This window comes from Amycolatopsis sp. NPDC003676, assembly GCF_053587275.1.
The window spans coordinates 56,096-160,925 of sequence record NZ_JBSFNS010000011.1 but is presented as its reverse complement, the minus strand read 5'-3'; the positions used below and the strand labels follow the sequence as shown (position 1 = coordinate 160,925).

The 104,830-nt window shown below is 68.5% G+C and carries 94 protein-coding genes, 4 tRNA genes and 1 pseudogene (1 of these 99 only partly in view); 40 read left to right on the top strand and 59 right to left on the bottom strand.

Translation table 11 applies throughout. The features are described 5' to 3' along the window. Together rpoC and rpoB are read right to left on the bottom strand one after the other, a co-directional pair. A partial coding sequence (rpoC, locus tag ACWDNU_RS10125) for a DNA-directed RNA polymerase subunit beta' (protein ID WP_449668534.1) occupies positions 1–2,452 on the bottom strand: 2,452 nt, incomplete at its 3' end. 89 nt (positions 2,453–2,541) lie between these two features. Beyond that, entirely contained in the window at positions 2,542–6,045 is a 3,504-nt protein-coding gene (gene rpoB, locus ACWDNU_RS10120) for a DNA-directed RNA polymerase subunit beta (protein ID WP_043827671.1), read from the bottom strand. Between the two features lie 797 nt (positions 6,046–6,842). On the opposite strand from rpoB, the gene ACWDNU_RS10115 reads away from it, so the two are divergent. Continuing rightward, a complete protein-coding gene (locus ACWDNU_RS10115; protein WP_449668533.1) occupies positions 6,843–7,094 on the top strand; it encodes a hypothetical protein in 252 nt (83 codons plus the stop codon). 188 nt (positions 7,095–7,282) lie between these two features. After that, the gene (gene aroQ, locus ACWDNU_RS10110) at positions 7,283–7,756 is read left to right on the top strand and encodes a gamma subclass chorismate mutase AroQ (protein ID WP_449668532.1); all 474 of its coding nucleotides are present in this window, start codon (positions 7,283–7,285) and stop codon (positions 7,754–7,756) included. 17 nt (positions 7,757–7,773) lie between these two features. Here aroQ and ACWDNU_RS10105 read toward each other — a convergent pair whose 3' ends face one another. The 13 genes from ACWDNU_RS10105 to rplJ all read right to left on the bottom strand — a co-directional run bounded on the left by ACWDNU_RS10105 (position 7,774) and on the right by rplJ (position 20,759). Further along, positions 7,774–8,829 carry a hypothetical protein gene (locus ACWDNU_RS10105; RefSeq protein ID WP_449668531.1) on the bottom strand — a complete coding sequence of 352 codons (1,056 nt, stop codon included), beginning with the start codon at positions 8,827–8,829 and terminating at the stop codon, positions 7,774–7,776. 26 nt (positions 8,830–8,855) lie between these two features. After that, complete coding sequence (locus ACWDNU_RS10100; protein ID WP_354740587.1) at positions 8,856–9,464, bottom strand: hypothetical protein; 609 nt, start codon at positions 9,462–9,464, stop codon at positions 8,856–8,858. Between the two features lie 36 nt (positions 9,465–9,500). Further along, complete coding sequence (locus ACWDNU_RS10095) at positions 9,501–10,763, bottom strand: MCE family protein (RefSeq protein WP_449668530.1); 1,263 nt, start codon at positions 10,761–10,763, stop codon at positions 9,501–9,503. Then, a complete protein-coding gene (locus tag ACWDNU_RS10090; RefSeq protein ID WP_449668529.1) occupies positions 10,763–11,995 on the bottom strand; it encodes an MCE family protein in 1,233 nt (410 codons plus the stop codon). The genes ACWDNU_RS10095 and ACWDNU_RS10090 overlap by 1 nt, the downstream gene beginning before the upstream one ends. A 1-nt stretch (position 11,996) precedes the next feature. Beyond that, on the bottom strand, positions 11,997–13,178 hold the full coding sequence (locus ACWDNU_RS10085) for an MCE family protein (protein WP_344270037.1): 1,182 nt from the start codon (positions 13,176–13,178) through the stop codon (positions 11,997–11,999). Beyond that, positions 13,175–14,161 carry an MCE family protein gene (locus ACWDNU_RS10080; RefSeq protein WP_370932221.1) on the bottom strand — a complete coding sequence of 329 codons (987 nt, stop codon included), beginning with the start codon at positions 14,159–14,161 and terminating at the stop codon, positions 13,175–13,177. The genes ACWDNU_RS10085 and ACWDNU_RS10080 overlap by 4 nt, the downstream gene beginning before the upstream one ends. After that, positions 14,158–15,186, bottom strand: a complete 1,029-nt coding sequence (locus tag ACWDNU_RS10075) for an MCE family protein (protein ID WP_370932222.1) — start codon at positions 15,184–15,186, stop codon at positions 14,158–14,160. Before ACWDNU_RS10075 ends, ACWDNU_RS10080 begins: the two co-directional genes overlap by 4 nt. Beyond that, positions 15,183–16,514, bottom strand: a complete 1,332-nt coding sequence (locus tag ACWDNU_RS10070; protein ID WP_449668528.1) for an MCE family protein — start codon at positions 16,512–16,514, stop codon at positions 15,183–15,185. Before ACWDNU_RS10070 ends, ACWDNU_RS10075 begins: the two co-directional genes overlap by 4 nt. After that, complete coding sequence (locus ACWDNU_RS10065; RefSeq protein WP_037360186.1) at positions 16,511–17,347, bottom strand: MlaE family ABC transporter permease; 837 nt, start codon at positions 17,345–17,347, stop codon at positions 16,511–16,513. Before ACWDNU_RS10065 ends, ACWDNU_RS10070 begins: the two co-directional genes overlap by 4 nt. A 2-nt stretch (positions 17,348–17,349) precedes the next feature. Next, a complete protein-coding gene (locus ACWDNU_RS10060; RefSeq protein ID WP_051165981.1) occupies positions 17,350–18,102 on the bottom strand; it encodes an MlaE family ABC transporter permease in 753 nt (250 codons plus the stop codon). 32 nt (positions 18,103–18,134) lie between these two features. After that, entirely contained in the window at positions 18,135–19,313 is a 1,179-nt protein-coding gene (locus tag ACWDNU_RS10055; RefSeq protein ID WP_449668527.1) for an ABC transporter ATP-binding protein, read from the bottom strand. 455 nt (positions 19,314–19,768) lie between these two features. Further along, positions 19,769–20,155, bottom strand: a complete 387-nt coding sequence (rplL, locus tag ACWDNU_RS10050) for a 50S ribosomal protein L7/L12 (protein WP_344270019.1) — start codon at positions 20,153–20,155, stop codon at positions 19,769–19,771. Between the two features lie 49 nt (positions 20,156–20,204). Next, positions 20,205–20,759 (bottom strand): 50S ribosomal protein L10, encoded by a 555-nt coding sequence (rplJ, locus tag ACWDNU_RS10045; protein ID WP_116200926.1) that lies wholly within the window; start codon positions 20,757–20,759, stop codon positions 20,205–20,207. Between the two features lie 318 nt (positions 20,760–21,077). Between rplJ and ACWDNU_RS10040 the strand changes: the two genes are divergently transcribed. Beyond that, a complete protein-coding gene (locus tag ACWDNU_RS10040) occupies positions 21,078–22,046 on the top strand; it encodes a hypothetical protein (RefSeq protein ID WP_449668526.1) in 969 nt (322 codons plus the stop codon). A 3-nt stretch (positions 22,047–22,049) separates the two neighbouring features. Here ACWDNU_RS10040 and ACWDNU_RS10035 read toward each other — a convergent pair whose 3' ends face one another. From ACWDNU_RS10035 to ACWDNU_RS10010, 6 genes are all read right to left on the bottom strand, one after another. Further along, positions 22,050–22,859 (bottom strand): alpha/beta fold hydrolase, encoded by an 810-nt coding sequence (locus ACWDNU_RS10035; RefSeq protein ID WP_370932226.1) that lies wholly within the window; start codon positions 22,857–22,859, stop codon positions 22,050–22,052. A 69-nt stretch (positions 22,860–22,928) separates the two neighbouring features. Continuing rightward, on the bottom strand, positions 22,929–23,648 hold the full coding sequence (rplA, locus tag ACWDNU_RS10030; protein ID WP_370932227.1) for a 50S ribosomal protein L1: 720 nt from the start codon (positions 23,646–23,648) through the stop codon (positions 22,929–22,931). Between the two features lie 73 nt (positions 23,649–23,721). Further along, on the bottom strand, positions 23,722–24,156 hold the full coding sequence (gene rplK / locus ACWDNU_RS10025) for a 50S ribosomal protein L11 (protein WP_009072206.1): 435 nt from the start codon (positions 24,154–24,156) through the stop codon (positions 23,722–23,724). 82 nt (positions 24,157–24,238) lie between these two features. Next, positions 24,239–25,057 carry a transcription termination/antitermination protein NusG gene (gene nusG / locus ACWDNU_RS10020; protein ID WP_370932228.1) on the bottom strand — a complete coding sequence of 273 codons (819 nt, stop codon included), beginning with the start codon at positions 25,055–25,057 and terminating at the stop codon, positions 24,239–24,241. A 74-nt stretch (positions 25,058–25,131) separates the two neighbouring features. Beyond that, the gene (gene secE / locus ACWDNU_RS10015; RefSeq protein ID WP_370932229.1) at positions 25,132–25,566 is read right to left on the bottom strand and encodes a preprotein translocase subunit SecE; all 435 of its coding nucleotides are present in this window, start codon (positions 25,564–25,566) and stop codon (positions 25,132–25,134) included. 32 nt (positions 25,567–25,598) lie between these two features. Then, positions 25,599–25,671 (bottom strand) — tRNA-Trp (locus ACWDNU_RS10010). A 436-nt stretch (positions 25,672–26,107) separates the two neighbouring features. Here ACWDNU_RS10010 and ACWDNU_RS10005 point away from each other — a divergent pair. After that, positions 26,108–27,010 carry a TIGR03619 family F420-dependent LLM class oxidoreductase gene (locus tag ACWDNU_RS10005; RefSeq protein WP_449668525.1) on the top strand — a complete coding sequence of 301 codons (903 nt, stop codon included), beginning with the start codon at positions 26,108–26,110 and terminating at the stop codon, positions 27,008–27,010. An 80-nt stretch (positions 27,011–27,090) separates the two neighbouring features. Then, on the top strand, positions 27,091–27,969 hold the full coding sequence (locus ACWDNU_RS10000) for an SGNH/GDSL hydrolase family protein (protein ID WP_449668524.1): 879 nt from the start codon (positions 27,091–27,093) through the stop codon (positions 27,967–27,969). Between the two features lie 122 nt (positions 27,970–28,091). Here ACWDNU_RS10000 and ACWDNU_RS09995 read toward each other — a convergent pair whose 3' ends face one another. From ACWDNU_RS09995 to ACWDNU_RS09970, 6 genes are all read right to left on the bottom strand, one after another. Next, the gene (locus tag ACWDNU_RS09995) at positions 28,092–28,490 is read right to left on the bottom strand and encodes a MaoC family dehydratase (protein WP_354740556.1); all 399 of its coding nucleotides are present in this window, start codon (positions 28,488–28,490) and stop codon (positions 28,092–28,094) included. Beyond that, positions 28,487–28,936: a MaoC family dehydratase N-terminal domain-containing protein gene (locus ACWDNU_RS09990; protein ID WP_370932232.1), complete on the bottom strand. Its 450-nt coding sequence runs from the start codon at positions 28,934–28,936 to the stop codon at positions 28,487–28,489. The genes ACWDNU_RS09995 and ACWDNU_RS09990 overlap by 4 nt, the downstream gene beginning before the upstream one ends. Before the next feature lie 126 nt (positions 28,937–29,062). Continuing rightward, positions 29,063–29,227 carry a 50S ribosomal protein L33 gene (gene rpmG, locus ACWDNU_RS09985; RefSeq protein WP_005152047.1) on the bottom strand — a complete coding sequence of 55 codons (165 nt, stop codon included), beginning with the start codon at positions 29,225–29,227 and terminating at the stop codon, positions 29,063–29,065. 49 nt (positions 29,228–29,276) lie between these two features. Beyond that, positions 29,277–29,349: transfer RNA gene (locus ACWDNU_RS09980), tRNA-Met, on the bottom strand. Between the two features lie 51 nt (positions 29,350–29,400). Continuing rightward, positions 29,401–29,473, bottom strand: a tRNA-Thr gene (locus ACWDNU_RS09975). Positions 29,474–29,552: 79 nt separating this feature from the next. After that, complete coding sequence (locus tag ACWDNU_RS09970; RefSeq protein ID WP_370932233.1) at positions 29,553–32,174, bottom strand: putative bifunctional diguanylate cyclase/phosphodiesterase; 2,622 nt, start codon at positions 32,172–32,174, stop codon at positions 29,553–29,555. 249 nt (positions 32,175–32,423) lie between these two features. On the opposite strand from ACWDNU_RS09970, the gene ACWDNU_RS09965 reads away from it, so the two are divergent. From ACWDNU_RS09965 to ACWDNU_RS09945, 5 genes are all read left to right on the top strand, one after another. Next, positions 32,424–33,365, top strand: a complete 942-nt coding sequence (locus ACWDNU_RS09965; protein WP_370932234.1) for a GNAT family N-acetyltransferase — start codon at positions 32,424–32,426, stop codon at positions 33,363–33,365. 35 nt (positions 33,366–33,400) lie between these two features. Next, positions 33,401–34,249 (top strand): SAM-dependent methyltransferase, encoded by an 849-nt coding sequence (locus ACWDNU_RS09960; protein ID WP_370932235.1) that lies wholly within the window; start codon positions 33,401–33,403, stop codon positions 34,247–34,249. Beyond that, a complete protein-coding gene (locus ACWDNU_RS09955) occupies positions 34,246–35,070 on the top strand; it encodes an SAM-dependent methyltransferase (protein ID WP_449668523.1) in 825 nt (274 codons plus the stop codon). Before ACWDNU_RS09960 ends, ACWDNU_RS09955 begins: the two co-directional genes overlap by 4 nt. 87 nt (positions 35,071–35,157) lie before the next feature. Beyond that, positions 35,158–37,560, top strand: coding sequence for an endopeptidase La (lon, locus tag ACWDNU_RS09950; RefSeq protein WP_370932237.1), 2,403 nt, complete (start codon positions 35,158–35,160; stop codon positions 37,558–37,560). A gap of 76 nt (positions 37,561–37,636) precedes the next feature. After that, complete coding sequence (locus tag ACWDNU_RS09945; protein WP_449668522.1) at positions 37,637–37,960, top strand: hypothetical protein; 324 nt, start codon at positions 37,637–37,639, stop codon at positions 37,958–37,960. Positions 37,961–38,035: 75 nt separating this feature from the next. Here ACWDNU_RS09945 and ACWDNU_RS09940 read toward each other — a convergent pair whose 3' ends face one another. From ACWDNU_RS09940 to ACWDNU_RS09930, 3 genes are all read right to left on the bottom strand, one after another. Further along, positions 38,036–38,677, bottom strand: a complete 642-nt coding sequence (locus ACWDNU_RS09940) for a hypothetical protein (protein WP_449668521.1) — start codon at positions 38,675–38,677, stop codon at positions 38,036–38,038. A gap of 20 nt (positions 38,678–38,697) precedes the next feature. After that, complete coding sequence (rfbA, locus tag ACWDNU_RS09935) at positions 38,698–39,579, bottom strand: glucose-1-phosphate thymidylyltransferase RfbA (RefSeq protein WP_370932240.1); 882 nt, start codon at positions 39,577–39,579, stop codon at positions 38,698–38,700. 74 nt (positions 39,580–39,653) lie between these two features. Further along, complete coding sequence (locus tag ACWDNU_RS09930; RefSeq protein WP_449668520.1) at positions 39,654–40,802, bottom strand: sialidase family protein; 1,149 nt, start codon at positions 40,800–40,802, stop codon at positions 39,654–39,656. 199 nt (positions 40,803–41,001) lie between these two features. Here ACWDNU_RS09930 and ACWDNU_RS09925 point away from each other — a divergent pair, with 199 nt between their 5' ends. Beyond that, positions 41,002–41,703 (top strand): hypothetical protein, encoded by a 702-nt coding sequence (locus ACWDNU_RS09925; protein WP_449668519.1) that lies wholly within the window; start codon positions 41,002–41,004, stop codon positions 41,701–41,703. Between the two features lie 11 nt (positions 41,704–41,714). On the opposite strand, the gene ACWDNU_RS09920 is transcribed toward ACWDNU_RS09925, so the two are convergent. Beyond that, positions 41,715–42,941 carry an AAA family ATPase gene (locus tag ACWDNU_RS09920; RefSeq protein WP_449668518.1) on the bottom strand — a complete coding sequence of 409 codons (1,227 nt, stop codon included), beginning with the start codon at positions 42,939–42,941 and terminating at the stop codon, positions 41,715–41,717. Positions 42,942–43,263: 322 nt separating this feature from the next. Further along, the gene (locus ACWDNU_RS09915; protein WP_370932244.1) at positions 43,264–43,755 is read right to left on the bottom strand and encodes a YajQ family cyclic di-GMP-binding protein; all 492 of its coding nucleotides are present in this window, start codon (positions 43,753–43,755) and stop codon (positions 43,264–43,266) included. Positions 43,756–43,873: 118 nt separating this feature from the next. Here ACWDNU_RS09915 and ACWDNU_RS09910 point away from each other — a divergent pair. Beyond that, positions 43,874–43,955 (top strand) — tRNA-Tyr (locus ACWDNU_RS09910). Positions 43,956–44,030: 75 nt separating this feature from the next. On the opposite strand, the gene ACWDNU_RS09905 is transcribed toward ACWDNU_RS09910, so the two are convergent. After that, the gene (locus ACWDNU_RS09905) at positions 44,031–44,492 is read right to left on the bottom strand and encodes a hypothetical protein (protein ID WP_370932245.1); all 462 of its coding nucleotides are present in this window, start codon (positions 44,490–44,492) and stop codon (positions 44,031–44,033) included. 140 nt (positions 44,493–44,632) lie between these two features. Between ACWDNU_RS09905 and ACWDNU_RS09900 the strand changes: the two genes are divergently transcribed. Together ACWDNU_RS09900 and ACWDNU_RS09895 are read left to right on the top strand one after the other, a co-directional pair. Beyond that, a complete protein-coding gene (locus ACWDNU_RS09900) occupies positions 44,633–45,121 on the top strand; it encodes a VOC family protein (RefSeq protein ID WP_449668517.1) in 489 nt (162 codons plus the stop codon). Positions 45,122–45,138: 17 nt separating this feature from the next. Then, complete coding sequence (locus tag ACWDNU_RS09895; protein WP_449668516.1) at positions 45,139–45,933, top strand: MerR family transcriptional regulator; 795 nt, start codon at positions 45,139–45,141, stop codon at positions 45,931–45,933. Positions 45,934–46,067: 134 nt separating this feature from the next. Here ACWDNU_RS09895 and htpX read toward each other — a convergent pair whose 3' ends face one another. Continuing rightward, a complete protein-coding gene (gene htpX, locus ACWDNU_RS09890) occupies positions 46,068–46,919 on the bottom strand; it encodes a zinc metalloprotease HtpX (protein WP_449668515.1) in 852 nt (283 codons plus the stop codon). 147 nt (positions 46,920–47,066) lie between these two features. Between htpX and ACWDNU_RS09885 the strand changes: the two genes are divergently transcribed. The 14 genes and pseudogenes from ACWDNU_RS09885 (at position 47,067) to ACWDNU_RS09820 (ending at position 60,184) form a co-directional block, all read left to right on the top strand. Continuing rightward, positions 47,067–48,029, top strand: coding sequence for a YncE family protein (locus ACWDNU_RS09885; protein ID WP_449668514.1), 963 nt, complete (start codon positions 47,067–47,069; stop codon positions 48,027–48,029). Between the two features lie 39 nt (positions 48,030–48,068). Then, positions 48,069–48,386, top strand: a pseudogene (locus ACWDNU_RS09880) (LLM class flavin-dependent oxidoreductase); the annotation flags it as partial. 218 nt (positions 48,387–48,604) lie between these two features. Beyond that, positions 48,605–48,844: a hypothetical protein gene (locus ACWDNU_RS09875; RefSeq protein WP_449668539.1), complete on the top strand. Its 240-nt coding sequence runs from the start codon at positions 48,605–48,607 to the stop codon at positions 48,842–48,844. Beyond that, the gene (locus tag ACWDNU_RS09870) at positions 48,841–49,713 is read left to right on the top strand and encodes an LLM class F420-dependent oxidoreductase (RefSeq protein ID WP_449668513.1); all 873 of its coding nucleotides are present in this window, start codon (positions 48,841–48,843) and stop codon (positions 49,711–49,713) included. Before ACWDNU_RS09875 ends, ACWDNU_RS09870 begins: the two co-directional genes overlap by 4 nt. Before the next feature lie 200 nt (positions 49,714–49,913). Then, positions 49,914–51,152, top strand: a complete 1,239-nt coding sequence (locus ACWDNU_RS09865) for a methyltransferase domain-containing protein (RefSeq protein WP_449668512.1) — start codon at positions 49,914–49,916, stop codon at positions 51,150–51,152. Continuing rightward, on the top strand, positions 51,149–51,937 hold the full coding sequence (locus ACWDNU_RS09860) for a glycosyltransferase family protein (protein WP_370932253.1): 789 nt from the start codon (positions 51,149–51,151) through the stop codon (positions 51,935–51,937). The genes ACWDNU_RS09865 and ACWDNU_RS09860 overlap by 4 nt, the downstream gene beginning before the upstream one ends. Continuing rightward, positions 51,934–52,578 (top strand): PIG-L deacetylase family protein, encoded by a 645-nt coding sequence (locus tag ACWDNU_RS09855; RefSeq protein WP_449668511.1) that lies wholly within the window; start codon positions 51,934–51,936, stop codon positions 52,576–52,578. The genes ACWDNU_RS09860 and ACWDNU_RS09855 overlap by 4 nt, the downstream gene beginning before the upstream one ends. Positions 52,579–52,582: 4 nt before the next feature. Next, a complete protein-coding gene (locus ACWDNU_RS09850) occupies positions 52,583–53,605 on the top strand; it encodes an NAD-dependent epimerase/dehydratase family protein (RefSeq protein ID WP_370932255.1) in 1,023 nt (340 codons plus the stop codon). Further along, the gene (locus tag ACWDNU_RS09845) at positions 53,605–54,870 is read left to right on the top strand and encodes a DUF4910 domain-containing protein (protein ID WP_449668510.1); all 1,266 of its coding nucleotides are present in this window, start codon (positions 53,605–53,607) and stop codon (positions 54,868–54,870) included. Before ACWDNU_RS09850 ends, ACWDNU_RS09845 begins: the two co-directional genes overlap by 1 nt. 40 nt (positions 54,871–54,910) lie before the next feature. Further along, the gene (locus ACWDNU_RS09840) at positions 54,911–56,203 is read left to right on the top strand and encodes an MATE family efflux transporter (protein ID WP_370940586.1); all 1,293 of its coding nucleotides are present in this window, start codon (positions 54,911–54,913) and stop codon (positions 56,201–56,203) included. Next, the gene (locus tag ACWDNU_RS09835; RefSeq protein WP_449668509.1) at positions 56,200–57,153 is read left to right on the top strand and encodes a glycosyltransferase family 2 protein; all 954 of its coding nucleotides are present in this window, start codon (positions 56,200–56,202) and stop codon (positions 57,151–57,153) included. The genes ACWDNU_RS09840 and ACWDNU_RS09835 overlap by 4 nt, the downstream gene beginning before the upstream one ends. Then, complete coding sequence (locus ACWDNU_RS09830; RefSeq protein ID WP_449668508.1) at positions 57,150–58,331, top strand: polysaccharide pyruvyl transferase family protein; 1,182 nt, start codon at positions 57,150–57,152, stop codon at positions 58,329–58,331. Before ACWDNU_RS09835 ends, ACWDNU_RS09830 begins: the two co-directional genes overlap by 4 nt. Beyond that, entirely contained in the window at positions 58,328–58,867 is a 540-nt protein-coding gene (gene rfbC, locus ACWDNU_RS09825; RefSeq protein WP_449668507.1) for a dTDP-4-dehydrorhamnose 3,5-epimerase, read from the top strand. Before ACWDNU_RS09830 ends, rfbC begins: the two co-directional genes overlap by 4 nt. A gap of 6 nt (positions 58,868–58,873) precedes the next feature. Beyond that, positions 58,874–60,184 carry a glutamate-1-semialdehyde 2,1-aminomutase gene (locus tag ACWDNU_RS09820; RefSeq protein WP_449668506.1) on the top strand — a complete coding sequence of 437 codons (1,311 nt, stop codon included), beginning with the start codon at positions 58,874–58,876 and terminating at the stop codon, positions 60,182–60,184. A gap of 239 nt (positions 60,185–60,423) precedes the next feature. Here the strand turns inward: ACWDNU_RS09820 and ACWDNU_RS09815 are convergent, their stop codons facing one another. Next, positions 60,424–63,573, bottom strand: coding sequence for a BTAD domain-containing putative transcriptional regulator (locus ACWDNU_RS09815; RefSeq protein WP_449668505.1), 3,150 nt, complete (start codon positions 63,571–63,573; stop codon positions 60,424–60,426). 117 nt (positions 63,574–63,690) lie between these two features. On the opposite strand from ACWDNU_RS09815, the gene ACWDNU_RS09810 reads away from it, so the two are divergent. Both ACWDNU_RS09810 and ACWDNU_RS09805 read left to right on the top strand, forming a co-directional pair. After that, positions 63,691–65,154, top strand: coding sequence for an FAD-dependent monooxygenase (locus tag ACWDNU_RS09810; protein WP_449668504.1), 1,464 nt, complete (start codon positions 63,691–63,693; stop codon positions 65,152–65,154). A 22-nt stretch (positions 65,155–65,176) separates the two neighbouring features. Continuing rightward, a complete protein-coding gene (locus ACWDNU_RS09805) occupies positions 65,177–66,340 on the top strand; it encodes an SGNH/GDSL hydrolase family protein (protein ID WP_449668503.1) in 1,164 nt (387 codons plus the stop codon). A 54-nt stretch (positions 66,341–66,394) separates the two neighbouring features. On the opposite strand, the gene ACWDNU_RS09800 is transcribed toward ACWDNU_RS09805, so the two are convergent. The 14 genes from ACWDNU_RS09800 to ACWDNU_RS09735 form a co-directional block, all read right to left on the bottom strand. Further along, a complete protein-coding gene (locus ACWDNU_RS09800; RefSeq protein ID WP_449668502.1) occupies positions 66,395–67,036 on the bottom strand; it encodes a phosphatase PAP2 family protein in 642 nt (213 codons plus the stop codon). An 8-nt stretch (positions 67,037–67,044) separates the two neighbouring features. Continuing rightward, a complete protein-coding gene (locus ACWDNU_RS09795; RefSeq protein ID WP_449668501.1) occupies positions 67,045–68,214 on the bottom strand; it encodes a glycosyltransferase family 4 protein in 1,170 nt (389 codons plus the stop codon). Continuing rightward, on the bottom strand, positions 68,211–69,419 hold the full coding sequence (locus ACWDNU_RS09790; RefSeq protein ID WP_449668500.1) for an O-antigen ligase family protein: 1,209 nt from the start codon (positions 69,417–69,419) through the stop codon (positions 68,211–68,213). The genes ACWDNU_RS09795 and ACWDNU_RS09790 overlap by 4 nt, the downstream gene beginning before the upstream one ends. A 1-nt stretch (position 69,420) precedes the next feature. Beyond that, positions 69,421–70,950 carry a right-handed parallel beta-helix repeat-containing protein gene (locus ACWDNU_RS09785; RefSeq protein ID WP_449668538.1) on the bottom strand — a complete coding sequence of 510 codons (1,530 nt, stop codon included), beginning with the start codon at positions 70,948–70,950 and terminating at the stop codon, positions 69,421–69,423. Next, positions 70,947–72,827 carry an alginate lyase family protein gene (locus ACWDNU_RS09780; RefSeq protein ID WP_449668499.1) on the bottom strand — a complete coding sequence of 627 codons (1,881 nt, stop codon included), beginning with the start codon at positions 72,825–72,827 and terminating at the stop codon, positions 70,947–70,949. Before ACWDNU_RS09780 ends, ACWDNU_RS09785 begins: the two co-directional genes overlap by 4 nt. After that, positions 72,827–74,992 (bottom strand): bi-domain-containing oxidoreductase, encoded by a 2,166-nt coding sequence (locus tag ACWDNU_RS09775; RefSeq protein WP_449668498.1) that lies wholly within the window; start codon positions 74,990–74,992, stop codon positions 72,827–72,829. Before ACWDNU_RS09775 ends, ACWDNU_RS09780 begins: the two co-directional genes overlap by 1 nt. Beyond that, positions 74,989–76,893 carry an asparagine synthase (glutamine-hydrolyzing) gene (asnB, locus tag ACWDNU_RS09770; protein WP_449668497.1) on the bottom strand — a complete coding sequence of 635 codons (1,905 nt, stop codon included), beginning with the start codon at positions 76,891–76,893 and terminating at the stop codon, positions 74,989–74,991. The genes ACWDNU_RS09775 and asnB overlap by 4 nt, the downstream gene beginning before the upstream one ends. A 13-nt stretch (positions 76,894–76,906) precedes the next feature. Then, positions 76,907–78,499 carry a Wzz/FepE/Etk N-terminal domain-containing protein gene (locus tag ACWDNU_RS09765; RefSeq protein ID WP_449668496.1) on the bottom strand — a complete coding sequence of 531 codons (1,593 nt, stop codon included), beginning with the start codon at positions 78,497–78,499 and terminating at the stop codon, positions 76,907–76,909. Further along, complete coding sequence (locus ACWDNU_RS09760; RefSeq protein ID WP_449668495.1) at positions 78,496–79,839, bottom strand: exopolysaccharide biosynthesis protein; 1,344 nt, start codon at positions 79,837–79,839, stop codon at positions 78,496–78,498. Before ACWDNU_RS09760 ends, ACWDNU_RS09765 begins: the two co-directional genes overlap by 4 nt. Positions 79,840–79,946: 107 nt before the next feature. Next, entirely contained in the window at positions 79,947–81,020 is a 1,074-nt protein-coding gene (locus ACWDNU_RS09755) for a glycosyltransferase family 4 protein (RefSeq protein ID WP_449668537.1), read from the bottom strand. Between the two features lie 130 nt (positions 81,021–81,150). Next, the gene (locus ACWDNU_RS09750) at positions 81,151–82,485 is read right to left on the bottom strand and encodes a nucleotide sugar dehydrogenase (RefSeq protein ID WP_449668494.1); all 1,335 of its coding nucleotides are present in this window, start codon (positions 82,483–82,485) and stop codon (positions 81,151–81,153) included. A 220-nt stretch (positions 82,486–82,705) separates the two neighbouring features. Further along, positions 82,706–83,404, bottom strand: a complete 699-nt coding sequence (locus ACWDNU_RS09745) for a glycoside hydrolase family 75 protein (protein WP_449668493.1) — start codon at positions 83,402–83,404, stop codon at positions 82,706–82,708. 315 nt (positions 83,405–83,719) lie between these two features. Continuing rightward, a complete protein-coding gene (locus ACWDNU_RS09740) occupies positions 83,720–84,352 on the bottom strand; it encodes a polysaccharide deacetylase family protein (protein ID WP_449668492.1) in 633 nt (210 codons plus the stop codon). Positions 84,353–84,529: 177 nt separating this feature from the next. Beyond that, positions 84,530–84,994 (bottom strand): CGNR zinc finger domain-containing protein, encoded by a 465-nt coding sequence (locus ACWDNU_RS09735; RefSeq protein WP_449668491.1) that lies wholly within the window; start codon positions 84,992–84,994, stop codon positions 84,530–84,532. 97 nt (positions 84,995–85,091) lie between these two features. Between ACWDNU_RS09735 and ACWDNU_RS09730 the strand changes: the two genes are divergently transcribed. Together ACWDNU_RS09730 and ACWDNU_RS09725 are read left to right on the top strand one after the other, a co-directional pair. Continuing rightward, the gene (locus ACWDNU_RS09730; protein WP_449668490.1) at positions 85,092–85,952 is read left to right on the top strand and encodes an alpha/beta fold hydrolase; all 861 of its coding nucleotides are present in this window, start codon (positions 85,092–85,094) and stop codon (positions 85,950–85,952) included. 57 nt (positions 85,953–86,009) lie between these two features. Beyond that, positions 86,010–87,029 (top strand): hypothetical protein, encoded by a 1,020-nt coding sequence (locus tag ACWDNU_RS09725; protein WP_449668489.1) that lies wholly within the window; start codon positions 86,010–86,012, stop codon positions 87,027–87,029. A gap of 1 nt (position 87,030) precedes the next feature. On the opposite strand, the gene ddaH is transcribed toward ACWDNU_RS09725, so the two are convergent. Next, entirely contained in the window at positions 87,031–87,876 is an 846-nt protein-coding gene (gene ddaH / locus ACWDNU_RS09720) for a dimethylargininase (RefSeq protein ID WP_370932279.1), read from the bottom strand. A gap of 74 nt (positions 87,877–87,950) precedes the next feature. On the opposite strand from ddaH, the gene ACWDNU_RS09715 reads away from it, so the two are divergent. From ACWDNU_RS09715 to ACWDNU_RS09700, 4 genes are all read left to right on the top strand, one after another. Further along, on the top strand, positions 87,951–88,394 hold the full coding sequence (locus tag ACWDNU_RS09715; RefSeq protein WP_037712217.1) for an Lrp/AsnC family transcriptional regulator: 444 nt from the start codon (positions 87,951–87,953) through the stop codon (positions 88,392–88,394). A gap of 57 nt (positions 88,395–88,451) precedes the next feature. Next, complete coding sequence (locus tag ACWDNU_RS09710; protein WP_449668488.1) at positions 88,452–89,213, top strand: enoyl-CoA hydratase; 762 nt, start codon at positions 88,452–88,454, stop codon at positions 89,211–89,213. 279 nt (positions 89,214–89,492) lie between these two features. Then, complete coding sequence (locus ACWDNU_RS09705; RefSeq protein WP_370932281.1) at positions 89,493–91,421, top strand: 2-oxoacid:acceptor oxidoreductase subunit alpha; 1,929 nt, start codon at positions 89,493–89,495, stop codon at positions 91,419–91,421. Beyond that, positions 91,418–92,482, top strand: a complete 1,065-nt coding sequence (locus ACWDNU_RS09700) for a 2-oxoacid:ferredoxin oxidoreductase subunit beta (RefSeq protein WP_449668487.1) — start codon at positions 91,418–91,420, stop codon at positions 92,480–92,482. Before ACWDNU_RS09705 ends, ACWDNU_RS09700 begins: the two co-directional genes overlap by 4 nt. Before the next feature lie 72 nt (positions 92,483–92,554). Here ACWDNU_RS09700 and ACWDNU_RS09695 read toward each other — a convergent pair whose 3' ends face one another. The 3 genes from ACWDNU_RS09695 to ACWDNU_RS09685 are packed head-to-tail and all read right to left on the bottom strand — an operon-like array spanning position 92,555 to position 95,284. Continuing rightward, positions 92,555–92,842, bottom strand: coding sequence for a sunset domain-containing protein (locus tag ACWDNU_RS09695; RefSeq protein ID WP_449668486.1), 288 nt, complete (start codon positions 92,840–92,842; stop codon positions 92,555–92,557). A gap of 6 nt (positions 92,843–92,848) precedes the next feature. Next, entirely contained in the window at positions 92,849–94,234 is a 1,386-nt protein-coding gene (locus ACWDNU_RS09690; protein WP_449668485.1) for a sunset domain-containing protein, read from the bottom strand. 12 nt (positions 94,235–94,246) lie between these two features. Next, positions 94,247–95,284 (bottom strand): polyprenyl synthetase family protein, encoded by a 1,038-nt coding sequence (locus ACWDNU_RS09685; protein WP_037816359.1) that lies wholly within the window; start codon positions 95,282–95,284, stop codon positions 94,247–94,249. A 261-nt stretch (positions 95,285–95,545) separates the two neighbouring features. On the opposite strand from ACWDNU_RS09685, the gene ACWDNU_RS09680 reads away from it, so the two are divergent. Next, positions 95,546–96,196: a hypothetical protein gene (locus ACWDNU_RS09680; RefSeq protein WP_449668484.1), complete on the top strand. Its 651-nt coding sequence runs from the start codon at positions 95,546–95,548 to the stop codon at positions 96,194–96,196. 481 nt (positions 96,197–96,677) lie between these two features. Here ACWDNU_RS09680 and ACWDNU_RS09675 read toward each other — a convergent pair whose 3' ends face one another. The 5 genes from ACWDNU_RS09675 to ACWDNU_RS09655 all read right to left on the bottom strand — a co-directional run bounded on the left by ACWDNU_RS09675 (position 96,678) and on the right by ACWDNU_RS09655 (position 101,208). Further along, positions 96,678–97,304 carry a GntR family transcriptional regulator gene (locus ACWDNU_RS09675; RefSeq protein WP_449668483.1) on the bottom strand — a complete coding sequence of 209 codons (627 nt, stop codon included), beginning with the start codon at positions 97,302–97,304 and terminating at the stop codon, positions 96,678–96,680. A gap of 78 nt (positions 97,305–97,382) precedes the next feature. Then, positions 97,383–98,549, bottom strand: coding sequence for an NAD(P)/FAD-dependent oxidoreductase (locus tag ACWDNU_RS09670; protein ID WP_449668482.1), 1,167 nt, complete (start codon positions 98,547–98,549; stop codon positions 97,383–97,385). Between the two features lie 32 nt (positions 98,550–98,581). Next, the gene (locus tag ACWDNU_RS09665) at positions 98,582–99,367 is read right to left on the bottom strand and encodes an amino acid ABC transporter ATP-binding protein (RefSeq protein ID WP_449668481.1); all 786 of its coding nucleotides are present in this window, start codon (positions 99,365–99,367) and stop codon (positions 98,582–98,584) included. Further along, the gene (locus ACWDNU_RS09660; RefSeq protein ID WP_449668480.1) at positions 99,364–100,257 is read right to left on the bottom strand and encodes an amino acid ABC transporter permease; all 894 of its coding nucleotides are present in this window, start codon (positions 100,255–100,257) and stop codon (positions 99,364–99,366) included. The genes ACWDNU_RS09665 and ACWDNU_RS09660 overlap by 4 nt, the downstream gene beginning before the upstream one ends. A 36-nt stretch (positions 100,258–100,293) precedes the next feature. Next, a complete protein-coding gene (locus ACWDNU_RS09655) occupies positions 100,294–101,208 on the bottom strand; it encodes an ABC transporter substrate-binding protein (RefSeq protein WP_449668479.1) in 915 nt (304 codons plus the stop codon). A 225-nt stretch (positions 101,209–101,433) separates the two neighbouring features. Here ACWDNU_RS09655 and ACWDNU_RS09650 point away from each other — a divergent pair, with 225 nt between their 5' ends. The 3 genes from ACWDNU_RS09650 to ACWDNU_RS09640 are packed head-to-tail and all read left to right on the top strand — an operon-like array spanning position 101,434 to position 104,695. After that, positions 101,434–102,243 carry a GAF domain-containing protein gene (locus ACWDNU_RS09650; RefSeq protein WP_449668478.1) on the top strand — a complete coding sequence of 270 codons (810 nt, stop codon included), beginning with the start codon at positions 101,434–101,436 and terminating at the stop codon, positions 102,241–102,243. After that, the gene (locus tag ACWDNU_RS09645) at positions 102,240–103,310 is read left to right on the top strand and encodes a GAF domain-containing protein (RefSeq protein ID WP_449668477.1); all 1,071 of its coding nucleotides are present in this window, start codon (positions 102,240–102,242) and stop codon (positions 103,308–103,310) included. The genes ACWDNU_RS09650 and ACWDNU_RS09645 overlap by 4 nt, the downstream gene beginning before the upstream one ends. Continuing rightward, entirely contained in the window at positions 103,310–104,695 is a 1,386-nt protein-coding gene (locus ACWDNU_RS09640; RefSeq protein ID WP_449668476.1) for an RAD55 family ATPase, read from the top strand. The genes ACWDNU_RS09645 and ACWDNU_RS09640 overlap by 1 nt, the downstream gene beginning before the upstream one ends. 6 nt (positions 104,696–104,701) lie before the next feature. Here the strand turns inward: ACWDNU_RS09640 and ACWDNU_RS09635 are convergent, their stop codons facing one another. Then, positions 104,702–104,830, bottom strand: partial view of a TMEM175 family protein gene (locus ACWDNU_RS09635; RefSeq protein WP_449668475.1) — the final stretch only. 567 nt of this gene lie beyond the right edge of the window; only the last 129 of its 696 coding nucleotides appear in the window; the start codon falls outside the window, past its right edge; its stop codon occupies positions 104,702–104,704.

Sequence of the window (104,830 nt, the reverse complement as noted above, 5' to 3'; positions counted from 1 at the left end):
CCTTCGGGTTCGACACCAGACCACGCATACCGGCCAGCGAACGGACCTGCGTCATGTTACCGGCGGCGCCCGACTTCACGATCATGGCGATCGGGTTGTCGTCCGGCAGCGCCGTCTCCATGATCTTGTGGACCTCTTCGGTCGCCTGCGTCCACACCTTGACGAGCTCGTTGTTGCGCTCGGCGTGGGACAGCTGACCGCGCTGGTACCGCTTCTCGACCTGGTCGGCCTTGCCCTCGTACTCGTCGAGAATGGCCTTCTTGCCGACCGGGGTCAGCACGTCCGAGATCGCGACCGTGACGCCCGAGCGGGTCGCCCAGTAGAAACCGGCGTCCTTGAGCTTGTCCAGCGTCTGCGCGACCTGCGTCATCGAGTACCGCTCGGCGAGGTCGTTCACGATGGCCGCCTGCCGCTTCTTCGGCATCGGCTCGTTGATGAACGGGTAGTCCGCCGGCAGCAGGTCGTTGAACAGCACGCGGCCCAGCGTCGTCTCGGCCAGCCACGCCTTGCCCGGCTCCCAGCCCGCCTCCGCGAGACGCGCCTCGTCGGCCTTCGCGGGCTGACGGTCGGTGACGCGGATCTTGACCGGGGCGTGCAGGCTCAGCGCCTTGCGGTCGAACGCCATGATCGCCTCGGCGGGCGAGGAGTACGCGTTGCCCGCGCCCTCGGCGTTCTCGTTCAGCCGGGTCAGGTGGAACAGACCGGTGACCATGTCCAGACGCGGCATGGCGAGCGGACGGCCCGACGCCGGCGACAGGATGTTGTTCGCCGACAGCATCAGGATGCGGGCCTCGGCCTGCGCCTCGGCCGACAGCGGCAGGTGCACCGCCATCTGGTCACCGTCGAAGTCCGCGTTGAACGCTTCGCAGACCAGCGGGTGCAGCTGGATGGCCTTGCCCTCGACCAGCTGCGGTTCGAAGGCCTGGATGCCCAGCCGGTGCAGGGTCGGCGCCCGGTTCAGCATCACCGGGTGGCCGGTGATGACCTCTTCGAGCACGTCCCACACCTGCGGCCGCGAGCGCTCCACCATCCGCTTGGCGGACTTGATGTTCTGCGCGTGGTTCAGGTCGACCAGCCGCTTCATGACGAACGGCTTGAACAGCTCGAGCGCCATGTCCTTCGGCAGACCGCACTGGTGCAGCTTCAGCTGCGGACCGACGATGATGACCGAACGGCCCGAGTAGTCAACACGCTTGCCCAGCAGGTTCTGACGGAACCGGCCCTGCTTGCCCTTCAGCAGGTCGGACAGCGACTTCAGCGGCCGGTTGCCCGGGCCGGTGACCGGACGCCCGCGGCGGCCGTTGTCGAACAGCGCGTCGACGGCCTCCTGCAGCATCCGCTTCTCGTTATTGACGATGATCTCGGGCGCGCCGAGGTCGATCAGCCGCTTCAACCGGTTGTTGCGGTTGATCACGCGGCGGTACAGGTCGTTCAGGTCCGACGTGGCGAAGCGGCCACCGTCGAGCTGCACCATCGGGCGCAGGTCCGGCGGGATGACCGGGACGGCGTCGAGCACCATGCCGCGCGGGTCGTTGCCGGTCGCCTGGAACGCGGCGACGACCTTGAGCCGCTTCAGCGCGCGGAGCTTCTTCTGTCCCTTGCCGTTGCGGATGGTGTCGCGCAGGCTGTCGGCCTCCGCGGCGACGTCGAACTCGGTCGCCAGCTTCTGGATCGCCTCGGCGCCCATGCCGCCGGTGAAGTACTCGCCGTACCGGTCGATCAGCTCGCGGTAGAGCAGTTCGTCGGCGATCAGCTGACGCGGCTCGAGCTTCGTGAAGGTCGTCCAGACCTCCTCGAGCCGGTCCAGCTCGCGGCCGGCGCGGTCGCGCAGCTGGCGCATCTCGCGCTCGCCGCCCTCCTTGACCTTGCGGCGCACGTCGGACTTCGCGCCCTCCGCCTCCAGCTCGGCCAGGTCGGCTTCCAGCTTCTGCGCACGGGCCTCGATGTCCGCGTCGCGCTTCGTCTCGAGGTTCTTGCGCTCGACGCCGATCTCGTTCTCGAGGGTCGGCAGGTCGTTGTGCCGCAGCTCGGTGTTCACGCCGGTGATGACGTAAGCCGCGAAGTAGATGATCTTCTCGAGGTCCTTGGGCGCCAGGTCCAGCAGGTAGCCAAGGCGCGACGGAACGCCCTTGAAGTACCAGATGTGGGTGACCGGCGCGGCCAGCTCGATGTGGCCCATCCGCTCACGGCGCACCTTGGCGCGAGTGACCTCGACGCCGCAGCGCTCGCAGATGATGCCCTTGAACCGGACGCGCTTGTACTTGCCGCAGTAGCACTCCCAGTCCCGGGTCGGACCGAAGATCTTCTCGCAGAAGAGCCCGTCCTTCTCCGGCTTGAGGGTCCGGTAGTTGATGGTCTCCGGCTTCTTGACCTCGCCGAAGGACCACTGACGGATGTCGTCGGCGGTGGCGAGACCAATCCGGAGCTCATCGAAGAAGTTGACGTCCAGCACGTCTAAGTCCCCTTGGGGTTGTTTCGGCTAGAGAGGGGTCGGCGGTGGAGCGGGAACCCGCGGGAGGCAGGTTCCCGCTCGACACCGAATCAGTGCACGACGTCGTCCACCGAGGGCGACTCGTTGCGGGACAGGTTGATTCCGAGGTTCGCCGCGGCGCGCTCGAGGTCCTCGTCGTCGGAGTCGCGCATCTCGATCGCCGCGCCGTCGCTGGAGAGCACCTCGACGTTGAGGCACAGCGACTGGAGCTCCTTGAGGAGCACCTTGAACGACTCCGGGATGCCCGGCTCGGGGATGTTCTCCCCCTTCACGATCGCCTCGTACACCTTGACGCGGCCGACCACGTCGTCCGACTTGATCGTGAGCAGTTCCTGCAGCGTGTAAGCCGCGCCGTAGGCCTGCATCGCCCAGCACTCCATCTCGCCGAAGCGCTGGCCGCCGAACTGCGCCTTACCGCCCAGCGGCTGCTGGGTGATCATCGAGTACGGGCCGGTGGAGCGGGCGTGGATCTTGTCGTCGACCAGGTGGTGCAGCTTCAGGATGTACATGTAGCCGACCGACACCGGGTACGGGTACGGCTCGCCGGAGCGGCCGTCGAACAGCGTGGCCTTGCCGTTCTCCTTGACCATGCGCTCGCCGTCGCGGTTCGGCTTGGTCGCGCCCAGCAGCCCGGTGAGCTCCTCTTCCTTCGCGCCGTCGAACACCGGGGTCGCGGTGTTCGTGTTCGGCGCGACGTCGTAGAGCTCCTGCGAAAGGTTCTTCGCCCAGTCCGGGTTGCCCTCGATCGTCCAGCCCTGCGAGGCCAGCCAGCCCAGGTGCAGCTCGAGGATCTGGCCGATGTTCATCCGTCGCGGAACACCGTGGGTGTTCAGGATGATGTCGACCGGGGTGCCGTCCTCCATGAACGGCATGTCCTCGACCGGCAGGATCTTGCCGATGACACCCTTGTTGCCGTGCCGGCCGGCGAGCTTGTCGCCCGGCTGGATCTTGCGCTTCTGGGCCACGTAGACGCGGACCAGCTCGTTGACGCCCGGGGGCAGCTCGTCGTCGTCCTCGCGGGAGAACACCCGGATGCCGATGACCTTGCCGGTCTCGCCGTGCGGCACCTTCAGCGAGGTGTCGCGGACCTCGCGCGCCTTCTCGCCGAAGATCGCGCGGAGCAGGCGCTCCTCCGGGGTCAGCTCGGTCTCGCCCTTCGGCGTGACCTTGCCGACCAGGATGTCGCCGTCGCGGACCTCGGCGCCGATGCGGATGATGCCGCGCTCGTCGAGGTCGGCCAGGACCTCCTCGGAGACGTTCGGGATGTCCCGGGTGATCTCCTCGGCGCCCAGCTTGGTGTCGCGGGCGTCGATCTCGTGCTCCTCGATGTGGATCGACGTGAGCACGTCGTCCTGCACCAGGCGCTCGGAGAGGATGATCGCGTCCTCGTAGTTGTGGCCCTCCCACGGCATGACCGCGACGAGGAGGTTCTTGCCGAGCGCCATCTCACCGTTCTCGGTGGACGGGCCGTCGGCGATGACCTGGCCCTGCTCGACCCGGTCTCCCTCGTTGACGATCGGCCGGTGGTTGAAGCACGTGCCGTGGTTGGAGCGGCGGAACTTGTACAGTCCGTAGCTCTTCCGCGTGCCGTCGTCGTGCATGATCGTGATGATGTCCGCGGACAGCTCCTCGACCACGCCCGCCTGCTCGGCGACCAGGACGTCCCCGGCGTCGACCGCGGCGCGCAGCTCCACGCCGGTGCCCACGTACGGAGCCTGGTTGCGCAGCAGCGGAACAGCCTGCCGCTGCATGTTCGCGCCCATCAGCGCGCGGTTCGCGTCGTCGTGCTCCAGGAACGGGATCATCGCGGTGGCGACGGAGACCATCTGCCGCGGCGACACGTCCATGTAGTCGATCTCGAGCGGGTCGATCAGCTCGACCTCGCCGCCCTTGCGGCGACCCAGGACCTTGTCCTCTTCGAAGTGCCCGTCGTCGGTCAGCGGCGCGTTGGCCTGCGCCTTGACGTAGCGGTCTTCCTCGTCCGCGGTCAGGTAGTCGACCTGGTCGGTGACCTGGCCCTCGACGACCTTGCGGTACGGCGTCTCGATGAAGCCGAACGGGTTGACCCGCGCGTAGGAGCAGAGCGAGCCGATCAGGCCGATGTTCGGGCCTTCCGGCGTCTCGATCGGGCACATCCGGCCGTAGTGCGACGGGTGGACGTCGCGGACCTCCATGCCGGCGCGCTCACGGGACAGACCGCCCGGGCCGAGGGCCGAAAGACGACGCTTGTGCGTCAGGCCCGACAGGGGGTTGTTCTGGTCCATGAACTGCGACAGCTGCGAGGTGCCGAAGAACTCCTTGATCGCCGCGCCGATCGGGCGGATGTTGATCAGGGTCTGCGGCGTGATCGCCTCGACGTCCTGCGTGGTCATGCGCTCGCGCACGACGCGCTCGGTGCGGGAGAGGCCGACCCGGATCTGGTTCTGGATCAGCTCGCCCACGGTGCGCAGGCGGCGGTTGCCGAAGTGGTCGATGTCGTCGGTCTCGACCGGCACCTCGACGCCGGCGGAGCTGGTCATCTTGTCCTCGCCGGCGTGCAGCCGGACCAGGTACTCGATGGCCGAGACGATGTCCTCTTCGGTCAGCGTGCCGGTCTCGTACGGGGTGTCGAGGCCCAGCTTCTTGTTGACCTTGTAGCGGCCGACCTTGGCCAGGTCGTAGCGCTTCGGCTTGAAGAACAGGTTCTCCAGCAGCGTCTGCGCGCTCTCCTTCGTGGGCGGTTCGCCCGGGCGCAGCTTGCGGTAGATGTCGAGCAGCGCCTCGTCGGTGCCGGCGGTGTGGTCCTTCTCGAGGGTGGCCAGCAGCGTCTCGGAGAACGAGAAGCGCTCGCGGATCGCCTCGGTGGACCAGCCCAGCGCCTTCAGCAGCACGGTGACCGGCTGGCGGCGCTTGCGGTCGATGCGGACGCCGACGGTGTCGCGCTTGTCCACGTCGAACTCGAGCCACGCGCCGCGGCTCGGGATCACGCGCACGCTGAAGACGTCCTTGTCGGTCGTCTTGTCGACACTGCTGTCGAAGTACACGCCCGGAGAACGCACCAGCTGGGACACGACGACCCGCTCGGTGCCGTTGATGATGAAGGTGCCCTTGTCGGTCATCACCGGGAAGTCGCCCAGGAAGACCGTCTGGCTCTTGATCTCGCCAGTGTTGTTGTTGACGAACTCGGCGGTGACGAACAGCGGGGCCGCGTACGTCATGTCCTTGTCCTTGCACTCCTCGATCGAGGCCTTGACCTCGTCGAAGCGCGGAGCGGAGAAGGACAGGGACATCGAGCCCGAGAAGTCCTCGATCGGAGAGATCTCGTTGAGGACCTCTTCCAGACCGCCGACCGGGTTCTCTTCGCCTTCGTTGACGCGGCGCTCGAACCACGCCTCGTTGCCGGTGAACCACTGGAACGACTGGATCTGGACGTCAAGCAGGTTCGGGGTGGAGAGTGGCTCGCGGATCTTCGCGAAGGAGACCCGCTTGGGCGCTCCGGGGATTCCCGTGGCCTGCGCGCGGGATTCAGCCGAGGTGGTCGCAGCAGTGGCCTGGTTCGCGGGAGAGACTGCCAAGATGCGTCCTTCCGGGGACAATGAGCGGTGAGCAGCCGCGATGGCAACAGCTGTCGCGGACTGTCAGGGGTGCCGTGTGCCCACTATCCTAACTACCGGCTCCGGGCAGCCTGAAAGAGGGCAGCGCAAAGAAGCAGTCTAGCCCCCATGACGCGGTCTGTCCAGGGGGCACTCCCGACGGGGCCCAGCCTGCATCGCGTCACCTTGGGGCAGTGCGTCTCCCTGAGCCTCACTGCGTCCTCTGGCTCCCGGTTCGCCCGGGTTTTCGCGCCCCTCCCGCAAGGTTCGCGTTCCCCGGCCGTGACCGTTGGCAGTAAGCGTGAACCCACGTGGCTTCGGAGTCAAGATGCCGCGCGGCGGTCCCGCCGGTTGGCGCAGCGTCGAAGCGGGACAGCGCAGGGTGACCGATCCGGCTGACCTCAGGGTTACCGCCGGGTACCCGGCGACCGCCGCGCAGGTCGGCCCGGCCGCGACGCAGGTCGGCGGCCCGCACGCACGTCCCACGGCCGTTTTCGGCGCGGCGCGGCGGGCGCGGGATGGATCACATTCCGCGAGCGGCCGCGTGCTGAGCGACAGAGCGGAATAGGGGAACTTCGGGCAGCTCGGACCCGGATTCCGGGTCCCCCGGGCAGGGGTTGCGCGCGGCGGGAAGCGGGTGTTGGCAGGGGCGCGGTCCCGGTGATCAACTGGGCGGGGCCGAACTCCCGGAGGTGCGCACGGCGGGATCGCTACGGCGTCGGCACCGAGGTCCGGGAGCCCGTGTTCACCAGTCCGGAGGTGGTGGAGGAAGGTGCGGAATGACTGAGAACCGGCCGTTGACCAATGAGGAACTGCGGGCGAAGTACGAAACCAACCTGGACGATCTCTCCCCGGCAGACCGGGAACTGGTCCTTCGGCAGCAAGCGGCGCTGAAGGAGGCCTTCCGACGCGGAGACGAGCGGCGGGCCCGTGAAGGCGGCGAACCGCCTCGCCAGCGGCCTGGCGACAACTTCGCGATCGGCCTCGACGACAGCTTCACCCCGTATCAGCCGAAAGAGCCGCGGGATTGAACCCTGCGGGCTCGCGTAGCCGCGGTCCGGGTCGTGATGCGCGGCGAAGGAGACGGCGAGCGCGTCCGGGTCGACCTGGCCGTAACGGCGCAGGACGGAATACCGCGAGCAGCGTGCGCCGAAGGCCATTTCCCTGGCGGTTACGGAGTAAATTGGCGAACCGGCCACGAGATTCGCCAGGAGTGTGCATGACGGAAATCGCCGGCTCGCTTCCCGAGCTGGTCCTGCGCAGGCTGGCGATCAGCGAGCAGGTCGCCGCGGCGAAGTTCGGGGCCGGGCGGGCGGTCGACGATCCCGTCCGCGAGCAGCGGGAGCTCGCCCGCGTCCGGGACCTGGCGCGCGAAATCGGCCTCGACCCGGACCTCGCCGCCGGGTTTCTCGCCGATCAGATCGCCGCGAGCAAGCAGGTCCAGCGGCGTCTCTTCGCACATTGGACGGAGCAGCCCGGCGACCGGCCCGAGGGCGGGCCCGACTTGTCCGTGCTGCGCGCCGAGTTGGACGGCCTCACAGTCGCTCTCCTGGACCGGCTGGCCGCAACCGGCCCCGAACCCCTCGAGCCGCCGGAAACGCCGGACGCGCTGAAACAGGAGCCGCTTCGGACGGCCTTCCGGACGCTGGCGCGACAACGGCCCGCCCCCGGAGGTTCCGGGAACGGGCCGTGACGTCTGCTTAGGACTGTCTACTTGGAAGGCGGAGCCGAGGCGGGTGCCGACGGAGCGGGCGCGCCAGCGGCCGGTCCAGCCGCCTTGTAGGTGTCCATGTCGGTGATCTTCCAGGTGTCGCCCTGCAGCTGGGCGTCCACGTGCATCTGCGCCGTGCCGGCGGCGGTCTGCTTCGTGTCCGCGCGCGTCGACGTCTGGTCGATGAACAGCATCACCCTGGCGAGGTCGCCGTTCAGCCGGATCACCGCGCTGCGGGTGACCTTGCAGGTCACGACTACCTTCTGCTGCGGCGCGAGCTTCTTGACCTGGCCCATCAGCGCGTTGTAGCTCGTCTTGACCTGGTCGGTCGCGAGCAGCTGGTTGGCCGCGTCCTCGGTCTTCTTGATGTTGTTGAAGTCGTAGGAGAACAGCGTCTCGATCGCCTTCGAGACCTGGTCCTTGACCTGCGCGGTCTTCGCCACGTCGAGCACCGCGCGGTTGCTCGTCGAATCGGCCGCGTCCGAGCCCTTGACCTGGAAGATGACCGCCGCGGCGACCAGCGCGAGACCGACCACCAGCAGCAGCGCGACCCGCACGGTGTTGCGGCTGACCACGGACCGCTGCGCCGGGACCGAGGCCTCCTCGGCCCGTGCCTTGGTCTCGGCTTCCTCGACGTCGGAGGGCTTCGCCGAACCGGTGTCCCGCTTCTTCCGCCGGGGGCTCGGCCGTTCCTCGTCGACTGTCTCGCCGGTGAGCGCGTCGACCTCTTCGGCCGGAGCGTCCTTGGTGACCCCGGAGACCTCGGCTTCCGGTTCGACGGCTTCGACGGTCTCTTCCTCGACCGCGGTCTCGGCGACCTCAGGCTCAACGGGCTCTGACTCAGGCTCGGCCGGGCGCACCAGCCCGCCGCGGGGAATCCGCAGCTCCTGGGTCACCTCGGCCGGATCCGCGTCGGGAAGCGGCCGCGGCCGGGGGCGCGGCTTGGGCGAGGCCGCCGGCGCCGCCGGGTCCGACGGCTTGCGCAGCCCGGCGACCTTCGGCTTGCGAGCCGGTGGCGTGCTGCTGCGCGGTGGCTGGCGACGGGAGGGGGGCACTGCGGAACTCCGATCTGCGGGTGAAGCTACTGGCCGGCGGCGACGAGCGGCACTTGGTCGATCCCGGACAGCTTCCAGTCGCTGCCGACCCGGGTCATCTGGACCTCGAGCCGCAGCGCCTTGGTGGCGTTCTTGCCGCCCGCCGAGGTGTCCGTGCTGATCGCGGCCAGGAAGCTGGCCTTGCCGTCGTGGTCGTTGAGCTCCTCGACCGCGATGTCCTGGATCGTGGTGGTGACCTTGACCTTCTGGTCGGTCAGCGCCTTCGAGTAGTTCGGCTGGGCCTGCGCGATCTGCTTGGCCATGTCGTCGCTGGAGACCGACTTCTGCTTGGCGAAGTAGTCGTCGAGGTGCTGGTAGTCGACCTGGGTGTAGGCCAGCACCGCGGCGGAACCGTCCTTGAGCACGTCGTCGCGCGCCGAGGCGAGGTCCCGGTCGCCGTCCATCTCCGCGACCAGCCACATGATCCCGAACACGATCGCCACCACCAGCGCGGCGAGGGCGAACGCACCGGACCCGAGCAGCCAGACGCGCGGCGATCCGGGAAGCGTCCACTTTTCCTGCGCCGCACCGGCCGAAGCCGGTTCGGGCGTATCAGCGGTCACCTCTTCCTCGGCGACCGCGTGCTCGGCACTCATAACACTCCAGAGTAGGTAACAGTCATCAAATCCCGGTCAGCCGAGTCCCAGCAGCGAGCCCATGCTGTTCAGCGAGACCCCGGGGCTGCCGACGACACCGGGCACCTGCGCGTCGCGCTGCTCCTGCAGCTGCTGCGCGGGCCGGTTCCGGTTGGCCTCGTAGTCCTGCTGCGACGGCTGCACCGGTACGCCGTTGTAGGGCGCGTTCTGGGAACCCCGGACGTTGATCGGGCTCCCCTTCGGCTCCGCACAGTAGGCCTTGTCGTCCTCCGGCCGGACCGAGGTGTCCGAACCCGGCCGGTACTGGCTGTAGGGCAGATAGCCCTTCGTGCACGACGGCGGGTTGAACAGGTTCAGCACCAGGCCGAGGTGCGCGGTCCCGTCGCCGGGGGCCACCGACGGCGCGGCGGCCGCCAGCGCCGGATACGTCACCAGACCCTGTTCGAGGCCGTCCAGCCGGGTCACGGTCAGGTTGGCCGTCGTCAGCAGGTTCGCGGTCAGCGCGCCGAGGCCGGGCCCGGTGTCCTTGACCACCTCGCTGATCTGGGTCGCCACCTGCGGGGTGACGCCGATCAGCTTGCGCAGGTCGCCGTCGGAGTTCTTGAGCGTCCCGCTGAGCTGGTTGAGGCTCTTGGAGAAGGACGCGAAGTTCGACGCCTCGTCGTTCTGCGTGTCCAGCACCTTGCCGCCGGCGTCGAGCAGCTGCACGGTCTGCGGCAGGTACTGCTGCGCGGTGGTGGTGAAGCTGCGCGCGGTGTCCATCAGCTGCTGCAGGTCGCCGCCGGTGCCGCGGAAAGCGTCGTAGGACTCGTCGACGACCTTCCGCAGCGCGTCGGTCGGCACCGAGGCCGACAGCGAGTCGAGGTCGCCGAGCAGCCGGTCGGTGCTGACCGGAGTGCTCGTGCGCGCGACCGGGATCACCGAGCCGCCCGCGAGGTAGGGGCCCTGGTCGTTCTTCGGCCGCAGGTCGACGTACTGCTCGCCGACCGCCGACCGGTTGGCGATCACCGCGTCGAGGTCGGACGGCACGCGCGGGGCCGACGGGTCGATGTTCAAGTCGGCTTCGAGCCCGGTCTGGGTCAGCCGCAGCTGCCCGACGCGGCCGACGTTGAAGCCGCGGTAGGTCACCTCGGCGTTGGTGAAGATCCCGCCGGATTCGTTGAGCTGCAGCTTGACCGTGTAGCCGCTGCTGCCGAACACCGTGCCGAGGCCGGCGAAACGGATCAGCGCGTACACGATGGCCACGACCGAGATGATCGCGAACAGCACCAGCTGGATTTTCGTCCTGCGCAGCAACATCAGCCAGCACCTCCGGAAAGCACCCCGAACAGGCCGGACAACCCGCCTTGCGACGGCTGCCCGCCGCCCTGGCCGCCGGTCGAGGACGGAGCCTGCTGCTGTTGCCCGGCGGGCTGGCTGCCCGGGAACGACAGCGGCGGCGGCTGGTTCGACGGCGTGCCCTCGACGCCGCCGGTCAGCCCGGGAACCGGAAGCAGCCCGTTGAGCCCGTTCTGCCTGCTGCGGCCCAGGTTGTCGATGACGTCCTTGAGGTTCAGGTCGACCTTGGCGAACAGGTTGAAGTAGTCGCCCTTGACGTCGTTGTAGGCCTGGTCGGTGAACGGATAGGTCAGCAGGATCTCCAGCGCCTTCGGCAGGTCGCTGCCCGCCTCACCGAGCTTCTGCAGCGTCGGCGTGAGCGCCTTCAGGTCGGCGACCAGGTCCGCCTTGCTCTTGTTCACCGTGTCGGTCGCGACGCCGGAGAGGTTGTTGAGCGCGTTCAGCATCGTCACCAGCTGGCCGCGCTGCTGCTCCAGCACCCCGAGCCCGGGCCCGAGGTTGTCGACCGCGCCGACCAGCTTGTCCTTCTGGTCCCGCAGGGTCATCGACAGCCGGTTGAGGCCGTCGAGCGCGCGGGTGATGTTGGCCGACTGGTTGTCGAGGTTCGTGACCAGCTCGTTCGCGTTGGACAGCAGCGCCTTGATGTCCGGCTCGCGGCCGGCGGTGGCGTTGTTGAGCTCCTTGGTGATCGTGTTGAGCTGCTCCACGCCGCCGCCGTTGAGCAGCAGGGACAGCGCGCCGAGCACCTCCTCGACCTGGACGTCGCGGCCGGTGCGCGCGAGCGGGATGGTCGCCCCGTTCGCCAGCTGCCCGGTCGCCTCGGTGCCGCCCGGCGAAGCCAGTTCCACGTACTTCTCGCCGAGCAGGCTCGACTGCTTCACGTTGGCCATCGCGTTGGCCGGCAGCTTGACGTCGCCGTTGACCTCGACGGTCACCTCGGCGTGCCAGCCGTCCGGCGTCAGCCCGATCTCCTTGACCTGCCCGACCGGCACCTCGTTGACCTTCACCCCGGACTGCGGGACGAGGTCGAGCACGTCCTTGAACTGGATCTTCAGCGTGTACGGGTGGCTGCCGAGATCGGCCCCGCCGGGCAGCGGGACGTCGTAGACGCCGTTGAACGCGCAGCCGCTCAGCACGAGCGCGGTCACCGTGGTGAGCGCCCCGCCCGCGGCGAACTTCGTCAGTCGCTTCACGTCAGCTCCCCTGCGTCCCGTAGACCTGGCCCTGCAGCGGGAGCGGCAGCGGCGGCAGCTGGCCGTTCTGCATCGCCTGGATGACCTGCGCGGTGGACGGGAGCGGAACCACGCCGTCGACCACCTTCGCGATGCCGTCGCAGGCGTTGCCGAGCAGCTGCTTGGTCACCGAGGTCTGCTTGAGCAGGCTGCAGACCATCACCAGCGGCGGCTGGGTCAGCTCGTTGAGGTTCGGCCGCGCGTCGAGCGTGCCGGACGAACCGTTGTAGACGCCGACGATGTTGGACAGCGCGACCGGCGCGACGTCGAGGATCTCGGCGAGCGAGCTGCGCTGGTCCACCAGCACCTTGGTCACGCTGGCCAGTTTGTCCACATTGGACTTCAACCGGCCGCGGTTGCGTTCGATGAAGCCCTGCACCGACTGCAGCGTGGTGCCGAGCTGCTGCACAGTCTGGGCGAGATTGTCCTTCTCCCCGGCGAGGAATCCGCTCACGTCGGCGAGCTGGCTCTCGAACTGGCGCACCTGGCCGTCGCTGTTGGCGAGCGACTGGGAGAACTTGCCGAGGTTCTGCACAGTCTGGAAGAGGTCGTCCTTGTTGCCCGCCAGCGTGCCGGACGCCTGCCCGAGTTTGGTGATCGTGTCGTGCAGCGCCTTGCCGTTGCCGTCGAGGTTGTTCGCCGCGGTGTTCAGCAGGTCCGAAAGCGAGCCGTTCTTGTTGGCCCCGTTGGGTCCCAGCGTCTCGCTGACCTTGGCGAGGCTGGCGGCGAGCTGGTCGACCTCCAGCGGCACCTCGGTGCGGTCGAGGCCGATCGTCGCGCCGTCGGAGATCCGCGGGCCGCCGGTGTAGGCCGGGGCGAGCTGGATGTAGCGGTCGCTGACCAGCGACGGCGACACGATCAGCGCCTTCGCGTCGGCGGGCACCGCGACCGAGCGGTCGTATTCGAGGTCGACCCGGACCTGGTTGCCCATCGGCTGGATCTTGGTCACCGTGCCCATGTCCACGCCGAGCATCCGGACGCTGTTGCCCTCGTAAAGGCCGACGGCGCCGGCGAAGTACGCGGTGAGGTGGTTGCGGCCGGCGTCCTTGAGGGTCCACCACAGCGCGCCCGCGACCACGAGCGCGAGCACGATCGCGATCGTGAAGCCGCGGGTGAGCGACTGGCCGAAGCGGGTGTCGGTCATTTGGAGTTGCACCCCTCCGGATTGAGCGGGCCGACCGAGGGAAGCACCAGGCCGCAGATGTAGTTGTCGAACCAGTGCCCGGTGCCGATCGTGTTGTTGAAGACCCGGATGAACGGGGCGAACTTCTGGATCCCCTGCGCCAGCGAGTCCTGGTTGCGCTGCAGCATCGAGGTGAGCTGGTCGAGCTGGGTGAGCACCGGGTTCAGCTGGCCGTCGTTGTCGTCGACCAGACCCTGCAACTGCGTCGAGAGCTGCTTCGAACCTTCCAGCAGCGTCTTGATCGCCTGCTCGCGCTTGCCGATCTCGTCCAGCAGCTGGTTGCCGTCGGTGATCAGCTTCTGCACCTCGGCGTCGCGGTCGACCAGCGTCTGCGACACCTGGCGCGTGTTGGCCAGCAGGTTCGCCAGCTGCGAATCGCGCTTGGCGATCGTGTCCGACAGCTTCGACAGCCCGGACAGCGCGCCCTTCACGTCCTGCGGGGTGTTCGAGAACGTCTGGGTGATCGCCTCGAAGCTCTTCGACAGCTGGTTCGTGTCGATCGCGTCGACCGTCTGCGACAGGCCGCGGAACGCGTCGAGCACGTCGTACGGCGACATCGTGCGGTCGCGCGGGATTGGCGAACCGGGGTCGAGGTTGCCGTTGCCCTGCGGGTCGAGCGCGAGGTACTTCTGGCCCAGCAGCGTCTTGATCTTGATCGCCGCCGTGGTCTTGTCGCCCATCCAGGCGTCCTTGACCTTGAACGACACCTTGACCGACGCGCCGTCCAGCTTGATGTCGGACACCTTGCCGACCTTCACGCCGGCAATCCGCACGTCGTTGTCCTTCTGCAGCCCGGCCGCTTCGGAGAAGTCCGCGCTGTAGGTGGTGCCGCCGCCGATCACCGGCAGGTCCTCGGAGTTCATGGCGGCGATGAGGCCGAGCGCCATGACCGCGATGCCGACCAGCGCGATCGGGATCGGGTTGCGTTTCTGGAAGGACTTCATGGCTTGCACCTGTCCCGATTCACCGGTGCGAGCGTGAAGTTCGTCGCCGGCAGCAGCCCTGGCACGCCGACCGTCCCGGTCATCTCGCAGGAGTAGAAGTTGAACCACGAGCCGTAGTCGGCGGTGCGGGTGAGCGCGCTGACCTTCTTCGGCATGAACTGGATGAAGTGCTCGACGAGCGGTTCGTTCTGGTTCAGGTTCGTGGTGAGCTTGCCAAGGGCCGCGATGTCGTCCTTCAGCGGAGCCCGCGCGTCGGTCAGCAGCCCGGCGGTCGTGGTGGCCAGGTTGCCCAGCCCCTCGATCGCGTCGCCGATCGGCTTGCGGTCCGCGGCGAGGCCGGACACCAGCTGCTGCAGCTTCACGATCAGGTCGTTGAGCTGCGGGGTGTGCTGGTTGACCGTGTCGAGGACCGAGTTGAGGTTGTCGATGACCTCGCCGATCACCTGGTCCTTGTTCGCGATCGTGGTGGCCAGCGAGGCGGTGTGCGACAGCAGGCTCTGCACCGTGCCGCCCTCGCCCTGCAGGACCTGGATGACCTCGTACGACAGCTTGTTCACATCAGCCGGGTTCAGCGCGGTGAACAGCGGCTTGAAGCCGTTGAACAGTTCGGTCAGGTCCAGCGCGGGCGTGGTGCGCTCGAGCGGGATGGAATCGCCCGGCTTGAGCATCGCGCCGCTGGTGTCGTCGCCCTCGCCGAGGGAGACGTAGCGCTGGCCGACCAGGTTGCGGAACTTGATCTGCGCGGTGACGCCCGCCGGGAGCTTGCGTCCCGAGTCGACCTCGAAGTCCACCTGCGCCTGGCGCTTGTCGACGATCTTCACGTCCTTGACCTGGCCGACCCGGACGCCCGCGATGCGCACGTCGTCGTTGGGCAGCAGGAGCGTGGCGTCGGTGAACCGCGCGGAGTAGGAGCTGGTGCTGGTGGTGTTGATGTTCGCGATGCTGATGCCGAGCACCGTGGTGAACAGCACCGTGATCACCACGAAGATCGACAGCTTGATCAGCGGTGCGGCGAGTCCCCTCACTTGACCGTCACCTCCGTGCCCCGGTAGAGCGGGCCGACGAGCAGCGAGCCCCAGCCCGGGAACTGACTCTGCGACATCCCCATCTCCGGACTGACCAGCGCGGCGAGGAAGTTGTTCTCAGCCGCGGTGTTGACCGGGTTGCCGCCCGAAGTGCCGCCGCCGTTGGCACCGGCCGCGTCCGCCTTGAAGTTGGCCGGGTTCAGGCCTTCGCCGACGGTCTTCGGAGCCGCGCCCTGTTTGGTGCCGTCCTTGAACGGACCGTCCGGCGGTTGCTGCGGGAACGGGTCCGGCGCGGGGTTGAGGTCGTAGCAGCGCGGACCGCGCTTGTCCTCGAACCTCGGTTCCTCGCCCGGCTTGTACGGCCCGCGGTTCACGACGATCTCGATGGTGGCGTTCAGGCCGGGCTTGCCGTTGTACTTGCCCAGCGCCGCGTCCGCGACCGGCACGACCTTCGCCATCTGCTTCAGCACGCACGGGTATTCCGGCGAGTACTTCGCGAGCAGTTCGGCGGTCGGCCGCGCGGTGCTGGCGAGGCTGATGAGGTTCTGCGAGTTCGCCTCCAGGAACGACTGCAGGTCCTGCGACGCGGTGGTGAGGTTGCCGTACAGGCTGGACAGATTCCCCTGCTCGGCCACCACGGTGCGGGTGGTCGTGCTCAGGTTGTCCAGGCTCTGCACCAGATCCGGCGTCGCGTTGCTCAGGTGGCCGGAGAACTCCGCGAGCGCCTGCAGGTTGTGCTGCAGTTCCGGCTCGTGCGGGTTCAGGTCGCCGATGTACTGGCCGAGCTGGGAAAGCGTTTCGCCGAGCGGTTTGCCGCGGCCCTGCAGGGCGGTCGAAATCGCGGTGAGCGTGCTGGACAGCTTCTGCGGCTGCACCGCCTGCAGCACCGGCATCAGGTGTTCGAGCGCCTGGTCCAGTTCGACCGCGCCGGAAGTGCGGTCCTGGGTGATCACGTCGCCCTGGGAAAGCGTCTTGGCCGACGGGTCCTGCGGAATCTGCAGCGACACATAGCGTTCGCCGAACAACGTCTTCGGCAGGAATCGCGCGGACACGTTCTCCGGAATCAGCTTCACCGACTCCGGATCCATCGCCAGCGTCAGTTCCGCGCCGTCCGCGGTCGCTTTGATGTCCTGCACCGAACCGACGATCAACCCGCGGACCTTCACGTCCGACTGCTTGAGCAGCTGGTTGCCGATGTGGCCCGCGTCGAGCTTCACGGTGACGAACTTGCTGAACGCCTTGTCGTACATCGCGATGCTGAGCGCGATCCCGCCGACGAGCACCGCCACCAGCAGCAGGCCGAGCAACCTGCGCCGTAGTGTGGTCATCCCGCAATCCTCACCGTGACGTCGGTTCCCCAAATCGCGAAACCGATGAAGAAGTTCACGACCGAAACCGTGACGATGGAAAGCCGCACCGCGCGGCCGACGGCCACGCCCACCCCGGCGGGCCCGCCGCTGGCCCGGTACCCGAAGTAGCAGTGCGAAAGAATGATCAAAACGCTGAAGATCAGCACCTTGATGAACGAATAGAGCACGTCTTGCGGTGGTAGGAACAGGTCGAAGTAATGGTCGTAGGTACCCGCGGATTGTCCGTAGATATAGATAACGACCAGCCGCGAGGCGAGGTACGAGCTCAGCAGGCCGATCACGTACAGCGGGATCACGGCCACGAATCCGGCGATGATCCGCGTGGTCACCAGGTACGGGAGGCTCGGCACGCCCATCACCTCGAGCGCGTCGATCTCCTCGGAGATCCGCATCGCGCCGAGCTGCGCGGTGAAGCCCGCGCCGACCGTCGCCGACAGCGCCAGCCCGGCCACCAGCGGCGCGATCTCGCGGGTGTTGAAGAACGCGGTGAGGAAGCCGGTGAACGCCGAGGTGCCGATCGAGTTCAGCGCCGAGTAGCCCTGAAGGCCGACGAGAACACCGGTGAACAGCGTCAGGCCGACCATCACGCCGACCGTGCCGCCGATGACCGCGAGCGAGCCGGAGCCGAAGCTCACCTCGGCCAGCAGCCGCAGCACTTCCTTGGTGTAGCGGCGCAGCGTGCGCGGCGTCCACAGCAGAGCCCGGCCGTAGAACGACATCTGGTCGCCGAGCGTGTCCAGGGTTTCCAGCGGGCGGTTGGCGATCCGCTTCGCCCCCGAAAGGAACGTCATGGTCAGTCCAGCTTTCCGGGCACGAGCTGCAGGTAGATCAGCGTGATCACGAAGTTCACCACGAAAAGCAGCAGGAACGTGATGACCACCGACTGGTTGACCGCGTCGCCGACGCCCTTCGGGCCGCCGCTCGGGTGCAGGCCGCGATAAGCCGCCACGACCGCGGCGATGAAGCCGAAGATGAGCGCCTTGATCTCGCCGACCCAGAGGTCGGGCAGCTGGGCGAGCGCGGAGAAGCTGGACAGGTACGCGCCCGGGGTGCCGCCCTGGAGCACGACGTTGAAGAAGTAGCCGCCGAGCACGCCGATGACGCTGACCATGCCGTTGAGCAGGAGCGCGACGAGCATCATGGCGAGCGTGCGGGGCACGATCAGGCGCTGGACCGCGGAGACGCCCAGCACCTCCATCGCGTCGATCTCCTCGCGGATGGTCCGCGCGCCGATGTCCGCACAGACCGCGCTGCCGCCCGCACCGGCCACCAGCAGCGCGGTGACCAGCGGACTGGCCTGCTGCACGGTCGCCAGCACCGAACCGGCACCGGTGTAGGACTGCGCGCCGAGCTGGCGGGCGAGCGCGCCGAACTGCAGCGAGATGACCGCGCCGAACGGGATCGCGACGAGCGCGGTCGGCAGGATCGTCACGCTCGCGACGAACCAGGCCTGCTGGATGAACTCGCGGAACTGGAACGGGCGCTGGAAGATGCCGCGGATGATGTCGAGGCCGAGCGCGAACAGGTTCCCGGTCTCCCGCAGCATTCCGTAGCCGGGGATCTTGGCCGTGCTGGTGGTCACGCGCCACCCTGCCCGTGCCGGGGCGACCGGCGGTCCGCGCCCGGAATCTGCGCGACCTGGTCGGCGGGAAGCTGTCCCTGGTGCTGGTTCGGCACCGGGCCCGGTGCGGCGACCGGCGGCAGCTGCTGGGTGTCCTCGGGGCCGGCCTGGTGGTGGAACGCACCGGGGTTGGGCCGCACGTTGTAGTGCCGCTGCTGCTCAGGGGTGAGGGATTCGATGATCCCCTCCTGCGCCGCCGCCGGAAGCGTGTGCAGGATCCGCATCACGCGGTCCATCCGGCGCTTGGCCCCGCCGCGCTCCGGCACGCCAGGGCTGACCTGCATCTGCGGCACGACCCCGCGCACGTCCTCGTTGAGCACGTCGCCGTGGCCCGCCTCGGCCTCGGCCTGCTCGCGGGCCATCTGGGCGCTGTCCTTCTCCTCGGACATGCCGATCGGGCCGAGCTTGCGGCCGTTGAGGAACTGCTCGACCACCGGTTCGTCGCTGGTCAGCAGGACCTCGCGCGGGCCGAACATGACGAGTTCCTTGCGGAACAGCATGCCGAGGTTGTCCGGCACCGTGCGGGCGAGGTTGATGTTGTGCGACACGATCAGGAACGTCGCGTCGATCTGGGCGTTGACGTCCAGGAAGAGCTGCGAGATGTAGGTCGTGCGGACCGGGTCGAGGCCGGAGTCCGGCTCGTCGACCAGGATGATCTCCGGGTCCAGCACGAGAGCGCGGGCGAGGCCGGCGCGCTTGCGCATACCGCCGGAGATCTCGCCGGGGAGCTTCTTGTCCGCGCCGGCGAGGCCGGTGATCTCGAGCTTCTCGAGCACGATCCGGCGGATCTCGGTCTCGGACTTCTTCGTGTGCTCCCGCAGCGGGAAGGCCACGTTGTCGAAGAGGTTCATCGAGCCGAACAGCGCGCCGTCCTGGAACAGGACGCCGAAGAGCTTCCGGATCTCGTACAGCTTGTGCTCGGAGCAGGTGACGATGTCGACGCCGTTGATGACGCACCGTCCGCGGTCCGGCTTGAGCAAGCCGATCATCGACTTCAGGAACACGGACTTGCCGGTTCCGGACGGGCCGAGCATCGCCGAGACCTCGCCGGGAGGCAGGGTCAGCGTCACGTCCCGCCAGATGGTCTGCTTTCCGAAGGACTTCGTCAGACCTTCGATGACCACCTCGGCACCCATCGCACCTCCAGGAGCTGTTCCGCGTCGTCGCGCACCGCCGCCCCGTCACCGCTGGCAGCGGCGGAGCTCGCGCGGCGAACTCCGCTTCAACCAGGTGCAACGAGCTGAGCGCGAACAGGTTACTCACCAGTTTTGTTCTCTGGCCAGCCCCCGTGCACGTCTCACGTGCCGGGGATCCAGTACGGCGACCGCTGGCAGCACGGTAGTGCACGTCACGTTCGGGCGCAGATCCAGATGGCCGACCGGCGCTCACCCTGACGGGTTAACCGGCGGAAACGCGGCAAACAGGGGGTGACCCGGACCCGTCCGGTGAACGATTTGTTCGCCTGAACGAGGGCGCTCCTGGCCCGGCCCGGCGACTGTGTGTCTTTTTTGTCCCGGACAGCAAAAAGGGCGGGCACCCGTGTCGGGTGTCCGCCCCTTTCGAGGTGACGCAGGCGCTTGCGCGCCCGGGATCACTTGATGGAGATCTTGGCGCCAGCGGCCTCGAGCTTCTCCTTGGCGGCCTCGGCGGCCTCCTTGTCGACCTTCTCCAGGAGCGCCTTGGGAGCGGCCTCGACCAGCTCCTTGGCCTCCTTCAGGCCCAGACCGGAGACGACCTCGCGGACGACCTTGATGACCTGGATCTTCTTGTCGCCGGCCGAGTCGAGGATGACGTCGAACTCGTCCTGCTCCGCGGCGGCCTCGGCCGGAGCGGCGCCCGGGGCGGCCGCGACAACGGCGGCCGGGGCGGCGGCGGTGACGTCGAAGACCTCTTCGAACTCCTTCACGAAGTCCGACAGCTCGAGGAGGGTCAGCTCCTTGAAGGCGTCGATCAGCTCGGCGGTGCTCAGCTTCGCCATGATGGCTTCCTCTCAGAAAAACGAACTAAAACGTTCGGGGTGGGGTGGTTCAGCTCTCGGCGGGTGCTTCGGCTGCTTCGGTACCGGTGGCGTTGCGCTGCTTCTCCTCCAGCGCGGCAGCCAGGCGGGCAACCTGGGACGCCGGTGCCTGGAACAGCGCGGCGGCCTGGGAAAGCTTCGCCTTGAACGCGCCCGCCGCCTTGGAGAGCAGCACCTCACGGCTGTCGAGATCAGCGATCTTGGAGATCTCGTCCACGGACAGCGCGCGGCCGTCCATGTAGCCGCCCTTGATGACAAGCGCGTTGTTGTCCTTCGCGAAGTCGCGAAGTGCCTTCGCGGCGTCGACTGCCTCGCCCTGCACGAAGGCGATCGCGGTCGGGCCGACGAACAGGTCCTCGACGCCCTCGAGACCAGCGTCCTCGGCGGCACGCTTGACGAGGGTGTTCTTCGCGACCCGGTACTTGGCACTGGTGCCGAGAGCGCGGCGCAGCTGGGACAGCTGAGTCACGGAGAGGCCGGTGTACTGGGTAACGACGGTGGCCGAGCTGCTGCGGAAGCTCTCCGCGATCTCGGCGACGGCCGCCACCTTGTCGGGCTTCGCCATGGTCGCCTCCTCTCTTGGCTAGTGTCACCACTGGCGTGGGTGGAGGCGCCCCTGAACGACAAAAACGCCCACGCGCAGCAGACGCGGGGCGTTGCCCGGTCTCGCGACCGGGGTGAAAGCCTCGTTCCTCCTGCGCAGGCCGTCCGCCGTACTGCGGAACCTTCGTTCCCCGGGACTCCGGAGAAAACCAGCGGTCTTTGGTAGAACCGTCGACCAGCATACGGGAGGGTTGTTCGGCGTTCGCGGGCACCCCCTGGCTGAGCTGCGAGAACCGGGGCAGTCTCGGGAAATCGCGGCGGAGCGGGCATCATTGGTGACGTGGCGGAACAGCGTGATCACGGAAAGCCGGAAGAAACTCCCCCTCCCGGCCCGGGTGGGTCCTCGGCACAGCCGCTTCCGCAACCTGGTGGGGCCGAGGTCGCGCCTCGAACGCCCGCGCAGCCGTCCGCTCCGAATCTTCCGCAGCCCAGCGGATCTGCCGAGCCGCAGCAGCTGGATCCCGAGCAGCTGCGCCAGTTCCAGGAATTCCAGCGGTTCCAGGAGTACCTGCGGTTCACCCAGTCCCAGCAGGGAACCGAACCGGCCCCGGCACCCGATGCGGGTTTGGTCCCGGTCGGCAACCGTCAGCCGCAGCCGCTCGCCGGGGGCCAGCCTCCTGGTCCGCCGAATCAGCCGGGCGCGCTGACCGCGTACGAAGAGCCGCCGCGCCAGCGCCGCCCGGTGCCGCGGTGGGTGAAGCGCCTCGGCGGGAAAATCCTTGGCTGGGTAATCGCCTTGGTCGTCCTGGGCATCCTGGTCAACTGGGGTTACCACCAGATCTTCCCCAGCGACGACGGCAAAACCTCAGCCCAGATCGCCGCCGAGGGCGGCGGGACCTACCACACGAACCACATCTTCTCGACCAATCCGAACGAGGCAGTGCGGTTCGTTTACCACAACATCGCCCAGGGCCGGGTCGACGACGCTTGCGGGCGCTTCCGCGAGGACGTTCAGGACAAGTTCGCCAAGGACACCACTGGTCAGCCGGATTGCAAGGTCGCGGTCGAAAAGCTCCACGCGCAAGTGAAGAACGTGAACGACTACGCCGAATCGCTCCCGTCCTATGTCTCCGGCCCGACGCCCCCGCCGGTGGTGACGATCGATTCCTGCACGTTTACCGTCAGCGGCGGTCCGGCGCTCGGCGTGTTCCAGGTGACCAAAGTGGACAAAGGCCAGTGGCTGATCACCGGCCATACGTCCGGCCCCGAGAAGTGCCCCGCACCCACGGCGACCTCGACCCCGGGCTGACCGTCAGGCAGGCGAGCTGATCGGCAACCGGGTCTCCCCCGTGTCCGAGTACGCGAAGAAGTCCACCAACGACGCCGCGAAAGCCGGGTGCGCCACCGCTTCCATGTGGTTCCCGGGAACCCGCACCAGCCGCGCGCCCGCGATCCCCGCTGCGAGGCGCTCCGGCTGCGTCGCCAGTTCGTCCGACTCCCCGGCCAGGATCAGCGTCGCCGCAGAGAGGTTCGTCAGCTGCATCGGGCCGTGCGGGGTCGCGTGCATGACCGCGGCCAGCGCTTCGACGTCCGCGCCCGCCCGGCGGGCCAGGCGGCGGAACGGGCGCGCCGCCGAGGGCACCTCTGACCGGTCTTCGGCCAGCAGTCCCGCCGCGATCTGGCTCCGGTTGACCACCCGGGCGTCCACGCCGCCGAAGTCCACGATTCCCGCCCCGACCCCGCCGACCGCGAGGCAGCGGACTCGCCGGTCACGCGTAGCCACCAGCAGCGACACGATCGCGCCCATCGAATAGCCCGCCAGGCAGACCTCTTCCAGACCGAGTTCGTCGAACAGCGCGGTCAGGTCCGCGGCCATGATGTCCTCGCCGTAGGCCGCCGGGTCGTGCGGCTTCTCCGACTCGCCGTGCCCGCGCGCGTCCAGCGCGATCACCGTGAAGCCCGCCTTGACCAGCGCGTCCACGACTCCGGGGTTGACCCAGTTCACCTGGGTGTCGGCGGCGAAACCGTGGTGCAGCACGACGGGCCGCCGGTGCCGTCCGTCGCCCTCCCAGACGGTGTAGCTCAGCTGGAGCCCGTCGGGGGCGATGAACGTCGTTGGCATATGTCCATGAGACACGAAAAAAGGGTGGTCACGCACGAAGCGTGACCACCCTTTCGCGTGATGTGCGACTCAGACCGCCGCGTCCTCGGTGAGGAGGTTGCGGGTCCGCGCCGGGTCGACCGGGATGCCCGGGCCCATCGTGGTGGTGAAGGTGATCTTCTTGACGTAGCGGCCCTTGGCCGACGACGGCTTGGCGCGCAGGATCTCGTCCAGCGCGGCCGCGTAGTTCTCCACCAGCTTCTCGGTGTCGAACGACGCCTTGCCGATCACCAGGTGCAGGTTGGCCTGCTTGTCGACGCGGAAGTTGATCTTGCCGCCCTTGATGTCCTTCACGGCCTTCTCGACCGCGGGGGTCACCGTGCCGGTCTTCGGGTTCGGCATGAGGCCGCGCGGGCCGAGGATGCGGGCGATGCGGCCCACCTTGGCCATCTGGTCCGGCGTCGCGATCGCGGCGTCGAAGTCGAGCCAGCCACCCTGGATGCGCTCGATCAGTTCGTCGGTGCCCACCGCGTCCGCGCCGGCGGCTTCGGCCTCAGCGGCCTTGTCGCCGACGGCGAAAACGATGACGCGGGCGGTCTTACCGGTGCCGTGCGGCAGGTTCACGGTGCCGCGGACCATCTGGTCGGCCTTGCGCGGGTCGACCCCGAGACGCATCGCGACCTCGACGGTCGCGTCCATCTTCGTCTTGGAGGTCTCCTTCGCCAGCTTCACGGCCTCGAGCGGCGCGTACAGGCGCGCCTTGTCGATCAGCTCGCTGGCCTGGCGGTAGGCCTTGCTGTGCTTGGTCATGCTTCTGTCCTCAAATCAATGGATCAGTGTGGTGGCGAGCCAGCACTGGCTCTCCCACGGGTTGCTTTGAAAGTCAGCCTTCGACCGTGATGCCCATGGAGCGGGCAGTGCCGGCGATGATCTTCGCGGCCTGGTCGATGTCGTGCGCGTTGAGGTCGGTCTCCTTGGTCTTCGCGATCTCGCGGACCTGGTCCCAGGTGACCTTGGCGACCTTGGTCTTGTGCGGCTCGCCGGAGCCCTTCTCCACGCCCGCGGCCTTGAGCAGCAGCTTGGCGGCCGGCGGCGTCTTCAGCTTGAAGTCGAACGACCGGTCTTCGTAGACGGAGATCTCGACCGGGACGACGTCCCCGCGCTGCGACTCGGTCGCGGCGTTGTAGGCCTTGCAGAACTCCATGATGTTGACGCCGTGCTGACCCAGCGCCGGGCCGACCGGCGGCGCGGGGTTGGCCGCACCCGCCTTGATCTGCAGCTTGATGATCGCCGCAAGCTTCTTCTTCTTGGGTGGCATTACCTTGTGTCCTTCTTAACTGACGTGAGTCCCCCGCACACCTGCCAGTACGCGGGGACTGCCGACCGGGATGGCCCGGCCGTCAGATCTTGGAGACCTGGCTGAACGAGAGCTCGACCGGGGTCTCCCGGCCGAAGATCGACACCAGGACCTTCAGCTTCTGCCCGTCGACGTTGACCTCGGAGATCGTGGCGGGCAGCGTGGCGAACGGGCCGTCCATGACGGTGACCGACTCGCCGACCTCGAAGTCGACCTCGACGGCGGGCGCGCCGGACGACGCGGCCGCGGCGGATTCCCCGCCCTTGGCCGCCTTGGCCGGGGCTTCCTTCTCGACCTGCGGGGCGAGGAACTTCAGCACCTCGTCCACGGTCAGCGGCGACGGCCGCGAGGTGGCCCCGACGAACCCGGTGACGCCCGGGGTGTTGCGCACCGCGCTCCACGACTGGTCGTTGAGGTCCATCCGGACCAGGATGTAGCCGGGCAGCACCTTGCGCTGCACCTGCTTGCGCTGGCCGTTCTTGATCTCGGTGACCTCTTCGGTCGGAACCTCGATCTGGAAGATGTAGTCCTCGACGTCCAGGGTCTGGGTACGCGTCTCGAGGTTGGTCTTGACCTTGTTCTCGTAACCGGCGTACGAGTGCACGACGTACCACTCGCCCGGCGCGGCCTTGAGCTCGGCGCGCAGCGCGGCGACCGGGTCGTCCGCCTCGGGGGCGGGCTCGGTCACGTCGTCGTCCGATTCCTCGGCGACGTCGGACTCGTCGGCGGCGGCGACCTCGTCCTCGGCGACGGGCACCTCGACGGACTCGGCGGACTCCTCGTCGCCGGGCGCCGTCTGCACCTGCTCGTCGGAAAGCTCGGTCAGGTCGCGACCGGCTTCGGTGCCGTTGTCGGAGGTCACGTTCCGTCCTCTCAGTTGATCGCTTGCCGGGCCGGACCGGGGCCCGGCCAGCGCGGTGGCGCGCCCGTCGGGCGTCAGCCGAAGACCAGCCCGACCAGCTCCTTGAAGCCGAGGTCGAGACCGCTCACGAGGGCCACCATGAACACCACGAACACCAGCACGACCGCGGTGTAGGTGACCATCTGCTTGCGGTTGGGCCAGATGACCTTGCGCAGTTCGGCCCAGACCTCGCGGATGAACCGCGTGAACCGGGCGAACACCGAGGCCTTCTTCGCCTTCCGGTCCCGCTTGGGGGTCGGCGCGCCCTTGGCGTCGGCGGGCTTCGCGACCTTGTCGCCCGCCTTGCCGGACGGACGGGTCGAGCCCGGCCGTGCCTCGGACTTGCCTGCCGGCCGAGCGGAAGCGCGGCGTTCGCGCCGAGCCGCGGCGGACACCGGGCGGGATTCGACTCCGGGCTGCTTGCCCGAATCGTCCTGCTCGTGCTCGCCGCTGGCGTCGCTGTCGCTCACGACCACTCCTCCGCTCCACCAGTTCCCGTACGCAGGGGTGACAGGACTTGAACCTGCAACCTGCGGTTTTGGAGACCGCTGCTCTGCCAATTGAGCTACACCCCTGTGGAGCCCGGTCACCCTGGCTCCGGAGGACGCATTCCATCGTCCCCACCATCCGGCGGGGATGACCGTAGTGCGTTCCGAGTTCCGAAGTCTACGGCAAGCCGGATGTTGCCTTGCAACCCAGCCCCCTCGACGCCCGCGCGGCACCCCCGAGGCGGCCGTTCCGGGTCCTTCGGACAGCTTCCCGAACCCCACGGCGAAGATCACCCGAACGTGCGAATATAGGCCCGTGCACCGTAATCCGATTAATCGCGAAGCCGTCGGCGAGGCCCCCTCGTACGCCGGGGCACGCCGTGTCGCGGGCATTCGGATTCATTGCGCGGCAAACAAAATCGGCGCTGCCGCCGCGAATTTTTCTCGCCGGGGCAGCAAGATCAACCCGACGGCAGATGATCTTCATTGCCCGGCAAGCAAAACTCATGATCAAGGAGCACCGGTGACGACACTTCGGCTTGGGCTCGCTTTGCCGCAGTACGGCAAGCTCGCCGACCCCTCCGCCATCGCCGGCTTCGCCACCGAAGCGGAGCGCATCGGCTTCGCCTCGCTGTGGGTCGGCGACCGGGTTCTGACTCCGGTCTCCCCCAAGACCTATTACCCGTCCGGAACACCCGAACGGCCGTACCCGCCGGAGTTCGTCCGCTTCGTCGATCCGCTGCTGGCGCTGACCATCTCCGCGAACTCGACGGAGTCCGCACGGCTGGGGTCGAGCACTCTCAACGGCCCGCTCTACTCGCCGGTGCTGCTGGCGCGCTCCCTGACGTCGCTGGATCTGCTGTCCGGCGGCCGGCTCGACGTCGGGCTCGGGCTCAGCTGGCTCCGCGACGAGTACACCGCCGCCGGGGTGCCGTGGGAGCACCGCGGCGCGCGGCTGGCCGAGCTGGTCGAGGTGCTGCGGACGCTGTGGACCGCGGATCCGGCCGGGCACCAGAGCGAACGCTGGGACATCCCGGACTCGCTGATCGGCCTCCGTCCGATGCAGCGGCCCGGCCCGCCGGTGCTGCTGGGCGGGGCGTCGGACGCGGCGCTGCGGCGCGTCGGCCGGATCGCCGACGGCTGGCTGCCCGCCGGGCTCCCGGTCCCGATGCTGCGCCAGAAGTGGGCGGTGGTCGTCGAATCCGCGGAGAAGGCCGGACGGGATCCGGAGTCGCTGCGCCGGGTGCTGCGGATCAACCCGACGCCGGGTTCGAAGGTCGCGACCATCGACGACGTCGCAGGTCAGCTCAAGGCCGCGGAAGCCGAGGGCATCACCGAGGCGCTGGTCGATCTGCACTATGTGGCCGAAACCGTCCCGCACGCGCTGGAGCTGGCCGGCGAGCTGCACGGTGCTGTCTTTGCGTGATCACCCGTAAGCGGGTCGTCGGCGAGGGGCGGGACCGGTAGAACGGTCGAGTGGGGGCTAACAAGAGCGGTGGATGCGGGTTGCTCGTCCTCGTTGTCGTGGGGGCGCTGCTGGCCGTCGGCTACTACAAGTCGAAGCACGATTCGTCGTCCGCACCGCCGTCCGGCGCGGACACCGGCGGCGGCAGCGGCCGGTACGTCGCACTCGGCGACTCGTACACGTCGGCGCCGCGCACCGGGAAGCAGTCGGGCTCGCCGGCCGGCTGCGCGCGCTCGGACAACAACTATCCGCACCTGGTGTCCGCGAAGCTGAAACCGGCGAAGTTCGTGGACGTCAGCTGCAGCGGCGCGACCACGGACGACCTGACCGACACCCAGTCGACGCGCAACGGCTCGAACCCGCCGCAGTTCGACTCGGTCACCTCGGACACGACGCTGGTCACCCTCGGCATCGGCGGCAACGATGTGGGATTCATCGCACTGGCGCAGTCCTGCGTGACCGCGCACGAAAGCGCCTCGCCGTGCAAGGACCGGCTCACCGCGGGCGGCAAGGACCAGCTGGCCGACCGCATCGGCGAAGCCGCGAAGAAGGTCGGCAGCGCGCTCGATCAGATCCACAAGAAGGCGCCGAAGGCGCGAGTGGTCGTCGTCGGCTACCCGACGGTCCTTCCCGATGGCGACGGCTGCTGGCCGGTTCTGCCGTTGGGCTCCGGCGATGTGGCGTATCTGCGGGATGCGCTCGGGAAGCTCAACGACGCCTTGTCCGACCAGGCCAAGTCTCACGACGCCGGGTTCGCGGACACGGCTGAGCCGAGCAAGGGGCATGACGTCTGCGCGAATTCGGATGTGAAGTGGGTCGAGGGAGTGGTCCCGACGTCCTCGGCCGCGGCACTGCATCCGAACGCGCGGGGCGAGGCGGGGATGGCTGGCGTGGTGGAGTCGGTGCTCGGGGTGCACTAGGCCGTCTGGCGCGCGGGTGCCGAGGTACGTGAGGGGAACCCTGAGGGAATCTGATTCCCTCAGGGTTCCCCTCACGGACTTTCGCAGGAGCGCAAGCCACGCAGCCGGTGGCGTTCGGTGCGTCAGGGGCGGACGAGAGCCTGCGGTTTGCCCAGCACGGTCTTGCCCTCGAACTTCACCGTCAAGTCGATCCGGGCCAGCCCGTCGTCCGTCATGGCACCGACCTTGCCGGTCACCTCGACCAGCGCGCCCTCGTCGTTGTCCGGCACCACGACCGGGCGGGTGAAGCGCGTGCTGAAGTCCACGAGGCGGGCCGGGTCGCCGAGCCAGTCGGTGACGATGCGGCCGGACAGGGCCATCGTGAGCATGCCGTGCGCGATCACGTCCGGGAGGCCGACCTTGGTCGCGAAGTGCTCGTTCCAGTGGATCGGGTTGAAGTCGAGCGAGGCTCCGGCGTAGCGGACCAGCTGGTCGCGCGTGATGCGGACCTCCAGCGGAGGCAGTTCGTCGCCGATGTTCACGCTTCCGCCCCCCGAACCACGAGCTGGGCCCGCGTCGTGCACACGAGTTTGCCGTCCGCGTCGGTGATTTCCGCGCGGAGGTTGATGAAGTCGTTGCCCGCCCGCGCCATGATCGTTTCGATCGTGGCCGAGATTTCCAGCTCGTCGCCCGCGTGCACTGGGCGCTCGTAGCGGAAGCCCTGGTCGCCGTGGACCATCCGGGAGTAGTCGAGGCCGAGCGCGGGGTCGGTCACGATGCCGTTGATCTTCGGCAGGTTGAGGATGGTGAGGAAGGTGGGCGGCGCGAGCACGTCCGGGTGGCCGGCCGCGCGGGCCGCCTCCGGGTCCCGGTACACCGGGTTCGGGTCCCCGATCGCGTCGGCGAACTCGCGGATCTTCTCCCGGCTCACGAAGTACTTGCTGTCCGACGGGTACTCCCGCCCGGTGAACGACTGGTCCAAAGGCACGCGAAGAAGGCTAACCGAGCCGCGTCGCCGACCCGCGCGGGTGCCAGAACTGGCCAGTAGACAGCGAAAAGCCGCCCCGGCGCGTGGCCGGGGCGGCTTTTCGAAGCTGGTAAAAGACCGCCTGCGTCAGCGGGTCTCTTTGTGAGTCCGGTGCGTACCGCAGTTCGGGCAGAACTTCTTCATCTCCAGGCGATCCGGGTTGTTGCGCCGGTTCTTCTTGGTGATGTAGTTGCGGTGCTTGCACTCCTCGCACGCCAGCGTGATCTTGGGTCGCACGTCGGTGGCAGCCACAGCGTTTCCTTCTCTCTCAGATCCGGGGGCCAGCCCCGTCGTTACCGCGTAGCGGTGGCCGGACTTGAACCGGCGACACAGCGATTATGAGCCGCTTGCTCTGCCAACTGAGCTACACCGCCCTTACATGACCCAAGCCGCGACACGCTAACGTGACGCGGCTAGAGGTCGAGAGCCCCTTTACGGAATCGAACCGTAGACCTTCTCCTTACCATGGAGACGCTCTGCCGACTGAGCTAAAGGGGCCTGCCTCTCGCGAGGACTTGGAAAGATTAGCAAGGGGGTTCACCCGGCTGTGCAACCGGGGTCGGTTAACCGCAAAACCTCAGGTCAGCAGGGTCAGCACGGTCTCCGAGTGCCGCCCCGGCGAGCGCGCCGTGCGGGCCTGCAGCCACGCCTCGAGGCGGTCTTCCGGCAGCGGCCGCGAGATCAGATAACCCTGTGCGACGTCACATCCCATCGCCTCGAGCTGATCGCGCGCCACGTCCTCTTCGACGCCTTCCGCCACCACCGTCAGGCCCAGCGAGTGGCCGAGCTCGACAATCGACCGCACCACCGCGAGGTCGCCGAGATCGGTGCCCATGCCGAGCACGAAGCTCTTGTCGATCTTGACCTGATCGACCGGCAGCTGGCGCAGATACGCGAGCGACGAGTAGCCGGTGCCGAAGTCGTCCACCGCCAGCACGATGCCCAGCGAATGCAGCTCGCGCAGGATCGGCAGTGCCTTCTGCGGGTCGGACATCACGCCGGACTCGGTCAGCTCGAACGTCAGCAGTTCCGGCGGCACGTCGAAGCGTTCCAGTTCGCGCTGGACCTTCGCTGGGAAGTCGTCGTCGGACAGATTCCGCACGGACAGGTTCACCGCCGCGGAGATGCGCAGGCCCTCGTCGAGCCACTTGCGCACGCGCTTCAGCGATTCCTCCAGCACGAACGACGTCAGCACGCCGATCAGGCCGGCCGCTTCGATCGCGGGCACGAACTCGTCCGGGCCGAGCCTGCCGAACTCCGGGTGCACCCAGCGCACGAGCGCCTCGACGCCTTGCACCTGACGGTTCGGCAGCGTCACCTTCGGCTGGTAGTGCACGGAGACGTGGCCGTCTTCCAGCGACTGCCGGAACTGCGTGACCATCTGGAACCGGCGCAGGAAGATCTGTCCCATGCTCGGCACGTAGCCGCGCACTTCCTCGCCGCCGCGGGTGGCGCGGACGGCGACGTCGGCGCGCTGCAGCAGGCCGTCGACGTCGACCTCGCCGTTGTCGTCCACGGAGCTGGCGTAGCCGATCATCGCGTTGGCTTCGACGGAAAGCCGGTCCACCGGATACGGCTCGGACAGCTGGACCCGCAGCCGTTCGGCGGCGCGGTGGGCGTCGTCGACCGTGCAGTCCACGAGCAGCGCGGCGAAGGACGCGCCTTCGAGCCGGGCGAGCGGGACGTCCGGGCCGAGTGCGCCGCGGATGCGCGTGCCCGCGGCGACGACCATCCGGTCCGCCCACGAGTAGCCGAGCGCGTCGCTGACCGTGGAGAAGACGTCGAGGTCGATCCGCAGCACCACGACCTCCGCCGATTCGCGCAGCGGATCCCGAGAGACCTGCTGGAATCCCGGCCGATTCAGGTGCCCGGTGAGCGGGTCATGGTAGGCGTCGTGGCGAAGCGTGGCGAGCAGCCGCCGGTTGTCGAGCGACGTCGCGAGGTGGCTGGCCATCGTGCCGAGCAGCTGGACGTCGTACTTGCCGAAGCCGCGCCAGCGCGAGAGCCGGTCGTGCGCTTCGACGACGCCGAGCAGCTTGTTCGCACTGCGCAACGGCACCACGAGCGCTTCCTGCGCACTGCGTTCCAGCAGCGCCGCGCGGACGTCCGGGTTGGCCTCGGTGATCCGGAAGTGCCGGACGTGCGCGCCGGGCAGGCGCAGCAGCGGATCGTCGTTGGCCGGGTCCGAGGCCGGAAGTTCGTTGCCCGCGACCACGACGCGCATCGGATCGTCGGCCTCGAGGCGCAGCCGGAGCACGACGCGTCCGGCGGCCAGCTGGTCCTTGATCCGCTCGGCGATCGTGGCCCATTCGCGCACGTCGACTCCGCCCACCAGTTCCTCGGCGCGGCTCGCCGGACGTGCCGCGGCCTGCTGACCTGATCGCGCGACCATCAGGCTCACGTCGGACAGCGCCTCCATGTCCCGCTGTTCGCGAAGCAGATCGGAATACGCCCAGTACAGCGCGGTCAGGCCGAGGAACACCGCCAGCACCAGCGGCCAGGCCTGCGGAGTGCTCGCGATGACGAGATAGCCGGTGAGGCCGACCGAAGCGTTGACGAACCCGACCACGAGGATGCGGCCGGTCAGCCGGATCGCGGTGCTCACGCGCATCCGGCGGCGCAGCACGCGCACGGCGGCCAGCGCGAGCAGCGTGCTGACCAGCGGCGCGGTGAGCGTGCCGGCGAGCGCGGCGACCCACGGCATGGTCGGTCCGCCGCCCATGGCCAGGTGCACGAGCCCGGCGACGGCGAACGCACCGGTGATTTCGAGCAGGAACGCGCCCGCGTTGTAGAGGACCCGGCCGGCAACCTTGCGGGCCAGCAGCGTGCCGATGCCCGCCACGAGATGCGCGGCGAGGACCACTTCGAACGGGGCGACGAAGAAACCGATTACCAGCGGGATCTCGGTGAATGAGATGGTCCACGAAATGCCGCTGCGGACGTCGACGTTGATGCCGAGCTGTTCGGCGAGCAGGAACGCGACCGCGAGCACCGGGCCGATCCACCAGAGCTTGGCCGAGCCGTGGAACGGCAGCCAGGCGCCGACGGCGAAGGCCGCGAGCAGGCCGAGGCCCAGCACGAAGAAGGTGTAAACGCGGAAGCGGCTTTCGTCCGTGCGGCCTTCGGCCGGTGCGGAGCCAGCACCTCCCGAGCCCATCGCCTCCGGCGCGGTTCCGGGATGGGCGTTGCTGTCCGGCATCCGACCTTCCTTCCCGGCTGCCCGGTCGCGCTCGTCCGTGACGTCAGGTGTGGGCGAGGGCGCCACCTTACCCCGTAGGGCGTACCGGCGTCCCTTTCGAGACAGTAGGAGATCACCCCAGGGTTAACAATGGGCGTTCTTCTCTGACCTGCGTGGACCAAGGAGTGAAACTCCCGGTTCGTCCCGGAACCCCCGAGCCGGGGAGTGTTCTGGGGGTCTTTTCCGGCCCGGTCGGCGGACAATGGCGGCATGCACAACGACGTGACAGCCACCGGCCATGCGGCGCGCATCGCCACGGTGGACGCGCTGCTTCCCGCGCCGCTCCCCTTCGAGGTCGGAGGGGATTCCGCCCTGCTTTCCGCCGAGGTCGGCGACACCACCGCGGCCGGTCTGACGACCTGTACCGGACTCGGCCCGGACAGCCCGCGCTCGATGTGGCGGGCGCTCGTCGAGCACCGGCTGGAGGTCCAGCTCGCCGGTCCCGATCCGGCCGCCGGCCTCGACGCTTTGCTCACTCGATGGGATGAACACCTGGGGTCCCTCGCCCGAGTGGGGGATACGGAGTGCGCCGCGGTGCTCTCCCGGCCCAGCCGCGACACCGCCGGGGCCACCGAACTCCTCCGGCACGGCTTCGCCCCGGTGGGCGTGCTCGCGGTCCGCCCGGCACAGCGGATGGCCGCCGGGCCCGACACGACGCCCGGCGTATGCATCCGGCACGCGACGCCGGACGACCTCTCCACCGCGGTCGCGCTGCAGCTGGAATTGCAGCGGTACGACGCGCAGTTCGGCCGGATCACGCTCCGTCCCGGCGTCGAGGAGCTGATCACCAAGGAACTGCTCCACCACCTCGAACGGCCTGAGCCGCAGGTGTGGATCGCGGAGCTGTACGGCCAGCCGCTCGGCATGGTCGTGCTGCAGATGCCTGACGAGACCGGCTGGATCCGGCACCGGGTCGCGGCTTCCCGGGTGGGCTATCTGTCCTCGCTGGCGGTGTCCGAGGCAGCTCGGTCGTCCGGTGTCGGCACCGCGCTGGCCACCCACGCGCACCAGGTCTTCGACGAGGCGGGCGCGGATGTCGTGCTGCTGCACCACGCCGTAGCGAATCCGCGGTCGACGCCGTTCTGGTACGCGCAGGGTTACCGGCCGCTGTGGACCGGCTGGCAGCGTCGGCCTGCGGTGCGTTCTCGCTAGTCTGGCGGGGTACGGCCCGTTCGAGGGGAGTCCCAGTGACCGAAAAGCCCGACGCTGCACCGAAAGCGCCGGAAGGCGTCGATGTCGAGAAACCCTCGGCCGCGCGGGTCTACGACTGGTACCTGGGCGGCAAGCAGAACTGGGCGGTGGACCGGGAATTCGGCCGCAAGGTCGAGAAGATGTGGTCGCTCGCCCGGCCCGGCGCGAAGCAGAACCGCGAGTTCATGAACCGCGTGGTGCGAGCCGCGCTGGACGCGGGCATCCGGCAGTTCCTCGACCTCGGCTCCGGCGTGCCGACCGCGGGCAACGTGCACGAGGTGGTCGAGGCCGAACTCGGCGACGACGACGAGGCCACTGTGGTGTACGTCGACTACGAGCCGGTGGCCGTGGCGCACGCGACGCTGATTCTCGAGGACGAGGCGGCCACCGACTGGGCCGGCATCGTCCAGGCGGACATGCGCGATCCCAGGGCCGTGCTGAGCGATCCGCGCACCCGCGAGCTGATCGACTTCGACAAGCCGGTGTGCGTGATGCTGATGGCGGTGCTGCACTTCGTCGGCCCGGACGACGATCCGGACGCCGTCGTGCGCGCCTACCGCGACAAGCTCGTGTCCGGCAGCTGGCTGGCGATCTCGCAGATGAGCGAGGGCGACGGCAGCGGTCCGGCGTTGGAGGGGCTGCGCTGGTTCGTCGAGCAGTACCGCAAGACGAGCAATCCGATGTGGCTGCGCGACCGCGACGAGATCGAGCCGTTCTTCGGCGGCTGGCCGCTGCTGGAGCCGGGGATCACGCATCTGCCGGACTGGCGGCCGGAGCGCGAGCTGAACGCCGTCGAAGCGGAGGCTCGCCCGTTCGCCTGGTGCGCCGTGGCGCAGAAGCCGTGACCGCGCCGGATGCGCCCCGTGGCGTGGACGTCGACAAGCCGTCCGCCGCCCGGATCTACGACTGGTACCTCGGCGGCACCCAGAACTGGGCGGTGGACCGGGAATTCGGCCGCCGCGTGGAGAAGGTGTGGCCGCTGATCCGGCCGATGTCGCGGGAGAACCGGGCGTTCATGAACCGGGTCGTGCGGGCGGCGCTGGACGCGGGGATCCGGCAGTTCGTCGACCTCGGGTCCGGCGTGCCGACGGCGGGCAACGTGCACGAGATCGTCCGCGAGAAGCTGCCGGCGAGGGTCGTGTACGTCGACTACGAGCCGGTCGCGGCGGCGCATTCGCGAGTGATCCTCGAAGGCGAGGAGGCGACCGACTGGGCCGGGATCGTCGAGCGCGACATCCGCGATCCGGAGGCGATCTTCGCCGACGAGATCACCCAGGAGCTGATCGACTGGTCGCAGCCGGTGTGCCTGCTGATGATCACCGTGCTGCACTTCCTCGGCCCTGGCGACCGGCCGGAAGAGCTCGTCGCCGCCTACCGCGAGCAGCTCGCGCCCGGCTCGTGGCTGGCCGTCACGCACGCCACCTGCCGGGACGACGCGCCGCCGGAGCGGGCCGCCGAGGTCCGCGCGTTCGTGGACGCGTACAAGGACACGTCGAACCCGGCGTACCTGCGTTCCGACGACGAGATCCGGCCGTTCTTCGGCGGCTGGCCGCTGCTGGAGCCGGGGATGAGCGCGCTGCCGGACTGGCGGCCGGACGAGCCGGTGTCGGAGTTCGCCGCGGAGGTCCGGCCGTTCGGCTGGGGTGCGGTCGCGGTGAAGCCCTGACTTCTCTCCCAGCGAACACTCCCTGGGAAACAAACCCGCCCTTCGGAGAGTTGAGCAAGGCAGACTCAACTTATTCGAGGAGTGCACATGTCCGACCCCCGCCTCCTGCCCGTCCTCCCGCTCGATGACGACGTCGTGCTGCCGGGCATGGTGGTCCCGCTCGACCTCGGCGACGCAGAGACCCGGGCCGCAGTGGAGTCCGCACAGGCCAAGACCCCCGCGACCGCGTCGTTCCCCGGGATCCGCTCGGGCGCGGCGAGCAAGGCCGAAGTCCTGATCGTCCCGCGCGTGCACGGCGAGTACGCCGAACTGGGCACCGTCGCGACCGTCGAACGGATCGGCCGCGTTCCCGGCGGCAAGACCGCCGTGTTGCTCCGCGGCACCGCACGCGCCTCCGTCGGCCGCATCGCCGACGGCCCCGGCGCGGCCCGCTGGGTGCACGCCGACGCGGCTGACGAAACTTCCGACGACCGCACCGCGCAGCTCGCCGCGGAGTACAAGGCCGTGGTCATCTCGGTGCTGCAGCAACGCGGCGGCTGGCAGATGATCGATGCCGTCCAGCAGGTCGAGGAGCCGTCCGCGATCGCCGACCTGGCCGGCAACGCGCCCTACCTGTCCACTGATCAGAAGCTGGAGCTGCTGAGCGCGCTCGACGTCAGCGTCCGGCTGGAGAAGGCCCTCGAGTGGAGCCGGGAGTACCTGGCCGAGCTGGAGGTCACCGAGACCATCCGCAAGGACGTCGCCGACGGGATGGAGAAGCAGCAGAAGGAATTCCTGCTGCGCCGCCAACTCGAGGCGATCCGCAAGGAACTGGGCGAACTCGACGGCACCGCGGCCGACGACGACTACCGCGCCCGGGTGGAATCCGCCGACCTGCCGGACGAGGTGCGCAAGGCCGCGCTGGCCGAGGTCGACAAGCTGGAGCGGACGTCCGAGCAGTCGCCAGAAGGCGGCTGGATCCGGACCTGGCTCGACACGGTGCTGGAGCTGCCGTGGAATGAGCGGACCGAGGACGTCTACGACATCGCCGCCGCGCGCGCCGTGCTCGACGCGGACCACGCTGGTCTGGACGACGTCAAGGAACGGATCATCGAGTACTTGGCCGTGCGCAAGCGCCGTGCGGAATCGGGCCTCGGCCCGGTCGGCGGACGGCGTTCCGGTGCGGTGCTCGCGCTCGCCGGTCCTCCCGGAGTCGGCAAGACGTCGCTGGGCGAGTCCGTCGCGAAGGCGATGGGACGCAAGTTCGTGCGCGTCGCGCTGGGCGGCATCCGGGACGAGGCGGAAATCCGCGGCCACCGGCGCACGTACGTCGGCGCGCTGCCGGGCCGGATCGTGCGGGCCATCAAGGAAGCCGGTTCGATGAACCCGGTCGTGCTGCTCGACGAGATCGACAAGGTCGGGGCGGACTACCGCGGCGACCCGACGGCGGCGCTGCTCGAAGTGCTGGACCCGGAACAGAACCACACGTTCCGCGACCACTACCTCGAGGTCGAGCTGGATCTGTCCGACGTGGTCTTCCTGGCGACGGCCAACGCGCTGGAAACCATCCCCGGCCCGCTGCTGGACCGGATGGAACTGGTGACGCTGGACGGCTACACCGAGCACGAGAAGGTCACCATCGCGCGGGATCACCTGCTCCCCCGCGAACTCGAACGGGCCGGCCTGGCATCCGGCGACGTGGTGCTGACCGACGACGCGTTCAGCCGGATCGCCGCCGAGTACACCCGCGAGGCCGGGGTGCGCGACGCGAACCGGACGATCGCGAAGGTGCTGCGGAAGATCGCTACGAAGGTGGCCTTGGGTTCGGTCTCGCTGCCGCTTTCGGTGTCCGCCGCGGACCTGGAGACCTACCTCGGCCGCCCGCGGCACGTGCCGGAATCCTCGCTGCCGACGGCGACCCAGCGGACGTCTTTGCCAGGCGTGGCAACCGGTTTGGCGGTTACCGGCGCTGGCGGGGACGTGCTGTACATCGAGGCGTCGCTGGCCGATCCGGAGAGCGGGGCTTCGGGCCTGCAGCTGACCGGGCAGCTGGGTGACGTGATGAAGGAGTCGGTGCAGATCGCGCTGTCGTACCTGCGGTCGCACGGGGCGGAGCTGGAGTTGCCGGTGGGAGACCTGCGAGAGCGGGGAATCCACGTGCACGTGCCGGCCGGTGCCGTACCGAAGGACGGTCCTTCTGCCGGTGTCACGATGACGACCGCGCTGGCTTCGCTGCTGTCGGGCCGGGTGGTCCGGGCTGATGTGGCGATGACCGGGGAGGTTTCGCTGACCGGGCGGGTGCTGCCGATCGGCGGGGTGAAGCAGAAGCTGCTGGCCGCGCACCGGGCGGGGATGAAGACGGTGATCATTCCGCAGCGGAACGAGCCTGATCTGGACGATGTGCCTGCTGAGGTGTTGTCACAGCTGGAGGTGCACGCGGTGGCTAACGTGCGGGAGGTGTTGGAGTTGGCGCTGACTCCGGCTTCTTCGGAGGTTCGGCAGGCGGCTTGATCTCTTGGTGAGGCAAGGCCTCGTCCTTCCCGGGTTCGGGAGGGGCGGGGTCTTTGCTTTGTTCCGGGGTTTTGTCGTGGTGCGCGGCGAGAGGTTCCGCAACCCCAACAGCGTCGCCCGGAAGATGTGCGACCTCGCCACCAACCACAATGGCTATCGAGGCGTCCGAACACGCTCCGGCAAAATCGAACTCGGCGTCGTCCGGACTTTCGAGGCACCGGGCGCGGACCCGACGCTGGACGACGAGAAGATCGAGAGAGCTCGGCCGGGCCAGGAACGGGTCGCGAACAAAGCAGGTGAGTTCGACGTCGCGAAGACTGACGGCGCGCGTGGCGGAACGTCGCCGAATCCCACCACCGCACGCAGTTCAACTGCTCAGTATCGACTAAAAAGAACCTGACGCACTTGGCGTGGCCCTGTCCGAAATGACGCTGGCTGATCTAGCGGACCGAGTCGCCAGCGGCGTAGGCGCACGTCAGGAGAAGTCGACCTTCTCCCACTCGAATCCCTCCGCCCAAGCCGAGTCGCCCTCCGCGAAGCCGGTGAACGCTGTCACCACCTCCGCCAGGCTCCCGGCCTCCGTGCGGTAATGCCGCTCCGGCGACCCGTCCCGACGCTCCAGCGAGAACTTCCCCTTCGGAGCCGCCGCGAACTTGCCCTGTCCTATTTGGACATAGTGATCGCCGCGTTCCAAGACCGCGTACCAGTTCTTCGCCGACAACCGGCCCAGCGCCGCCTTGATCCCTGCCGCATCAGGGTTTTCGACCCGGGAGCCGTCGCACATGGTCAGGTCCAGGACGTTCGGCCGGTGCACCTCGCCAGTCTGCGGATTGAACACCGTCAAGTCGTGTTTTCGGGCCAGGTCAAGGACAACGCGCGTCACCTCGACCGCGCGCGGGTGTTGCATCGTCAGTACCGCGCCATCGCCGGAGCGCTCGATCGCCGCGTTCCATGGGGATGCTTCGAGGTCCTCGTGCAGTTCCGGGTATTTCGCGGTCAGGTCACGGCAGAACCCGTCAAGCGACGAGTCAGCCGGGTCCGAACCTTCGCAAAGACGGGCGTAGCGGGCTTGCGGATCATCGGCATCCCCAGCCCAGACTCCCAGGTCGTAGCTCACCATGCCCCCTCAGGAAAGAATCAGCTCTGCGCCCCCGCGAGCAGAGCCACGTTCATCACGTACTCGCCATATCCCGACTTGGCCAGTTTGGTCCCCAGCGCATGGCATTCGTCCGCGCTGATGAAGCCCATCTTCAGCGCGACCTCTTCCAGACACGCGATCCGCACGCCGGTCCGGTGTTCCAGTACCTGCACGAACTGCCCGGCCTCCAGCAGCGAATCGTGCGTGCCCGTGTCGAGCCACGCGAAGCCGCGGCTCAGCTCGATCAGTTTGGCGCGGTCGCGGCGCAGGTAGGAGAGGTTGACGTCGGTGATCTCCAGCTCGCCGCGCGCCGAGGGCTTCAGGTTGCGGGAGATGTCGACGACCTCGTTGTCGTAGAAGTACAGCCCGGTGATCGCGTTGTTCGACCGCGGCTTCTCCGGCTTTTCCTCAATGGACAGCAGGGTGCCGTTCTCGTCGATCTCGCCGACGCCGTAGCGCTCGGGGTCCTTCACCTGGTACCCGAACAGGACGCAGCCGTCCAGGTCGGTCGCCGCGGTGCGCAGGGTGGTGGAGAAGCCCTGGCCGTAGAAGATGTTGTCGCCGAGGACCAGCGCGACCGAATCGTCGCCGACGAAGTCCGCGCCGATCACGAAGGCTTCGGCGAGGCCGTTCGGGCTCGGCTGTTCCGCGAACGAGAAGGACAGGCCGAACTGGCTGCCGTCGCCGAGGAGGCGGCGGAAGTTCGGCAGGTCGGCCGGCGTCGAGATGATCAGGATCTCCCGGATCCCGGCCAGCATCAGCACCGAGATCGGGTAGTAGATCATCGGTTTGTCGTAGACCGGCAGCAGCTGCTTCGACACGGCCTGCGTAATCGGGTGCAGACGGGTTCCGCTGCCCCCGGCGAGCACGATGCCCTTCACAGCCCCTCCTCACGTGCGGTGGTGGGGTTCACCGTACCGAGTGAGCTTCGAGGTCGTCTGGGACTCCGCTCAATTCAGAACGCGGGGCCTTTGCCGAAATACGCCTGGCAGCCGTTCGCGTACTCGGTGGCGATCTCCAGCACGTTCTTCCCGCCGTCGACCGGCAGCACGGTGGACGAGTAGTTGGGGCAGTAGTTGTTGTAGATGCCGGTGATGTGCACCGGCGCGGGCATCTCGTACCAGTTTCCGGCGCCGAAGTTGTCGTTGGCCAGCAGCGTCTGCCCGTTTCCGGACACCGGGGTGCCGTCGGCCCGCGTGTAGATCTGGCCGACCATCACCAGCCGCACGCCGTTCGGGCCGCCGGGGAACAGGGTGGTGGTCTGGGCGTGCTGGAAGTAGTTGCCGTTCGCGGTGTTCACGCGGGTGCCGGGGTCGGCCGGGTCGCCCCAGTTCGCGCCGTCGGCGGAGATTTTGTAATACGGATCGCAGTAGCGGTCGCGGTAGTTGCAGATCTCGTAGCCGAACCAGTACCGGCCGTCGGGCAGCCTGCGGATGTTCGGCATGCCCGGCCGCACCCTGGACGGCCCGATGGCCATCGTGAGCTGCTTGGTTCCCCAGTTGATGCCGTCGGTGGAGGCGACGCGGTTGAGCACCTGGCCGTACTTCGGCGCCTGCGTCTCGTCGGCGTAGTGCAGCCAGAGCGTGCCGCCGGCGTCCACAGTGAACTCCGGCTCCCAGATGCCGTCGTGGTTGTGCGAGAGCGCCGCCTCGGAGAGGTACCGCCAGTTGCGGCCGCCGTCGCGGCTGGCCCACACCTTGATCCCCATCCGGCGCTGCGGACCCGAGTCCTGCCGGTAGGTCGCCGCCCAGAGCAGCGTGCCCGCGCGCAGCCTGCCGACCCGCTGCGGCAGTTCGTAGAGGGTGCCGCAGCATTGGCCGAACTTGGCGTCCGGGTCGCGGATCTCGCTGATCCGGTGGAAGGTCTCGCCCTCATCGGTGCTTTCGAGGATCGGCGCGAACCGGCCGTTGCCGTCCTCGCTGGTCAACGCCGCGATGATGGTCCCGCGACCGAACGGCGAGTACTCCAGCCGCACCAGCCTCGGGTACGAGCCGAAACCGGGTACGAGCAACTTCTTGCCCGCTGCTTCCGCGACCGGCGCGAGCACGGTCGCGAGGACCGCCAGCGAGGTGAGGAAGGCAAGCACGGGAGTCCAGCGGCGCATTCAGAAACTCCTCTCACGACCAGACGGGCGATTACACCACGTGGTCGCCTGGACACCATCGATTTCGCCTGGTCACCCGCGTGAGTCCACCCCTTCGAGGAGATCGCTGGGCTGTTCAGGGGCACCCGCCGCGTAACGACCGGGCGGAGCGTGACGAAAGATCATCGGGAGGCCCCGTCGGGGCACGCTAGGGGGAACCATGCGCCGCACCATCGGGCGTCTCGCCGCTGTCTGCGCGGCGGTGGCGATCACCGCGTCGTGCTCGCTGCAGCCGTCGGGTGTCGGGGCGATCGTGCGCCAGCTGCCGGACGAGCCCAGCCACGTCCCCGCGCCGGTGCTTCCGCCGCCGCCGGAGCTGGAAGAGCCCCGGTTCGTCGAGGCTCCCACTGAGACCCACCAGGGCAAGGGCAACGCGACGGTGCCGCTGACCTGGCCTTCCGGGGTCGCGGGCTTCCTGAAGTTCGACTGCCCGAAGTGCGACGGGCACATCGCGGTGAAGACCGACGGCATAGACAGCCTGCTGGTCAACGCCGGCAACCCCTACCACGGGACGGCCTGGTTCAACGTCTCTCTCGGCGGCAGGTGGGTGCACAAACTGGACATCACCGCGGACGCCGCCTGGACCGCGACGATCACCGACTACCGCGGCCTGCCGATGGTCGAACCGGGCAAACCGCACAGCGCGCACGGCGACGCGGTGCTGGCGATTCCGCCTGGCATGACGCGCGGGAAGTTCACGACGAACTCGCGGGGGCACAGCGGGGTCTGGACGATGTGCGACGGACAGAAGGACCTGGTCGTGAACCAGATCATTCCGTATGACGGGGAGTTCCCGCTGCACGGGCAGGCGTTCGTGGCGGTGGAGGCTTACGACGGGGATTGGACTTTTACGGCCTCGTGACGCGGCCGTTTTCAGGAGCTTTCGTACGCTTTGGTCACGCTGTTGACGAACTCGGAGAGCCGTTCCTGAGTCTCCGCTTGCGTTGCCGTGTCAGCGTTGTTGTCGATTTGAAAGATCCGGCCCTGCAGTGCCCGGTACTTGAGCAACTCGTCGAGGCCTTCGTGGTCGTACAGTTCGCCCGCCGCCGTGGTCGGCAACCGATGGTCGTCCGAGACGGAAATATTCACCGACAATTGGTCGACAGCGATCATCGGCGGCGTGGCCCGGACCTTGAGCCGCCGGTCGCGCGTCTCGGGTTCCGCATGCACGTGAATTACCTGCGATCGCAGCAGGACGTCGTCGCCGAACTCGCGCAGTGCGTCCAGCATGTCGGCTCGAGCGAATTCGACCAGGGTGATGCGCGTGGCGCTTTTGCTCGACCAAACCTGTTCGGCGAGAGACTTCAACGCGGGCTTCAGATGGATTTCGTCAGCCACCCGGAACGCTCCGCCAAGAGAGGGCCGGAACCCCCTTCCACGCGTGTCGTCCAGGAGAATCGCACCGTGGACGAAGTCGCGAAACGCGTATACGTAGTCCGTTAGTTCCTCGGTCTGAAACCGACGTTTCCGCAGCAGCAGGGACAGCTCCCTGCGGATAGTGGACTTTCCGGCTCCGGGGAGCCCGACGATGAAAATGACGGACGAGTCGCGCCGGAACGCGACGTGCGTCACGATGGCTTTCTCCGCGGACTTGTCCAGACGGTAGATGGCCCGGGTTTCGGTGATTCGCTCGAGAATCTGCGACTTGCCAGTCGCGGGCCCGGTGTTCTCCAGGATCTTCTCCGCGATAACGGATTCGTACGGCGCTGAGCTCGCCCAGATTTTCTCGAAGTTGCTGCGAAAGACTTCGAGCAAGGACGGGCCGCCCAGTTTGGTGGGGAAGTTCTTGCCGGAGTCCCGGTAGTTCACGATGATCGTGGCGCTTTCTCCGCCCCGGAAGATGTGGTACGAGACATCCTCGCTGGCCAGAACTCGCGGTACGCGCACTTCGACGCCGCTCTTGACGAGTTCCGCGCCGGCAGTCAACGACTGTTGCGACGTGCTGATGACGACCCGGACCTGACCGCGCCGATGTATTTCCACCCACGCGGCCTGCATTTCCGCGAGAAGACCTTTGTTTTGCGCCGGCGTCAGATTAGGCGTGAAAATGTCGAGATTGTCTACCTGCGGGTTTTTCGAGGCTTGCAAAATGGTCGACACATAGCTTCGCCGATATACCGAACGCGACAATCCCGCGGGAACCTGCCGCCGCTGCCACGCCAATCGTCCGGTTGCGACGACTACCGCGACCGTGAGTCCGCTGAATACTGAAACCGCCCAAGCCAACACAGGTGGCATTAGCATCTCCAGTTGCAGTCGCCAACTGGCCGCTAACTATAGCATTTCCGGACGATTTCCCAGCCGCTGAACAGGTCACGAGCGGGTGGTCTCGCGAGCCCCGCGCACCCGGCCCGAAGTGCCGTTCGACACCGGCGCACCTGCGGGCATCCGAACCGGATACCCGCAGGTCAACGCCAAAAAGTCACCGGTAGTTGGTGAACTGCAGAGCGATCTCGAAGTCCTTGCCCTTCAGCAGGGAGATCACGTCCTGCAGCTGGTCCTTCTTCTTGCCCGACACCCGCAGCTGGTCGCCCTGGATCTGGGCTTGCACGCCCTTCGGGCCCTCGTCGCGAATGAACTTCGCGATCTGCTTCGCCTTGTCCGACGCGATGCCCTGCAGGATCTTGCCGCTGATCTTGTAAATTTTGCCGGAGATCGCGGGCTCGCCTGCCTCGAAGGCCTTCAGCGAGATGTTCCGCTTGATCAGCTTCTCCTTGAAGACCTCCACCGCCGCGAGGGCGCGCTCTTCGGTCTCCGACTCGATCGCGATGGCTTCCTCGCCGGACCAGCTGATGCCGGTTCCGGTGCCGCGGAAGTCGAACCGCGTGCCCAGTTCCTTGCTGGCCTGGTTCAGCGCGTTGTCCACCTCCTGGCGGTCGACCTTGCTCACCACGTCGAAAGAGGGATCCGCCACGTGTCCTCACACCTTGTCTCAGCTCGTCAGGGACCCCCAGCGTAGCGCCGGGGGATCCCGGTTGACCGCCCGTCCGGACCGTTGGGTATCCTTCTTCCCGGCCGGTTCGCCCGGCCATGGCAGGTTACCCAAGCGGCCAAAGGGATCTGACTGTAAATCAGACGGCTCAGCCTTCGGGGGTTCGAATCCCTCACCTGCCACACCGCAGCACCCCGGGACCGACCAGGTCACGGGGTGCTTTTGGGTTACCCGGCCGACCCCGGACGCGCTCAGCGTCAGCAGGCGAACTTGGTCGCGTCGCTCGACGGTTTACAGTGCGCGCCGAACGCGTCCCGCGTGGCCGCCAGGCCGTCCTTGCCCTGGTTGATGTCGCTCGTCATCGTGGTGAAGTCGCCGGACGAGCAGGCGGCGATCGCGGCGCGGAAGTTCTTCTCGGCGCTGTCCATGGGTTGCTTCAGGACATCGGGCCAGGTGGCCGTGTCGGTTTCCAGGCGGGTCTCGTCACCCTGGGCCGCTGTGCAGTCACCGGGCGAGAGTTGCATGGTTTCCGGGTCGAAGGTCCACAGCAGACTGAACGAGGCTCCCGGCGGGGAGCCGGACCCGGCGTCCGTCTGGTACTGGACGTAATCCACTGAACCGCCGGCGCCGGGCTGACTGCCACCGCCGCAGCCCGCGAGCAGGGCGGACACTGACGCTCCGGCGAGAATGGCCGTTCGCAGCCTGATGGATCGAGTCATGGTGACCCTCCTTGCCTGGCGACGTCGAAGCCGAAATGCTCTGGCAGTCGTCGAAGGCTCTGCCCCTATGTCGGAGAAACCCGCCCGCCCGCTACGGAGGGCTTGACCCTCCTGCGGCAGGAGGCTGCACGCTCGTCGGCATGAACGAATTTCGCGGCCCGGTCCCGATGCCCGCCTACGACGCGGTCTCCCCGGGCAACTACCTCGGCTTCTACGGGATGCCGATGTTCCCCAACGTGCCCACCGCCGACCTCGACGCCTCCACTGACTTCTGGCTTCGCGGGCTCGGCTTCGACAACCTTTTCACTATCCCCGGCCAGGTCGTGCACCTGCGCCGCTGGGCGTTTCAGGATGTGCTGCTCAAGCCGGGGACGCCCGCGGCTCCGAGCGAGGCCAGCATCAGTTTCTCCTGTGTGCTCAGCGAACTCGACGAAATCGCCAAGCGGTGTGAGGAAATCACGCCGGGCTGCACGAGCGGGCCGGAGCTGATGCCGTGGAACTCGCGGGAGTTGACGGTCGTCACGCCGGAAGGCACGAGGGTCGTGATGACCGCCGCGGAGCCGATCGACCCGGACGGCCCCGTCGCGGAGCGGATGCGCGCCGTGGGGATCGACGTCCCACGGCAGTGAGCTGCGACACTGAGGCCGTGACCGAGCAAGACGGCCTCACTGTCGGACGCACGGCGACGCTCGTCGGCGTGAGTGTCAAAACCCTGCACCACTGGGACGCAGTCGGCCTGGTGCGCCCAAGCGAGCGCACCAGGTCCGGCTACCGCGTGTACTCCGCCGACGACATCGCGCGCCTGCACCGCGTTCTCGTCTACCGCGAACTCGGCTTCCCCCTGTCAGAAATCGGCCGCCTCCTGGACGACCCGACCGCCGACGCGCACGCCCACCTGACCCGCCAGCGCCGCGAACTGCGGGAGCGGATCGAGCAACTGGAACACATGGTGGACGCAGTCGACCGGATGGCAGCGGCCACCCGCGGCGGGATGCAACTGACCGCCGAAGAGCAGGTCGAGATCTTCGGATCCGACTGGAACCCAGAGTGGGTAGACGAGGCCGCAGAACGCTGGGGCGACACGAAGCAGTGGTCCGAATACCGCGAGCGGACCACCGACCTGACCCCGCAAGACTGGCAGGAAGCCGCAGCCGAACACGAGACCCTCCACACAGACCTCGCCGCAGCACGACGAGCGGGGATCGAACCCGGGACACCAGAGGCGAACACCCTCGCGGAGCGACACCGAGCAACGCTGTCCCGCTACTTCGACTGCACGCATTCGATGCACGTGTGCATCGGCCGAAAGTTCGTGGCCGAGACCGGCTACACGGAGTACTACGACGCGCTGGCACCCGGCCTAGCAACCTGGCTACGAGACGTGATCTTCGCCAACGCGATCACCCACGGAGTAAACCCAGCAACAGCAGTCTGGGAGTAACCAAACCGCAGCCGGTGCACCCACGATCGAGGCACCCAGCCCCTCCCCCGCACCCCGATATGAAGCGTCCCTGCACACTCAAGCTTCGGGGTGCCCCACGCAACCCCCAGCGATGTTGCCGCCAGGCGACGAGCTCACCGCCCCCGCCGAGCCATTTCTTCAAGCCGCCGAATCCGGTCCTCGATCGGCGGGTGGGTCGAAAACATCTTGCTCAGCCCAGCCCCAGGCCGAAACGGATTAGCAATCATCAAATGCGACTGCGACACCACAGCAGGCTCAGGCGCAAGAGGAGCAGCCCGAGTCCCCATCTCCAACTTCCGCAACGCCGAAGCCAACGCCAACGGATCCCCAGTCAACTCAGCCCCAGAAGCATCCGCCTGATACTCCCGAGACCGACTAACCGCCATCTTGACAACCCCAGCCGCAATCGGCCCAATCAACACCAACAGCAGCGACATAAACGGATTACCGTCGCGATCATTCCCCCCAAAGAAGAACGCGATATTGGCCAACACACTGACCACACTGGCCAGCGCTCCAGCCACACAAGAGATCAAAATGTCCCGGTTGTACACATGCGACAGCTCATGCCCAAGCACCGCCCGCAACTCGCGCTCGTCCAGCAGTTCCAGAATCCCGGTGGTGCAACACACAGCCGCGTGCTGCGGATTACGCCCAGTAGCGAAGGCATTAGGCGCCGCAGTAGGACTCACATACAACGAAGGCATCGGCTGCCGAGCAGAAGTAGCCAGCTCCCGCACGATCCGGTACATCGCGGGCTGCTCAACCTCGGACACCGGCCGCGCGTGCATCGCGCGCAGGGCCATCTTCTCGGAGTTGAAGTAGGCGTAGGCGTTCATCCCGAGCGCCACGATCAGCCCGATCACCAGGGCCCCTCGCCCGAACAATCCGCTGATCCCGACGATGATCGCCGAGAGCAGACCGAGCAGCATCGCCGTCTTCAGCCCGTTGTGGTGCTTGTGCACGCGCGCTCGCCTCCGTCCGCTCTGGCAGCTGCCGCAAAGTGGGTTACTCACTGGAAACAACGCGATCGGGGGACCCGAAGTTCCTTCGCATGATCCTGGTCCGAGTTAGGGTCAGCGGGCAACCCAACCGACCGGGGCAGGTGAGCGATGCACGGTTCCCAGTTTTCCCGGCGAGGGCTGTTTACGCTGGTCAGCGCGGGTGCGGCGGCGATGCTCGGCAGTACCGCCGCAGCGGCCGGGCGGGTCAGCACCGTGCAGGTCGGCGGGACACTTTCGGCGATCGCGGTGAGTCCGGTCACCGGGCTGGTTTACGCGGCCGACCAGGCGTCCGGCACGGTCCTCGTGCTCGATCCGGACGCGGGGAAGGTGGTGTCCGCGCTCGCGGTGGGCGGGGAGCCGAGCGACGTCGTGGTGGGCACCGACCGGATCTACGTCGCCAATCCGCCAGGCGGCACGGTGCTGGCCTTTGACGGCCAGACCCACCGGTTGCTGAGCGTCGTCAGCGCGGGAGCGGGCGCCTCGGCGGTCGCGATCGACCCGCAGGCCAACCTCGTGTACGCGGTGAGCGGCAAGACCGGCACGTTCGCGGTGCTCGACAGCATCAGTCTCACTCAGCAGGACCTGTTGCCCGCGCCGAAGCCGGGCCTCGCCGGGATCGCGCTCGACCGCGGCCGGCGGCGCGCCTACTGCACCAGCCCGACCACGAACTCGGTCGAGATCTGCGACCTCGACCAGGGGGCGTTCACCGCCAGCGTGCCGGTGGGTGCTTCTCCGACCGGGATCGGCGTGCACGAATTGAGCGGCTCGGTGTTCGTGGCGAATTCGGCGATCCACCATCTGTCCATTGTGGACGGATCGGCGCGAGCGCAGGTAAAGACCGTGCTCTTGCGCAGCGAGGCGTCCTCGCTCGCGGTGCATCAGGGCAGCGACGTCGTGTACACCAACGGTGGGCAAAATGGACTGTCTCGTGTGGACGGACGAACGGAAACCCTTACCGGCGAGCTTGGTCTCGGCGTTAATCCGGGCGCCGTGGCGGTGGATCAGCGCACGCGCACGGTGTACGTGACCGATCCGCTGCACGGCACCGTCACCATCGTGCGCGATTTCTGACCGCACACATGAAGTTACTCCAGGTATACGGTGTCCGGTATGGAACTTGGTCTCCAGGTCCCCGACTTCACCGTGCCGGGAGGGACCGCCGCGCTCGGCGAGGAGCTGGCCGGAGCGGCGCGGGCGGCGGACGACGCCGGGTTCGCCTACCTCGCGGTGATGGATCACTTCTTCCAGATTCCCAGCGTCGGCCCGAGCGATCGCCCGATGCTTGAGGCGTACACCACGCTCGGCTATTTCGCCGCGCACACCCAGCGCGCGAAGTTGTTCACCTACGTCACCGGCGCGATTTACCGGCATCCCGGCCTTCTCGCGAAGGCGGTCACCACACTCGACGTGCTGTCCGGCGGGCGGGCCATGCTCGGCATCGGGGCCGGGTGGAACGGGGAGGAAGCCCGCGGGCTCGGCTTTCCTTTTCTCTCCACTTTCGGGACCACAACCCGAGATCGCGCTGGTTTCTGGACTGAGCGATTTCGACGGCCCCCGGGCCGGCGAAATCGGAAGGGAAGAAACCAGCTTCCCGGCGATCTCGGCGCCACAGCGAAGCCGGGGCAATCAAACACAGCAAGCTCGACGTGCTCAAGCGGCACTGCGAAACCGAGGGTCGCGACTACGCCGAGATCACGAAGACGGTTTACCACTATCTGGACATCGGCGCGTCCGGGGAGAAAACCGGCGAATTTCTCGCCGAGGCACGAAGACTGCACCGGCTCGGCGTCCAGGCCATGATCGGCCCGCTGCCCGGCGGCACGGACCGGCGACGCATGGAGATTTTCGCGCAAGACATCATTCCGGCGGTTAAGGAGTTGGCATGAAACTGGGGTTGCATCTCGCTCAGCAGACCTGGCCGAACGGCCCGGCGGCGCTCGGCGCGGACCTGGCGCGGGTGGCCCGGACCGCGGACGAGGCCGGGTTCGAATACCTCTCGGTGATGGACCATTTCTTCCAGATTTCCGCCTACGGCCCGCCCGAGCACGAAATGCTGGAAGCCTGGACCACGCTCGGCTTCCTGGCCGCGCACACCGAACGCGTCAAACTGCTCACTCTCGTCACCGGCGTCATTTACCGGCACCCTGGCCTGCTCGCGAAAGCGGCGACGACGCTCGACGTGCTGTCCGGCGGACGGGCGATCCTCGGCATCGGAGCGGGCTGGAACGAGGAGGAGTCCCGCGCGCTCGGGTTCCGGTTCCCGCCGATGAAGGAGCGCTTCGAGCAACTCGAGGACGCGCTCCGGTACGTCCACCAGATGTGGGCCGAAGGTGACGAACCCTTTACCGGCACGCACGTCAGCGCCGAACGGCTGCTGAACAGCCCGCCGCCGATCCAGCGTCCGCATCCGCCGATCATGATCGGCGGGAGCGGCGAGAAGAAGACGCTGCGGTTCGTCGCGCAATACGGCGACATCTGCAATTTGCTGCCCAACGCGGACCTTCCGCGCAAACTGGAAGTTCTGCGGCAGCACTGCGAAGACGTCGGACGCGACTACTCCGAGATCACGAAAACCGCTTCACTGCGCCTCGATACCGGTGAAAACGGCGAGAAAACCGGGCAACTGCTGGATGAACTGGGCCGGCTGTCGGAGCTCGGGTTCAGCGTCGCGACCGGCTGGGCGGAAGGCGTTCCGGACCCGGCGGTGCTCGAACGGTTCGCCACCGAAGTGATCCCGGCGGCGGAAAAGCTGTGACCCGCTGACGAACGGGTGACGGCTGCGCCATCCGGTGCCAGCCGGTCACCCGTTCGTCACAGCACCTCGCGGCATTCCGCCGCCGTCATTATCTCGGTTCCGAATCGACTCCGGTGACGTTCCCGGCGCGCTGTAACGACGGCCGGGTGCGGATCGACCTGCCCTACGCAGATCGCGTCGCTACCGGAGGAGCCTGGTACATGACCACATGTCGACTCTGCGGTTCGGAAAGAACCGCCAGCGTGGTCGACCTCGGCGCGACCCCGCCGTGCGAGCGGTTCCTGACCGCCGCGCAGCTGGCCGAACCCGAACCGACTTTCCCGCTGCATCTCGAAGTGTGCACGGAATGCTGGCTCGCGCAGCTCCCGCCGCTGCTCGATCCGGCCGACACTTTCACCGATTACGCGTATTTCTCGTCTTTTTCCACCTCGTGGGTCGAGCACGCGAAACGGTTCACCGACGCCGCGGTCGAGCGGCTCGGGCTGACCGACCGGTCTTTCGTCGTCGAGGTCGCCAGCAACGACGGATACCTCCTGAAGCACGTCGTGGAACGCGGAATCCGTTGTCTCGGCGTGGAACCTTCGGTGAACGTCGGGCAGGCCGCGCGCGAGGCCGGGGTGCCGACGCACACCGCGTTCCTCTCCGCGGAGACCGGCCGGGAGGTGCGCGCCGAACACGGTCCGGCCGACCTCGTCGTGGCGAACAACGTCTACGCCCACATTCCGGACATCCGCGGGTTCACCCACGGGCTGCGCGCGCTCGTCGCGGACGACGGCTGGGTGTCGATCGAAGTGCAGCACCTGCTCACGCTGATCGAAAAGAACCAGTACGACACGATCTACCACGAGCATTTCCAGTACTACACGGTCGAATCGGCGAGGCAGGCGCTGGCGACCGGCGGCCTGACCCTGGTCGACGTCGAACTCCTGCCGACGCACGGCGGGTCGATCCGGCTCTGGGCGCGTCCTGCTGAAGCCGCCGGGGAGCCGAGCGCCCGGATGACCGACGTGCTGGCGCGGGAGAAGGCGGCCGGGCTGCACGAGCTGTCCGGGTACACCGAATTCGCCGACCGGGTCACCCGCGTCCGGCTGGAATTGCTCGAATTTCTCCTCGCCGCCCGGAAAGCCGGGAAAACGGTCGTCGGGTACGGCGCGCCCGGCAAGGGCAACACCCTGCTGAACCACTGCGGCATCCGGCCGGACCTGCTGGCCTACACGGTGGACCGCAATCCGTACAAGCACGGCCGGTTCACGCCGGGCACCCGGATCCCGGTCGTGGAGCCGGACCGGATCGCGGCCGACCGGCCGGACTACGTGCTCGTCCTGCCCTGGAACCTGCGGGACGAATTGACCGAGCAGCTTTCCTACGTCGGCGCGTGGGGCGGCAAGCTCGTCTTCCCGATTCCGCGCCTGGAAATCGTCGAGGTGGCAGTGAAGTGAAGGTCGTTCTGTTCTGCGGCGGGTACGGCATGCGGATGCGCAGCAGCGAGGCGTCCGACGTGCCCAAGCCGATGGCGATGGTCGGTCCCCGGCCGCTGATCTGGCACGTGATGCGCTACTACGCGCATTTCGGGCACACCGAGTTCGTGCTGTGCCTCGGCTACGGCGCGCACCACATCAAGGACTTCTTCCTGCACTACGAGGAAACGACGTCCAACGATTTCGTGCTGCGCGGCGGGAAGCCGGAACTGCTGTCCACCGACATCGCCGACTGGACGATCTCCTTCGTGCAGACCGGCATCGAATCGCCGATCGGCGAACGGCTCCGCCGGGTGCGCGACCACCTCGACGGCGACGAGATGTTCCTCGCCAACTACGCCGACGTCCTCACCGACGCGCCGCTGGACAACATCGTCGAGCGGTTCCGGAACACCGACGCGGGCGCTTCGATGCTCGTCGTGCCGCCGCAGTCGTCGTTCCACTGCGTCGAGATGGACGAGGGCGGCCTGATCGGCGCGATCACTCCGGTCAGCGAACTCCCGTTGTGGGAAAACGGCGGCTATTTCGTGCTGCGGCAGGAGATCTTCGACCACATCCCGGAGAACGGCGACCTGGTCGCCGACGGCTGCGGCGAACTCGCCAAGCGCGGCCGGCTGCTCGCCTACCCCTATCGCGGGTTCTGGAAGCCGACCGACACGGTCAAGGAACGCTACGCGCTCGACGCCGCGTACACGCACGGCGACCGGCCGTGGGCGTTGTGGGAACGCGAAAAGGTGCACTCGTGATCCGCCTCGGCGCCGAGCTGAAGAGCATCGTCGTGCTCGGCGCGCATTGCGACGACATCGCTATCGGCGCGGGTGGCACGCTCCTCGAGATCTGCGGACAGCGTCCCGGGCTTCAGGTCGACGCGCTGGTGCTGTCCGGCGGCGGCACCGACCGGGAGACCGAGGAACGCGCCGCGCTGGCCGCGTTCTGCCCGGGCACCGAGCTGAACGTCACGGTGCTCAAGCTGCCTGACGGTCGCCTCCCCTCGCACTGGGAGGAAGCCAAGAACGCGCTGGAAGACCTCCGCCGCCGCACCGATCCGGACGTCGTGTTCGCGCCGCGCACCATCGACGCGCACCAAGACCACCGCGGGCTCGCCCAGCTCGTGCCCACGGTGTTCCGCGGTCATCTGACGCTGGGCTACGAGATCGTCAAATGGGACGGGGACCTCGGACGGCTGCCCGCCTACGCGCCGCTGTCCGACGACGTGATGCAGCGCAAGATCGAATTGCTGCACGAGCATTACGGCTCTCAGCAGCACCGGCCGTGGTACGACCGCGAGGCCTTCCTCGGCCTCGCGCGGATTCGCGGAATCGAATGCCAAGAACGCTATGCCGAGGCGTTCGAGGCGAACAAACTCGTCATCGACCTAAGGGGCTGAAGGCATGCGCGTGCTGCTCACGGGGCACACGGGATATCTGGGCACGGTGATGGCACCGGTGCTCGCCGCGGCGGGACACGAGGTCATCGGCCTCGACTCGGGCTTGTTCGCCGCTTGTGTGCTCGGCCCGGCCCCGCACGATCCGGTCGGGCTCGCCGTTGACCTGCGAGACGTGAAAGCCCAGCACCTGCAGGGTTTCGACGCGGTGATCCACCTCGCCGCGCTGTCCAACGACCCGCTCGGCTCGCTCGCCCCCGAGCTGACCTACGACATCAACCACCACGCGTCGGTGAAGCTCGCGAAACTCGCGAAGGAGGCCGGGGTTTCCCGGTTCCTCTACGCCTCGACCTGCTCCGTCTACGGCGCTTCCGGCGGCAGTGGCCTGGTCGACGAGGACGCCCCGCTCCGGCCGGTCACGCCGTACGCGGAGTCGAAGGTCCGCGTGGAGGCCGAGGTTTCCGAGCTGGCCGACGACGACTTCACTCCGGTGTATATGCGCAACGCCACCGCGTTCGGCTTCTCGCCGCGGCTGCGCGCCGACATCGTGCTGAACAACCTGGTCGGCCACGCTTACCTGTCCGGCGAGGTCCTCGTGCTCTCCGACGGGACGCCGTGGCGGCCGCTGGTGCACGCCGACGACATCGCCCACGCCTTCACCGCCGCTCTCGAAGCGCCGCGCGAAGCCGTGCACAACAAGGCGTTCAACATCGGCACCGAGCGCAACAACGTGACGGTCGCCGAGATCGCCGAAGAGGTCGTCGCGGTGGTGCCCGGTTCCAAGCTGCGGATCACCGGCGAGGCCGGGGCCGACCCGCGCTCCTACCGCGTCGATTTCTCCCGGTTCCGCGAGGCGGTCCCCTCCTTCGACTGCAAGTGGGGCGTGAAAGACGGTGCGCTGCAACTGTTCGATGCCTACCGCCGCAACAGCCTGACCCAGGAACAGTTCCAGCACCGCTTCACCCGGCTGAACTGGTTGAGCGACCGGCAGGCCGCCGGAGCGGTCGACGCCACCCTGCGGCACGCCTGATGCGCACGGGGCCCGAGATGCACGCTCTGGTGGAAAGGTTGTACCCGTTCTGCCGGAGCATCACCGGCGACGGCGTACGGCAGACTCTTGCCGTCATCGGCGAGCACCTCCCGCTCGACCGGTACGAGGTGCCCAGCGGCACCGAGGTGCTGGACTGGACCGTGCCGCCGGAGTGGAACATCCGCGACGCGTTCGTCGCGGATTCCTCCGGACGGCGGGTGATCGACTTCCGGAAGTCGAACCTGCACGTGGTCGGCTACAGCGTCCCGGTCGACCGGGTCGTCAGCCTCACCGAACTGCGCACGCACCTGCACACGCTGCCGGAGCAGCCGACGCTGATCCCGTACCGCACCAGTTACTACTCCCCCACCTGGGGTTTCTGCCTCGCGCAGGACGTGCTCGACACGCTGCCCGAGGGCGACTACCACGTCAAAATCGACTCGACGCTCGCCGACGGACACCTCACCTACGGCGAGCACGTGGTGCCGGGCGAGGTGTCCGACGAGGTGCTCGTCTCGTGTCACCTCTGCCATCCGTCGCTGGCCAACGACAACCTCGCCGGTATCGCCGTCGCCGTCGCGCTCGCGCAGGCGCTGGCCGGGGAAAAGCCGTACTACACCTACCGGTTCCTGTTCATGCCCGGCACGATCGGCGCGATCACCTGGCTGGCGCGCAATTCCGAGCGCATCGACCAGGTCAAGCACGGCGTCGTGCTGGCCTGCGCCGGGGACCGGGGTTCGCTGACCTACAAGCGCAGCCGACGCGGGGACGCCGACATCGACCGCGTCTTCGCGCACATCCTCAAGGACAAACCGCACGAGATCCGCGATTTCTCGCCGTACGGCTACGACGAACGCCAGTTCTGCTCCCCCGGGTTCAACCTCGGCGTCGGCTCGCTCACGCGCACGCAGTACGCGGGCTACCCGGAGTACCACACCTCGGCGGACAACCCGTCCTTCGTCGATCCGGACTCGATGGCCGACACCCTCGACACGCTGCGGACGGCGTTTTCCGTGCTGGACCGCAACCGGCGCTACGTGAACCTCAGCCCGTACGGCGAACCGCAGCTCGGCAAGCGCGGACTGTACGACTCGCTCGGCGGGCGCAGCGACGCGAAGGAAGCGCAGCTGGCCATGCTGTGGGTGCTCAGCCTCTCCGACGGCGACCACAGCCTCCTCGACATCGCCGAACGGGCGGACCTGCCGTTCGGTGCCGTAGCCGCGGCGGCTGATGCCCTTCAAGCCGCCGGACTGCTGAAGGAGTGAGGCCGTGCCGTCGATCCTGCGTTCGCGAGCCGTCCGCGCGATGGCGGGACGGCTCAGCTGGGGCCTTGGGGACCAGGCTGTTTCGAGCCTGACCAACTTCGTGGTCGGCCTGTACGTCGCGCGCTCGCTCGGCGCGACGGCGTTCGGCCTGTTCAGCATCGCGTGGGTGACGTACGGCGTCATTCTCAACATCTCGCGCGGCCTCGCCACCGACCCGCTGATGGTGCGTTTCTCCGGCGTCGCCAGGGCGAGCTGGCGGACCGCGGTGGGCCAGGCGGTCGGGACCGCGCTCGTCGTGGGAGTCGCTTCCGGGCTGGTCAGTGTCCTTTTTGGACTCGTGGTCGGGGGTTCGCTCGGGGCGGCGTTCGTCGCGCTCGGGGTGGTGCTGCCGTTCTTGCTCGTGCAGGACTCCTGGCGGTTCGGGTTCTTCGCGCAGGGCACCGGGCACAAGGCGTTCCTCAACGACGGGATCCAGGCCGTCGCGTTGTTCCCGGCGCTCGTTCTCGCCGCGCGCTACGACACCGTGGTCGCGTTCCTGCTGGCCTGGGGCTGTTCCGCCGGGGTCGCGGCCGCGTTCGGCTGGGTCCAGACGAGCGTCCTGCCGCGGCTCAGCGGAGTGCGCACGTGGCTGCGGGACCATCGCGACCTGGGCGTGCGGTACCTCGTGGAGAACGTCAGCAACAGCGGTTCGTCGCAGCTGCGGGCGTACGGGCTGGGCGCGATTTCCGGGCTGGCCGCGGTCGGCACGGTGCGCGGCGCGGAACAGCTGCTCGGGCCGTTTCTCGCGCTGCTCATGGGACTTTCCCTCGTCACTGTCGCCGAGGGAGCGCGGGTGCTCCGCCAGTCGCCGCATCGGTTGTGGCACTTCTGCGTCGTGCTCGGTGCCGCGCAGGCCGCCGCTGCCTTGATCTGGGGACTCGGACTGTGGTTCTTCGTTCCCGAAGACGCTGGCCGGTTCGTGCTCGGTTCGCTGTGGGACAGCTCGTCGCTGCTGGTCCCGGCGGTCACGATGGCGGTCGTCGGCGCAAGCTTCACCACCGGCGCGACGGCCGGGCTGCGCGCGCTCGGGATGGCGCGACGGAGCTTGCGGTCACAGCTGATCGCATCCGCGTGCTACGTCGTGTTCGGCCTGATCGGGGCCGTGCTCGGCGGTGCGGCTGGCTCGGAGTGGGGCGTCGCGGCCGCCACGCTCACCGGATCGGCCGTGTGGTGGTGGCAGCTGCGCAGCGCGCTCCGCGACCACTTCGCGGCGGTGCCGGAGTTTCCCGCCGCGTCAGGTTCATTCAGCCAAGCAGAACTCCATTCGGCTTCCGAGGAGATGAAACCGGCATGAGCACGGTGCCCCGGCTGACCATCGGTCTGCCCGTCTACAACGGAGAGGAATTCCTCAGCGAAGCACTCGACGCGCTGCTCGGGCAGACCTACGAGGACTTCGAACTGATCATCTCCGACAACGCGTCCGAAGACGGCACGGAAGAGATCGCCCGGAAGTACGCGCAGGAGGACTCGCGGATCCGGTATCTGCGCCAGCAGCGCAACATCGGCGCGACCCCGAACCACAACGTCCTGCTCGACCAGGCGCGCGGCGAGCTGTTCAAGTGGGCGTCGCACGACGATCTCTACGGCCGGGAGCTGCTGGCGAAGTGCGTCGAAGCGCTCGACGCGCGGCCGGAGATGATCCTCGCGCACTCGCATCAGGCGATCATCGACGAGAATGGCGCGGTGACGGTGCCGCTGGACTACCGGCACAAGACGGATGCGCCGCGACCGTCGGTACGGTTCAAGAGCCTGCTGTTCGAGCCCGGCGGGGACGATTTCTACGGTGTGATGCGCACGGCGGCGCTGCGTCGCGTCACCCCGATGGACAGCTACCACCACGCTGACCGCACGTATGTGGCTGAGCTGGCGCTGCACGGCCCGTTCTATCAAGTGCCTGAGCTGCTGTACTTCCGCCGCGATCACCCGGACCGGGCGGAGCGCGCGAACCCGAGCAAGCGCTCCCGGTGCGCGAATCTCGATCCGAAGCGCGGCAACGCTCTCACGAACCCGACCGCGCGGCTGCTCGCCGAGTACGTGTGGGGTTTCGTGCACGGGATCCGCTCCGCGCCGCTGTCGTCGGGCGAACGTCGCGCCTGCTACCTCGCGCTGGTGGAGTGGTTCGCCAGCCGGGCCCGGCCGGGCGGAGGCGGGGAACGCGTCGAGGACCGGGCTCCGGTGCACGCGGCCGAGCTGAATCTCACGGTCGACCGCGTGGTCGCCGGGCGCGAACGGCGGGTGCCGTGACCGTTCGGGTCGGGGTCTTCGGACTTCTCGGTTCAGGCAACCTCGGCAACGACGGCTCGCTGGAAGCGGTGCTCGGCTTCCTGCGGACGGAACATCCGTACGCGAAGGTGTCCGCGTTCTGTGGTGGGGCGGACACCATTCGCGCGCGGTACGGGATCCCTGCGGTGCGGCTTAACTGGTACAGCGGCGAGTACCGGCACGCGTCCGGGCTGCGGTCGATCGCGACCAAAGCCCTCGGGAAGGTCATCGACGTTTTCCGCACAGCCTGGTGGGTGCGGCGGCAGAACGTGGTGATCGTTCCGGGCATGGGCGTGCTGGAGGCGACGCTTCCGTTGCGGCCGTGGGGATTCCCGTACGCGCTGTTCCTGCTTTCGCTGTGCGGGCGGCTGGGGCGGACGAAGGTCGCGCTGGTCAGCGTGGGCGCCGACCGGATTCGGGTGCCGGCGACGCGGTTTCTGGTGCGGTATGCGTCGCAGCTCGCGGCGTATCGGTCCTTCCGTGATGAGCTGTCGCGTTCGGCGATGGCGGACATGGGGGTGCGGGTCACCAATGACCGCGTTTATCCCGATCTTGCCTTTGCCTTGCCGACTCCGGCCGCCGTCGAGGATCCGCGGGCGGTTGGTATCGGCGTGATGGCGTACTACGGCGGCAACGACGATCGTGCGCGCGGTGACGAGATTTACCGGGCGTACGTGGATGCGATGACCGAGTTCGTGCGGTATCTGGTTCGCCAGGAACGTCCGGTCCGGCTCTTCATCGGGGACCGGATCGATCTTGAAGTGGTGGACGAGATCGTCGAAACGGTCGACTCTCCGCTGCTCTCCGCGGCTGTCCCCGGCACGCTGAACGAGCTGATGCGCTCGATGGCCGAAGTAGGCACGGTCGTGGCTACTCGGTACCACAATGTGTTGTGCGCGTTGAAGGTCGGGAGGCCGACGGTCGCGATTGGATACGCGAAGAAGAACGACGTGCTGATGGCCGAAATGGGGCTCGGCGGGTTTTGCCAGGAGGCCCGCGCGGTCGACGTTCCTCGGTTGATCAAGCAGTTCGAGGAATTGCAGCGACAGGCACCGGAGCTCAAGGCGGAACTCGCCGCTCGCAACGAGGAATGCAACCAGCAACTGAAGGACCAGTTCGCCCTGTTGTCGAGGTCGCTCATTCCCGCGGAGGTGTCGTGAAAGCCGTTCCCGTTCCGTCGATCTCGGGTGTGTGGCTGTTCCAGCCGACGCCGCACCGAGACGATCGCGGTTTCTTTTCGCGGACCTTCGACGCCGAAGTCGCCCGGTCGGCCGGGATCGATCCGGACGGTTTCGCACAGGACAGCGTGTCCCGCTCGCTCCGCGGCGTGGTGCGCGGGATGCACCTGCGCTCCGGGGCGGGCGAGGCGAAACTGGTGCGCTGTTCGTTCGGCGAGGTGTTCGACGTCGTGGTCGACCTGCGGCGGGACTCGCCGACTTTCCGTTCCGTGGAAACGTTTCACCTCTCCGGCGACACCCAGGAGAGCATCTACATCCCGGCCGGATGCGCACACGGTTTCCAGGCGCTGAGCGACGTCGCCGACGTGTCGTACCGGATCGACCGCGCGCACGACCCGTCCGAGGACGTCGCCATCGCGCACGACGACCCGGAGCTCGCCATCCCGTGGCCGCTGCCCGCGGCACTGCTGTCCGAACGCGACGCATCGGCCCCTTCGCTGGCCGACGCCTTGAGGTGACCCGTCATGGACCTGCCACTCTCCCGCATCGCGAACGAACGACTGCACCGCGCTATACCCGGCGGTGCGCACACCTACGCCAAAGGCGAGGATCAATACCCCGAACATCTCGCGCCCGTTATTTCGCACGGGCGCGGCGCGTACGTCTGGGACGTCGACGGCAACCGCTACCTCGAGTACGGCTCCGGCCTGCGCGCGGTCAGCCTCGGCCACGCACATCCACACGTGACCGCCGCCGTGCGCGACGTTTTGGAGCGCGGCAACAACTTCGTCCGTCCGTCCATTGTGGAGCTTGAAGCGGCTGAGCAGTTCCTGGCGACGGTGCCGACCGCGGACATGGTGAAGTTCGCGAAAAACGGCTCCGACGCGACGACCGCCGCCGTCCGGCTCGCCCGCGCCGCCACCGGACGGCCGCTGGTCGCCCACTGCGCCGACCACGCGTTCTTCTCCACCGACGACTGGTTCATCGGCACCACCCCGATGTCGGCCGGGATTCCCGCCGCGACGATGGCGATGACCGTGCCCTTTCCGTACGGCGATCTCCCCGCGACCGAGCAGATGCTGCGCCAGTTCGGCGGGCAGGTGGCGGGCTTGATCCTGGAGCCCACCAAGGACGTGGCCCCGCCGGACGGCTATCTCGCCGGACTGCTCGATCTCGCGCATCAGCACGGTGCGCTGGTGATCTTCGACGAGATGATCACCGGATTCCGGTACTCCGAGCACGGCGCGCAGGGCCTGTACGGCGTGACGCCGGACCTCTCGACGTTCGGCAAAGCGCTCGGCAACGGCTTCGCGGTCTCCGCGCTTGCTGGTCGCCGGGATTTGATGGAGCTTGGGGGCCTGCGCGATTCGCGGGACCGGGTGTTCCTGCTGTCGACGACGCACGGCGCGGAGACCCCATCGCTGGCCGCCGCGATGGCGGTGATGGACTCCTATGCGGCCGACGACGTGACGGCCCGGCTGCACTCGCTCGGGGCTCGGCTGGCCGCTGGCGTGACGGAGGTGGCGACCGCGCACGGGGTCGGCGAGCAAGTGCTGGTGCGGGGGCGGTACAGCAACCTGGTGTTCGCGACTCTCGACGCGGATGGGCGGCCGTCGCAGGAGTACCGGACGTTGTTCATGCGGTGCCTGCTGGAGAACGGGGTGCTGGCTCCGTCCTTTGTGGTCAGTGCGGCGATGACGGAGGAGGACGTCGACCGGACTGTGGAGGTGGTCGCGTCGGCTTGCGTGGTGTACCGGAAGGCGTTGGAGGCTGGGGATCCGTCGCCGTGGCTGGGCGGGCGGCCGGTGAAGCCGGTGTTTCGGCGGAAGGCTTAGCAAGTACGTGAGGGGAACCCTGAGGGAATCAGATTCCCTCAGGGTTCCCCTCACGACCATCAACAGGCAATGCCAGGGACTTAAGGCGGCGTTATGGGTGCGGCTGAGGCGTGTCCGCCCAGGTCGAAGCCGCTGGCGGACCGTTCGCTTGCGTCGGGGAAGACACGGGGCGGCGGGAACTGGGCGCGTCTCGTCCGTGAGGGACTCCTTGAGGGAATCAGATTCCTTCAAGGGTCCCCTCACGGACCGACCTGCCGCAGCCACGCTGGGTCGGTGGAGAGCTGGGCCGCCGGAGCGGTCAGCCGCCAGCCTTTTTCGTACGCGGCGGCGAAACCTTCGTCGCCCAGCTCGGCGCGGCCGCGGGCGCTCAGTGCGCGGACCTGCACATCGGTTCGGTCGTGCACGCCCCGCAGCCGGGCCGCCGCGCCAAGCAGAGCGGCCGCCTCCCGGTAACGCCCGTACAACGCCGCGACCCCGGCCACGGTCACCGCCACGCTGGCCAGAATCGGCATATCCGCACTGTCGACCGCGGCGAGATACGCCCGGCTCAGCGCCGCTTCCGCTCCCGGCCCGTCGCCAGTCTCAAGACAGAGCGCACCATGCGCCACCGAGATCAGTGCCTGCTCGTGGCCCCCGCCGAACGGCAGGTGTTCCGACAATCCGGCCTGAGCCGACTCGATCCGTTCGCGAGCACGGTCCAGGTCCCCGATCCGCACCCACAGGCTGGCTTCCAGCGCGTCGGTCAAGATCGCCAGCTCGGGAGACTCCACGCGCTCCCTGGCGGCAGCGATCAGCTCGCCCGCCCGCGCGGTCTCGCCGCGGCGGACGTGCAGGTCGATCGCGCGCAGGTCGAGGAAAATCTCGTCGCTGCGGCTGAGCGACCCGAACTCGCGCGCCAGCGCCCTGGCCTCGTCCAGATCGGCCAGCCCGCCGTCGAGATCGCCGTCGTACTGCCGCAGCAGCGCGCGCAGCGGCAAGGCGGTGGCGAGGCCCCACCGGTCGCCGGCCCGGCCGAAGATCTCCAGCGCGGCCGCGACGTCGCCGCGGACCTGGTCGAAATGGCCTGCGTTTTCGGCGAACTGGGCCCGGTACAAGTGCGCCAGACCGGACAGCCATTCGTCCGGCCCGTCAATGAACCGCTGGACGGTCTCCGGCGGCGCGTTCGTTTCGGGGAGGGTGGCCAGCCGCAGCGCGACGAGCGCACCGCCGAAGGACGGCAGCTCCGGCTGGTCGGCGAGTGCTCGAAGCTGCTCGCGCCAGTCGGCGGGCGGAGCCTGGGCGGCGAACCGGTTGAGCAGCAGCACCTGCTCGGCGACGGCGCGCGCCACGCTCGGCTGCGCGCCGGGTGTCGAAACCGCTTCGCTGAGCCAATAAATCGCGTCGGCGTGGCGGCCGAGCATCTGCCAGTACCAGGTCAGGTTCACCGCGAGCCCGATCGCGCGGCCGGCGTCTCCGGTGTCGCAGAGGTGGCGGAGGGCGGCGAGCACATTGTCGTACTCGGCGTGGAACACCTTCAGCGCGGCCAACTGCTGAGGGCCACGCAGCAGCGGCTCGTAGTCCGCGACCAGACCGGCGAAGTACTCCGCGGCGCGGTCCCGTACATTGTCTTGCACGGCAAGGCTTTCCAGCCCGTACTCGCGGATTGTCTCCAGCATCCGGTACCGGCCGGTGTCGGGCACGAGCCGCAGCAACGACCGGTCGACCAAGCCCGCGAGCAGGTCCGGGATGTCGGCAGGCGGCACCGCGTCCGCGCAGACCGCGGCGGCCGAATCCCGGACGACTCCCCCGGGCAAGACCGAGATCCGTTCCGCGACCGTCCGCTCGTCCGGACCGAGCAGATCCCAGCTCCACGCGATGACCGCACGCAACGTCCGGTGTCGCGGGAAGGCAGTCCGGCTGCCGGTGGCAAGCAGCCGGAACCGGTCGGACAGGCCGGCCACCAGGTCGGGCAGGGCAAGCGTGCGCAGGCGGGCCGCAGCCAGTTCCAGCGCCAGCGGCAAGCCGTCCAGGCCGCGGACCACGGTCGTGACGTCGGCGAGATTCGCTTCGTCCACCACGAAACCAGGACGTACGGCCGCGGCCCGCTCGGTGAACAGGCGTACCGCCGCGCTCTGCCGGGCCCCTTCGACGTCCGCGCCCGGCTCGGGCAGGGCGAGCGGGCCGAGCGGCACCAGCGCTTCTCCGTCGACCGCGAGCGGTTCGCGGCTGGTGGCCAGCACCCGCAGCCCGGCGCACCGGGACAGCAGCGCCGCGACCAGATGGGCCACGGCGTCGACCAGGTGCTCGCAATTATCCATGAGCAGCAAGCGTTTCCGGCCGCCGAGCTGATCCGCGAGGACGTCTAGCTCAGTCCCGGTCCGCGCTTCGAACAGGGCACCGCCGCGCAGCCCGATCCCGGCCAGCACGGCCGCACCGATTTCGGCCGGTTCGGAGACCGAAGCGAGGTCGATCAGCCAAGCGCCCCCGGCGTATTCGTGCCGGCGGGCGGCCTCCAGCGCGAGCCGGGTCTTGCCGGCGCCGCCGGGGCCGAGCACGGTGATCAGCCGGCTGGTCGCGAGCAGCTCGGCGATCCGGGCGAGGTCTTCGTCCCGTCCGACGAAGCTGGTCAGCGCGGCGGGAAGGTTGCCGTCCGAGGCAGCCGCGGGGACCGGGTCGCGCAGCAGGCGCAGATGCCGCTCCCGCAGGGCGGTGCCCGGGTCAGTGCCGAGGGTCTCGGCCAGTGCCTCGCGAATCTGTTCATAGCGGGCGAGCGCGTCGGCTTGGCGGCCTTGGGCGGCCAGCGCGTCCATGAGCAGCGCGGCCGCCCGTTCGTGGACCGGGTGTTCCGCGAGCAGGCCGGTCAGCCGGGCGGCAGCCGTCTCGACGCGGCCCAGCGACAGCTCGACGTCGGCGAGATCGGCCACTGCCTCGACGGCGAGGGTGGCCAAGCGGATCGCGGCGGCCACCGACACCGCGGCGACCGCTGCGGGCTCGGTCCGGTCGCCCCACAACGCCACGGCCTCGCCGAGCACGTCCGCGGCGGCTAACCGCTCTCCTGCCCGCAGATGGCCCCGACCTGCGGCGATGAGGTGTTCGAACCGCAGCACGTCGACGTCGGCCGGTTCCACGGCCAGCCGGTAGCCGCCCGCGACCTGCGCGACGACGTCCGCCGAACCGAGCGTCCGGCGCAGCCGCGACACGAGCGCCTGCAGGGCGTGCGCGGGGTCGGCGGGCGGGTCCTCGGCCCAGATCGCGTCGACCAGAACGCTGGGCTCGACCGGGCGGCCGCCCGCGAGCGCCAGCCGCGCCGTCAGTGCCTGCAGCCGCGCGCCGGAAACGGGCAGGACGGCATCGCCGCGCGACACCTGCACGGCGCCAAGCAACGTCACGCGAAGCGGGACAACAGCCACCCTTCGATCTTCGCGCGTCTGCCGGTCAGCCGCCCGAACCGGGGTGTGCGCGCCGTGTGAGCCGCGTGTGAGCGGCGGCGGGCAACCTCGGGTTCACCGCACCAGAAGGAGGTTGTCATGCATGACGCAGTGATCGCGGGAGCCGGGCCGGTCGGCCTGTTCCTCGCCGGCGAACTGGCTCTCGCGGGCTGTTCGGTGCTGGTGCTGGAGAAGGAGCCGGACCCGCATTCCCCGTGGCGGACGATGCCGCTCGGGATGCGGGGACTGTCCGGCGGGTCGGCCGAGGCGTTCTATCGCCGGGGAATGCTGGCCCCGCTGCTGGCCGAATCCGGGCTGCCGCCCGCCGAGGACGAGCAGATGCGCCCGCGCTGGATCGGCCATTTCGCCGGTACCTCGCTCGACCCGGCCGACGTCGACCTCGCCGGCCTGCCCTACCGGCTGCCCAGCCCGGCCTTGGACGGCATCATGACCAGCCTGGACGCGGTCGAGACGGTGCTGGCCGAACGGGCGGTCAAGCTCGGTGCCGAGATCCGGCGCGGCGTCTCGGTCTCCGGTCTCTTCCAGGACGACGAGCACGTGGTCGTCCAGGCTGGCGAGGACGAGTACCCGGCCCGCTGGCTCGTCGGCTGCGACGGCGGCCGCAGCACGGTGCGCCGGCTCGCGGGATTTTCCTTTGCCGGCACCGAGCCGGAGCTGACCGGGTACGTCGCGTTGGCGACCATCGCCGATCCCGAGAAGCTGAGCCCTGGCTTCAACCTGACCCCGGACGGCATGTACGTCTCGATGCCCGCGCCCGGCCACTTCGGCGTGATGGACTTCGATGGCGGCACGTACGACCGTTCCCAGCCGCTGACCCGCGAGCACCTGCAAGCGGTGCTGCGCCGCGTTTCCGGTACCGACGTGACGCTCGACGAGGTACAGCTCGCGTCCAGCTTCACCGACCGGGCCAAGCAGACGACCGAATACCGGCGCGGCCGCGTCCTGCTCGCCGGCGACGCCGCGCACATCCACTCGCCGCTCGGCGGGCAGGGGCTCAATCTCGGCATCGGCGACGCCATGAACCTGGGCTGGAAGCTCGCCGCGACGGTACGCGGGCACGCGCCGGACGGACTGCTCGACACCTACGCCACCGAACGCCATCCGGTCGGCGCGAAGGTGCTCGACTGGTCACGCGCCCAGGTGGCGGTCATGCGTCCGGATCCGCACTCCCGGGCGATCCAGGCCGTGGTGCGCGACCTGATGGCCACCCGCGACGGCACCACGTACGTCTTCGCCCGCACGTCCGGCCTGTCGCTCCGCTATGACCTCGGCGACGAACTGGTCGGCCACAACGCGCCGGACTTCCGTCTCGCCGACGGCACTCGCCTCGGCGAACTGCTGCAGGACGGCCGAGGCGTCGCCCTCGACTTCACCGCCGACGACCGACTGCGCGACGCGGCGGCGCGCTACCGAGTCCAGTACCAGGCCATCCCAGTGCGCGACGACCTCGGCTACGACGCCGTGCTCGTCCGGCCGGACGGAATCGTCGCCTGGGCAAGCGGCCACGGCTCGTTCGAAGACGCCCTTTCTCGCTGGTTCTGACCCGTACCTGGAGGTAGACATCATGGAAAACCACTGGATCGCTGCTTGGGGAACCGCGCAGCAGCTGGCACCCGCGGCCGAGCCGGGCAGCGGGCCGGAGATGCCCGACGAGGCGCCGCCGGCACCGGCTCTCGACACCGTGAGCGCGCAAACCGTCCGCATGGTGGCGCGTTCGACGGTCGGCGGATCGGCTGTGCGCGTCGCCCTTTCGAACTCCTTCGGCCACGCGCCGGTCCGCATCGGCGCGGCCTTCCTCGACGGCGTGCGGCTGACCTTCGGCGACCGTGCCGAAGTGGTGCTGCCGACTGGCGCGCAGATTTACAGCGACCCGATCGAGTACGCCGTCTCCCCGCAGACGGACCTGACCGTCTCGCTGTATCTCCCGGACGAGAAGGTCACCCCGACGGTCCACGAGGTCGGGCTCCGCACCGCGTGGCTCGCGCCCGGCGACCAGACCGCCGAACCGGACCTGCGGGACGCCGCCGAGTTCCATTCGTACCTGTGGCTCACCGGCATCGACGTGCTCGCGCCGCACACCGCGGCCACCGTCATCGCCTTCGGCGACTCCCTGGTGGACGGGATGGAGACCACGCCAGGCACCGACGCGCCCTGGCCCTCGGTGCTCGCCCGCCGACTCGCCGCCGAGCCGGGTCTTCCGCCCCGCGCGGTGGTCAACATGGGCATGTCCGGCAACCGCGTCCTGCGCGAGACCGACGGCATGGGCACGAGCGCGCTGGCCCGCTTCGACCGCGACGTGCTGGCCCGCCCCGGTGCCCGCTGGCTCATCTTGTTCGAGGGCGGGAACGACCTGATTTTCGGCTCCTTGCCAGGAATGCCGGACAGCGAACGGGCCACCGCGGACGACCTCATCGACGGCTACCGCCTCCTGCTCGCCCGAGCCCGGGCGCACTCGCACGGCCTGCGCGTGATCGGCTGCACGCTGCCGCCGATCGGCAGCTCCCCGGTCTTCACCCCGGAGTTCGAGGAAGCCCGCCAGCGGGTGAACCGCTGGATCCGCGACAGCGGCGAGTTCGACGCGGTCACCGACCTCGACGCAGCGCTGCGCGATCCCGCTCACCCGACGAAAACACGCGCCGAGTTGGTCACCGCCGACGGCGTCCACCCGAACGACACCGGACACGCCGCGATCGCCGACGCCTTCGACCTGGAACTGTTCCGGCACTAGCCCGACTGTGCGTGAGGGGAACCCTGAGGGAATCTGATTCCCTCAGGGTTCCCCTCACGGACGATCGGCGATCCGGTCGATCCAGTAGGCGGTGACGGGCACGATCGCCAGCGCCGCAGCGAAGCCGCCGATCGTGTCGGTCGGGTAGTGCGCGCCCAACCCGACCTCGGCCCACGCCATCAGGAAGCCAGCCACCAACGCGAGACCCAGCAGCCACATCACCGCAGCGAACCGGCTTAAGCGACCGGCCAGGACGTAAGCGCCGGTTAACGCCAAAGCCGTAGCGAAGGCGGTGTGGCCGCTGGGGAAGGACAAGTAACTGCCGTGGATCGTCCGGCCGGTCAGCGGTTTCAGCACCGAAGTCACCCCGACCGTGAGGCTGCAGCCGACCACGGACAGCACCGCCGTTCGCGGGCGGTGGGTTAGCAGGCAGCCGCCGATGACCAGGAGCAGGATCAGCACCGCGCCCAAGGGTTCGCCGCAGAAGTCGATCGCGGTCGCGAAGTACCACCACGGGTCGCCAATGAGGTCCGGGCCGGGCAGGAGCGGGGCGTCGAACGCGCTCGGCACCGAGTGCCCGGCGAAGCGGACGCCCAGCGCGATCAACGCCAGGAGCCCGAGCACCGCCAGGACCAGCGACGGTGTGCGCAGAACGATCGGAAGCGCCAGGGGCGAGGTCTTCAGTCGGTCGCGCACACCGTCCTTCATACCGCCGAAATCGCTTCCTCGTAGCCCTCGAGCAGCCGTTTCAACCCGACTTCCGGGGTGAAGTCCGCGTCGTACCGTTGCCGCGCGGCCTCGCCCATCTTCTGGTTCAGCTCCGGGTCGGCCACCTCGCACAACGCTGAGGCCAGCGCCGCCGCGTCGCCGGGCGTGTGCAGCAAGCCGGTGACACCGTCGGTGACCAGCTCTTCGAAGGCTCCATGCGCGGGCGCGACCGTCGGCACTCCGGCGGCCATCGCTTCCACCACTACGAGACCGAACGCCTCCAGCCACGTCGACGGGACCACGACCGCCGCCGCGCGGGCGATCAACTCCTGGCACGAAGCCCGGTCCTGGAGCCCGACGTACGAAACGTTGTCCCGCCCAGCAGCCCAGGCCGCGATGTGGTCGGACAGCGGCCCGGTCCCGGCGATCAGCAACGGCAGTTTGCCGGAGTATTGCTCCCAAGCCGCTTTGAGCAGCGGGATGCCTTTCTCCTCGGTGAGCCGTCCCAGGAACAGGAGGTGCTCGCCTTCGCCGACACGCCGCCGACCCTCATCGGGGACGAAATTGTGCTTCACGGTCATCCGCGACGCAGGAAGTCCGGCATCCACGAGAAGGCGGCGCTGAGCGTCGGAAATGCAGAAGAACCGGGTGACGCCAGTCCGCCAGCGATCGCGGTTGACCAGCAGGTTCACCGCCATCGGCACGGTCGCGGCCGCCGAATCGCGGTAGCAGCCGTGTCGGACGGCGGGGACCGGCAGGCCGCCGACGCAGTCGGTGCAGATCCGGCCGTCGCGGTAGAGCGTGCCGGGCGGGCAGACGAGGCCGTAGTTGTGCAGCGTCGCGACCACCGGCACCCGCGCGTCGGCGCACGCGGCCAGCACCGACGGGGACAGCAGCGGGAAAGTGTTGTGGACGTGCACGACGTCCGGCCGCTCGACCTCCAGGCGTGCGCGCAGCTCCGTCCGCGACGCGCGGTTCCACGGCACCTGCAACGGCACCAACGCCTTGCGCGCCAACGGCATCGAGGCGATGTCGTCGCTGTGCCGCTCGAACCGCTGGACGTCGATCCCGGCCGAGGACAGCAGTGCGACCTCGGCGTCGACCACGTTGTTCTCGCCGCTCGGCTGCTCGGACCGATAGCGGTTGTGCACCACCAGAACCTTCACGCCAGCCTCTCCCTCGCTGGAGCCTCGCCCGCGGCCAGCAACGACGCCGCCACCGCCAGATGCAGCAGATACGGCGACGCGTCGCCGAGCCCGGCCTCGGTGTAGGACGCGGAAATCACGTAAGCGATCAGGAAAATCGCGGCCGCCCTCGCCACCGACGGCGGTCGCAGCACCGCGATCGCGACCAGCACCAGCAGCATCGCGGCGACGATCCCGATCCCGACGAAGCCCTGCTCGTGGTAGATCGCGAGCCAGCTGTTGTCGATCGGCAGGCCGTCGTAGGACTTGTCGGTGAGGCCGACGCCGAAGATGTACTCGAATCCGGTCCGCGGCGCGGACAGCAGCGCGTCCCACACCTTCGCGCGGCCGGTCAGGCTGGAGAAATCGTCGGTGCTCTGCCCGCGCAGGAACCACGCCTGCAGCAGGCCGCCCAGCACCACCGCGGCGAAACCGGCCACGAGCACGATCCCGGCGAACACCTTCCGCGCCCGCGCGCTGACCAGCCCCAGCGACAGCAGCGCGACGATCAGCCCGGCGACGAGCCCGAGCGTCGCGGTGCGGGTGTGCGTGAGCAGCAGCAGCCCGAGCGACGGCACGACGACGATCAACGCGCTCTTGGCGTCCGTCTTCTTGCCGAGCCACATCAGCACCGCGAGCCCGGCGATGACCGCCGCGTACTGCCCGACCTGCGGCGGCGTCAGCGGCCACACCGCGCCGGAAAGCCGGCCGCCGTAGATGTCCGGCATCGCCTTGCCCGGCGCGATCGCCAGGCCGAGCACGACCGAGGCCAGCACCGCGCCGAACATCCGGATGTGCGCCCGCACGAACGCGAACGACCCGTCCCACCAGCCGCTGAGCAGCCAAAGCGTCGCGACGAACACCGAGAACCGGAAGCACCGGAACAGCGAGCCGTACCCGGATTCCAGGTGCACGCTGGCCACGATGCTCGTGAGCAGCAGGAAGGTCAGGAGCAGCAGGTACGCGCTCGGCCGGATCCGGATCCGCAGGTTCAGCACCAGCGCGAGCAGGAACGCGGTCATCAGCGCGCCCATGGTGACCAGCTGGATCACCGTGCGCGGCAACGGGATCACCGTCTGCGCGCCGGTCGAGCCGAGCGTGTTGAGGACGAGCAACGCCCAGGCCGCGCCGACCGCTTTCGGCACCGATTTCGTTTCGGCGGGCAGCGTGGCGGTCAATTCGGCCATGTCAGCCCCCGTTCGGCTTGTAGCTCGAATTCGCGTCCTGGTGGTACGGCGCGCTCTGCCATTCGCCGATGCCGACGATGTTGCTCATTTCCTTGGCGACGAACGTCCACGGACCGGCGTACGCGTTGTCGTGCCAGGAATTGTCCTGCTGGAACGTGATCGCCTGCTGGATCACCTCGCCCTGGTACGGCGACCAGTTCGGGTAGCTGCCGAAATTGGACAGCACGCCCATCCGGCCGCACACCTCCTCGCAGCCGAGCGCCTTCGAGTTGAGGGTGAACTGGTTGTGCTGCACCACGACCCGCTGGGTCTTCCACCGGCAGTCGCTGTACAGCGGTTTCTTCGCGATCGCCGGCGCGGAGCAGGTCGCGACGTTCGGCACGAGCTTCGTGCACGAGCCGCTGGAGGTGTTGGCCGGGCTGTTGCAGAACCGGTCGGCGTTCTCCCAGAGGATGATGCCGTTCCAGTTGTCCTGCAGCACGTTTCCGGAGATTTCGAGATTGCTCGTCCGGGCCTTCAGCCGCGGTTCGCCGCCGGACTCGGAAATGTAGATCGTCGCGGCCGGGAACGGATCGCCGCGATCGGCATGCGCGCGGCCGTCGAGCAGGTTGTTGCGGCGGATCGTGTTGTCGCGGATGATCGCGTTGTAGCTGGTCTCGTAAATGATCGCGGCGCTGTCGTTGTTCTCGATCAGGTTGCCCTCGATCAGGAAATCGTTGTTGTTCGTGTCGGCCCACAGCCCGGTGCCGCGGTTGTCGTGCACCCAGTTGCCGACGACGTCCGCGCCGTCCACCGCCCAGAACTTCATGCCGCCGGTGCAGCCGCACTCCGGGACCTTGGACTCCCAGTTCCCGGTGTTGTTGCCGGTGATCTCGGTTCCGCGCAGCACCAGCCCGGTCACCACGGCGTTGCCGGAGTAGGCGTTCAGGCCGTACTGGCCGTTGCGCCGCAGGCAGCTGTCGAGGATCTGCTGCTTGGGCCCGGCCATCAGCCCGGCCCCGTCGTTGTCCTGCACGGTCAGGTGCTGGATGACCCAGCCCGGGCCCGAATCGTGGTTGACCACGCCCTCGTCGCGCGGCGCGGTGAAGCCCTGCACGGTGAACGATTCGAGCCGGACGTCCTTGGCCGGGCCGACGAAGGCGTACCGGTTCTTCTTGCGCCCGTCGAAGACCGCGCCGGGAGCGCCGAGGTAGACGTCGCCGTCCTTCGGCTGGACCTGGGCGTACTCGTCGTCGGTGAGCCGGTGCGTGCCGGGCGCGAGCCAGAACGTGGTGCCCGCCGGCGAGTTCTTCGTCTTGGCCGACAAGTCGTCCACCACGGCCGGATCCACCTGGACGGCCCCGGCCGGCGCGGTCGCCGGGCCGGGCGGCACGTGATCGCAGACCGCGGCGACCGGGCCCTGCGGCGTAGTCGATCCGGTGACCGGAGCGGGCGCGGCTCCGGACGAGCTGCACGAAGCCAGCGCGAGCGGGAGCAGTGCTCCCAGCAGCGGCACCAAAATCCTTCGCACGGTGGATCCTCTCGACATCAGGGCAGGCGGAGCACGGTGGTCAGCGGCCCGGTGACGGGACCGGAGCCGACGAGCGTCGTGGCGGGTTCGCGGCGGCCGAAGCCCGGCGAATACCAGCCCAGCGGCGGATTCGTCTCGCCTCGGTGCGCGGTCCAGACGAGCTGCGGCGGCAGTTCCAGCGTCGCGGTCCGGCCGGGCCAGGTGAGCTGCGCGGTGTTTCCGTCCAGCTCGGCCGACAGCAGCGGCCCGAGGTGGAAGGCGAGTTTGGCGGGTCCGCCGCCGGTTACCTCGTCGACCACGGTCAGCGTCCGGCCGGACAGCTCGACGGTGCGGCGGTGCAGCGCCGGGGCGTAACCGTCATGTTCGGCCTGCCATTGGGTGGGAGTCGCGGCGAGGGTGCGCGAGTTGGCGTGCCGCGTCCACAGGAACGGGCCACCGGAAGTCGATTGGTCGACACCGCCGAGCTGCAGCGTGTTGTGGCCGAGCGTGGAGCGGAAGTACGTGCGCCACTCGGGTTCGCCGTGGTAGCAGTATGTTCCCGGGTCGGCGAGGATGTCGACGCCGTCGTGCCGGACCTCGATGGACAACGCGTCGGCGTGCGCGTGCGCGGCGATCGCGAGGAAGCCGTGTGGACCGCTGTCGCAGCGACACCAGATCTCCGGGCCGTTGTCGCTGCGCAGGATGGTCATGCCCGCGTCGGAGAAAACCGGACGCTCGCGGGAGTTGTCGAGTTGCGGCACCCGGGAGCGCAGCGCGGCGAACAATGCGGTGCGTACGTCGTCGTCGGGTAGCTTCGGCCACCACTCCGCGCGGCCGAACAGCGCGTCGCCGGTGGCCAGCAGCGAGTGCCAGCGGTCCGTCTCCGGTCCGTCCACGATCAGGCCGTAGCCGTCGTCGGCGTCGCCTTGGCGCGGCGGCCGTCCGGCACAGTCCACGATGGCCGCGAGGGCGTCGCACATCGCCCGAAGTTCCAGCCAGGTCGAGCGCGGCAGCCGCGGTCCGGCTTCCAGCGCGGCGGCGAGGCCCAGTTCCAGCACGAGGCCGTGGTACTCCGTGGCCAGCTCGCGGTTCAGGCCGGAAGTGAAGGTGTTGGCCCGTAAATTCGAGTCCAGCGAGCGGATCGCGGCGGATCGCCAGCTGGCGGACTCCGGGTACCAGTCGAACGCGCACGACGCCGCCAGCTGTCCGGTGGCCTCGGCGAGCACGTGGTTGTTGGCCGACGTGCCCCGGCTCGGGAACGCCGCGAGCCAACGCTGGTGGTGCCAGATCTGCCGCAACGCCTCGGGGTTGTCCTCGAACAGCCCGGGCGCGCCGGACCAGCCGCCCAGCAATCGGCGCACCCACACCCAGGACAGCAGCCGGATCCCCAGCTCGATCCCGCTCAGCCAGTGCACGCCGCGCATCGGCGGATTGGCCGCCCACCACGACTTCAGGTGATCAGCCACGCGGTGCGCGTAACGATCGTCGCCGGTCACCTGGTACGCCGCGGCCAGCACGGTCAGGTGCTGATGCCGCGAGGGTTCCCAGATCTGCTTGATGTCGCCAATCGCGTTCTCGTCGCGGTACGGGATCTCGAAGGAATACCGGTCCCCCGGCGCGCGACGGCCGGTCTTCGGATCGAACGCCCAATCCGGCGCGACGAGGTCGTCCCGTGCGACGCCGAAGTACTCGGCGTGCCCGTCCAGCAGCCGATCCGCCGCCGCGACCAGCCTTTCGCTCCCGGTCGCGGGCACCTCCGGCTCGGCGGGCCAGGCCGGGAACGTCCGGGTCGGCGACCAGGTCGGCTGCCGCTGGGATTCGCCGCGCCACCGCTGTTTGCGCACGACGTCGCCGACGCGGCCGACGATCTCCGCCGGCCCCATCGCGGACAGCCGGCGCAGGTACCAGGACGGGTCCATCACTGCTCCAACCGCACCGGCGCGCCGGTTTCGAGGCTGCGGTGCACGGCCAGCGTCGCCAGCGTCGTGGAGACGAGCGAGTCGAGGCTGATCGGCATCGCGACGCCGGTCTTCAACGCGGTGATGAACGCGTCCAGTTCGGCCCGCTGCCCCTTGTCCCGGGCTTTCGGCAGCCGCGAGCTGGTCCAGCGCTTGCGCCCGAACACCGAGGCGCGGACGAAATCGTCGAATTTCAGCACCTTGCCGTCGGCGAGCACCTCCAGCGTTTCCTTGGGGAACGCGGTGCTGCCGCTGGTGATGTAGCTGATCGACGCCGTCGAGCCGTCGGCGTAGCGCAGCAGCACCTGCAGGTCGTGGTTGCCGGGGGTGCCGGTGGCGTACACCGAAACCGGGTCACTGCCGAGGAACCAGCTGACCGTGTCGATGAAGTGCCCGCCCTCGCCGACAAACCGGCTGCCCTCGGAATCGGCCTGGTTGTACCAGCTGTTCGCGTCCAGGCGGCCCGCGTTGACCAGGTACCGCACCGAAGCCGGGCCGACCCGCGGGCCGAACTGGTTCTTGGCCTCGACCAGCAGCGGCGCGAACCGCCGGTTGAACCCGACCTGCAGCCGGTCGTTGCCCGATTCCGCCACCACGTCCACGACGCCGCGCAGTTCCTTCTCCGACAATGCGAGCGGCTTCTCCACGAAGACCGCCTTGCCCGCCAAGAGCGCCCGCCGCGTCAGCTCAGCGTGCGAACTGTGCCTGGTCACCACGAAGACCGTGCTGACCTGGTCGTCCTCCAGCAGTGCGTCGACGTCGGTGCTGGCTGCGACGAAACCGAACTTGCGCTTCGCGTTGGCCCCGGAGAGCGCGGAGGTGGTGACGACGTCGGTGAGCAGCACGCGTTCGTCCCCGGCCAGGTGCGGCAGGATCATCGACGACGCGTAGTTGCCCGCGCCGACGAACCCGATCCGCAGCCACTGCAACGGATCCGTCCGTTTATCGACTATCGGAGCCGCCGGAACCGCGGACACCACGCTTTCGTCCTCGGCGGGCGGCGCGTCCGGGTAGCGGAACAGCACCGCGACCGCCTTCAGCTCGCCCTCGTTGAGCGCCCGGTAGGTCTCGACCGCTTTCGCGAAGTCCGCGGTGTGGCTGATCAGCGGCGACACGTCGAGTTTGCCCCGCGCGGCCAGGTCGAGGAAGCACTCCAGGTTGCGCCGTTCCGTCCAGCGCACGTAGCCGATCGGGTAGTCACGCCCCTCCAGCTCGTAGGACGGGTCGTAACGGCCGGGCCCGTAGGAGCGGGAGAACCGGACGTCGAGTTCCTTTTCGTAGTAAGCGTTCCACGGCAGGTTCAGCGAGATCTTGCCGATGTCGACCACCCGGCCGCGGTCGCGCGCGAGCCGCGCAGCGAGCTCCACCGGATCGTTCGAGGCCCCGCCCGCGGCGAGATACACCTGGTCGACGCCGTGTCCGCCGGACAGCTCAGCCACCGCCTGGTCGATCTCGCCGGACGCCGGATGCCCGCAGGCCAGCGCGCCCAGTTCCCGCGCGAGTTCGCAGCGCTGCGCGTCCGGGTCGACGCCGACGACGCGCGCGCCGCTCGCCACCAGTAACTGCACCACCAGCTGACCGATCAGCCCGAGCCCGATCACCAGCGCGAGGTCGCCGAGCTGCGGTTCGCCGCGCCGGACGCCCTGCATCGCGATCGCACCGACGGTCGCGAACGCCGCCTGCCGCGGCGAAAGCCCGGCCGGGACCTTCGCGTACAGGTTCTTCGGCACCCAGTTCAGCTCGCTGTGCAGCGCGTGCTCGTTCCCCGCGCATGCCACGACATCGCCGACCACCACGTCATCGATGCCCTCGCCGACCTGCTCGACCACGCCGCACAGCGAATAGCCCAGCGGCGTATAGGAATCGAGCTTCCCGGACACCTTCCGATACGTCGCGGCGAGCCCGTTCGTCGCGACGCTCTGCATGACCTTCGCGACCTGGTCCGGCCGCGACCGGGCCTTGCCGAGCAGCGACATCCCGGCCTCGGACACCTTCATCATCTCGGTGCCGGTCGAGATCAGCGAGTACTGGCTGCGGACCAGCACGCCGCCCGGTTTGCACGCCGGCACCGGGACGTCGAGCAGAGCCAGCTCGCCGCTCTTGTAGTTCTGCACTACCTGTTTCACTGGACTCCTAGCCGCTCGCCGCGGAGGGCCCCGCGGTACCAGTACTCGAGGGTCAGCACGTGCCAAAGATGTTTCGCGCGGTCCTCGCGCCCGGCGGCGTCCTCGGCCACCAGCTTGCGCAAGGCGTCGCGCTGCAGGAAACCCGACTCGACCAGGACGCCTTCTTCGATGACCTCCCGCACCAGCGGCGCGAGGTCCCGGCTCATCCACGCCCGCAGCGGCGCGCTGAACAGGCCCTTCGGCCGGTACACGATTTCGTCGGGCAGGATCGCGGTGGCCGCCTTCTTCAACGCCACCTTGCCTTGCCGGCCGGCGATCTTCTCCCGGCCCGGCACCCGGAACGCGGCCCGGACCACTTCAATGTCCACAAAGGGCGTTCGCACCTCGGTGGAAGCGGCCATGGTGGACCGGTCGGTGTAGGTGAGATTCAAGCCCGGCAGGAACATTCGCGCGTCGGCGAGGCACATCCGGTTGACCTGGTCGGTCAGCTTCGTGTCGTAGTAGATGTCCGCGTGTTCGGTGAGCACATCGTCCACTTCGGACTGAAGATCCGGCGAGACGAGGTCGAGCAGCTCGGCCCGGTCGTACATGGTGTAGCTGCGCCGGAACGCCGTTTCCTCCGGAAGGTCCGCAAAGGACAGAAACCGCTTCGCGAACCGCACCGACCGGTAACCGCGCGTGGACGACGCGACCGGCAGCCGGTCGACTGCCGCCCCGATCGCCCGGCGGGCCACGCCCGGCACCCGCCGGTACCGCAACGCCAGCAGGTTCGCCAAATGCTTGCGGTATCCGGCGAACAGCTCGTCCGCGCCCATCCCGGACAGCAGCACCTTCACACCGGCCTCGCGGGCGGCCGAGCAGATCAGGTACGAGTTGATCGCCGCCGGGTCGCCGATCGGCTCGTCCAGGTGGTGCGTCATCCGCGGCAGCAGATCCTGGACGTCCGGCGCGATCTCGATCTCGTGCAGGTCGACGCCGAACTGGCGGGCGACGATCCGGGCGTAGCGCAGGTCGTCCGGCATTGCCTCGAATTTCGCGTCCTCCGGACGGAAACCGATCGTGTAAGCCGAAATCCCCGGCTGCTCGCGCGCGGCCAGCGCGGTGAGGTAGCTGGAGTCGAGGCCGCCGGAGAGGAAGGTCGCCACCGGGACGTCGGACAGCAGGTGCTTGCGGGTGGAATCCTCGACGACCGCGTGCAGGTCGACCTCGCCGCGATACGCCGCGCCTTCCTCGGCGACTTCGCGCAGCGACCAGTAAGCGCCGGTGTCCGTGCTGCCGTCCGGCCGGAACCGCAGCCAAGTGCCCGGCGACAGTTTCTCCGCCTCGCGGTATGCGCACCGGCTGTCCGGGACCCAGTAGTAGAGCAGCGACGCGATCATCGCGGCCTGGTCCACGTTCAAGGTGTCGCCGAGTTCGCGAGCCAGCGCCTTCAGCTCCGACGCGAACACGACCCCTCCCCCGCGACGCACGAAGAACAGCGGCTTGATGCCCAACTGGTCCCGCACGAGCACCAGCTCACCGGTGCGTTCGTCGTACACCGCGAAGGCGAACATCCCGCGCAGCCGCGGCAGGCAGTCCGTTCCCCACTCTCGCCAGGCCCGCAACAGCACCTCGGTGTCGGAGGTGCCGCGGAACCGGACCCCGGCGGCTTCGAGTTCGGCCCGCAGCTCCGGCGCGTTGTACAGCTCGCCGTTGTAGGTCAGGGCGAGGCCCTCGGCCGTCATCGGCTGCGCACCGGTTTCCGACAGGTCCACGATGGACAGCCGACGGTGTCCTAAGTGGACGTCCCGGTGGTCGTAGCGGCCGTCGCCGTCCGGCCCCCGGTGCGCGAGGCACTGGGTGAGCCGGTCGGTGAGCGGGCCGCCGTCCGGCCAGCTGTACGCGCCCGCGATGCCGCACATGCGCTTGGTCCCCCTAGCTTTCCTGTACGGGTTTGAGCCGCCTCGTCGGTGCGTCCGGATCCACCGGCGAGGGCGGACGAGTCCGGTCGAGCGGACGGCGCCTGCGCTCGGTGTCGCGCTTCCCCGGCCATTCGATCGGCTTGGTTTCCTCGCGCAGTTCCAGCTCGACCGCGTCTTCCTGTTTCTTCGCGACCACGGCCGCCCGCCCGCGCAACGCCGTGTGCAGCCCGTCCCAGAGCGTGCCGTCGGTGCCGTCCTTCGGATCCGGATCGACCAGCACCACGCCGAGGATCGGCACGCCACAGTCGGCGAGCTGCCGCGCGACGGTGTGCAGCCACTGCGTGTTCGCGAACCCGGCACGCACCACCAGCACCGCCTCCGCGCCGAGCGCCGACAGGTCGGTCCACGCCGTGCCCGGCGAGGCTGTGCCGACCCCGACCCGGCGCACCGCGCGCGCCACCGCCGGATCGCCAGCCTCGACGACCTGGACGTTTCCTTCGACCGGCAGCCGCGACACTTCCTTGCCCGGCAGGTCGTCGACGAGCACCACCGGCCCGTCCTCGGCCAGCGAACGGCCGAGTTCCACCGCCAGCTCCGCCGCGGTCGAGGCCGCGCCGATCTCCAGCAGCGACAGCGAATCCCGGTCTTCCCGCGCCGCCCGCGCCAGCGTGAGCGCGACCCGGCTGGACTCGGTGACCGCCTTCGAGCGCCGCCACAGCTTCGCCGGGCCGATCGGCTTCACGCCCACCTGCGCGATCACCGACGCCCCGAGGTGCTGCGAAATTTCGCGGCGCAATACCGGCCGGTCCCGGACCAATGCGGACACCGCGGCGAAAGCGAGCCCGAGCGCGAGACCCAGGGCCAGCCCGACGCCGCCATCCGTGCCATAGGTCTTCAGCTTCGACACCGGCTGGACCGCCGGCGCGTCCACGATCTGCGTCCCGGCGATGACCTCCGGCGACCCGATCCCGGCCTGCTGCGCCTGGTTCTGCAGATCGGCGATCTTCGACACCAGGTTCGCGCGTTGCGTGTACAGCTGCTCCAGCGCACCCGCGTTGGAATTACGCCCCTTCGCGACCTCAGCCGCGGCCTGGTTGTCGATGTCCGCCAACTGCGCCTGAGACTGGTCCCGCTGCTGCAACAACGCCTTCGAACGACCGGTGGCCGCGGCTTGGGTGCGCGCCGTGTGGTCGGCGATGAACGCGTCCGCAAGCGCCTTCGCCTTCGCGACCGCCTCGTCCTTGGTCTTCGCCTTGACCGTCACCTGCATGACGTTGTTGGTGAGGCCGAGCCCGGCGTAGTCCTTCAGGAAATCCGAGGGCGATTCGGGGTTGTTGATCCGTTTCAGCGCCGCTGCCGCCATGTTCGCCGTCGAAAGCACGGCGACGTCGGTGCGCATCAGCGTGCCGCTGTCGGTCGGCGAATCGTCCGGGTGGATCACCATGATCTTCGTGACCGCGGTAGGCGGCGCGGGCAGCAGGATCGCCACCGCACAGCCGAGAATCAGCCCGGCCAGCGCGGTCGTCAGCCAGAACCGCCGCTTGCGCCGCAGCGCGACCACCAGCCGCTGGAGATCGACCAGGGGCTGGACCTGTGCGGCGCTCATCGCGCACCAGCCAGTTCATCGGTCCGCGGCTTGGCGACCGGCTTTTGCTTCGGTCCGCCAGCAACGTGGACTTCCCGGGCCAGTACGGCACCGAGAATTTCGTGCCCCGAGTCCGCGCAAGCCTCCGCGATCGAAACCAGTTCCCACGCGTTGCGCGAGCCGAGCGAGATCACCACGAGCACACCTGCCGTTCCGTCCGGCACGATCGGCTGCGCCCCGGGTACCACCTCGATCTCGGTCACCGTCACCTCGACGCGGATGCGGTCGCCGCGAGCCGTGCCGGCGAACTGTTCCGCGACGTTCCGCGCCGAGGCGTCCCCGCGCGGAACAAGAATCAGCAGCCGCAACACTCCGTCGCGATCCGCGCCCAGCCGCGCGAGCACGCGGCGGTACCGCACCTCCCGTGCCGCGTCGTCGGCCGACGACGGCACCTCCGGCAGGTTCCACGGCCGCTCGTTCCCGACGGCCTTCCGCCACCACTTCGCCGGCGCGTCCGAAACAGCCGGGGTATCGATGCTCGCCAGCACCGGGGCACCCAGCGCCGAACCGATTTCGCCTTCGCTGCGCGGCCGCCGGTCGGTCCGCGCCCCGAACAGGTAGGCCAGGATCCCGAGCACGAAAAACACCACCGCGCCGCCGACCGTCAGCTGCAGGAACGTCGGCGCGGACGGCGAGGACGGCCGTTCGGACGGACCGAGCACGACCATGTTGCCCGCGCCGGTCGCCGCGTCAGCCGCGTTGAGGTTGTTGACCGCCTGCTCCAGCGCCGTCCGCAACCCCTGCAGCGTCGTACGCGCCTGCACGCCCTCGACGGTGTCGCCGTTCGCCACGGATTTCGACAGATCGAGGATCCGCTGGTTGGTCTGCACGATCTGCTGGCGCAGCGATTCCTTCTGCTGTTGCGCGAGTTGCGCGGCCTGGTCCGCGGAATTTCCGAGCAATTGCGTCGAATACTTCACGAACTCGCCCGCGACCTGGTCGGCCAGCTGCTGCGAGCGCTCCGGGCTGGAGCCTTTCGCGGTAATCGTCACGACATTGCCCTGCGCGACGGACGCGGCGACCGATTTCTGCAGATCCGTCCCGCGAATCCCGAGCCCCAGCGCCGCGGACGCCCGGTCGAGCACCACCGAACTCGTCGCCACCTGTGCTTCGGTCAGCAGTTCGTCCGGCTGCCTCGGTCCCTGCAGCAACACGCTGGCCTGCGCCTCGTATCCCGGCGAAAGCACCACGGAAGCCCCGGCCCCGACACCCGCGCCGACGACCGCGAGCAGAAGCAACGCTCGCCACCGCCGGCGCACCACCTTCCCCACGACAGAAAGGCGTACTGTTTCGTCACTCAAAACCAGGTCTCCCCTCACGGGCCGACGCACGGGTCATTGACCCCGTCGCGGCACCGCGCCGGTTGGTTACACCATCCGGCCGAACCTTGTTCGAAACGCGACCCGGCTCAACCCAGCGCACGCTCGTACGCCTTGATCAACGCCGCCTGGGAATTGCCCCAGGCGAGCGGTCCACGCACGCGCTGCTTGCCGAGCTGTCCCATCCGTTCCCGCTGCTCCGGGTCGTCCAGGAGCACGGAAACGAGCTTCGCGAACTCCGCGATGTCGTTGGCCGGGGCATAAAGCGCGGCCTCGCCCGCCGACACCCGCGCCTCGCGCAGCTCGAACGACACCATCGGTTTGCCCATGGCCATGTACTCCATGACCTTGTTCATCGTCGACACGTCGTTGAGCGGGTTGAGCGGATCCGGCGAAAGGCACACATCGGCCGCGGACAAATACCGCAGCAGATCCTCGTCGGACACCCGGCCGGTGAATTCCACCTGTCCGGACAATCCGAGCTGGTGCGACAACGCGACCATCTCGTCGAACGTGTCGCCCGCGCCGACGAACACCGCGTGCCAGTCGTCGCGGCCCACCTCGTCGCGCAGGGAAGCGAGCGCGCGCAGGGCGTAGTCCACGCCGTCCTGCGGGCCCATCACGCCGAGGTAGCAGAGCAGATTCGGCTTGCCGCGCTTGAGTTCCGGCTCCACCGGCACCTCGTGGAACCGCTCCACGACCGGCGCGCTGCGGACCACGAACACGTCCTCGGGCGCCTTGCCGCCGCGGATCCGCGCGACCTGGCGATAGCTCTCGTTGGTGGACAGCACGACGTCCGCCGCGCGATAGGTGGAGCGTTCCAACGCACAAACGCCGCGGTAAAGGAAATCCTGTCCGCGATCGAATCGCGACAAATACAGTTCCGGCACCAGGTCGTGCTGATCGAAAATGAACTTCGCACCACGTCTTCGCAACATCCGGGCGACCAGGAACAGCAGATCCGGCGGATTGCAGGCGTGCACGACGTCGACCCGGCCGATCTTGCGCGCGAGCCGGAACGTGTGCCACAGCGCGGATCCGTACTCGCGCGCGTACCCGGCCGGTCCGCCGGTCGCCGCCTGCAGCGGGTACCGGTGGATGTGCACGCCGTCGAGCACGACTTCGGCCTCGGTGTCCCGTTTCGTGCCCTGCGGGCAGATCACGTGCACCGTCATCCCGGCGTCGCGCAGCGTCTGGCATTCCTGCCACACGCGCCGGTCGAACGGCACGGACAGATTCTCGACGAGAATCAGCGCGACCCGGTTCCGCAGGATTTCGTTTTCGGAAAAGCCTTCACCAGGCAAGGCCGACGTACCCCTCTTCCGCCCGGCGCGCGGCGGCGTCCGGGACGCGGACCAGATCGACCAGCACCGGCCCGCTGCCGTGCGGCAGAGCGGCCAGCACCTCCGGGTCCGAGGTGCCGATCAAGCACACCTCGGCGTGGTCGAGCACCTCCTGCACCGACCCGGCGAGCAGCTGCCCGAGGTGCGGCAGCCTGCTTTCGATGTACTCGCGGTTGGCCCCCATCAGCCGCGACAGGCTGACGTTGGCATCGTGGATCTTGAGGTCGTATCCCTTGCCGAGCAAGCGTTCGGCGAGTTCGACCAGCGGGCTCTCGCGCAGATCGTCGGTGCCCGGTTTGAAGGAAAGCCCGAACAGCCCGATCTTGCGTTTCCCGGTCCGCGCGACCAATTCGAAGGCGCGGTGGAGATGTTCGGTGTTCGACGGCAGTACGTGGGCGAGCAACGGCACCGAGACGTCCGCCTGCCGCGCGGCGTAGACCAGCCCGCGCAGGTCCTTCGGCAGGCAGGAACCGCCGAACGCGAAGCCGGGCCGCAGGTACGCCGGGCTGATGTTGAGCTTGCGATCGGCCAGGAACACGTCCATCACCTGGTGCGAATCGAGCCCGAGCGCACGGCAGATCGCGCCGAGTTCGTTCGCGAACCCGATCTTCACACCGTGGAAAGCGTTGTCCGCGTACTTCGTCATCTCCGCGACCGGGACCGGCACGCGGAACACGTCGCCGGGCAGCCCCTCGTAGAGCTTCGCCACGACGTCGCCGCTGCCCGGATCGAACTCGCCGATCACCGTTTTCGGCGGCTGGAAGAAGTCGCGGACGCTGGTGCCCTCGCGCAGGAATTCCGGGTTCACCGCGACGCCGAAGTCGACCCCCGCGGTACCGCCGCTGTGCTTTTCCAGGATCGGCACGAGCAGCCCGAGACAGGTGCCCGGCAGCATCGTGCTCCGGAACACCACCGTGTGCCGATTCTCGTTGTTCCCCAAAGCTTTTCGTTCCTTTAACGCCTCGCCGATCTGTTCGGCGACGCGCTGCAGGTACTCGGTGGAAAGACTCCCGTTCGGCGCCGACGGCGTGCCGACGCACACCAGGGAAACGTCCGTCGCGAGGATCGCCTCGGCCACCTCGGTCGTCGCCCGCAATGCCCCGGAAGCGACCACTTCCGCGGTCAATTCCCCGATCCGTTCCTCGACCACCGGCGCCTTGCCGGCCGTCACCAGGTCCACCTTCGCCGGATTGACGTCCACTCCGACGACCTCGTGCCCTTGCCCCGCCAGGCAAGCCGCGGACACGCATCCGACGTATCCCAGCCCGAAGACGCTGATCTTCACAACGGAACCTCCGCCCGACCGTTCGCTGCTCATTGGTCGGAGCGCGGACGGGCTTCGTTACCGGTTCCGCATAACAAGGCGGGAACCCGTGTCCTCGCACGGATTCCCGCCTTGCGCCGCCCACCGGAGGAGCGGTTACCCCATCCGGCCGCATCACCCGGGGAATTTGCCCACCGTTGTCCGGAAAGGGCAGTGAATGCCTTCCGAAGCTTCGGAAAATTCAGTTTCCGCCCACGAACGCCGAGGCCAGCTTTTCCCCGGTGCTCGTAGCCGCACCGTGATCCTCGATCGGGTTCACCGCCGAGTTCTTGAAGCAGACATAGGTCACGCCGGAGTCGACGCCGCCGTTCTTCGGATCCGGGTTGATGCCGAGATCCTTGGCCGTCGCATACGACGCCTCACCGATGATCTTGTTCGGTCCGGTGTCGCCGATGACCGCGTACTCGACCTTGCCGTTGTAAATCACCGCACAGGAACCGCCGCCGCGGAGACCGGAGTTTTCGTAGTTCCAGATGCTGCTCGAAGACGGCACCACGATGTACGGGAGCTTGGCGGCGCTGAGCGGTTTGCCGTCGGATTGCGGGAAGGCGGTGTCGGGCTGGAAGCAGCAGTCGGTGTTCTCGTTGCACTCGGTGGTGCGCTGGCCGTCGCAGTCGATGTCCATGTCGGCTTTCCAGAAGACTGCTTTGCCGGCGTCGCACACCGGAACGGTCGCACTGCCAGAGTCTTCGTCGGTTTTGTATTTGCCGTTGGAGATCTGCTTGCAGGAGGCGACCTTGGCGAGGATCTGGTCCGCGGTCGGGCCCGCCTGCGCTGCTTCCGCGGCCGGGGCCTTGGCCGGAGTCGCCGCGGAGGCGAGCGCGGTGGGCAGGACGGCGGCGGCTATCGCCAGAATCGCGAGCAGGACGAGTTTCCGCATCGACGCTCCCTGTTTATTAGGAAACTTTCCTTACGGCGGCGCGCGCTTAGGATGCCGCCGAACGGACGCGGTCACAACCCGCCAAAAGAGGGTGTTTTTTCCCGCCGAACCGAGCAGTCCGCAAAGAAGACCCGAGAGACTTAAGCCGCGCGCCCCCACCACACCGACAGACGTTCGTGAGGGGAACCCTGAGGGAATCTGATTCCCTCAGGGTTCCCCTCACGAACATCCCGCGCCGCAGTCGCAGCGCCGCCCGGCAGTCGCGGCGCCGCCTTAAAGTCCAAGTCCGCGAAGGAGCCCTTCACGGATCGCGAGTTACCGCCCGGGCCGAGACGCCCAACGCGCCGGGAATCGACGCGGACGGCGGCTCACTGCCTCGGCCCAGCGGGGGCTCAGGTCCGACCGGATCTCCGTCCGCGACCGCACCAGCGCCGCCCCGCGCACGCCGCCGACATTCGCGTACACCCGGGTCGCCCCGGCCTCGCGCAGATGCGTCAGCACCCGGCGGTCAAAGCGGCCCTCCGGCAGCGAAAATCGCCGCACCGGGGTCCCGCTCAGCTGCTCCAGCAACCGCGGCGCCTCGTCCAGCTCCCGGCGCACCGCGAACGATCCGTCGAGCCGCCGCCAGTCCAACCGGTCCCAGCCGTGCGATCCGACGTGCATCCCCGCGTCCACCAGCTGCCGCAGCCCGTCGCGGTCGACGTACCCGCGCTCGCCGACCCGGCCCGCCAGCGGGAAGAACTCGGCATAAAGCCCGCGCTCGACCAGCCGCGGCAGCGCGATCTCGACATCCGAGGAGTTCCCGTCGTCGAAAGTGAGCTTCGCGCCCGTCCCCGAGACGACGTCCAGGAGCGCGTCGAACTGCTCCACGGTGATCCACCGCTCGTCCTCTCCCGGATCGAGGGCCCGCAGGGGTTTGCCAATGCCGTGCACCGCAAAGGTGATCATCGCGCCTCCCGTCTGTCGTACCGTACCCGATTAATCGGATTCGCAAACGGAGCAGTTACCGGCGCCGATCCCATGGTCAACAACGCACTTCGGGCGTGGAGAAAACACTCCCGCAGGAAAATCGGAATACGTCCACACTTGTAGACAGCCGTCATCTTCACACGTTTGGGTGAAGATTCAATGATTACGGTGGTAGTGCCGCCGGGCCTTCTCCCGGTTCCCGCAAGCCGCCATCGAGCACCAGCGCGCACGGTTCGCCCGGCTGCGATCGAGCAGGAACAGCTGGCACTCGTCGTTGGCGCAGGCCCGCAATCGCCCGGGGAGATCCTTCTCGATCGCCGCCCAGTCCAGAACCGCCCCCACAGCCAACCGGGCATGCGGCGGCGTCTCCAACGACCAGCGAAGGCCGTCCGCCGAAACCTCCGGCACCTGACGCACCCCGTCGAGCAACGGGCGCAACGCAACCGGCGAGCTGTCCCCGCGCACGACGTCCCGCAGGAGATCCCGCGCCCGCCGTAGCAGCTCCAGCTCCGCGGCACTCCCGTCGCCGCCGCGCTCCCGCGCCCACTGCCGGTCGAGCGCGTCCTGTTCCTCGCCGTTGACCAGCGGCCTGCTGTTGAGCAGGTCGAGCAGCGCGTCCATCGAAGCTCTCCTAACCAGACTGCACCCTTTGACAGGTTAGCTCGACCATGCTTCCATGGCGAGACCTAACCAGATTAAACCAGCAAAGGGGTTAGCCATGATCCAGCATCGGACGACCGTCGTCGACGGCCAGAAGCTCTTCTACCGCGAGGCCGGTCCCGTCGACGCGCCCGCGATCGTCCTGCTGCACGGGTATCCGACCAGCTCGTTCATGTTCCGGAACCTCATCCCGCTGCTGGCCGACCGCTACCGCGTGATCGCGCCGGACCACCTCGGCTTCGGCCACTCCGCCGCCCCCGCGGCCGACGAGTTCGACTACACCTTCGACGCCCTCGCCGACCTCACGTCCGGCCTGCTCGACCAGCTAGGCCTGAACCGCTACGCGGTTTACGTCCAGGACTACGGCGCCCCGATCGCCTGGCGGCTCGCGCTCAAGCACCCCGACCGGATCTCCGCGATCGTCACGCAGAACGGCAACGGTTACGAGGAAGGCTTCGTCGACTCGTTCTGGACCGGCCTCTGGGCCTACGGCGCGAACCCCGGTCCGGACACCGAACCGGCCGTCCGCACCGCGTTGAGCTACGACGCCATCCGCTGGCAGTACCTGCACGGCGTCCCCGACCCGAGCCTGGTCAGCCCGGACACCTGGGAGCACGACCACGCACTGGTTTCCCGCCCCGGCAACGACGAAATCCAGCTCGCGCTCTTCCGCGACTACCAGCACAACCGACCGCTTTACCCGCAGCTGCACGAATTCCTGCGCACCCACGACGTCCCCGTGCTCGCCGTCTGGGGCCGGGGCGACCAGATCTTCGGCCCGGCCGGTGCGGAAGCCTTCGCCCGCGACGCCAAGGACGCCGAAGTGCACCTGATCGACGGCGGCCATTTCCTGCTGGAAAGCCACCTGGACGTCGTCGCGGGCTACCTGCGCGGCTTCCTCGGCCGGGTGCTGAAGTAGTCCGGGTACGGCAAAACTACCGACCCGAAACCGCCGCACAGCCCGGAAAATCGGCCGGTGTCCCGCTTCGCGAAACTGCAGTTGTCTCCCCGGCCGGTCGCCGCGGCCGTCGTGTTCGTCGTCTTCGCCACCGCCCTCGTCATCCACCTGACGACCCGCTCGGACGACGACCCGGTAGCCGCACCCGCGTCGAGCAGCCCGGCCAGCGCCACCACCAGCTCCAGCCCGCCGAGCAGCACCGTCCCCGCGACCCCGCTCGACCCGGCGGGCTACCAGAAGCTCCTCACCGACATCGGCGCCTCGATCACCCCGACCGTTCAGCAGCTCGAGCAGGCGACCACCCCCGCGGAGGTGAACAGCGCGAGCTCGAGCCTCAGCAGCGCGGTCAGCAGCGCCATCCAGCAGCTCGACTCCGCCCTTCCCCCGGACGCGATCCGCAGCACCAACCGCGCGCTGCTGTCCGACTTCACCGTGCTCTACAACAGCTCCGTGCCGAAGATCGAGAGCAGCGCGCTGACGAACAAGCTGTGCGGCGGAGTCTCAGCCATCGCGGAGCTGAGCAACGACCAAGGCGTCGCCGGACTGCGCGACACCCTCGCGAAACTGGCCACCGCCGACCCGGCCCACCCGTATCACCTCGGCCCGCTCTTCCCCGACGCCCTCCCGGCACCGAACCGCAGCGCGGAAAACGGCGCGGTCCTCGCCGGCGCGGGCGGCAGCAAGAACAGCGTCAGCATCGAGAACGTCTCCGGCACCGACCAGGCCGTGACGTTCGCCGACCTCTCCCGCCCGGTGTTCACCGTGTACGTGAAGGCAGGAGCCACCACCTCGGCGAGCGGCATCGCGGACGGCCACTACACCGTCTACAGCACCGGCGGCACCGACTGGGACGCCAGCCGCGGCCGCTTCACCCGCGACTGCTCGTTCTCGAAGTTCGGAGTACCCGCTGCCATGAAGGACAACGGGTACACCCACACCAACATCGACCTCACCGTGCACAAGCTAGACCCGCGCGAACTGCCGTCCGGACCGTTCCCGGAGCAGTCCTCGATCGAGCCCCTGGAGTACCCGCACTGACCTACTTGCGGATCTCCAGCGTGCAGCACTTCGGGCCGCCACCGGCCTTCCGCAGCTCCGAAATATCCACATACACCGGCTCGTAACCCCGCTCGGCCAGCCGAGCACCAAGGTCCGTCGCCTCGACCGGCAACACCACGTTGCGCCCGTCGGACACCCCGTTCAGCCCGAAGCACTCCGCATCAGCCGCAGTAGCGAGCACAGCGTCCGGGAACATCCGCCGCAACACGCGCTGCGAACCAGGCGAGAACGCCTCCGGGTAGTAGACGACTTGCGCGGTCGCCGTGTCCGTCGCCTCGGCCAGCACGAACAGCGCGGTGTCCAGGTGGTAGTAGCGCGGGTCGATCAACTGCAGCGACACGACCGGGACGCCGAGCACCTCCTGCGCCTCGGCGTGCGCGGCAGGGTCGGTGCGGAAGCCAGTACCGGCCAGCAGCAGCCGTCCGGTCCAGGCGAAATCGCCCTCGGCCTCGTTGATTTTCTCCGGCATGGTCAGGTCGCGGTAGCCGTGTTCGAGGAACCAGCGGCGGAAGTGCTCCGCCTCGGCGGTGCGCTGCGGGGCGCGGAACCGCGAGCCGAGCACGCGCCCGTCCACGACGGTGCCCGAGTTGGCCGCGAACACCATGTCCGGGAGGCCGGGTTGCGGATCGATCTCCTCGACGGTGTGGCCGAGGCGGCGATAGGTGTCGCGCAGCTCGGTCCATTGCGCGACGGCGACGTCCGCGCTGACCGGCTTGGAGGGGTCCATCCAGGGGTTGATCGCGTAGTCGACGGCGAAATAACGCGGCGGGCACATCAGGTAACGGCGGGGCGTGGGCACCCGCGGCGGCACAGCCTCTCCCTGCATGCAACCAGGCTAAGGTGGACCTAATCTCGCAATCAATCGCTGTTCACTGCGCACCTGCGTGCTAAACATTGCGTGTGAACACCATCGACCAGCGAATCGTTTCCTGCCTGGTGGCCAACGCCCGCTCCAGCTACGCGGAGATCGGCAAGGTGGTCGGGCTGTCCGCCCCGGCGGTGAAGCGGCGCGTGGACCGGCTGCTGGAAACGGGCGTGCTGCGCGGCTTCACCGCGGTCGTCGACCCGGAGGCGCTCGGCTGGGGCACCGAGGCGTTCGTCGAGGTGCACTGCCAGGGCAACGTCACGCCCGGCCGGATCCGCGCCCGGCTCGAACCGCTGACCGAGGTCGTCGCCGCGTACACGGTGTCCGGCGCGGCGGACGCGATCGTGCACCTGCGCGCCGCCGACATCCACCACCTGGAGACCGCGCTCGAACGGCTGCGCGGGCTGGAAATCATCGACCGCACCGTGTCGACGGTCGTGCTGTCCCGGCTGTTGGAGAGGCCGCCGACGCCGTCGTGAGTGCCTACGCCGGTTCTAACCGGCATCGCCACTCACGACGATGCGATGCTGAGCGCCATGACCGACCGCATTCACAGCGAGCACGACCAGGGCGTCGCGCTGCTCACCGTCGACGCCCCGAAGAGCCGCAACGCGCTCACCCTCGACCTCTCCGCCGAACTGGCCGCGGCGGTCGCGCGCGCCGAGGCCGACGAGAGCGTGCACGCAGTGATCGTTACTGGCGCACCGCCAGCCTTCTGCGCGGGCGCGGACCTCACCGCGCTCGGCAAGGCCGACGCCGAAGGACTGCGCTCGGTGTACGCGGGGTTCCTCGCTGTCGCCGGATGCAGCCTGCCGACGATCGCGGCGGTCGGCGGGGCCGCCGTAGGCGCTGGTCTGAACCTCGCGCTGGCCGCCGACGTCCGGCTCGTGGGACCGCACGCCAAGTTCATCCCGCGGTTCCTCGAACTCGGCCTGCACCCCGGCGGCGGCATGACCTGGATGTCGCAACGAATCCTCGGTCCGCAGCAGGCGTCCGCGATGGCGTTGTTCGGCGAAACCCTTACCGCGGAATCCGCAGTGCGGGCCGGGTTCGCACTGCGCTTTGTGGACGGCGACCACGACGCATTGGTCCAGGCCGCCCGCGACCTCGCCGCCCCGACGGTCGCCGCGCCGCGCGAGGTGGTGCTGTCCACCAAGCGGACTATGCGCCAGACGAGCGGCCTGACCGAACACGCCGCGGCGGTCGACGCCGAACTCACCCCGCAGCTGGAATCGCTGGCCGCACCGGCATTCGCCGAGCGGCTGGCGGCGATGAAGGCGCGCATCAGCGGGCGCTGACCGGCGGCGCGCACAAATTCCCACATTCCGGGAACCCTCAACCTGGAGCAAACTGCTGGTCAGTGCCGCGCGGGCGGCAAGAGACGCGCGTCACTCCGGACGACGGCATGATTCGCCCTACGATCGAGGACACCCCGGTGGGCCTGGGTACCCCACACTTGACCGCACTACGACCGCGGCCTGATGTGTGGCGAGTAACCTCGGAAACAGGCCTCGGCGGGCTCCCCGGGGAGCCGACCCTGGCCCGCAGCACGCCGGGAGAGAGGGATTCCCTGACCCATGAGCACCAGTGCGAACGGCAGCGCGGCCGGGAACGGGCAAGGCGCGCTGACCGCGTCCCGCTCCACCGAGGTGAACAAGCTGGACCGGGTGGTCATCCGGTTTGCCGGCGACTCGGGCGACGGGATGCAGCTGACCGGCGACCGGTTCACCTCGGAGGCGGCGGCGTTCGGGAACGACCTGTCGACCATGCCGAACTTCCCGGCCGAGATCCGGGCGCCACAGGGCACCATCCCCGGCGTCTCGTCCTTCCAGGTGCACTTCGCCGACTACGACATCCTCACGCCGGGCGACCGGCCGGACGTCCTCGTCGCGATGAATCCCGCCGCGCTGAAGGCGAACGTCCGCGACGTCCCGCACGGCGGGACGATCATCTTGAACACCGACGAGTTCTCCAAGCGGAACCTGGTGAAGGTCGGCTACGAGACCGACCCGCTCGACGACGACTCGCTGTCGCCGTTCCAGGTGCACCGGGTCGCCATGTCGACTCTGACCCAGGGCGCGCTCGCCGACACCGGCCTCGGCAAGAAGGACGCCGAACGCTGCAAGAACATGTTCGCGCTCGGCCTGCTGTCGTGGATGTACCACCGGCCGACCGAGGGCACCGAGCGGTTCCTGCGCGAGAAGTTCGCCAAGAAGCCGGACATCGCCGAGGCGAACATCCTTGCCTTCCGGGCAGGCTGGAACTACGGCGAGACCACTGAATCGTTCGCGACCACCTTCGAGGTCGCGCCCGCGAAGCTGGACAAGGGCACCTACCGGCAGATCACCGGCAACACCGCGCTGGCGTACGGGATCGTGGCCGCCGGACAGCAGTCCGGGCTGCAGATCCTGCTCGGCACGTACCCGATCACCCCGGCCTCGGACGTGCTGCACGAACTGTCCAAGCACAAGAACTACGGCATCATCACCTTCCAGGCGGAGGACGAGATCGCCGGCATCGGGGCCGCGCTCGGCGCGTCCTACGGCGGGGCGCTGGGCATCACGTCCACGTCCGGTCCCGGCGTCGCGCTGAAGTCGGAGACCATCGGCCTCGGCGTGATGACCGAACTGCCGCTGGTGATCATCGACGTGCAGCGCGGCGGGCCGTCCACCGGCCTTCCGACCAAGACCGAGCAGGCCGACCTGCTGCAGGCGATGTTCGGCCGCAACGGCGAATCGCCGGTGCCGATCATCGCGCCGCTGTCCCCCGCCGACTGTTTCGACGCGGCGATCGAGGCCACCCGGATCGCGCTGAAGTACCGCACGCCGGTGCTGCTGCTGTCCGACGGCGCGATCGCCAACGGTTCCGAACCGTGGCTGGTCCCGAATGTTGAGGACCTGCCGGACCTGCGCGTGGAATTCGCGTCGGAACCCAACTCCGACAACGGTTCCGGCGAGTTCTGGCCGTACGTGCGCGATCCGGAGACGCTCGCGCGGGCGTGGGCGATTCCGGGCACTCCCGGGCTGCAGCACCGCATCGGCGGACTGGAGAAGGCCGACGGCACCGGCCACATCTCCTACGACCCGGACAACCACGACAAGATGGTGCGGCTGCGCCAGGCGAAGATCGACGGCATCGACGTGCCGGACCTGGAGGTCGACGATCCGTCCGGCGAGGCGCGCGTGCTGGCGCTGGGCTGGGGTTCGTCCTACGGCCCGATCGGCGCGGCCTGCCGCCGCGTGCGCAAGCTCGGGATGCCGATCGCGCAGGCGCATCTGCGGCACCTGAACCCGTTGCCGCACAACCTCGGCGAGGTGCTCGCGCGCTACGACCGGGTTGTCGTGCCGGAGATGAACCTCGGCCAGCTCGCGCTGCTGCTGCGGGCGAAGTTCCTGGTGGACGTGCATTCCTACACCAAGGTCGCCGGCCTGCCGTTCAAGGCCGAGGAACTGCAGAACGTGTTCTCCGACATCATCGCCAACCTCGTTCCGGAGGGCGTCAAGTGACCGCCATCGATCTCGGGCTGCCGCAATTGGGCGGCATCGACCTGGTGCCGACCACCGACGAACCGCAGAAGGCCAAGGACTACAAGTCCGACCAGGAAGTGCGCTGGTGCCCCGGCTGCGGCGACTACGTGGTGCTCAACGCCGTGCAGTCGTTCCTGCCGACGCTCGGGCTCAAGCGGGAGAACATCGTCTTCATCTCGGGCATCGGCTGCTCGTCGCGGTTCCCGTACTACCTCAACACCTACGGCATGCACTCGATCCACGGCCGCGCGCCGTCGATCGCGACCGGTCTCGCCACGACGCGCCCGGACCTGTCGGTGTGGGTCGTGACAGGTGACGGCGACGCGCTGTCCATCGGCGGCAACCACCTGATCCATGCGTTGCGGCGCAACGTGAACATCAAGATCCTGCTGTTCAACAACCGGATCTACGGGCTCACGAAGGGCCAGTACTCGCCGACGTCCGGCCAGGGCATGGTCACGAAGTCGACACCGATGGGTTCGCTGGACACGCCGTTCAACCCGCTGTCGCTGGCGATCGGCGCGGAGGCGTCGTTCGTGGGCCGCGCGATGGACTCCGACCGCAAGGGCTTGACCGAAGTCCTTGAGGCAGCGGCGAAACACCGCGGTTCGGCGCTGGTGGAGATCTACCAGAACTGCCCGATCTTCAACGACGGCGCGTTCGATGTCTTGAAGGACCGCGACGAAGCCGCCTCCCGCCTGATCCCGCTCCGCGCGGGCGAACCGATCCGCTTCGGCCCAGAAGGCGAGTTCGGCGTCCGCCGCGGCGACTGGGGCGGCCTGGATGTCGGCAAGGTGGCCGAGATCGGCGAGGAAAACCTGGTGGTGCACGATCCGTCCATTGCGGACACTTCGTACGCCTTCGCGCTTTCCCGACTTGGCGACCAGAACCTGAACCACGTCCCGACGGGCATCCTGCGCCAGGTCGAGCGTCCTACCTATGACGACGCCGCACGGGCCCAGGTCGAGCAGGCGCGCGAGGCCAGGAAGCCGGACCTGCAGGGGTTGTTGCGGGGCAAGGACACCTGGACTGTCGCCTGACGGTTTAGTCCACTTACGACAGAGGCCGCCACCCCCTTCGGCTGGGGATGGCGGCCTCTGTCTCATGTGGACTCAGTGCAAGGGACGGAACCCGACCCGCTCAGCATCAGCCGCGCTGCGGAACCACACCTCGGCAACCATCTTCGGGAACTGCGGCGAATCCTCACCGCAATACCGCAACGCCGTCACACTCGCCTTCACCGTGAAACCATCCGCCGGACGCCCACCACCCGGAGACCACAGAGCGCGAACCGCAGAGATTTCCGCGCGCCAAAAACACCTCGACCATCGCCCGAGAATCAGCCCACTTACGACAGAGGCCGCCTCCCCTTCGACTGGGGATGGCGGCCTCTGTCTCATATGGACTCAGTGCAAGGGGCGGAACCCGACCCGCTCAGCATCAGCCGCGCTGCGGAACCACACCTCGGCAACCATCTTCGGGAACTGCGGCGAATCCTCACCGCAATACCGCAACGCCGTCACACTCGCCTTCACCGTGAAACCATCCGCCGGACACCCGCCACCCGGACGCGGCATCGCCGACCCCGGACCGAAAGGCCCCGGCGGCACCGCATCGTCAGCAGTCTGGCGCGCGGGCGGCGGCTCCGGAGCAGCCATCGCGGCCTGGTTCGGCTGCACGGACGGTTCGAACAGCGAACCGCTGTGCCCGCCGGCGAGGTCCGGTTCCCGGCGCTCCACCGGGCGCATCGACGGCTGGATCGGCTGCGGCGCATCGAAACCGCCGCGCGGGGATTCTCGGCGCTGCCGTTTCGGCAGGCCCTGGCTTCCCGTAGCGTCCGCAGTGTCCTCAGTGGACTCCGCGGCGGGCTCGGGGTTCGGGATCAGGTGATCAGTGGTCGAATCCTCTTCGAGGTGACCGACAACCGACTCGGCCGGTTCGGCGGGTTCCTCGAACGCCGACCGCTGCGGCGCGTCCGTCTGGTTGAACCAGTCCGGCTCCGGTTCGGCCGCGCGGCCCGGTCCCGGGCGGAACAGCGAGACCGGTTCGGGCTCCGGAGCGGTGCTGTCCAACGGAGTCGGGTCGAGTCGTCGCTCCAAAGAGGACAGTCCGTCGGCCGGTTCGGCCAGGTAGTGGCTCTGCTCCTGCTCGGCGGGACTGTCCGCTTCGGAGTAGTCCACCGGCTCCGGGACGCGGTGGTATCCGCTGTCGTGCTCGTCCGCCGGTTCCGCGATGCGGTGGTAGCCGCTGTCGTGGTCCTCAGCCGGTTCCGCGATGCGGTGCGAACCGGTGTCGACCGGCTGCAGGTACTCGGTGGCCGCGGCACGGTAGGCCGAGCCGGAGTCCTCCGGGACGCTCTCGGCCGGTGCGCTGTCGAAAAGCCCGTTCGCCGCTTGGTGTTCGCGGGCCTCGGCCTGAGCGAACGCCTCGTCGACGTCGTCCTCCGGAGAGTCCGGCGAGTCCGCAGTGTCCACAGCGGCCGCCGGTTCCGGAGCCGTGCGGTATTCCGCGTCGTACTCGGCTTCCGGCTCGAAAGCGCTCGTCGCCTGGATGACTTCCGTCGGAGCGTGCTCGCGGCGGTCTCTGGTCCAGTCCTCCGCGGGCGGCAGGACCGCGGTGCGCGCGGGCGTGCTGGCCGCGGCGCGTGCCGTGTCGGCGTGCGCGCTCGCCAGTTCCGCTTCCAGTTCGCGTACCCGCTTGCGTGCCGGACGCGCCAGCACCAGCCAGGCGATGACCGCGCCGACGATGAAGGCCAGCAGGCTCCAGAGCCATACCTGCCCGAAAATGGACATTTCTCGCCCCTTTTAGAACGTTCGCGCGACCAGGTAGTCGGCGACCGACTCGCAAGCGTCGCGCGCAGGGGAAGCGGGCAGCGAGGCGAGCTCGGCACGTGCTCGGGAAGCGTAGTCGGAAAGAGTTTCGCGCGCGCGTTCGAGGCCACTGGAACGACGCAGCAGCTCGAGCGCCTCGGCCACCAGGTCGTCGTCGGTGATCGGGCCGGCGAGCAGCTCGACGAGCCGTGGGTCGGTGCCCGGATCGGCCAGCGCGTACAGCATCGGCAGCGTGCGAACGCCTTCCCGCAGGTCAGTGCCCTGCGCTTTGCCGAGCTCGACCGAGGGCGACGCGATGTCGATGACGTCGTCGGAGATCTGGAAGGCCGCGCCGATGATGTCGCCGAAGCGGCGCAGCGCCTGGATGTGCTCCTCGGCCGCGCCGGACATCATGCCGCCGAAGCGTCCCGACGTCGCGATCAGCGAACCGGTCTTCTGCGCGATCACGGTGAGGTAGTGCTCGACCGGATCGTCGCCAGGCCCAGGCCCGACGGTCTCGCGCATCTGCCCGCTGACCAGCTCGCCGAACGTCTCGGCGATGATCCGCGCGGCGTCCGTGCCGAGGTCGGCGACGAGCCGCGAAGCGTGGGCGAAGAGGTAGTCGCCGGTGAGAATGGCGACGGTGTTGTCCCAGCGCGAGTTGACGCTCTCCGCGCCCCGGCGCATGGTCGCCTCGTCCATGACGTCGTCGTGATACAGCGTCGCCAGATGCACCAGCTCGACCGCGGCAGCCGCGATCAGCACCTGCTCGCCCTGCTTCGGCCCGAACTGCGCGGAGAGCAGCGTGAACAGCGGACGAAAACGTTTGCCCCCCGCCTCGACCAGGTGCAACGCCGCATCGTGCACGGCGGGCACGTCGCTCTTCACGACGTCCCGCAGCATCGTCTCGACGTCCGCCAGCCCGCCCGCGATCGCGCGCAGCAAGGGCTCGTCCTGGATCTGCAGCCCGACGGTCGCGCGCAGGTCCTCGACAGCGCCATCCCGGGCCGCCCCCGGAGGTGGTGAAGACACAGACACGTCGGCTCCGCTCTCTCGTGGCGCTCGTCGCCAGTCGGTTACCCCCTTCAGGGTAGTGGTTGCCCCGCGGCCTGCCTTTACCCGCTGTCCTGCGGAAACGGTGACGAACGCGACACTGCCGCCCCGGTCGCGCGCCAGGCCACGAACGGGTTGATCCGCGATCCCGGACGGGTGATCGCCGCCCGAGGACGCAACGGGCGATTCGGACCTGCGGATAGACCTTTGAGGCAGCCATCCGCAGCGAGGAGACGAGACATGATCATCAAGCGCGCCGCACTGGCCACCGCGGCACTGGCCGCCACCGGTTTGCTCGCCGCTGCCGGCCCCGCCGCCGCGGACAGCCCCGCCGGAGTCGCCGACACCGGCAACGCGAACTTCACCAAAGCCGGCAGCACGATCTCCATCCCGCCCCAGGCCCCGTGCGCCGTAGAAGGCCCAACCAGCGGCTCCGCAACTGCGGTATCCAAACCCGGCGTCACGTTCGGCGGCGGCACGTCAAGCTGCACCACCGAGGTCGTCGACCCCGCGAACGACGTCACCACCACCACGTCGACCGCCACCGGCAACAACTTCGAACTGTCGGCCTTGGTGAGCAACGGCGGCAAACGCATCCGCATCTCGTCGTACACGGTGACCTGCAAGGCAACCCAAAGCGGCACCAACGCGAACTGGACCCTGAGCGGCCTCACCGGCATCAGCGGCCTGCCGTCCCCCATCCCCGCGAACTACACCAAGCCGCTGACTAAGAGCGATGGAACCGTACTGGCAAACGCGGTCTTCAACATCCAAACGCTCCCCGGCGACGGAAGCATGACCCTGACCATGCTGCGCATCGACTTCGCCCCCGCCTCAGGCGCAACAGGCTCAGTCACCGTAGGCCACACCGCCTGCGCCCCCACCCCCTGAAGTACGTGAGGGGAACCCTGAGGGAATCAGATTCCCTGAGGGTTCCCCTCACGACCCTCGACGGTCCGTGAAGGACTCCTTGCAGGACCTAGATTCCCTCAAGGAGCCCTTCACAGCCCGCCCGCTCACCACCCGCCGCGACGCGCCCCAATGTGGCATCGGGTGCATCCGACGCACCGAACGCCACATTGGGGCGCAAGCCCCCACCACCCACCGAACCGCAGCCGCTGCACCCAAATCGAGACACCCACACCTCCCCCGCCCCTAACCGCCACCAGCCCCACCTACAAACCGCAGCCGCTGCACCCAAAGCAAGGCACCCACACCTCCCCACCCCCGATACAAAGCCAAAAACACGGCGCTGGGGTGCTTGTCAAGGCATCTTTCCCGCCTTGACAAGCACCCCCAGACCGTCAGCACACTCAAGCTTCGGGGTGCCCCACGCCACCACCAAGCGATGTTGCCGCCAGGCGACGAGCAGTCACCCGCCCGCAGCCTCCGCCGCGACAACCTCCTCAGCATCCTCAAGCCGAGCAGCCAAATTAGCCCGCGCCCGCTCAACCTCCCCGGCAACGAGCAACTCGGCAAACTCCTTATGCACAGCCAACCGCTCCTTCAAATTCTCCCGAACGAGCGACTCCTGCTGCTCAGTAGCAGTAATCACCAACCGCAGCTTCTCCATCAAATGCCGATGCGCGTTAGTCAAATGCCGCGACCCCAGCAGCTCCACAACCTCGACATGACACCGAATATCCGCCTGCACAAACCCGGTCACGTCATGCGCGTGGACAGTCTTCTCCAACTCCCGCACCGCATCCGCGACCCGCTCCAACTGCTCCGCCGAAGCATGCGCGGCCGCCTCCACCCCGCCAAGCTCCAGGAACCGCCGAGCCCGGTAGATATCCCGGACTTCCTCAGGACTCAACGTAGTCACCTGAAGCACCCGGGTAGCCGGATGCCGGGTAAGCAGACCGTCCATCAGCAAGGTATTGAGCGCCTGCCGGATCGTCGCCCGAGAAGCCCCGAGGTCCTCCGCTACCGCGTCCTCGGTCACCGGCGTCCCAGGGCTCAGCTCCCCGCTGAGAATGCGCTCCCGCAAAATCGCCACGCTCTTCTCGGCGACTGTCTCCCGCTGAATTCGGCCCATACCCCCCGGTTCCCTTCTCGAACAAACGTCGATTCGATCCTACTGCTCACCCGGCCGTCGAGGCGGCTGCGCGGCGGCGCGGCGGACCCCGGGCGCGAGCAGCCGATCCGGCCGGAACTCCGCGAGCAGATCCTGGACCACGCCGTCACACACCTCCGCCGCCACCAGATCGCCCAGCAACGGCGCGAGCGTCACCCCACTGTGCGTTGCGACCACGTACAGCCACGGAGAAGAAGGCACCGGCCCGGCCACAGTGAGCCCGTCCGCCGGAAGCGCCCGCTGCCCGACCCGCAACTCCGACACCGTCGCCGCCCGGCTGTGCCGCAGAACGCCCGCGAGCCGGTCCAGCAACTCCTCCGCGAGCGGCGAATCCGTCCCCGGAACAGCCCGGGGATCCGCGGTCCGATCCAGGTCGAGCGCCTGCAACTGCAACCGCCCCGCCCCGTCCGGACGGACATTGAGCCGCGACGTGGTGAGCAATCCGGACAACGCCACCGGCACCGGACTGGTGACCGCGAGATAGCCGACCGTCGCATCCCCGGGTTGGGTGAACGTCTCCATCGCCAACGGAAGGTCCGCCTGCGCCAGCAACTCCCCGGTCCACCGCCCGGCACAGCTGACCACCCGGTCGCAGCCGAGCGCCGTCCCGTCGGCGAGCCGCAGCACCGGCCGTCCGGCGTCGACGTCGAAGGCCTTGACCCGCGCCCCGCTGACCACCTGCACGCCCAGGTCCTCGGCCGCCGTGAGCAGATAGGCCAGGTAGAGCTGCGGATAGCAATGCGCCTCGCTCGGGAAGTACGCGATCGGACCCGCGTCGAGCGGAACGAGCAGATCCGGAACCAGCTGCCGCGCACGTTCCGGAGTGACCTGTTCCACGGCGTACCCGTGACCAGTCAACCGCGCCATCCGCTGTTCCAGCTCGGCCGCGTGCGCCGGATCGGTCGCGACCTCGAGGTGCCCGCCGTTGGCGAGCCAGCCGCCACCCGCGGCTTCCGCCAAGCGCCGGTGCGCCTCCATGCCCGCGAGGTTGAGGTCGTAGTACGCCTGAGGTTCCTTCTTGTTCGCGTTGACCCAGGCATAGCTGGTCGACGACGTGCCCGCGCCGGGCACGTGCTGGTCCACGACGGTGACCCGGGCGCCGCGGCGGGCGAGCTCGGTGGCGACGGACAGGCCGATCACCCCGGCCCCGATGACGACGATCTGCACGGAACGCAGCCCCTTTCCAGGCGCGAGGGAGTTCACAGGACTTTCCCGAGGAATGCTTTCGTCCGCGGATGTCGCGGATCGGTCAGCACCTGTGCCGGATTTCCGCTCTCGACGACGACCCCGCCGTCGATGAACACCGCGTGGTCGGCGACCTCTCGCGCGAACCCGATCTCGTGGGTGACCACGACCATCGTCATGCCCGAGCGGGCGAGGTCCTTCATCACGTCGAGGACCTCGCCGACGAGTTCCGGGTCGAGCGCGGACGTCGGCTCGTCGAAGAGCATCAGTTTCGGTTGCATGGCAAGGGCTCGCGCGATCGCGACCCGTTGCTGTTGTCCGCCCGAGAGCGCGCTGGGATACGACGACGCCTTGTCGGCGAGCCCGACCCGGTCGAGCAATTCCAGCGCGCGTTTCCGGACGGCTTCCCGCTTTTCGCGCCGGACGCCGACCGGAGCCTCCATGACGTTCTGCAACGCGGTCATGTGCGCGAAAAGATTGAACCGCTGGAACACCATGCCGATCTCGGCCCGCCGCCGCTGAACCGCCGACGGCGGCAGTTCGTGCAGCCGTCCGTTGCGCTCGCCGTAGCCGACCAGCTGGCCGTCGACGTACAAGCGGCCGGCGCTCAACGTCTCGAGATGGTTGATCAACCGGAGAAAAGTGGACTTCCCGGACCCCGAAGGCCCCAGCAGCGTCATCACCTCGCCGCGGCGCACTTCGAGATCGATTCCCTTCAGCACGGCGGCGGAACCGAAACTCTTGCAGACGTTCACCGCCTCCACCATCGGTGCTTCGCGGCTCGTCTCGACGGTCGTCATCGGCCCTCCGAAGGGATCTCGGCCGCCGCCCGGCGGGACACGGCCCGTTCGCTGCGGTTGAACCGGCGTTCCAGGAAATGCTGGCCGACGTTGAGCACCGACGTCATCAGCAAGTACCACAGCGACGCGGTGATCAGCAGCGGAATCGTCTTGAAGTTCGTGGAATAGACGAGCTGCGCCGAGTACAGCAATTCCGGGAAGGCCAGCACGCTCACCAGGGACGTCGTTTTGAGCATGGTGATCACCTGGTTGCCGGTCGGCGGGATGATCACCCGCATCGCCTGCGGCAGCACGACGCGGCGCAAGGTGCGCAGCCGCGACATGCCGAGCGCCTGCGCGGCCTCGGTCTGCCCGCGGTCGACCGACAGGATTCCCGCCCGGACGACCTCGGCCATGTAGGCGCCCTCGTTCAGCCCCAGGCCCAGAATCGCCGCGATGAACGGCGTGATCAGGACGTTGGTCGGCGCGGACACGAACTGCGGCCCGAACGGGATGCCGATCCCGAGCCGCGGGTAGAGCGCCGAGGCGTAGCCCCAGAACAGCAATTGGACGAATACCGGCGTGCCGCGGAAAAACCAGATGTAGAGGGAGGCGAACCCTTTCATCGCCGGATTCGCCGACAGCCGCATCACCGCGAGCACGACGCCGAGCACGATCCCGATCGCCATCGCGATCACCGTCAGCTCGATCGTTTTCCCCAGCCCGGCGAGGATTTCGCCGGACCCGAGGTAGTTCCCGACGACGTCCCAGCCGAAGTTCTTGTTGGTGAGCAGGGTGTGGACGAACATCGCCGCCAGCACCGCCGCGACCGCGTAGGTGACCCAGCGCCCGGGACGGCGCAGCGGCACTACCGGTTCTTCCTGGATCCGTGGCGCACTTATCGCTGTCATGTTCCCGTTTCCCTTCCGGGGTCGACGATTGCGCGGCTACGACTGCGCGCCGTTGATCTCCGACTTGTCGATCGCGATCTTCTCCAGGTTCCACTTCTTCAGAATCGCCCGGTAAGTACCGTTCTTGATCAGCACGCCGATCGCCTCGTGCACCGGTTCCACGAGCTTGCTCCCCTTCGGGAACGCGACTCCGCCCGGATTCGGATTGCGGAAGAACGGCCCGGCGGTCTCGAAAACGTCTTTCTGCTGCGCCGCGACCGCCAGCAGCGGCGGCGCGTCCTCCATCACGCCGTCGATGCGCCCGCTCTGCAACGCGAGCTGCGCCTGCGGCCCGTTCTGATACACCTCGACCTTCGCGGCCTGCTTCCCGGCAGCCGCGCACTTCGCCGCCTGCGACGGCAGGAAACTGGTCTGCTGCAAGGATCCCCGGATCACGCCGACGCGCGCGCCGCACACCTGGTCGGCCTTGATCCCCGCCGGATTCCCGGATTTCACCAGCACCAGCGTGCCGTTCCAGTAATAGGTGGCCAGGTCGATCGTGCGCTCGCGTTCCAAGGTGTCGCCGATCGACGACATCGCGAGGTCGACTTTGTTCGACGTCAGCGAGGGAATGATCGCGTCGAACGACGTGTTCACGAATTCCACCCGGACCCCGAGCACGCCGCCGATCGCGTTCGCCAAATCCGGGTCGAGCCCCACGACCTTGCCCGCCTGAACCGACTCGAACGGCGGATAGGTCTCGTCCATCGCCACCCGGAGCACCCCCGCGCTCCGGACCTCCGCGGGAAGCTTGGCCGCGAGCGCCGCGTCCTTGGCGACCGCCGGAATCGCGACTTCCGAAGACGGTCCAGCTGACTCCCCGCCCGCCGAGGAACTCGCTCCGCACCCCGTCAGAGCAGCGCAAACAGCGACAGCGCCAGTGACGAGCAGGGCGACTCCACGTCGATTCATACTGTCTCCTTGTCATTCTGTCTCACTGTCTGACAGGAGACTCTCCATGACGGGACCCCACGGGTCAAGAAGCAAAAAAGTCGATCTAGGAACGCGGGATTCGCCGCGGAGACCGGTGCCGAGGCCGGAAGGCACCCATTCCCGGGCATAGTTCCTCTGGCCACGATGGACGGCCGGTTCTAGCGTCGCGATCCGTGCAGTTCTCCGGAGGGAGAGGCTCCGACTGTGGTGATCGAGCAGGAACTGGCGAAGATCTACGCGGCGATCCGGGCCCGCGCACTGGCCGAGGGTTCCTCGGTGGCGCTGCGGCACGTGGCCCAGGTGTGCCGGGACCTGCTGGCCGTCGACGGGGTCGGGGTGCGGCTGAAAGACCGGCTCGGTCTCGGCGAACCCGCCTGCGCCACCGACCCGCGCGCCGAACGGATGCTCGAACTCCAGATCACGGTGGGCGAAGGCCCCGGGCTCACGGCGCTGCGGCGCAGGTTCGCGGTGCTGTCCGCGGACCTGGACGAGCCGCGGCGGTTCCGGCAGTGGCCGATGTTCGCGCCCGCCGCGGTCGAGGAGGGGCTGCGCGCGGCGTTCGCGTTCCCGCTGGCCACCGGGGCGGCGTCGCTGGGAGTGCTGGAGTTCTACCGGGAGGCCGGGCGGTCCCTGTCCGACGCCGAACTGGACCTTGCGCTCACGCTGGTCCAGGTCATGACCGGCCACCTGCTCGCCCAGGTGGCCCTCGTGGCGTCGGGCGAGGCGGAGGCGATGGTCGACGAGGGGCTTTACCGCCGCTGGCGCACCGTCCACTCCGCCACGGGAATGGTCGCGGCGCAGCTGGGCTGCCCGGTCGCTGAGGCATTGCTGCGGTTGCGGGCCTACGCGTACGTCAGCGGCCGGCGGTTGTCCGAGGCGGCTGACGACGTCACCGCGGGCGTGCTGCGACTGCCCCCTGATCACCCGTCGTGGCAGCGCGACGGCGACCGCGGCGAAAACGACGCGGACGAAGGCCCCGACCAGGACGGCGAAAGCGGGAGGCGGACGGAGTGAACAAGCTGAGCGAGGAGTGGGTCCCGATCCTGCTGGAGGCGGCCCGGACGCTGACAGGCCAGCGCGCCGGACTGGACGCCGCGTATCTGCTCACCGGCATCTGCACGCGATTGCCCGGCGTGGACGAGGCGATCGTGCTGCTGCCCGACGACCGCGGCCGCGGCGTCCCGCTCGCCGGGACCGACTGGCCGCTGTTCGACGACCTGCTCGCCTTCCGGGCCGACGAGGACCTGTGCGGGACGGCCGGGGAAAGCGAACGGGAAGCCGCCGTTTACGCCGATCTCGCCGGTCAGGCCGGCCGGTGGCCGGGGCTGGCGCGGATCGCCGCCGCGCACGGCATCGCCGCCGTGCACACCGTCCCGATGGAGGCGTTCGGCGAACTCGTCGGCACGGTCGTGCTGACCAGCCGCGAGCGCCAGACGCTGTCCGCGGGCGAAATCGCCTTCGTGCGGGGCTGCGCCGGGATCGCCGCGGCGGGCCTGCTGGCCGACGCCGTCGCCGAAACCCTGCCGTCCGCCGTCCTCCGGCTGAGCCACCACACCGCGCAGCAGGACCAGATCGCGGTGTGGCAGGCCGCTGGGATGCTCGCTTCCCGCCGCGGCGTGGACCTCGCCGCGGCGGAGGCGATGCTGCGCGCCCACGCCCGGGACCTGGCCCAGCCGCTCGTGCACAGCGCCGAACGCGTGGCGGACGGCGGCGCGGACGAGATCGCCGGTCCCGGGCACGATACCCGGATCCTGGTGGTGGACCCGGACCGCTTCACGGTCAGCTGTTTGTCGGACACGTTGCGCGCGGCCGGTTTCGACGTCACCGCGGTCGTTTCCGCGGCGGCGGCACAGAGCGCGGTTCCTCCGCCCGTAGCGATCATCGACCAGACCGCCGCGGGCGCCGGCGACTTGATCCGGACCCTCTCGGAAGGACCGGGCACGCAAGTGATCGTGATCTCGCCGGTGGCGGTGCGGCAGGCTCCGCCCGCCACCGCCCGGGTGCTGCCCAAACCGGTCCACCCGTCACAGGTCCTGGCCGTGGTCCGCGATCTGCACCCCGCAGCCCGGCAGGCCGCGTGATGAAACAGAGACTCGCCAGCGGCTGCCAACGGCTGGACGCGATACTGGGCGGCGGGCTGATCGACCCGTCGATCGCCCTGCTGGCGGGAGCGCCCGGGTCCGGCAAGACCGTGCTGGCCCAGCAGTACGCGTTCGCCAACGCCGACCCCGCCCGTCCCGTGGTGTACTTCAGCACTCTCACCGAACCCCTGACGAAGATCACCCAGTTCCTCGACGGCCTCGCGTTCTGCGCGCCGGACCGGATCGGGACCTCGGTGCTGTTCGAGGACCTCGGCGACGTGGTCACCCAAGGCGGGCTGAACGCCGGGCTCGCCCGGCTCACCGAGGTCGCGACCCGCACCCGGTGCGGAATCCTGGTCGTCGACAGCATCAAAGCCCTGCGCTACGCCGCCTCGGACCAGGCCAGCTACACGCGGTTCCTCTACGAACTGGCCGGGCGGCTCAGCGCGCTGGCGACCAGCACCCTGTGGCTGGCCGAATACGACAGCGCCGAACTGGCGTCCTCGGCCGAGTTCACCATCGCCGACGCCACCATCGCGCTGTCCACCCAGGCCAGCGGCCAGCGCACCAACCGCGCCCTGCAGGTGCTCAAGCTCCGCGGCAGCACGTTCCTGCCCGGCTGGCACACCTACCGCATTTCCGAAGAGGGCGTGGACGCCTTCCCCCGCCTCAGCGATCCCACCGACGGCGACGGCACCGTCGACCCCGCCGCCACCGCACGCGCGAGCTCGGGCATCCCCGGCCTCGACACCATGCTGGGCGGCGGCTTCTGGCCCGGTTCGAGCACCATCGTGGCCGGACCGCCCGGTTCCGGGAAAACCGTCATCGGCCTGCATTTCGCGTTCCGGGGCGCGGAACTGGGCCAGCACAGCACTTTCACGACGCTTCAGGAAAGCCAGCTCCAGCTCAGCCGAGCCGTCCACAGCCTGGGCTGGGAACCGCGGACCGACGCCGTCACGCTGCGCTGCGAATCCCCCAACGACATCTACATCGACCAGTGGTTCTACGACCTGCTGGAATCGCTGACCGCCAGCCGCAGCCGCAGGCTGGTCATCGACAGTCTCACCGACCTCGCCGCGGCGTGCGACGACGACCAGCGGTTCAACGAATTCCTGCACTCCCTGCTGGGCCGGTGCGCTCAGGTGGGCATCACCACGCTGCTCACCCTGGAGATCCCGGACCTGTACGGGCAGGCGGGCCTGTCCGGCACCGGGATCTCCCATCTGTCCGACAACGTGATCCTGCTGCAGTACCAGCGCACCGGGGCGCGCATCGACCGGGCGCTGACCGTGCTGAAAACGCGGGCCAGCCCGAATCTGCCCTACACGACGGCGTTCGAGGTCACCAGTCGCGGGATCGTCATGGACGACGCCGACCGCTCCTGACGCGGCTTACGGCTGAGCAGTCCGCGAACGGCGCCGCAGGAACGCCCGCCTGCCGGGCAGGACGAGCAGCACCAGGCTGTAGTACTGCAGCGCGGGCACGGCGAGGGCGAGGGCCAAAGCCAGGACCAGAGCCAG

Excerpts from the sequence above, each read along its gene's own strand:
- ACWDNU_RS10115 (WP_449668533.1), top strand. The coding sequence starts at position 6,843 with ATGACTGAGAACCGGCCGTTGACCAATGAGGAACTGCGGGCGAAGTAC.
- aroQ (WP_449668532.1), top strand. The coding sequence starts at position 7,283 with ATGACGGAAATCGCCGGCTCGCTTCCCGAGCTGGTCCTGCGCAGGCTG.
- ACWDNU_RS10100 (WP_354740587.1), bottom strand. The coding sequence starts at position 9,464 with ATGAGTGCCGAGCACGCGGTCGCCGAGGAAGAGGTGACCGCTGATACG.
- ACWDNU_RS10095 (WP_449668530.1), bottom strand. The coding sequence starts at position 10,763 with ATGTTGCTGCGCAGGACGAAAATCCAGCTGGTGCTGTTCGCGATCATC.
- ACWDNU_RS10085 (WP_344270037.1), bottom strand. The coding sequence starts at position 13,178 with ATGACCGACACCCGCTTCGGCCAGTCGCTCACCCGCGGCTTCACGATC.
- ACWDNU_RS10080 (WP_370932221.1), bottom strand. The coding sequence starts at position 14,161 with ATGAAGTCCTTCCAGAAACGCAACCCGATCCCGATCGCGCTGGTCGGC.
- ACWDNU_RS10070 (WP_449668528.1), bottom strand. The coding sequence starts at position 16,514 with ATGACCACACTACGGCGCAGGTTGCTCGGCCTGCTGCTGGTGGCGGTG.
- ACWDNU_RS10065 (WP_037360186.1), bottom strand. The coding sequence starts at position 17,347 with ATGACGTTCCTTTCGGGGGCGAAGCGGATCGCCAACCGCCCGCTGGAA.
- ACWDNU_RS10060 (WP_051165981.1), bottom strand. The coding sequence starts at position 18,102 with ATGCTGCGGGAGACCGGGAACCTGTTCGCGCTCGGCCTCGACATCATC.
- ACWDNU_RS10055 (WP_449668527.1), bottom strand. The coding sequence starts at position 19,313 with ATGGGTGCCGAGGTGGTCATCGAAGGTCTGACGAAGTCCTTCGGAAAG.
- rplL (WP_344270019.1), bottom strand. The coding sequence starts at position 20,155 with ATGGCGAAGCTGAGCACCGCCGAGCTGATCGACGCCTTCAAGGAGCTG.
- rplJ (WP_116200926.1), bottom strand. The coding sequence starts at position 20,759 with ATGGCGAAGCCCGACAAGGTGGCGGCCGTCGCCGAGATCGCGGAGAGC.
- ACWDNU_RS10035 (WP_370932226.1), bottom strand. The coding sequence starts at position 22,859 with ATGCCAACGACGTTCATCGCCCCCGACGGGCTCCAGCTGAGCTACACC.
- rplA (WP_370932227.1), bottom strand. The coding sequence starts at position 23,648 with ATGACCAAGCACAGCAAGGCCTACCGCCAGGCCAGCGAGCTGATCGAC.
- rplK (WP_009072206.1), bottom strand. The coding sequence starts at position 24,156 with ATGCCACCCAAGAAGAAGAAGCTTGCGGCGATCATCAAGCTGCAGATC.
- ACWDNU_RS09970 (WP_370932233.1), bottom strand. The coding sequence starts at position 32,174 with ATGCCGGACAGCAACGCCCATCCCGGAACCGCGCCGGAGGCGATGGGC.
- ACWDNU_RS09965 (WP_370932234.1), top strand. The coding sequence starts at position 32,424 with ATGCACAACGACGTGACAGCCACCGGCCATGCGGCGCGCATCGCCACG.
- lon (WP_370932237.1), top strand. The coding sequence starts at position 35,158 with ATGTCCGACCCCCGCCTCCTGCCCGTCCTCCCGCTCGATGACGACGTC.
- ACWDNU_RS09930 (WP_449668520.1), bottom strand. The coding sequence starts at position 40,802 with ATGCGCCGCTGGACTCCCGTGCTTGCCTTCCTCACCTCGCTGGCGGTC.
- ACWDNU_RS09925 (WP_449668519.1), top strand. The coding sequence starts at position 41,002 with ATGCGCCGCACCATCGGGCGTCTCGCCGCTGTCTGCGCGGCGGTGGCG.
- ACWDNU_RS09905 (WP_370932245.1), bottom strand. The coding sequence starts at position 44,492 with ATGACTCGATCCATCAGGCTGCGAACGGCCATTCTCGCCGGAGCGTCA.
- ACWDNU_RS09900 (WP_449668517.1), top strand. The coding sequence starts at position 44,633 with ATGAACGAATTTCGCGGCCCGGTCCCGATGCCCGCCTACGACGCGGTC.
- ACWDNU_RS09885 (WP_449668514.1), top strand. The coding sequence starts at position 47,067 with ATGCACGGTTCCCAGTTTTCCCGGCGAGGGCTGTTTACGCTGGTCAGC.
- ACWDNU_RS09870 (WP_449668513.1), top strand. The coding sequence starts at position 48,841 with ATGAAACTGGGGTTGCATCTCGCTCAGCAGACCTGGCCGAACGGCCCG.
- ACWDNU_RS09865 (WP_449668512.1), top strand. The coding sequence starts at position 49,914 with ATGACCACATGTCGACTCTGCGGTTCGGAAAGAACCGCCAGCGTGGTC.
- ACWDNU_RS09850 (WP_370932255.1), top strand. The coding sequence starts at position 52,583 with ATGCGCGTGCTGCTCACGGGGCACACGGGATATCTGGGCACGGTGATG.
- ACWDNU_RS09845 (WP_449668510.1), top strand. The coding sequence starts at position 53,605 with ATGCGCACGGGGCCCGAGATGCACGCTCTGGTGGAAAGGTTGTACCCG.
- ACWDNU_RS09840 (WP_370940586.1), top strand. The coding sequence starts at position 54,911 with ATGGCGGGACGGCTCAGCTGGGGCCTTGGGGACCAGGCTGTTTCGAGC.
- ACWDNU_RS09835 (WP_449668509.1), top strand. The coding sequence starts at position 56,200 with ATGAGCACGGTGCCCCGGCTGACCATCGGTCTGCCCGTCTACAACGGA.
- ACWDNU_RS09820 (WP_449668506.1), top strand. The coding sequence starts at position 58,874 with ATGGACCTGCCACTCTCCCGCATCGCGAACGAACGACTGCACCGCGCT.
- ACWDNU_RS09810 (WP_449668504.1), top strand. The coding sequence starts at position 63,691 with ATGCATGACGCAGTGATCGCGGGAGCCGGGCCGGTCGGCCTGTTCCTC.
- ACWDNU_RS09805 (WP_449668503.1), top strand. The coding sequence starts at position 65,177 with ATGGAAAACCACTGGATCGCTGCTTGGGGAACCGCGCAGCAGCTGGCA.
- ACWDNU_RS09790 (WP_449668500.1), bottom strand. The coding sequence starts at position 69,419 with ATGGCCGAATTGACCGCCACGCTGCCCGCCGAAACGAAATCGGTGCCG.
- ACWDNU_RS09780 (WP_449668499.1), bottom strand. The coding sequence starts at position 72,827 with ATGGACCCGTCCTGGTACCTGCGCCGGCTGTCCGCGATGGGGCCGGCG.
- asnB (WP_449668497.1), bottom strand. The coding sequence starts at position 76,893 with ATGTGCGGCATCGCGGGCGCGTACAGCTGGCCGGACGGCGGCCCGCTC.
- ACWDNU_RS09765 (WP_449668496.1), bottom strand. The coding sequence starts at position 78,499 with ATGAGCGCCGCACAGGTCCAGCCCCTGGTCGATCTCCAGCGGCTGGTG.
- ACWDNU_RS09745 (WP_449668493.1), bottom strand. The coding sequence starts at position 83,404 with ATGCGGAAACTCGTCCTGCTCGCGATTCTGGCGATAGCCGCCGCCGTC.
- ACWDNU_RS09740 (WP_449668492.1), bottom strand. The coding sequence starts at position 84,352 with ATGATCACCTTTGCGGTGCACGGCATTGGCAAACCCCTGCGGGCCCTC.
- ACWDNU_RS09735 (WP_449668491.1), bottom strand. The coding sequence starts at position 84,994 with ATGGACGCGCTGCTCGACCTGCTCAACAGCAGGCCGCTGGTCAACGGC.
- ACWDNU_RS09730 (WP_449668490.1), top strand. The coding sequence starts at position 85,092 with ATGATCCAGCATCGGACGACCGTCGTCGACGGCCAGAAGCTCTTCTAC.
- ddaH (WP_370932279.1), bottom strand. The coding sequence starts at position 87,876 with ATGCAGGGAGAGGCTGTGCCGCCGCGGGTGCCCACGCCCCGCCGTTAC.
- ACWDNU_RS09710 (WP_449668488.1), top strand. The coding sequence starts at position 88,452 with ATGACCGACCGCATTCACAGCGAGCACGACCAGGGCGTCGCGCTGCTC.
- ACWDNU_RS09705 (WP_370932281.1), top strand. The coding sequence starts at position 89,493 with ATGAGCACCAGTGCGAACGGCAGCGCGGCCGGGAACGGGCAAGGCGCG.
- ACWDNU_RS09695 (WP_449668486.1), bottom strand. The coding sequence starts at position 92,842 with ATGAGACAGAGGCCGCCATCCCCAGTCGAAGGGGAGGCGGCCTCTGTC.
- ACWDNU_RS09690 (WP_449668485.1), bottom strand. The coding sequence starts at position 94,234 with ATGTCCATTTTCGGGCAGGTATGGCTCTGGAGCCTGCTGGCCTTCATC.
- ACWDNU_RS09680 (WP_449668484.1), top strand. The coding sequence starts at position 95,546 with ATGATCATCAAGCGCGCCGCACTGGCCACCGCGGCACTGGCCGCCACC.
- ACWDNU_RS09665 (WP_449668481.1), bottom strand. The coding sequence starts at position 99,367 with ATGACGACCGTCGAGACGAGCCGCGAAGCACCGATGGTGGAGGCGGTG.
- ACWDNU_RS09660 (WP_449668480.1), bottom strand. The coding sequence starts at position 100,257 with ATGACAGCGATAAGTGCGCCACGGATCCAGGAAGAACCGGTAGTGCCG.
- ACWDNU_RS09655 (WP_449668479.1), bottom strand. The coding sequence starts at position 101,208 with ATGAATCGACGTGGAGTCGCCCTGCTCGTCACTGGCGCTGTCGCTGTT.
- ACWDNU_RS09640 (WP_449668476.1), top strand. The coding sequence starts at position 103,310 with ATGAAACAGAGACTCGCCAGCGGCTGCCAACGGCTGGACGCGATACTG.